Annotated in this window: 104 protein-coding genes, 1 tRNA gene and 5 pseudogenes (2 of these 110 only partly in view); 48 read left to right on the top strand and 62 right to left on the bottom strand. The window is 60.8% G+C overall.

Translation table 11 applies throughout. The annotated features are described in order from the left end of the window. A protein-coding gene (locus K5K89_RS11385; RefSeq protein WP_222541419.1) for an MFS transporter crosses the window boundary here: on the top strand, positions 1–960 show its 3' portion. Its footprint begins 255 nt before the window's first position; only the last 960 of its 1,215 coding nucleotides appear in the window; its start codon lies beyond the left edge, outside the window; it ends in the stop codon at positions 958–960. Positions 961–1,147: 187 nt separating this feature from the next. On the opposite strand, the gene K5K89_RS11380 is transcribed toward K5K89_RS11385, so the two are convergent. The 5 genes from K5K89_RS11380 to K5K89_RS11360 form a co-directional block, all read right to left on the bottom strand. Further along, a tRNA-Gly gene (locus K5K89_RS11380) sits at positions 1,148–1,223 on the bottom strand. A 63-nt stretch (positions 1,224–1,286) separates the two neighbouring features. Next, on the bottom strand, positions 1,287–1,847 hold the full coding sequence (gene pgsA / locus K5K89_RS11375) for a CDP-diacylglycerol--glycerol-3-phosphate 3-phosphatidyltransferase (protein ID WP_003232771.1): 561 nt from the start codon (positions 1,845–1,847) through the stop codon (positions 1,287–1,289). A gap of 32 nt (positions 1,848–1,879) precedes the next feature. Further along, positions 1,880–3,703, bottom strand: coding sequence for an excinuclease ABC subunit UvrC (gene uvrC, locus K5K89_RS11370; protein ID WP_222541418.1), 1,824 nt, complete (start codon positions 3,701–3,703; stop codon positions 1,880–1,882). A gap of 1 nt (position 3,704) precedes the next feature. Beyond that, positions 3,705–4,346, bottom strand: coding sequence for a UvrY/SirA/GacA family response regulator transcription factor (gene uvrY / locus K5K89_RS11365; RefSeq protein WP_003190387.1), 642 nt, complete (start codon positions 4,344–4,346; stop codon positions 3,705–3,707). Positions 4,347–4,497: 151 nt separating this feature from the next. Beyond that, positions 4,498–4,863, bottom strand: a complete 366-nt coding sequence (locus K5K89_RS11360) for a helix-turn-helix domain-containing protein (RefSeq protein ID WP_071489634.1) — start codon at positions 4,861–4,863, stop codon at positions 4,498–4,500. Between the two features lie 82 nt (positions 4,864–4,945). Between K5K89_RS11360 and K5K89_RS11355 the strand changes: the two genes are divergently transcribed. Then, a complete protein-coding gene (locus tag K5K89_RS11355; RefSeq protein WP_071489635.1) occupies positions 4,946–5,185 on the top strand; it encodes a DNA-binding protein in 240 nt (79 codons plus the stop codon). Positions 5,186–5,220: 35 nt separating this feature from the next. Here the strand turns inward: K5K89_RS11355 and K5K89_RS11350 are convergent, their stop codons facing one another. Both K5K89_RS11350 and K5K89_RS11345 read right to left on the bottom strand, forming a co-directional pair. Next, positions 5,221–5,652 carry a GNAT family N-acetyltransferase gene (locus tag K5K89_RS11350; RefSeq protein WP_092249782.1) on the bottom strand — a complete coding sequence of 144 codons (432 nt, stop codon included), beginning with the start codon at positions 5,650–5,652 and terminating at the stop codon, positions 5,221–5,223. After that, positions 5,653–6,402 carry a carbon-nitrogen hydrolase family protein gene (locus tag K5K89_RS11345; protein ID WP_222541417.1) on the bottom strand — a complete coding sequence of 250 codons (750 nt, stop codon included), beginning with the start codon at positions 6,400–6,402 and terminating at the stop codon, positions 5,653–5,655. A gap of 609 nt (positions 6,403–7,011) precedes the next feature. Here K5K89_RS11345 and K5K89_RS11340 point away from each other — a divergent pair. Beyond that, positions 7,012–8,082 (top strand): 3-deoxy-7-phosphoheptulonate synthase, encoded by a 1,071-nt coding sequence (locus K5K89_RS11340; protein WP_222541416.1) that lies wholly within the window; start codon positions 7,012–7,014, stop codon positions 8,080–8,082. Between the two features lie 137 nt (positions 8,083–8,219). Here the strand turns inward: K5K89_RS11340 and K5K89_RS28945 are convergent. Next, a pseudogene (locus tag K5K89_RS28945) lies at positions 8,220–8,509 on the bottom strand (hypothetical protein); the annotation flags it as partial. A 196-nt stretch (positions 8,510–8,705) separates the two neighbouring features. Between K5K89_RS28945 and dkgB the strand changes: the two are divergent. Further along, on the top strand, positions 8,706–9,521 hold the full coding sequence (dkgB, locus tag K5K89_RS11330) for a 2,5-didehydrogluconate reductase DkgB (protein WP_071489639.1): 816 nt from the start codon (positions 8,706–8,708) through the stop codon (positions 9,519–9,521). On the opposite strand, the gene K5K89_RS11325 is transcribed toward dkgB, so the two are convergent. The 8 genes and pseudogenes from K5K89_RS11325 to K5K89_RS11290 all read right to left on the bottom strand — a co-directional run. After that, positions 9,518–9,940, bottom strand: a complete 423-nt coding sequence (locus K5K89_RS11325) for a chemotaxis protein CheY (protein ID WP_071489640.1) — start codon at positions 9,938–9,940, stop codon at positions 9,518–9,520. The two genes, dkgB and K5K89_RS11325, sit on opposite strands and share 4 nt — an antisense overlap. A 134-nt stretch (positions 9,941–10,074) precedes the next feature. Next, a complete protein-coding gene (locus K5K89_RS11320) occupies positions 10,075–13,683 on the bottom strand; it encodes a transporter substrate-binding domain-containing protein (RefSeq protein ID WP_222541415.1) in 3,609 nt (1,202 codons plus the stop codon). Between the two features lies 1 nt (position 13,684). Beyond that, complete coding sequence (locus K5K89_RS11315; protein ID WP_071489642.1) at positions 13,685–14,311, bottom strand: response regulator transcription factor; 627 nt, start codon at positions 14,309–14,311, stop codon at positions 13,685–13,687. A gap of 301 nt (positions 14,312–14,612) precedes the next feature. After that, a complete protein-coding gene (locus tag K5K89_RS11310; RefSeq protein ID WP_033902087.1) occupies positions 14,613–15,329 on the bottom strand; it encodes an MgtC/SapB family protein in 717 nt (238 codons plus the stop codon). Positions 15,330–15,345: 16 nt separating this feature from the next. Further along, the gene (mgtA, locus tag K5K89_RS11305; protein WP_092249740.1) at positions 15,346–18,051 is read right to left on the bottom strand and encodes a magnesium-translocating P-type ATPase; all 2,706 of its coding nucleotides are present in this window, start codon (positions 18,049–18,051) and stop codon (positions 15,346–15,348) included. A gap of 446 nt (positions 18,052–18,497) precedes the next feature. Continuing rightward, complete coding sequence (locus tag K5K89_RS11300) at positions 18,498–18,842, bottom strand: FKBP-type peptidyl-prolyl cis-trans isomerase (RefSeq protein WP_071489645.1); 345 nt, start codon at positions 18,840–18,842, stop codon at positions 18,498–18,500. Positions 18,843–18,881: 39 nt separating this feature from the next. After that, positions 18,882–19,016 (bottom strand): annotated as a pseudogene (locus K5K89_RS11295) (type II toxin-antitoxin system HicB family antitoxin); the annotation flags it as partial. 11 nt (positions 19,017–19,027) lie between these two features. Beyond that, positions 19,028–19,156 (bottom strand): annotated as a pseudogene (locus K5K89_RS11290) (type II toxin-antitoxin system HicA family toxin); the annotation flags it as partial. A gap of 524 nt (positions 19,157–19,680) precedes the next feature. Here K5K89_RS11290 and K5K89_RS11285 point away from each other — a divergent pair. The 3 genes from K5K89_RS11285 to K5K89_RS11275 all read left to right on the top strand — a co-directional run bounded on the left by K5K89_RS11285 (position 19,681) and on the right by K5K89_RS11275 (position 23,817). After that, positions 19,681–21,630, top strand: coding sequence for a flavin monoamine oxidase family protein (locus tag K5K89_RS11285; RefSeq protein WP_222541414.1), 1,950 nt, complete (start codon positions 19,681–19,683; stop codon positions 21,628–21,630). A 112-nt stretch (positions 21,631–21,742) separates the two neighbouring features. Beyond that, entirely contained in the window at positions 21,743–22,630 is an 888-nt protein-coding gene (locus K5K89_RS11280) for a nitrilase family protein (protein ID WP_222541413.1), read from the top strand. Between the two features lie 14 nt (positions 22,631–22,644). Next, a complete protein-coding gene (locus K5K89_RS11275) occupies positions 22,645–23,817 on the top strand; it encodes a hypothetical protein (RefSeq protein ID WP_165447924.1) in 1,173 nt (390 codons plus the stop codon). A 235-nt stretch (positions 23,818–24,052) separates the two neighbouring features. Here the strand turns inward: K5K89_RS11275 and K5K89_RS11270 are convergent, their stop codons facing one another. Then, positions 24,053–24,673 (bottom strand): hypothetical protein, encoded by a 621-nt coding sequence (locus tag K5K89_RS11270; protein ID WP_093127246.1) that lies wholly within the window; start codon positions 24,671–24,673, stop codon positions 24,053–24,055. Between the two features lie 119 nt (positions 24,674–24,792). On the opposite strand from K5K89_RS11270, the gene K5K89_RS11265 reads away from it, so the two are divergent. Both K5K89_RS11265 and K5K89_RS11260 read left to right on the top strand, forming a co-directional pair. Continuing rightward, positions 24,793–26,289 carry a PAS domain S-box protein gene (locus K5K89_RS11265; RefSeq protein ID WP_222541412.1) on the top strand — a complete coding sequence of 499 codons (1,497 nt, stop codon included), beginning with the start codon at positions 24,793–24,795 and terminating at the stop codon, positions 26,287–26,289. 102 nt (positions 26,290–26,391) lie between these two features. Continuing rightward, entirely contained in the window at positions 26,392–26,664 is a 273-nt protein-coding gene (locus K5K89_RS11260) for a DUF1652 domain-containing protein (RefSeq protein WP_071489650.1), read from the top strand. Here K5K89_RS11260 and K5K89_RS11255 read toward each other — a convergent pair. Together K5K89_RS11255 and K5K89_RS11250 are read right to left on the bottom strand one after the other, a co-directional pair. Next, a complete protein-coding gene (locus K5K89_RS11255) occupies positions 26,627–27,820 on the bottom strand; it encodes an MFS transporter (protein WP_222541411.1) in 1,194 nt (397 codons plus the stop codon). The genes K5K89_RS11260 and K5K89_RS11255 overlap by 38 nt on opposite strands. Positions 27,821–27,897: 77 nt before the next feature. Beyond that, positions 27,898–28,206, bottom strand: coding sequence for an RcnB family protein (locus K5K89_RS11250; protein ID WP_071489652.1), 309 nt, complete (start codon positions 28,204–28,206; stop codon positions 27,898–27,900). Positions 28,207–28,397: 191 nt separating this feature from the next. Here K5K89_RS11250 and K5K89_RS11245 point away from each other — a divergent pair, with 191 nt between their 5' ends. The 4 genes from K5K89_RS11245 (at position 28,398) to K5K89_RS11230 (ending at position 33,441) form a co-directional block, all read left to right on the top strand. Then, entirely contained in the window at positions 28,398–28,955 is a 558-nt protein-coding gene (locus K5K89_RS11245) for a helix-turn-helix domain-containing protein (protein WP_071489653.1), read from the top strand. Positions 28,956–28,966: 11 nt separating this feature from the next. Next, positions 28,967–30,313, top strand: a complete 1,347-nt coding sequence (locus tag K5K89_RS11240) for a glutamine synthetase family protein (RefSeq protein ID WP_222541410.1) — start codon at positions 28,967–28,969, stop codon at positions 30,311–30,313. Between the two features lie 20 nt (positions 30,314–30,333). Continuing rightward, entirely contained in the window at positions 30,334–31,434 is a 1,101-nt protein-coding gene (locus K5K89_RS11235; RefSeq protein WP_071489655.1) for a DNA alkylation repair protein, read from the top strand. A gap of 147 nt (positions 31,435–31,581) precedes the next feature. Further along, positions 31,582–33,441, top strand: coding sequence for a DUF3857 domain-containing transglutaminase family protein (locus K5K89_RS11230; RefSeq protein WP_071489656.1), 1,860 nt, complete (start codon positions 31,582–31,584; stop codon positions 33,439–33,441). Between the two features lie 23 nt (positions 33,442–33,464). Here the strand turns inward: K5K89_RS11230 and K5K89_RS11225 are convergent, their stop codons facing one another. Further along, entirely contained in the window at positions 33,465–34,355 is an 891-nt protein-coding gene (locus tag K5K89_RS11225; RefSeq protein WP_222541409.1) for a LysR family transcriptional regulator, read from the bottom strand. Positions 34,356–34,485: 130 nt separating this feature from the next. Between K5K89_RS11225 and K5K89_RS11220 the strand changes: the two genes are divergently transcribed. The 6 genes from K5K89_RS11220 to K5K89_RS11195 all read left to right on the top strand — a co-directional run bounded on the left by K5K89_RS11220 (position 34,486) and on the right by K5K89_RS11195 (position 42,325). Continuing rightward, entirely contained in the window at positions 34,486–36,132 is a 1,647-nt protein-coding gene (locus K5K89_RS11220) for a GMC family oxidoreductase (protein ID WP_222541408.1), read from the top strand. Positions 36,133–36,197: 65 nt separating this feature from the next. After that, on the top strand, positions 36,198–37,820 hold the full coding sequence (locus K5K89_RS11215) for an MFS transporter (protein ID WP_071489659.1): 1,623 nt from the start codon (positions 36,198–36,200) through the stop codon (positions 37,818–37,820). Positions 37,821–37,985: 165 nt separating this feature from the next. After that, on the top strand, positions 37,986–39,935 hold the full coding sequence (locus K5K89_RS11210; protein WP_222541699.1) for a DNA topoisomerase III: 1,950 nt from the start codon (positions 37,986–37,988) through the stop codon (positions 39,933–39,935). 131 nt (positions 39,936–40,066) lie between these two features. Then, positions 40,067–40,507 carry a CBS domain-containing protein gene (locus K5K89_RS11205; RefSeq protein WP_071489660.1) on the top strand — a complete coding sequence of 147 codons (441 nt, stop codon included), beginning with the start codon at positions 40,067–40,069 and terminating at the stop codon, positions 40,505–40,507. Positions 40,508–40,515: 8 nt separating this feature from the next. Further along, complete coding sequence (locus tag K5K89_RS11200; protein WP_071489661.1) at positions 40,516–41,361, top strand: NAD-dependent protein deacetylase; 846 nt, start codon at positions 40,516–40,518, stop codon at positions 41,359–41,361. A 634-nt stretch (positions 41,362–41,995) separates the two neighbouring features. After that, entirely contained in the window at positions 41,996–42,325 is a 330-nt protein-coding gene (locus tag K5K89_RS11195; protein WP_025854475.1) for a hypothetical protein, read from the top strand. Positions 42,326–42,386: 61 nt separating this feature from the next. Here the strand turns inward: K5K89_RS11195 and K5K89_RS11190 are convergent, their stop codons facing one another. Further along, positions 42,387–43,292 (bottom strand): LysR family transcriptional regulator, encoded by a 906-nt coding sequence (locus K5K89_RS11190; protein ID WP_071489662.1) that lies wholly within the window; start codon positions 43,290–43,292, stop codon positions 42,387–42,389. Positions 43,293–43,425: 133 nt separating this feature from the next. Here K5K89_RS11190 and K5K89_RS11185 point away from each other — a divergent pair, with 133 nt between their 5' ends. From K5K89_RS11185 to K5K89_RS28635, 4 genes are all read left to right on the top strand, one after another. Beyond that, on the top strand, positions 43,426–44,124 hold the full coding sequence (locus K5K89_RS11185; RefSeq protein WP_058425579.1) for a CoA transferase subunit A: 699 nt from the start codon (positions 43,426–43,428) through the stop codon (positions 44,122–44,124). A 34-nt stretch (positions 44,125–44,158) separates the two neighbouring features. Further along, on the top strand, positions 44,159–44,818 hold the full coding sequence (locus K5K89_RS11180) for a CoA transferase subunit B (RefSeq protein ID WP_071489663.1): 660 nt from the start codon (positions 44,159–44,161) through the stop codon (positions 44,816–44,818). 11 nt (positions 44,819–44,829) lie between these two features. Further along, on the top strand, positions 44,830–46,011 hold the full coding sequence (locus K5K89_RS11175) for an acetyl-CoA C-acetyltransferase (RefSeq protein ID WP_222541407.1): 1,182 nt from the start codon (positions 44,830–44,832) through the stop codon (positions 46,009–46,011). Between the two features lie 126 nt (positions 46,012–46,137). Then, complete coding sequence (locus K5K89_RS28635; RefSeq protein ID WP_256575431.1) at positions 46,138–46,269, top strand: hypothetical protein; 132 nt, start codon at positions 46,138–46,140, stop codon at positions 46,267–46,269. Between the two features lie 76 nt (positions 46,270–46,345). Here K5K89_RS28635 and K5K89_RS11170 read toward each other — a convergent pair whose 3' ends face one another. The 4 genes from K5K89_RS11170 to K5K89_RS11155 form a co-directional block, all read right to left on the bottom strand. Then, positions 46,346–47,431, bottom strand: coding sequence for a DUF1615 domain-containing protein (locus K5K89_RS11170; protein ID WP_222541406.1), 1,086 nt, complete (start codon positions 47,429–47,431; stop codon positions 46,346–46,348). A gap of 82 nt (positions 47,432–47,513) precedes the next feature. Further along, positions 47,514–48,488 (bottom strand): porphobilinogen synthase, encoded by a 975-nt coding sequence (gene hemB, locus K5K89_RS11165; protein WP_222541405.1) that lies wholly within the window; start codon positions 48,486–48,488, stop codon positions 47,514–47,516. Between the two features lie 117 nt (positions 48,489–48,605). After that, positions 48,606–49,448, bottom strand: a complete 843-nt coding sequence (locus K5K89_RS11160; RefSeq protein WP_222541404.1) for a PhzF family phenazine biosynthesis protein — start codon at positions 49,446–49,448, stop codon at positions 48,606–48,608. Between the two features lie 3 nt (positions 49,449–49,451). Further along, a complete protein-coding gene (locus tag K5K89_RS11155) occupies positions 49,452–50,150 on the bottom strand; it encodes a glutathione S-transferase N-terminal domain-containing protein (RefSeq protein ID WP_071489748.1) in 699 nt (232 codons plus the stop codon). Between the two features lie 260 nt (positions 50,151–50,410). Here K5K89_RS11155 and K5K89_RS11150 point away from each other — a divergent pair, with 260 nt between their 5' ends. Both K5K89_RS11150 and K5K89_RS11145 read left to right on the top strand, forming a co-directional pair. After that, positions 50,411–51,112, top strand: a complete 702-nt coding sequence (locus K5K89_RS11150; RefSeq protein ID WP_071489668.1) for a histidine phosphatase family protein — start codon at positions 50,411–50,413, stop codon at positions 51,110–51,112. 44 nt (positions 51,113–51,156) lie between these two features. Further along, positions 51,157–52,212 (top strand): permease, encoded by a 1,056-nt coding sequence (locus tag K5K89_RS11145; RefSeq protein ID WP_222541403.1) that lies wholly within the window; start codon positions 51,157–51,159, stop codon positions 52,210–52,212. On the opposite strand, the gene mnmH is transcribed toward K5K89_RS11145, so the two are convergent. The 4 genes from mnmH to K5K89_RS11125 all read right to left on the bottom strand — a co-directional run bounded on the left by mnmH (position 52,202) and on the right by K5K89_RS11125 (position 55,465). After that, positions 52,202–53,305, bottom strand: a complete 1,104-nt coding sequence (gene mnmH / locus K5K89_RS11140; protein WP_071489669.1) for a tRNA 2-selenouridine(34) synthase MnmH — start codon at positions 53,303–53,305, stop codon at positions 52,202–52,204. The two genes, K5K89_RS11145 and mnmH, sit on opposite strands and share 11 nt — an antisense overlap. Continuing rightward, complete coding sequence (gene selD / locus K5K89_RS11135) at positions 53,305–54,339, bottom strand: selenide, water dikinase SelD (protein WP_071489670.1); 1,035 nt, start codon at positions 54,337–54,339, stop codon at positions 53,305–53,307. Before selD ends, mnmH begins: the two co-directional genes overlap by 1 nt. A gap of 95 nt (positions 54,340–54,434) precedes the next feature. Then, positions 54,435–55,187 carry a TerC family protein gene (locus K5K89_RS11130; RefSeq protein ID WP_058425591.1) on the bottom strand — a complete coding sequence of 251 codons (753 nt, stop codon included), beginning with the start codon at positions 55,185–55,187 and terminating at the stop codon, positions 54,435–54,437. 26 nt (positions 55,188–55,213) lie between these two features. Then, on the bottom strand, positions 55,214–55,465 hold the full coding sequence (locus K5K89_RS11125) for a hypothetical protein (RefSeq protein WP_071489671.1): 252 nt from the start codon (positions 55,463–55,465) through the stop codon (positions 55,214–55,216). A gap of 134 nt (positions 55,466–55,599) precedes the next feature. On the opposite strand from K5K89_RS11125, the gene nhaR reads away from it, so the two are divergent. Further along, a complete protein-coding gene (nhaR, locus tag K5K89_RS11120) occupies positions 55,600–56,502 on the top strand; it encodes a transcriptional activator NhaR (RefSeq protein ID WP_071489672.1) in 903 nt (300 codons plus the stop codon). 4 nt (positions 56,503–56,506) lie between these two features. Here nhaR and K5K89_RS11115 read toward each other — a convergent pair whose 3' ends face one another. Next, positions 56,507–57,664 carry an MFS transporter gene (locus K5K89_RS11115; RefSeq protein ID WP_071489673.1) on the bottom strand — a complete coding sequence of 386 codons (1,158 nt, stop codon included), beginning with the start codon at positions 57,662–57,664 and terminating at the stop codon, positions 56,507–56,509. 240 nt (positions 57,665–57,904) lie between these two features. Between K5K89_RS11115 and sstT the strand changes: the two genes are divergently transcribed. Beyond that, positions 57,905–59,125 carry a serine/threonine transporter SstT gene (gene sstT / locus K5K89_RS11110; protein WP_092249665.1) on the top strand — a complete coding sequence of 407 codons (1,221 nt, stop codon included), beginning with the start codon at positions 57,905–57,907 and terminating at the stop codon, positions 59,123–59,125. A gap of 63 nt (positions 59,126–59,188) precedes the next feature. On the opposite strand, the gene K5K89_RS11105 is transcribed toward sstT, so the two are convergent. Further along, complete coding sequence (locus K5K89_RS11105) at positions 59,189–59,698, bottom strand: DUF1993 family protein (RefSeq protein ID WP_058425596.1); 510 nt, start codon at positions 59,696–59,698, stop codon at positions 59,189–59,191. Positions 59,699–59,814: 116 nt separating this feature from the next. On the opposite strand from K5K89_RS11105, the gene K5K89_RS11100 reads away from it, so the two are divergent. Next, on the top strand, positions 59,815–60,468 hold the full coding sequence (locus tag K5K89_RS11100; RefSeq protein WP_222541402.1) for a YceH family protein: 654 nt from the start codon (positions 59,815–59,817) through the stop codon (positions 60,466–60,468). A gap of 118 nt (positions 60,469–60,586) precedes the next feature. Here the strand turns inward: K5K89_RS11100 and K5K89_RS11095 are convergent, their stop codons facing one another. Continuing rightward, positions 60,587–61,405, bottom strand: coding sequence for a shikimate 5-dehydrogenase (locus tag K5K89_RS11095; RefSeq protein ID WP_222541401.1), 819 nt, complete (start codon positions 61,403–61,405; stop codon positions 60,587–60,589). Positions 61,406–61,561: 156 nt separating this feature from the next. Here K5K89_RS11095 and K5K89_RS11090 point away from each other — a divergent pair, with 156 nt between their 5' ends. From K5K89_RS11090 to K5K89_RS11080, 3 genes are all read left to right on the top strand, one after another. After that, entirely contained in the window at positions 61,562–61,936 is a 375-nt protein-coding gene (locus K5K89_RS11090) for a hypothetical protein (protein WP_016980060.1), read from the top strand. A 225-nt stretch (positions 61,937–62,161) separates the two neighbouring features. Further along, on the top strand, positions 62,162–62,356 hold the full coding sequence (locus K5K89_RS11085; protein ID WP_071489678.1) for a hypothetical protein: 195 nt from the start codon (positions 62,162–62,164) through the stop codon (positions 62,354–62,356). Between the two features lie 91 nt (positions 62,357–62,447). Further along, the gene (locus tag K5K89_RS11080) at positions 62,448–62,630 is read left to right on the top strand and encodes a hypothetical protein (protein WP_071489679.1); all 183 of its coding nucleotides are present in this window, start codon (positions 62,448–62,450) and stop codon (positions 62,628–62,630) included. A gap of 2 nt (positions 62,631–62,632) precedes the next feature. Here the strand turns inward: K5K89_RS11080 and K5K89_RS11075 are convergent, their stop codons facing one another. Together K5K89_RS11075 and K5K89_RS11070 are read right to left on the bottom strand one after the other, a co-directional pair. Next, complete coding sequence (locus K5K89_RS11075; RefSeq protein WP_071489680.1) at positions 62,633–63,700, bottom strand: AI-2E family transporter; 1,068 nt, start codon at positions 63,698–63,700, stop codon at positions 62,633–62,635. A gap of 103 nt (positions 63,701–63,803) precedes the next feature. Next, positions 63,804–65,009, bottom strand: a complete 1,206-nt coding sequence (locus K5K89_RS11070) for a cytochrome c biogenesis protein DipZ (RefSeq protein ID WP_222541400.1) — start codon at positions 65,007–65,009, stop codon at positions 63,804–63,806. Positions 65,010–65,210: 201 nt separating this feature from the next. On the opposite strand from K5K89_RS11070, the gene yegQ reads away from it, so the two are divergent. Continuing rightward, the gene (yegQ, locus tag K5K89_RS11065; RefSeq protein ID WP_222541399.1) at positions 65,211–66,524 is read left to right on the top strand and encodes a tRNA 5-hydroxyuridine modification protein YegQ; all 1,314 of its coding nucleotides are present in this window, start codon (positions 65,211–65,213) and stop codon (positions 66,522–66,524) included. A 25-nt stretch (positions 66,525–66,549) separates the two neighbouring features. Here yegQ and K5K89_RS28940 read toward each other — a convergent pair whose 3' ends face one another. The 3 genes and pseudogenes from K5K89_RS28940 to K5K89_RS11055 all read right to left on the bottom strand — a co-directional run bounded on the left by K5K89_RS28940 (position 66,550) and on the right by K5K89_RS11055 (position 69,625). After that, positions 66,550–67,305 carry a methyl-accepting chemotaxis protein gene (locus K5K89_RS28940; RefSeq protein WP_371322051.1) on the bottom strand — a complete coding sequence of 252 codons (756 nt, stop codon included), beginning with the start codon at positions 67,303–67,305 and terminating at the stop codon, positions 66,550–66,552. Between the two features lie 102 nt (positions 67,306–67,407). Beyond that, positions 67,408–68,229, bottom strand: a pseudogene (locus K5K89_RS28935) (cache domain-containing protein); the annotation flags it as partial. A 76-nt stretch (positions 68,230–68,305) separates the two neighbouring features. Continuing rightward, on the bottom strand, positions 68,306–69,625 hold the full coding sequence (locus K5K89_RS11055; protein WP_222541698.1) for a Na+/H+ antiporter family protein: 1,320 nt from the start codon (positions 69,623–69,625) through the stop codon (positions 68,306–68,308). Positions 69,626–69,864: 239 nt separating this feature from the next. Between K5K89_RS11055 and K5K89_RS28930 the strand changes: the two are divergent. Further along, positions 69,865–71,154: pseudogene (locus K5K89_RS28930) on the top strand (HAMP domain-containing protein); the annotation flags it as partial. A 102-nt stretch (positions 71,155–71,256) separates the two neighbouring features. Next, positions 71,257–72,012, top strand: coding sequence for a methyl-accepting chemotaxis protein (locus tag K5K89_RS28925; RefSeq protein ID WP_371914392.1), 756 nt, complete (start codon positions 71,257–71,259; stop codon positions 72,010–72,012). Positions 72,013–72,063: 51 nt separating this feature from the next. Here the strand turns inward: K5K89_RS28925 and K5K89_RS11045 are convergent, their stop codons facing one another. Genes K5K89_RS11045 through K5K89_RS11030 form a run of 4 tightly spaced genes read right to left on the bottom strand, consistent with a single transcriptional unit; the run spans position 72,064 to position 74,703 of the window. Further along, complete coding sequence (locus K5K89_RS11045) at positions 72,064–73,425, bottom strand: sensor histidine kinase (RefSeq protein ID WP_222541396.1); 1,362 nt, start codon at positions 73,423–73,425, stop codon at positions 72,064–72,066. After that, entirely contained in the window at positions 73,422–74,090 is a 669-nt protein-coding gene (locus K5K89_RS11040) for a response regulator transcription factor (RefSeq protein ID WP_071489687.1), read from the bottom strand. The genes K5K89_RS11045 and K5K89_RS11040 overlap by 4 nt, the downstream gene beginning before the upstream one ends. Next, a complete protein-coding gene (locus K5K89_RS11035) occupies positions 74,090–74,401 on the bottom strand; it encodes a PepSY domain-containing protein (protein WP_071489688.1) in 312 nt (103 codons plus the stop codon). The genes K5K89_RS11040 and K5K89_RS11035 overlap by 1 nt, the downstream gene beginning before the upstream one ends. Further along, complete coding sequence (locus K5K89_RS11030; RefSeq protein WP_058425612.1) at positions 74,401–74,703, bottom strand: PepSY domain-containing protein; 303 nt, start codon at positions 74,701–74,703, stop codon at positions 74,401–74,403. The genes K5K89_RS11035 and K5K89_RS11030 overlap by 1 nt, the downstream gene beginning before the upstream one ends. Before the next feature lie 158 nt (positions 74,704–74,861). Here K5K89_RS11030 and K5K89_RS11025 point away from each other — a divergent pair, with 158 nt between their 5' ends. The 6 genes from K5K89_RS11025 (at position 74,862) to codA (ending at position 81,252) form a co-directional block, all read left to right on the top strand. Next, positions 74,862–75,941 carry a hypothetical protein gene (locus K5K89_RS11025; protein WP_071489689.1) on the top strand — a complete coding sequence of 360 codons (1,080 nt, stop codon included), beginning with the start codon at positions 74,862–74,864 and terminating at the stop codon, positions 75,939–75,941. Positions 75,942–76,250: 309 nt separating this feature from the next. Then, on the top strand, positions 76,251–76,607 hold the full coding sequence (queD, locus tag K5K89_RS11020) for a 6-carboxytetrahydropterin synthase QueD (protein ID WP_003190259.1): 357 nt from the start codon (positions 76,251–76,253) through the stop codon (positions 76,605–76,607). A gap of 96 nt (positions 76,608–76,703) precedes the next feature. Further along, the gene (locus K5K89_RS11015; protein ID WP_071489690.1) at positions 76,704–77,327 is read left to right on the top strand and encodes an NUDIX hydrolase; all 624 of its coding nucleotides are present in this window, start codon (positions 76,704–76,706) and stop codon (positions 77,325–77,327) included. Between the two features lie 191 nt (positions 77,328–77,518). Further along, complete coding sequence (codB, locus tag K5K89_RS11010) at positions 77,519–78,787, top strand: cytosine permease (RefSeq protein WP_071489691.1); 1,269 nt, start codon at positions 77,519–77,521, stop codon at positions 78,785–78,787. Continuing rightward, positions 78,784–79,989, top strand: a complete 1,206-nt coding sequence (locus K5K89_RS11005; protein ID WP_093127145.1) for a PucR family transcriptional regulator — start codon at positions 78,784–78,786, stop codon at positions 79,987–79,989. The genes codB and K5K89_RS11005 overlap by 4 nt, the downstream gene beginning before the upstream one ends. 27 nt (positions 79,990–80,016) lie before the next feature. Further along, positions 80,017–81,252, top strand: coding sequence for a cytosine deaminase (gene codA / locus K5K89_RS11000; protein WP_071489693.1), 1,236 nt, complete (start codon positions 80,017–80,019; stop codon positions 81,250–81,252). Positions 81,253–81,261: 9 nt separating this feature from the next. On the opposite strand, the gene K5K89_RS10995 is transcribed toward codA, so the two are convergent. The 5 genes from K5K89_RS10995 to K5K89_RS10980 all read right to left on the bottom strand — a co-directional run bounded on the left by K5K89_RS10995 (position 81,262) and on the right by K5K89_RS10980 (position 88,343). Beyond that, positions 81,262–83,412 carry a lipase family protein gene (locus K5K89_RS10995; RefSeq protein ID WP_222541395.1) on the bottom strand — a complete coding sequence of 717 codons (2,151 nt, stop codon included), beginning with the start codon at positions 83,410–83,412 and terminating at the stop codon, positions 81,262–81,264. A gap of 14 nt (positions 83,413–83,426) precedes the next feature. Next, positions 83,427–84,206 carry a hypothetical protein gene (locus K5K89_RS28630; protein WP_083351563.1) on the bottom strand — a complete coding sequence of 260 codons (780 nt, stop codon included), beginning with the start codon at positions 84,204–84,206 and terminating at the stop codon, positions 83,427–83,429. Continuing rightward, positions 84,199–85,035 (bottom strand): DUF4123 domain-containing protein, encoded by an 837-nt coding sequence (locus tag K5K89_RS10990; protein ID WP_222541394.1) that lies wholly within the window; start codon positions 85,033–85,035, stop codon positions 84,199–84,201. Before K5K89_RS10990 ends, K5K89_RS28630 begins: the two co-directional genes overlap by 8 nt. Further along, the gene (tssI, locus tag K5K89_RS10985; protein WP_222541393.1) at positions 85,035–87,050 is read right to left on the bottom strand and encodes a type VI secretion system tip protein TssI/VgrG; all 2,016 of its coding nucleotides are present in this window, start codon (positions 87,048–87,050) and stop codon (positions 85,035–85,037) included. Before tssI ends, K5K89_RS10990 begins: the two co-directional genes overlap by 1 nt. A 306-nt stretch (positions 87,051–87,356) precedes the next feature. Then, on the bottom strand, positions 87,357–88,343 hold the full coding sequence (locus K5K89_RS10980; protein ID WP_222541392.1) for a diaminopimelate epimerase: 987 nt from the start codon (positions 88,341–88,343) through the stop codon (positions 87,357–87,359). A gap of 354 nt (positions 88,344–88,697) precedes the next feature. Between K5K89_RS10980 and K5K89_RS10975 the strand changes: the two genes are divergently transcribed. Next, positions 88,698–89,849: an MFS transporter gene (locus tag K5K89_RS10975; protein ID WP_071489699.1), complete on the top strand. Its 1,152-nt coding sequence runs from the start codon at positions 88,698–88,700 to the stop codon at positions 89,847–89,849. Positions 89,850–89,907: 58 nt separating this feature from the next. Here the strand turns inward: K5K89_RS10975 and K5K89_RS10970 are convergent, their stop codons facing one another. The 14 genes from K5K89_RS10970 to K5K89_RS10905 form a co-directional block, all read right to left on the bottom strand. Then, positions 89,908–90,837 carry a hypothetical protein gene (locus K5K89_RS10970; RefSeq protein ID WP_261401098.1) on the bottom strand — a complete coding sequence of 310 codons (930 nt, stop codon included), beginning with the start codon at positions 90,835–90,837 and terminating at the stop codon, positions 89,908–89,910. Between the two features lie 649 nt (positions 90,838–91,486). Continuing rightward, a complete protein-coding gene (locus K5K89_RS28625) occupies positions 91,487–92,302 on the bottom strand; it encodes a hypothetical protein (RefSeq protein WP_261401097.1) in 816 nt (271 codons plus the stop codon). 250 nt (positions 92,303–92,552) lie between these two features. Further along, the gene (locus tag K5K89_RS10960; RefSeq protein WP_222541391.1) at positions 92,553–94,958 is read right to left on the bottom strand and encodes a TonB-dependent siderophore receptor; all 2,406 of its coding nucleotides are present in this window, start codon (positions 94,956–94,958) and stop codon (positions 92,553–92,555) included. A gap of 97 nt (positions 94,959–95,055) precedes the next feature. Further along, positions 95,056–96,009, bottom strand: coding sequence for a FecR family protein (locus K5K89_RS10955; RefSeq protein ID WP_071489703.1), 954 nt, complete (start codon positions 96,007–96,009; stop codon positions 95,056–95,058). Between the two features lie 26 nt (positions 96,010–96,035). Further along, positions 96,036–96,536: a sigma-70 family RNA polymerase sigma factor gene (locus tag K5K89_RS10950; protein ID WP_102592964.1), complete on the bottom strand. Its 501-nt coding sequence runs from the start codon at positions 96,534–96,536 to the stop codon at positions 96,036–96,038. Positions 96,537–96,614: 78 nt separating this feature from the next. Beyond that, positions 96,615–97,265 carry a CGNR zinc finger domain-containing protein gene (locus K5K89_RS10945; RefSeq protein ID WP_093127110.1) on the bottom strand — a complete coding sequence of 217 codons (651 nt, stop codon included), beginning with the start codon at positions 97,263–97,265 and terminating at the stop codon, positions 96,615–96,617. Between the two features lie 107 nt (positions 97,266–97,372). After that, positions 97,373–97,978, bottom strand: coding sequence for an adenylyl-sulfate kinase (cysC, locus tag K5K89_RS10940; protein WP_222541390.1), 606 nt, complete (start codon positions 97,976–97,978; stop codon positions 97,373–97,375). Beyond that, positions 97,975–99,204 carry an MFS transporter gene (locus K5K89_RS10935; RefSeq protein ID WP_071489707.1) on the bottom strand — a complete coding sequence of 410 codons (1,230 nt, stop codon included), beginning with the start codon at positions 99,202–99,204 and terminating at the stop codon, positions 97,975–97,977. Before K5K89_RS10935 ends, cysC begins: the two co-directional genes overlap by 4 nt. 9 nt (positions 99,205–99,213) lie before the next feature. Then, complete coding sequence (locus tag K5K89_RS10930; RefSeq protein ID WP_071489708.1) at positions 99,214–99,984, bottom strand: class I SAM-dependent methyltransferase; 771 nt, start codon at positions 99,982–99,984, stop codon at positions 99,214–99,216. 7 nt (positions 99,985–99,991) lie between these two features. Next, entirely contained in the window at positions 99,992–101,128 is a 1,137-nt protein-coding gene (locus tag K5K89_RS10925) for a hypothetical protein (protein WP_071489709.1), read from the bottom strand. Further along, a complete protein-coding gene (locus K5K89_RS10920; protein WP_222541389.1) occupies positions 101,125–101,850 on the bottom strand; it encodes an SDR family NAD(P)-dependent oxidoreductase in 726 nt (241 codons plus the stop codon). The genes K5K89_RS10925 and K5K89_RS10920 overlap by 4 nt, the downstream gene beginning before the upstream one ends. 10 nt (positions 101,851–101,860) lie before the next feature. After that, the gene (locus K5K89_RS10915) at positions 101,861–102,589 is read right to left on the bottom strand and encodes a sulfotransferase family protein (protein WP_222541388.1); all 729 of its coding nucleotides are present in this window, start codon (positions 102,587–102,589) and stop codon (positions 101,861–101,863) included. Continuing rightward, positions 102,586–103,809, bottom strand: coding sequence for a transaldolase family protein (locus tag K5K89_RS10910; protein ID WP_222541387.1), 1,224 nt, complete (start codon positions 103,807–103,809; stop codon positions 102,586–102,588). The genes K5K89_RS10915 and K5K89_RS10910 overlap by 4 nt, the downstream gene beginning before the upstream one ends. A 25-nt stretch (positions 103,810–103,834) precedes the next feature. Beyond that, positions 103,835–104,539 (bottom strand): HAD family hydrolase, encoded by a 705-nt coding sequence (locus K5K89_RS10905; RefSeq protein ID WP_222541386.1) that lies wholly within the window; start codon positions 104,537–104,539, stop codon positions 103,835–103,837. Between the two features lie 253 nt (positions 104,540–104,792). Between K5K89_RS10905 and K5K89_RS10900 the strand changes: the two genes are divergently transcribed. Genes K5K89_RS10900 through K5K89_RS10890 form a run of 3 tightly spaced genes read left to right on the top strand, consistent with a single transcriptional unit; the run spans position 104,793 to position 108,376 of the window. Then, positions 104,793–105,593 carry a glucose 1-dehydrogenase gene (locus tag K5K89_RS10900; RefSeq protein ID WP_071489714.1) on the top strand — a complete coding sequence of 267 codons (801 nt, stop codon included), beginning with the start codon at positions 104,793–104,795 and terminating at the stop codon, positions 105,591–105,593. Next, positions 105,586–107,412, top strand: a complete 1,827-nt coding sequence (locus K5K89_RS10895; protein ID WP_071489715.1) for a glycoside hydrolase family 15 protein — start codon at positions 105,586–105,588, stop codon at positions 107,410–107,412. Before K5K89_RS10900 ends, K5K89_RS10895 begins: the two co-directional genes overlap by 8 nt. A 49-nt stretch (positions 107,413–107,461) precedes the next feature. Next, complete coding sequence (locus K5K89_RS10890; protein WP_222541385.1) at positions 107,462–108,376, top strand: alpha/beta fold hydrolase; 915 nt, start codon at positions 107,462–107,464, stop codon at positions 108,374–108,376. Here K5K89_RS10890 and K5K89_RS10885 read toward each other — a convergent pair. Further along, positions 108,310–109,314: a GlxA family transcriptional regulator gene (locus K5K89_RS10885; RefSeq protein WP_071489717.1), complete on the bottom strand. Its 1,005-nt coding sequence runs from the start codon at positions 109,312–109,314 to the stop codon at positions 108,310–108,312. The genes K5K89_RS10890 and K5K89_RS10885 overlap by 67 nt on opposite strands. Before the next feature lie 90 nt (positions 109,315–109,404). On the opposite strand from K5K89_RS10885, the gene inhA reads away from it, so the two are divergent. Continuing rightward, positions 109,405–110,085: an isonitrile hydratase gene (gene inhA / locus K5K89_RS10880; RefSeq protein WP_222541384.1), complete on the top strand. Its 681-nt coding sequence runs from the start codon at positions 109,405–109,407 to the stop codon at positions 110,083–110,085. Positions 110,086–110,141: 56 nt separating this feature from the next. Here the strand turns inward: inhA and K5K89_RS10875 are convergent, their stop codons facing one another. After that, entirely contained in the window at positions 110,142–110,771 is a 630-nt protein-coding gene (locus K5K89_RS10875) for a LysE family translocator (protein WP_222541383.1), read from the bottom strand. 160 nt (positions 110,772–110,931) lie between these two features. Between K5K89_RS10875 and K5K89_RS10870 the strand changes: the two genes are divergently transcribed. The 3 genes from K5K89_RS10870 to K5K89_RS10860 all read left to right on the top strand — a co-directional run. Then, the gene (locus K5K89_RS10870) at positions 110,932–111,447 is read left to right on the top strand and encodes a sigma-70 family RNA polymerase sigma factor (protein WP_071489720.1); all 516 of its coding nucleotides are present in this window, start codon (positions 110,932–110,934) and stop codon (positions 111,445–111,447) included. Beyond that, entirely contained in the window at positions 111,434–112,384 is a 951-nt protein-coding gene (locus K5K89_RS10865; protein WP_222541382.1) for a FecR domain-containing protein, read from the top strand. The genes K5K89_RS10870 and K5K89_RS10865 overlap by 14 nt, the downstream gene beginning before the upstream one ends. A 105-nt stretch (positions 112,385–112,489) precedes the next feature. Further along, positions 112,490–114,812, top strand: the 5' portion of a protein-coding gene (locus tag K5K89_RS10860) for a TonB-dependent siderophore receptor (RefSeq protein ID WP_222541381.1). It continues 161 nt past the right edge of the window; 2,323 of the gene's 2,484 nt are visible here — the first part of the coding sequence; its start codon is at positions 112,490–112,492; its stop codon lies off the right edge, out of view.

Here is a 114,812-nt window from a genome sequence, read left to right as displayed (position 1 = left end):
CTCGCGTTGCAGGGTTGGCGTCGGCGCGGGGTGCTGTTACTGGCGGTCGGGGTGTTTTGCGCCTGCAATGCGGTGACCGCCCTGTCGCCCTGGTTTGCATTGACGCTGGCGGCTCGCTTCATGGTGGGTATTGCAACCGGTCTGGCCTGGAGCCTGCTGGCCGGCTACGCCAGACGGTTGGTCACCCCACCACTGCAAGGTCGCGCTATGGCGCTGGCCATGCTCGGTATCCCTCTGGCACTTGCCCTGGGCGTACCGCTGGGTGCCTGGCTCGGCAAACTGCTGGGATGGCGATGCGTGTTCGGGACGCTCTCAGGACTCAGCCTTTTGCTGATGGCCTGGATCTATCTGAAAGTGCCTGATTACCCCGGACAACGCGCCGATCGACGCCTGCCGCTGCGCAGGGTCTTGCAAACCCCGGGGGTGCGGCCGGTACTGGCGGTGGTCATGGTCTGGATCCTGGCCCATTACACCTTCTATACCTATATTGCTGCGTTCCTGGCTTCTGTTGGCTTGGCCGATCAGGTTGATCAGGGCCTCCTTGCATTCGGTATTGCGGCCTTGTTCGGTCTATGGATGATCGGCACGCTGATTCATGGCAGGCTTCGTAGCCTGGTACTGCTCAGCCTGACAGCATTCACCCTGGTGTCGTTTGCCCTTGGGCTGGGTGACCTGCCCGCCAGTGCGATCTACATCAGCATGGTCTTGTGGGGGATGAGCTTCGGTGGCGCGCCAACTTTACTGCAAACCGCCTTGGCTGAAGTTGCCGGAGACGGCGCTGACATTGCGCAATCGATGCTGGTCACCGTCTTTAACCTGGCGTTTGCAGGCAGCGGTGTGATCGGTGGCGTTCTCTTGGAAACCTGGGGGGCAAGCGCTATTCCCTGGGTAGCGCTGGCGTTGTTGCTGCCGGCGCTGATGATGGTCTCGGTGGCCAAGAGGCATGCTTTCAGGCGTTGACCGTTGAGCTGTGCTAACAATCGGCAATCGAGACTGGCCGAATGGCGGACACGACTCTGCACCAAATGAGTCCATTTGCCCGTGCACGTCGATAAAAATCAAAGTCACGAAAAAAGAGGACGAAGCGCCCACCCAGTAAATTGCAGGCAAAAAAAAGCCACTCGTTAGAGTGGCTTTTTTTTGTGTTTGGAGCGGGAAACGAGACTCGAACTCGCGACCCCGACCTTGGCAAGGTCGTGCTCTACCAACTGAGCTATTCCCGCGTCTTGGTGATGCGCATTCTATAGAATTATCAGAACCGGTCAACCCCTTGATTCGAAAATGTTTTATTTCTTTTCAACGGTGGTGCGCAGATGCGGCCAGGCAGCGCGCAGGTACTGGAGCATGGACCACAAGGTCAGGCCGGCGGCGATGAGCAGCAGGGCGTAGCCGGTCAACACCCAGAAGGAGAAGTCCGACGGGTTGGCCAGCAGGATCACCAGCGCGAGCATCTGCGCGGCGGTTTTCCATTTGCCCATGTTGGAGACAGCGACGTGGGCGCGGGCACCGATTTCGGCCATCCATTCGCGCAGTGCGGACACCACGATTTCGCGGCCGATGATCACGGCGGCCGGCAGGGTCAGCCACAGGTTGCCGTGTTCCTGCACCAGCAGGACCAGGGCGACGGCCACCATGAGTTTGTCCGCTACCGGGTCGAGGAACGCGCCGAACGGCGTGCTCTGTTCCAGGCGACGGGCCAGGTAGCCGTCGAGCCAGTCGGTGGCAGCCGCGAAGGCAAAGACGGAGCTGGAGGCCGCATAGCTCCATTCGTACGGCAAATAAAACAACAGGATGAAAATAGGAATAAGCAGGACGCGTAGAACGGTGATCAGATTAGGGATATTCATCGGCACAACTGGCTACGAGGTGGAAAGGCATTCTATTCGCTGTGCAGATTCGCATAAATCAACTCAGCGAGCTTTTTACTGATACCGGGAGCTTTGGCTATTTCGTCAATGCTGGCACGGGATAGCTCCTGCAAGCCACCAAAATGTTTAAGCAAGTCGCGTCGCCGTGTCGGCCCGACGCCCGCCACCCCTTCCAGGGTTGAGGTTCGCCGGGTTTTGCCGCGTCGGGCGCGGTGACCGGTAATGGCGAAACGGTGCGCCTCATCGCGGATCTGCTGGATCAGGTGCAACGCCGGTGAGTCGCCCTTCAAGGTGAACTCATGGGCGGCATCATTCAAGTACAACGTCTCAAAACCGGCCTTGCGCGTAGCGCCCTTGGCCACGCCGAGCAGGATCAGGTCGGGCACCGCCAGTTCGTTGAGTACGTCGCGGGCCATGGACAGCTGGCCCTTGCCACCGTCCACCAGGAGGATATCCGGCAGTTTGCCCTCGCCGTCCTTCAACTTGCTGAAACGCCGGGTCAGGGCCTGGTGCATGGCTGCGTAGTCATCGCCGGCGGTGACGCCTTCGATGTTGTAGCGACGGTAATCGGCTTTGATCGGCCCTTCCGGCCCGAACACCACGCAGGACGCCACCGTGGCTTCGCCACTGGAGTGGCTGATGTCGTAACACTCCAGGCGCTGCGGCGGCTCGTCCAGGTTGAGGACTTCGGCCAGGGCGTCGAAGCGTGCGGCGACGTGCTGTCGATTGGCCAGGCGTGCGCCCAGGGCCTGCTCGGCATTGGTCACGGCCAGTTGCTGCCAACGGGCTCGCGTGCCGCGTACGCGATGGCTGATGTCCAGCTCGCGGCCGCGCAATTCGTGGATCGCCTCGATCAGCGTGGGGAAGTCTTCGTGCACCACGTTGACGATCAGCTCCGACGGCAAATCGCGCTCCGGGCTGCTCACGTAGTACTGGCCCAGGAAGGCCGCCATGACCTCAGCCACATCTTCGTCGATACCGGTCTGCGGGAAGAAGTTCTTGCTGCCCAACACCCGCCCGCCCCGCACGCTGATAAGGTGCACGCAGGCACCGCCCGGGTTGACGAAGGCGGCGATCACATCGACGTCACCGGTACCGCCTTCCATGCTCTGCTGGTCCTGCACGCGGCGCAGCAGGGAGATCTGGTCGCGCAGTTCGGCGGCCTTTTCGAAATCCAGGGTGCTGGCCGCCTGCTCCATGGCGCCGGAGAGTTCGTCGGTGAGGGCATTGCTGCGCCCTTCGAGAAACATCACCGAGTGACGCACATCCTCGGCGTACTCGGCCGGCTCCACCAGGCCCACACAGGGTGCCTTGCAGCGCTTGATCTGGTATTGCAGGCACGGCCGGGTGCGGTTCTTGTAGAAGCTGTCTTCGCACTGGCGCACAAAAAAGGTCTTTTGCAGCAGGCTCAGGCTTTCGCGGATCGCGCCGGCGCTGGGATAGGGCCCGAAATACTTGCCCTTCTGCTTCCTCGCGCCTCGGTGGATGCTCAGGCGTGGGAAGTTGCCGTCGGATAAAAACACGTAGGGGTAGGACTTATCATCGCGCAGCAGAATATTGTAAGGCGGCCGCCACTCCTTGATCAGCGTCTGCTCAAGCAGCAGTGCTTCGGTTTCATTGGCGGTGATGGTGGTTTCGACCTGGGCGATGCGCGCCACCAGCGCGGCGGTTTTCGGCGCGAGGCCGCTCTTGCGAAAGTAGCTCGCCAGGCGGTTCTTCAGGTTCTTGGCTTTGCCGACATACAGCAGGCGCGCCTCGCTGTCGAACATGCGGTACACGCCGGGGCGGCCACTGCAGGTCGAGAGGAAGGCACTGGGATCAAACGGTGTGGTCATGTCAGGCGCTGGCGTCCACCATGCCGTGGCGCACCGCGAGCAGGGTCAATTCAACATCACTGCTGATGGCGAGCTTCTCGAAAATGCGATAACGGTAGGTGTTGACGGTCTTGGGCGACAGGCACAACTTGTCGGAGATCGTCTGCACCTTCTGGCAGCCGACGATCATCAGGGCAATCTGGATTTCCCGCTCCGACAGCGCATCGAACGGCGAGTCGCTGGTGGGCTGGAAAGATTTGATGGCCAGTTGCTGAGCGATCTGCGGGCTGATGTAACGCTGCCCGGCAAACACCAGGCGAATGGCTTGCACCATCTCGGCCAGGCCGGCGCCCTTGGTCAGGTAACCGGCCGCGCCGGCCTGCAACAGGCGCGTCGGGAACGGGTCTTCTTCACACACGGTCACCACCACGACCTTGATGTCCGGGTGGCTGCGCAACAATTTGGTCGTGGCGCCAAGACCACCGATACCGGGCATCTTGACGTCCATCAGTACCACATCGGGTTTCAACTCCCGGGCCTTGATCAGGGACTCTTCCCCGGACTCGGCCTGACCGACTACTTGCAGGCCATCGATGTCAGCCAGCATTCGTGTAATGCCTGTACGAACGAGATCATGGTCATCGACTACTAGCACCCTAATCAAGCAGACACCTCGCGATATGGTCTTATAGGTTGCTGAACACCTTAGCAAAAAACCAAGGCGCAGACCTAGCTGCAAGCGTCATATATATAGAGTTTGAATACACAGCAGCCGTCCACCCTGCGGTGGACGGCTCTATTTGTTGGGCAGCAGGTCAGGAATCCTGGGGCTGCGGTCTGCTTTTTCCATTCAGTGACACGGAGTGCTCGGCCAGGCTTGACGTCAAGCGACGGATTGCAGCCTGGTCTTCCTTGAACATCGCACGGTAGTCACCCAATACTTTTTCTTCAACCTGGCTCAGGTTGTCCAGTTGAATCGGGGTAGGCGTACCGGTCAACACGTACAGCACATCCACACCTTTCTCGGCGACACGCGACAGGTAGTCCGCTTTAGGCGCCCGTCCTCCACTTTCGTATTTACCTTGTGCGTTGGCTTCAACGCCGCCTATTTCACCAAAAACTTTTTGCGACAAGCCAAGTCGCTCCCTTTCTTGCCTCAAACGCGAACCGATTCCACTCATTTGGATGTATGATCCTGGTTGGGACACCCCAAGAGGTGACACACTCATCTTTTTGCTAAACAAACTTGAACGGTTTTGAACTATGCCCGGAATCCGTACTGCCGCACAAGCCAAGGCCTGGCTGGAACATCAAGGAAAGTCAGTTCAAGCGTTCGCGCGTGAACATGGCGTTGATCCGGCAACCACCTATCAAGTGCTCGCTGGGCGCAAAAAGGGACGACGTGGAGAGGCCCATAAGGTAGCGGTCCTCTTGGGCATGAAAGAAGGGATCATCCATTCTGAGGCTGATGCTCAAAAAAACGATCAGGAGGTCATTTCCTGAAGCCAGTATGCGCTTATTAGAATTGGGTGCGTGGTTTAGCTTGATGGACAGAGACGTTCCATGCGCCAGAAGCAGTTTTCTTCACCGACGATACTCAGCCCCATGCGCTGATAGAGCCTTCGGGCCGGATTGGTCTTGAACACGGTCAGACGCAGCAACCCCAGGGCCTGAGCCTTGAGCGCCATCTGCTCCAAGACCCAACTGCCCGCGCCCTGCCCACGACATGCCGCAAGCATATGCAGCTCACGGATATAGAGTGCGCGGCTGTCGCGGCTCAAACTGATAAAGCCCAACACGGTCTCGTCGTTGCAGATCAGCCAGTTTTCGCGGCCCGCCCAAGCCACATCGAAGCCGTCGTTGGACCACACCAGATCGTATTGCAGGTAATAGCGACTCATGGCCTCAAAGGTCAGGGTTCGGGCGAACGGCAAGTCCTGGTCCGTCGCAGCGCGCAGGTGAAACGCCATTTACAGCGCTACCACTTGGCCAGCCCACACGGCGCCATCACGACGGGCGATTACCAGCGCATCACCCAGGCCCGACGCAGCAGCCAGTAAACGGCCATCTGCGGCCCAAATGGCGCTGCGACCGGCACACACATAGCCACCCGATGGCCCGCCATGGTTGGCTACCAGCACCACCAGGCCATGCTCGGCCGCATACCCCTGGAGCAACGCGCTGTCCGCTGCGTAGCCGCCTTCGCTGATCAACACACCGGCGGCATAGACAGTGGCGCCCATCTGGGCCGCCTGGCGCGGGTGACTGGCGCGGGAGAAATCCGCGCACACCGCCAGCGCAATCCGCTCATCGCCGATGTCAAGCGCCGCTCCCCCCTGCCCTGGGGCAAACACCGCTTCTTCGCCTGGATGCAGATGCTGCTTGGTGTACACCGCAAGAGAACCGTCTGCCCCCAACACCAGCGCGCCGATCAGCACACCTGCCCCAGGTGCCAGGCGAATCGGCATGCCGACCACCGCCGTCAAGCCCAATTCCCGTGCCATTTCGCGCAGCGGTGCCAGCAGCGCGTCTTCGGGAGCAATCGCTAATTCGGCCGCGAGTGATGGTTCATAGCCGGTCAAAGACAGTTCCGGAAATACCAGCACGTGCACGCCATGTTCGGCCGCCGCGTGCATGAGGGCCAAGTGCCGTTCGATATTGGCCGGCACGTCGCCCGCGATGGAAACAGATTGAGCAGCAGCAAGGGTCAGGGCAGTCATGGTCGCGTCCAGGCAATCATCCAAGGTGTTGCAAGCATATCGCGGTCGATAGCGGTCAGTACCCCCGCGCAATAGAAATTACTGATTGAATCCACCTGCGTGCCTCTAGTAAGCTCCCCCCATCATTTGGAGACACACCATGTTGCAACTCACCCCCACTCAGGTTTGCCCTGTTGCCAGCGCCCCGCGCTCGGTATCGGCTACCCGTGTGAACGGTTCGAGCGCACTGGTCAGCTTTTATTTTGGGTATTGGTTTAGCCACTGGCGCGCCTGATACCTGAAATCGGCGCCCACTACTCAAGGGGTCGCCTACCAGAGAAATCCAAACCCCCCGGTCGGCTCCCCGACCGGGGGTTTTGTTTTTTCAGGCCCCAATATTTTTTGACGAACACTTAAAGGACACACGACATGAACTACGCCACCTATTACCGCTACGACACTTTCACTGCATGGCGATTTAGCCAGCTCCGCTCGGGACAGCCTGCCGCCTCCGATCGGTCACCTATGGGTGGCAAGCCAACACACACAGCCAATACGGCCCACTGTCGAACACCCCAGTAGGGCCAGGCGCGCGGGAACAGCCCGCCGCTTGCCCAGGAAGCCTTGAATATGAACTCTGCCACCGCCGCTCTGCCCGTTTCTGCCCTGACCAGCGCCAATGAAGCCCTGACCCAGCGCTTGCCCAGCGCGCTTGATTTAAAGCTCAAGCTGCCGCTCAGCCCGTTCCTCAATGAACAAGTCCACGCCCATCGCCACGCCGTGCGCGCCATCCTCAATGGCCAGGATTCACGTTTGCTGGTGATCGTCGGCCCGTGCTCGATCCACGACCCGGAGTCGGCCATGGAATACGCACGCAACCTGAGGAAACTCGCACTCGAAGTGAGCGACCAGATGCTGCTGGTGATCCGCGCCTACGTCGAGAAACCGCGCACCACCATCGGCTGGAAAGGCCTGGCCTACGACCCGCACCTGGACGGCAGCGACGACATGGCCGCGGGTCTCAGCCTGTCCCGCGAACTGATGCGCGAAATGCTGCGCCTGGGCCTGCCGGTCGCCACTGAGCTGCTGCAACCGATGGCCGCCGGCTACTTCGATGACCTGCTCAGTTGGGTCGCGATTGGCGCACGCACCACCGAATCGCAGATCCACCGCGAAATGGCCAGCGGCCTGGGCATGCCCGTGGGCTTCAAGAACGGCACCGACGGCGGCGTGGCGATTGCCTGCGACGCGATGCGCTCGGCGTCCCACCCGCACCGTCACTTCGGCGTCGACAGCCAGGGGCACCCGGCGATCATCCAGACCCCGGGCAACCCCGACACCCACCTGGTGCTGCGCGGCGGCCACCGTGGGCCGAACTACGATGCGCAAAGCGTGGCGCAGGTGAAACACGACCTGGCCAAGTCCAAGGTGGCGGCGCGGATCATGGTCGATTGCAGCCATGCCAACAGCGGCAAAGACCCGCTGCGTCAACCGGCGGTGTTCAACGACGTGCTGGAGCAGCGCTTGCAGGGCGACACGTCGCTGATCGGCATGATGCTCGAAAGCCACCTGTTCGAAGGCTGCCAGCCGTTGAGCGCATCGATGAAGTACGGCGTGTCGGTGACCGATGGCTGCCTGGGCTGGGATGCCACCGAGCAGTTGTTGCGTAGCGCTGCCGAGCGTCTTCGCGCACAAGGCTGAACGACCAAGGCGCTGCCACATCGTGCACGGCGCCTCATCAAATTGCTCGAGTTTCGCAAACACCAGGCGTCAGTGCCGCTGTGAACGACTGCGGCTCGGGATGGGCGTGAACAATCAAAAACCTTCACGTGAGTTCCTCAAACAGCGCAGGCATGTTTCATGCTCTATCAGGGTCACGCCATTGCCTTGGAAACACGTTGCGCAGGTCCGTCTGCAATTAATCCAGGTTGCGGAGCTGGTTCACGGTGCAGCCGAACGCCCGGGCGAACAGCGCAAAGTCCGGGTTACATGGCAGCACCACCAGCGGGCAGTCCAACTCCTCCGTCAACTCGGCCGGGTAGTCCAGCACTAACAGGGCGGCATCGGCTTCGGTGCGCAGGGCGGCGTCGAGCATGGCATCGAGGGCCTCACGGTTGCCCCAGATGGCCTTGGGTCATGCGGAGGTTTCCTTGGATTGAGTCGCCAGCATGACTCTACATCGTCGCGAAAGCCCGGCGACACCCATCCAGCCCCCCGTAAATTCGTGATCTGCGGTAAAGAGTCCTTTTCGGGTTCGACGGTTTTTCCGAAGGAGCAACAGGCGGATACTCGACTCCATTGTTCCCCCCCTTCAGGAGTTACTGATGTCCACCACGCAAAACGTTCCGGCCTTTGGCCTAGGCACCTTCCGTCTGCAAGGTCAGGTGGTGATCGATTCCGTCAGCACCGGCCTCGAGCTGGGCTACCGCGTCATCGATACGGCGCAAATCTACGAGAACGAAACCGACGTCGGCCAGGCCATTGCCGACAGCGGCATCCCGCGCGATGAGCTGTTCATCACCAGCAAGATCTGGATCGCCAACTTCGCCGACGGCCAGTTGATTCCAAGCCTGAAAGAAAGCCTGCGCAAACTGAAAACCGACTTCCTGGACCTTACCCTGATCCACTGGCCCTCGCCGGAAGACCAGGTGCCTGTCGCCGAGTTCATGGGCCAGTTGCTGGAAGCCAAGCGCCTGGGCCTGACCCGACAGATCGGCATCTCCAACTTCACCATCGACCTGATGAAGCAAGCGATTGCGGCGGTGGGTGCGCAGAATATCGCCACCAACCAGATCGAGCTGCACCCCTACCTGCAAAACCGCAAGGTCGTGGACTTCGCCACCGCCAACGGTATCCAGATCACGTCCTACATGACCCTGGCCTACGGCGAAGTGCTCAAGGACCCGGTGATCCGGCAAATCGCCGAACGCCATCAGGCGACCCCGGCGCAAGTGACGCTGGCCTGGGCCATGCAACTGGGTTACGCCGTCATCCCGTCGTCGACCAAACGCGTCAACCTGGAAAGCAACCTCAAGGCCCTGCAACTGACCTTGAGCCCTGCCGACATGGTACAGATTGCCGAGCTGGAACGCGGTCATCGCCTGACCAGCCCCAAGGGTATCGCCCCGCAGTGGGACTAAACTCCGGCCACAGGCGTGCGGGATAATTCCCGCAGCCATGGCAGCACGCGCAGGCCTGTGGCGGCCACGGGCGGGTCGATGATGTCCATGAAGTGTTCGAGGTTGACGTTGTCCGGCACGCCGGGCAGGCGTACCAGCACCGCCGGCGTTGCGTCGGCAGACAGGCCCAGATCCAGGTGATCATAGACCAGCACATGATGCACCTGGGGTTGAGGACCGCAGGTGTGGATCGCCAGCCCCGCGTTGATGATCAGGACATCGAACGGCTGCGCCGGGATGGCGGTGAGCAGTTGGACCTCTTCGAAGGTCTGCACCGGAACGATCCGGTGATAACCCAACTGGTTGAGCATTTTTTCGATATACAGGCGTTGCAGGTGTTGCTCATCGGCAATCAGGATGGTCAGTGCTTTGTTTGGCATGGCGAACCCCTGGGCAGGCAGTGCTCGTCAGTGAGCGAGGCCCATTTTCCAGACATATGCCGACGACAAAATCAGGCTTGTTCCCGTTCCATGTAGGAGTTCTCCCAAACCTGCCGAGCGGCTGTCCGCTTCGGTCAAGCCTGCTTGCAGTACTGACTCAGGCCATGATGCAAACCGTCGATAGCCACGCTCAATGCCGCCACCGCCACCGCATCGCCGTCGCGCCTTTCGCACGCGTCCTCCAAAGCCTCGCAACAGGCGATCAGCGCCTGGGCCTTGACCATGCGCGCACCGCCTTTGACACGATGAGCCAGGTCATACAACTTGGCGAAATCGGCCCGGTCCTGCAGGGTCGACAGCATTCGGAGGTCCTCTGCAAGGCTAGTGAGCAAGGGTGCCAGCAAGTCGTTGAGCACAGCCGTGTCGCCACCTGTCAGCATCGCCAGCGAGCCCAAATCAAATTGCGCTTGGGCTTCATCCGTTGCAGCGCTGGCCGTGCGCGATGCCAAGGCCGCACGTAGATCGTCAAGCCCCGTCGGCTTGAACAGGCAACCGTCCATGCCGGCCTGTCGGCAGCGCTCGACTTCCTCAGGCTGGGCGTTGGCGGTAAATCCCAGTACCAGGCAAGGTACCAGGCCACGTTGCCGTTCCTGGGCACGAATATTACGCGCCAACGTGTAGCCGTCCATGACGGGCATATTGCTGTCAGTGATCACCCCGTCAAAATGCCCGCCTTGCCAAAGTGCAAAGCCTTCGGCGCCATCCTCGGCCGTAACGATGTGATGCCCCAGGAAGGTCAACTGTCGAGCCAGCAGCAAGCGGTTGGCCGGATAGTCATCGACCACCAGAAGTTTCAATGCCTGCGTGGCAGGAGCACAGGGGACAGATGAGCAAACCGGTGCTGCCGTGGTCAACACCAGTGCCAGTGTCACATCCACCCGCGTCCCCTTTCCCAGCACGCTGCTCAGGTGCAGCTGGCCGCCCATCATCTCGCACAGGTTACGGCTGATCACCAACCCCAGGCCCGAACCGCTACGTGCCGATTGCTCGTTATTGCTGCCCTGGATGAAGGGGTTGAACAAACGCAGCTGATCTTCGGCACTGATGCCGATCCCCGTATCTTCCACGCAAAGCCGCAGATTCAAATGCTCCCCGGCCAACACCGATGCGGCTTGGGCACCCAAGCGTATGTGACCGGAAGAGGTGAATTTGATGGCATTGCCTAACAGGTTCGACACCACTTGCTTGAAACGCAACGGATCGACCAGTACCGGCCGGTCGATCATCGGGTCCAGCTCGACATGCAACAACAGGCCCTTGTCCCGCGCCAGCCCTTCGAACACCCGCGCCACAGAGGCCAACAGCTCGTGCAGGTTGGCCGGCTCCAGGGTCAGGGACAGGTGGCCGGTTTCTATTCGCGCAATGTCCAGGATATCGCCGATCAGCTCCAGCAAGCTGTGCGAAGCCACCGACGCCACTTCCAGCGCATCTCGGTCCACATACCCCTGCTCAGCGTTTTGCTGGGCGAGTTCAATCATGCCGATCACCGCGTTCATCGGCGTTCGGATCTCATGACTCATCGTCGCCAGGAACGTGGTCTTGGCACGGTTGGCGGCGTCCGCGTCTTCCTTGGCTTCCCGAAGTTCGCCCAACAGGCGTTGACGTTCGCTCACATCCACCCAACCGGCAATCATGCCCACCACGTTACCGTTGCTATCACGGTACGGCAGCATCCACTGGTAAATCGTCAGCACACCGCCACCGGGCACCTTCAGCACCCGGTCGTGAATCTGCGGCTCACCACGCGCCATCAAGTCCAGGTAGTCGGCATGGAACGACTGGGCCTGGGGCGGGTTGCCCGTATCGGTCTCCACAACGGTCTTGCCGATCACGTCCTCCAGCTTGAAGCCGAACACGTCAAGGTACGCGTTGTTGCACGCCATCAAGCGCCCCTGGCGGTCGCGCACGTAAATCGGGTGAGGCGTGCCGTCGATCAGCACGCTCATAAACCGCATCTGGTCGCTCAAGGCGCGTTCGGCCTGGGCACGCTTGCGAATCAGGTTACGCAGGTAGAACACCCAACCCAGGGTGATCAGCAACAACAATGCGGCCAGGCCAAACCCTTGGATGATTACATTGCGATGACTGACCCAGTAGCTGTCTTCAATGATGATTTCACTGCGCCAATGATTAGTCAGTCCGTCCATTTCTTCAGGCGAAATGCTCAACAGCGCTTTCTCGAGGATCGAATACAATTCCAACTGGCTGCGGTTGACGCCGAAGGCAATCCGCGCCGGTTCCGTACCGACCGTGCTGGTGATACGCAGACGATCGCGATAGCTGCGCGTGATCATGTAGCGTGCGCTGATCAACGAAATGACTGTCGCGTCGGCATTGCCCTTGGCCACCCATTCCATAGCCTGCTCAGGGTTTTCGACGTCGACAAACACGATCCCCGGATAGTCCTGCGCGATTTGCGCAGCGAGGCTGTTGCCACCGATGACCGCCAGGCGTTTCCCCGGCATGTCCTCCAGGGTCAGCAGACGTTGGTCGTCGGCGCGCGCCACAAGCACATAGGGATTGGACAGGTAAGGCCGGGTAAAGCGAACCTTTTCGGAACGCTCGATACTGGGCGTGATCACCGCCAGCATGTCCATTTGGCCGGCGCTGACCTCGTCGACTTGCCGAGGCAGCGAACTGCCCTGCACCACCTCGAACTTCAAGCCCGTGCGCAAGCTGATACGCGACAAGACCTCATCACTCAACCCCGCGAACTGCCCTTGCTCATTGAAAAATGACAGCGGCACGAACTTATCCAGTACTGCCACTCTCACCCGGGGATGCTTCTCCAGCCAACGCTGCTCGCTGTCACTCAAGCGCAATCGGTCAGCCTCCAGGAACCCACTGCCGCCGGCACTCCAGCGACGCAGGATTTCCATCTGCTGGCTGGCCGGGATAACTGCCAGCGCGGCATTGATGATCGTCAACAGACGCTGGTTGTCGGCAGTAAACGCGAACCCGAACGGGTTGACCTCCAGCGCGGAGAAGTCTGCCATGCGCACGTTATTAAGGTGGTTCTTGTTGATCAGATAGCGGGCGCTGATGGCATCGCCCAGGTAGACATCCGCCTGCCCGAAAGCCACGGCACCGATGGCCTGATGAGTCGAACCGTACAACAACAGTTGCGCCTGGGGGTAAAAGGCCTGGACAGCTTCGGGTTGCATATAGTGGTAGAGCATCGCCACGCGCTTGCCGGCCAGGTCGGCGCTCAAGGAATGGCTTTCACCCGTGCGGGTCACCAGCACCGGTTGATCATTGGCGTAGGAACGCGACAGTACCAACGCCTTGTCGGCCGCCTCATAACCATTGGCCGACCCCACCAGATCCACCTCGCCCAGCTTGAGCGCCTCGATCACTTCATCACGGGTGTCGTAGCGCCGAACCTCGATAGGTACATTCAAGATCAGGCTGATCAGCCACGTGTAGTCAGCCGTGATGCCTTCAAAATCGTTGTCGTTGCTCAGGTCGAACGGTGCGTAGTCGGGTGCCGACACGCCCATCACCAACGTGCGGCGCTCGCGCAACCACTGCCAGTCGCTGTCATCCAGCGCTACTGTTGGGTGCTCCAGGGTGGAATGGCCGAGCAGTCGAAGGGCATGCGGTTCGTCCAGGGCCATCGCTGCACAGGGCAACAGCCCCATCAGCAGGATGGCCGTGAATGTCACCAGCCGGGAGATGGTCATTTCAGATCAGATGATTGCGCTGGGCAAACTTGGACAGGTGCACCACCGAGGACATGCGCAGCTTCTCTTTGAGGCGAGTCTTGTAGGTGCTGATGGTCTTGTGGCTCAACAGCATATCCTCGGCGATTGACTTGTTGTCCAGGCCCAGCGCCAGTTTTTGCAGTACCGTCAATTCGCGGTCGGACAGCGCCTCCACCAACTCCTGTTCGGTGGTCTGCAAATCGTCGCGGCGCACGGAACTGGTGGCCGTGCTCGGGAAGCAACTGTAACCGGCCCTGATGGCCCTGATCGCCTTTTGCAACTCGTCCAGTTCACCGGTCTTGGCAACAAAGCCCATGGCCCCGGCGCGCATGCAGCGAGTTGAGAAAAATACCGCCAGGTAGGACGTGAGCACCAGGATCTTGCAGGGCAGTCCCAGCGCCTTTATCCGGCTGATCACCTCCAGCCCGCCAAGCTTTGGCATTGCCAGATCGAGGATAACCAGATCCGGGCGCTCCTCCCGAGCAATCTGCATGGCGTCGGCGCCGTTGCCCGCTTCAAAGATGGTATCGAAGCCCTCCTGCTTCAACAGGTACTTCACGGTGGCGCGGATAAAAGGGTGATCGTCCACAATTAAAGCTTTGCTCATAAGACTCCCCGAGGGATCAGTACGCTTACATATCACACGGGACCTATCTACCTGTGAAAAGTAACAGTTCCGACAAACGGTACTGATTACTCTGCATGACACTTCAGGCAGTACAGACCCCTCCTTTTGATAGAACACGCTAAATACGTAGAGCTGCGCCCTGCCTCCTGGGAAGACGCAAGCGCGCAACCTTAACAACGGCGTGTCCGCTCAAATGAAGGGATAGTCTCCAATACTTGTAGGACTTTTCCTTGTCATAGCATAGCCAGCTTTGCGCGGGGCAAGGCCCGACAGGCGGGGACTACTCGGTGGTACTGGGGCTCCAGAACGCTTGCACCACCAGGGTCGACATCGAAATTCGCGCCACCAGGGCGTCCAGCTCATCACCGTCTACCGAGGTCACGGCCAGGGTGGCTTCGATTTCCACTTCTTCCGTGCCAAAAGGCCGCACGTCCACATCGCTGGCTGGGTAGTTACAGCGCGCCAGCTCGGCCTCCAGCAAAGCCAGAACGGCCTTTTGCTGGGTACGCCGGGCAATCACGTACAAGATGTTGGTGACTTCCGCCGACACCACGTCCAGTGGCTGACGGTTGATGTTATTGACGATGGGACGCAGCAAGGTGTTGGCCGCCAGCACAAACAGCGTGCCCAGCAGCGCTTCGAGGACCAGGTCGGCGCCCGCGCAAGCGCCCACCGCCGCCGACGCCCAGAGGGTGGCCGCCGTGTTGAGCCCGCGCACATTGCCTTCTTCGCGCATGATCACGCCGGCACCTAGAAAGCCGATACCCGACACCACATAGGCCACCACCCGCACCGCGCCTTCCGCGCCGCCGAGCCGGCTGGCCATGTCGACAAAAATCGCCGCGCCCACCGCCACCAGCACGTTGGTGCGCAGGCCCGCCGTGCGCTGGCGGTACTGACGCTCAAAACCGATCAGGCCACCCAGGATGAAGGCTGCGGTGAGGCTGACCAGGGTGTCGACCAGGGATTCGAGGTTGATGTTGTTGATTGCTTGCATAGGAAATCTTCCCTGTTCATTGCCAGCCAAACTTACGGATGTAGTACCCCTTCACCGCCTGGGTCAGGGCCATGTATGCCAGCAGGATCACCGGCAGGAACACGAAGTACAGCGACGGCAGCGCCTGCAATTTGAAGTAGTGCGCCAGTGGCCCCATCGGCAGGAAAATCCCCACCGCCATGATCACGCCAGTCATCGCCATCAACGGCATCGCCGCACGGCTTTGCAGGAACGGAATCTTCGGGGTGCGAATCATGTGCACGATCAGCGTCTGGGTCAGCAACCCCACCACGAACCAGCCGGACTGGAACAGGGTCTGGTGGTCGGGGGTATTGGCGTCAAAGACGTACCACATGAGTGCGAACGTGGTGATGTCAAAAATTGAACTGATCGGCCCGAAAAACAGCATGAAACGGCCGACATCTCCTGGCTGCCAGCGCTGGGGTTTACTCAGCATCTCGTCGTCGACGTTATCGAACGGGATCGCAATCTGCGAAATGTCATACAGCAGGTTTTGCACCAGCAGATGCATTGGCAGCATCGGCAGGAACGGAATGAACGCACTGGCCACCAGCACCGAAAACACATTGCCGAAGTTGGAGCTGGCGGTCATCTTGATGTACTTGAGCATGTTGGCGAAGGTGCGCCGGCCTTCCAGCACGCCCTCCTCCAGGATCATCAGGCTCTTTTCCAACAGGATGATGTCGGCCGCTTCCTTGGCGATGTCCACCGCACTGTCCACCGAAATACCGATGTCGGCAGTACGCAGCGCCGGCGCATCATTGATGCCATCCCCCATGAAGCCCACCACATGCCCATTGGCCTTGAGCAGGCGCACGATGCGCTCCTTATGGGAGGGCGTCAGCTTGGCGAACACGTTGGTGGTTTCCACGGCCTTGGCCAATTCGGCGTCGGTCATGTCCTCGATGTCGTTGCCCATCAGCAGGCCCTGTTGCTCCAGGCCCACTTCGCGGCAGATCTTGGCGGTGACCAGTTCGTTGTCACCGGTCAGCACTTTCACGGCGACGCCGTGGGCTTTCAGCGCCTTGAGCGCGGGCGCGGTGCTTTCCTTCGGTGGGTCGAGGAAGGCAACGTAGCCGATCAGCGTGAGGTTTTTCTCATCCGCCAGGCTGTAGGTATCACGTCCCGGTGCCATCGGCTGTGCGGCCACGGCGACCACGCGCAGGCCTTCTTCGTTGAACGCTGCCGTCACCTGACGAATGCGCGCCAGCAACTCTTCAGTCAGCGCCTCATTGGTCTCACCATGGCGCACGTTGTTGCACACCGAGAGGATTTCCTCCACGGCGCCCTTGCAGATCAGCAGGTGCGGTTGACCCTGTTCGGCGACCACCACCGACATGCGGCGGCGGTTGAAGTCGAACGGGATCTCATCAATTTTCTGGAACGCGGTGCCGACCTTCAACTCGCGATGCACCTCCACGTGCTCCAGCACCGCTACATCCAACAGGTTTTTCAGGCCGGTCTGGTAGTAGCTGTTGAGGTAGGCCATTTCCAGCACGTCATCGGACTCTTCGCCCCACACGTCCACATGGCGCGCCAGGAAGATCTTGTCCTGGGTCAGGGTGCCGGTCTTGTCGGTGCACAGCACGTCCATGGCGCCGAAGTTCTGGATCGCGTCCAGGCGCTTGACGATGACTTTCTTGCGCGACAGGAACACCGCGCCTTTGGCCAGGGTGGAGGTCACGATCATCGGCAGCATTTCCGGGGTCAGGCCCACGGCAATCGACAGCGCAAACAACAGCGCTTCGGTCCAGTCACCCTTGGTGAAGCCGTTGATGAACAGCACCAGCGGCGCCATCACGAACATGAAGCGGATCAGCAACCAGCTGACCTTGTTGACGCCGTGCTGGAACGAGGTGGTTGCACGGTCGGTGGCGGTTACACGTTGGGCCAGCGCCCCGAAATAGGTGCTGTTGCCGGTGGTCAGGATCACTGCCGTCGCCGCGCCGGACACCACGTTGGTGCCCATGAACAGGATGTTCTCCAGGTCCAGCGGGTTGCGGGTCTTGGCGTCCTGCTGCTGGGCGAACTTTTCCACCGGCATCGATTCGCCGGTCATCGCCGCCTGGCTGACGAACAGGTCCTTGGCACTGAGCACGCGGCAATCGGCAGGGATCATGTCACCGGCGGAGAGCACGATCAGGTCGCCCGGCACCAATTGCTTGATCGGCAGTTCGATGCGCTTGGCTTCATCGCGGCGCAGCACGGTGGCGGTGTTGCTCACCATCGCCTTGAGGGCATCGGCAGCCTTGTTGGACTTGGCCTCCTGCCAGAAACGCAGCAGCGTCGACAGCACCACCATGGAGAAAATCACCGTGGCGGCCTTCATGTCTTCGGTCAGCCACGAGATCACCGCCAGCAACGTCAGCAGCAGGTTGAACGGGTTCTTGTAGCAGTGCCACAGGTGCACCCACCAAGGCAGCGGCTGCTCATGCTCGACTTCGTTGAGGCCGTATTGCACGCGCAGGGCGTCGGCTTCCTGGGTATTCAACCCCTCGGCGTGACTGCCCAGGGTACCGAGCAATTGCACGGCACTGCTGTTGGCCGAGACCACCAGGGTTTGCGCCAGGGTCGGCGGCACTTCGCGGCTGACGCTGGCGTCGGTCACGGTTTCGAGCATCGCCAGGCGGCGGAAATGCCGGGCGATGTGCCGGGTCCGCAGGAAGCCGGCAAAGAACTCTTTGAGCAGAGTGAGGTTCATGGTGTTACTCCTGCGCGAGGAAAAAACCGTCGTGCAGGTACTGCCTTGTGCGCCGCGCCCTGTTTACAGGCACAGCCACTTTGGCCCGCCTGCCGCAAAGGACAGGCGCGTCCGTAGCATCCCGAGGTGAACCGGGTGCTGGTCAGCGTCGATGAGAGGGATTCGGGCAGGTGCCAGGACTGGCCGCTGCCGGGATGCCGCTTCTCGCTTTTAGTGGCGAGACAACGGCATCGGAAAAATGCGCGTTACCTTGCCAAGCCTGTGCCGGTTACTGAAACCGGCCGACTACTGTCACTCGAACAAGTACCCACTGAGGGTCTCCGCTATTGATGAAAACGCGCGAAGCTTACGCCCCGATGATGGGAGAGTAAACCGTAGGAAAGTTTCCGTATGGTGAATAAGAAGATTCTTCAGGGAGGGTTCAGGAAGTGTTTATCCAGGAGGTCTCAATCATCCCGCGTCAGTACTTCCAGCAACTCAATCTCAAAACGCAGGTTGCTGTTGGGCTTGATATGCTTGCCCATCGATCGCTCGCCATAGGCCAGATGCGCCGGAACGAACAAGGTCCGTACACCGCCGACCTGCATGCCCATCAAGCCCTGGTCCCAGCCCTTGATCACACGCCCGGTGCCGATCACACACTGGAACGGCTTGCCGCGTTCCCAGGACGAATCGAACACCGTGCCATCTTCCAGGGTGCCGGTGTATTGGGTGGTGATCAGCGCGCCCTTGACCACGGCTTTGCCGGTGCCGGGTCGCAGGTCGGTGATTTGGAGTTCTTCGGGGCTCATGGGGAATCCGTTGGATAGATAGTGTTTGCTTGAGTTGGTTTACGCTGAAAGCTCGCGCAATGCGGCAGTCGCCAAGAACCCTGACCGCGATGCATAGCGATGGTGCTTCTGCACACGCTCATCAATGCGTTGCAACAGGTGTTCCGGCAAAGAGGCATTAAACCGCACTGACTTGAAAATACTGCAATCTCCGACTTGGGATGAGGGACGGTTACTCTCCCCCGCTTCATAGGGTGTTTGAACTGGTGATGACTCCCCTTCACCGCCACCCAACCATCTGCAACCAACAGGTCAATCACCTCTCGACTTCTCATTGCCCACCTTTAGGTGTGCATATTACACACCGCTAAATGGCAATGCGTTTTTTGTACACACATGACACACCAATGAAAAAAGCCCGCTACCCCTCAAGCAAGCTTGCGTGCCGTGATGATGACGATGTGCGAAACCTTTGCGCCAGAGAACTAATGTCAGTTTTTGTGCCTTGATCTTATGGCGCCATACGGAATATTGGAGAGATGACACACCTCAAGTCAGTGACATTTCCCTTTATCTCGCAGAACGTTTCCGAAAGAATCCCAACCGCGTGCGCCGCTCAAATCACGTGGCTAGTCTTCGTCGGTCACTGCCCATTCTCGTTCACTGGAGTGCATGCAGCCTCGCTCGTAATACACTGTCGTTAAGGGTGAAGCATGCTCTCCCACTCTAAATCTTTTGCACCGCCCCTACAAAAAAATACGAACTTCCCTCATCAAAACCCAACTGCAGCCTATTTCTGGCCAGCAGCGCTCACATCCATCCTTTCAGAGTCCGTTAACTCTGAACAGGAAATATCAGAATGACCATCGGTTCCACCTTTAATTACCCCGCAGATACAGCCCAACACGCTCATCGAAAAAAGCGCTCCAGCAAGAGCAAATGGGCGGCCAGCTTTCCAAACCCACCAGACTTATGTTTTGACTACCGCACCTTGGTGGAACAATTCAATGGCATTGCCCAAGCCACTGAGCCACATCATAAAATTTGCATCATTGGCGCTGGCATTACTGGACTGACAACTGCACGTGAACTTTACCGATGTGGCTTCACAAACATAACGTTAATTGAAAAGTCACAACGTATAGGCGGCAGGCACCTTACGGCCCTTGGAAATAACAATACCGATACCGTTGGAAGACCACCTTTCGAAATGGGCGCAATGAGAATGCCGTTCTTCAATAAATCAAACGAACTGCCTAAAGATGGGCGTTCACTCATGGCCTATTACGCCAACGAGTTCGAATTGCGCCATACAGACTTTCCCAACCCAGGCAGCCCTGCAGTCCGGTCCACGGGTATATTTCTACGTGAAGGGAGCATAGATGACAGCACCGAACCCACAATGCTTATCTGGAAAAACACTGATGGCAAAACACCGCCTCCCGGTCAAACACTGGGTAGTGTTTTCGCAAAATGGAAAACCTTCGCCGAGCGAATGACGCTGATTGTCTCCGAGCATTACGGTTGTGAAGGCTGGGAGCACATGTGGAATTCAATCGTCAAAAAATATGAAAGTGTTTCCTTCCGCGAATTGGTAAAAATGCCAAGCCTTGATGGCTGGCACCACAGCGACCCTGGAAACTTTGGTGGCTTGGGTATGACCGCACAGGAATCCGCTGTTTTCTACGCCATCGGCATTGGTGACGGCAGTTGGGGGGCATTCTATGACGTATGCTCGCTTTACCCACTTCGCACGGCGATATTTGGATTCAGCAGTCATCTGCAATTAATTCACGGGCGCGTAAACGTGGACGGTAAACCGATAGCATCGCCTTACTTGAATCATCCAGAGACCTTGGATTCAAGAGGCCTTGCATTCAACAAACCCACCTACATCGGCCTTGGTTCACTGGCCGAATCACTCCTTTTCATCAAATCCCAAGAAACACATGAGTCTCTATACGAGCACCTCATAAAAAGTCATTCAGGTTTCATGACCAGCAGTGCAGTGACAAAGCTCAAGAAACTAAATAACGGAAAAATACGGGTCTATTTCGACTGGAACATCACACAAAAAGAACAGGCAAAGAAAGAGTTCATCGATTACGACTCTGTGGTAATGACACTGCCTTCGTGGCTGATCGAAACACACATATCAATTGAAAACTTCAGCCAGGAAATGCTTCCATTTGAAGTCATAGAAGCCTATAAGTCAGCCCACTGGGAAACCAGCTGCAAGGTGTACGCACCTCTCAAAAAGTCGTTTCTCTCTCAAAATAAAAAAATCCCTCAAGCCATCGTCACAGATAGCTTGATTCATGACGTATACACTTACCGCTACAACGCTACCAATACCTACGATTGCATCCTTCTCAGCTACACATGGGAAGACGACGCTACCAAGCTATCGATATTTACTGACAAAGAACTGGTTGACCGGTGCATCGAAGACCTCGACAGAATTCTTTTGAAATCTGCCAATATAAAGGAAAAAATATCACCGTATATCGGACGCGATAACGCGGTGGTTCAACGGTGGATGAATGATAAAAACTCCCTTGGCTGTGCAAAACTTTATCGTGCAGGTACTTATTACGACGCCATGAAGCTACTGAAATACAATCGAGATTTTTCTCACACCTCAGGTTTGTATCTCTGCGGTGAATCTTTCTCCGTAGATGCGGGCTGGACGGAACCTTGCTTCAGGGGAGCAATTGATACCGTGATAAACATTTGCAGTAAAACCCAAGCCGATTTCAATGGTGACTTTACGATGCATGACTACCCACTCTACAAAGCTGAACCGTAAAAGAAAGAGACTACAACGCAACGGGAATCACCTGACTTTTAATTAAACATTTGTTCGCCTCTTATAAACGCCCAACCGACTCCCGGTTGCATAACAATAAGAGGTCACCGCCATGAGCGAACCAGCAAGCCCCGCCCGCGTAGCCGTCATCCAACTGGACCCTCAGGTTGGCATGAACAACCGAACCAACAACCTGCGTCAAAGTCTTGCACTGGCGACCGAGGCGGCAAACGGTGGAGCGAATCTGATCGTACTGCCCGAACTTACCAATTGCGGGTATTTCTTCAGCAGCCGCCAGGACGCCTTTGATCATGCAGAGCTGATACCAGGCGGCGAAAGTGTGCGGGCGTGGGCAGATTTTGCCTGCAAGCACCAGGTGTACCTGGTGGCGGGCCTGTGCGAAATAGACGGTATGCAGTTATTCAATACGGCTGTGCTGCTGGGTCCCGATGGGTTCATCGGCAAATACCGCAAGGCACATCTATGGAACCTGGAAAAGCTCTGGTTCACGCCTGGTGATAGCGGATTTCCAGTATTTGAAACGCCGATAGGCCGCATTGGCTTGCTGATTTGCTGGGATATCTGGTTCCCGGAGGTGCCACGTATTCTCAGCCAGCAGGGCGCCGATATCATTTGCAGCCTGAACAACTGGGTGTGGACGCCTCCGCCCCTGTTCGATGAGGCAGGCAAATGCATGGCGTCGTACCTGACGATGACCGCCGCCCACGTCAATAACGTGTTTATCGCTGCCGCCAGCCGCATTGGCGAAGAGCGGGAAGCGCGCTACCTCGGATGCTCGTTGATTGCCGGAACCAACGGCTGGCCTATAGGCCCGGTAGCTTCAGCCAATCGCCAGGAAATCCTGTTCGCCGACATTGATATCACCAGCGCCCGCAGTGCTCCGATCTGGAACAGCCTTAATGACCTGCAGCGTGATCGACGCAATGATCTCTACGATCAAATGCTTGGCTACTCCCGCCACTCTGCCCTTCCACGCTGATCGGAGGGCTCTGTATGAAAACACTCAGTACAGAAACGAGGCCCCGCCGGTCCATGGCCGATATAACCGTCCTGATGTTGGGATTAGCCAGCGTGCTATTGATGCTGTGGGTTGCACTTAGCAACCAGTGGTCCTGGCCGGGCTATACCGAGATGATCACAAGCCTGCCCCATCCCGTTGCCTGGCTGCGGTGGATAGTCGGGGATATCAGTGAAGTAGCCTTCTACAAGCACGAACTGGCATCGCTCGGTTTGTTGGGCGGCGCCTACCTTGCATGGTGGGCGAGCAAGCACGGTAAAGCCTGGCAAGGGTTTTCTATTTCCTACGGAACAGGGCTATGGCCTTGGTTGGTGACAAGTTCACTGCTGGGGCTGATGTTGAGCAATCTTCTGTGGGGTTGGAGCGTCACCGCACAAACGTGGCAACCCACGTTTGCGGCATTCGTCTCGTTACCGGCAGCCATGGTGCTGATGTTCGGCGGCGGCTGGAAAGTTGCCGTAAACGGTGCGGTATTGGGCGCATTGCTGGTGACCCCCCTTTGTCTGCTGATCGTGAACTTCGTATGCGTTCCACTGGGTCTTCCAGTGGTGATCGGCAACGTGGTGGGCATGGCACTCGGCAGCGTCATTGCGTTTGTACTTTGTCGCCGAGTGCCGTCGTTGGTGAGTTCTGATTACATAGCCCTCGCCAAACCGGCCCCCGCCCCGCCCCCCACTTATGGTATTGCCTGGAGTCTGCGTCGGGTGCTCGCAGATTTTTCCGAAGCGCCTTTTTTCGGGAACGAACTTGCCAGTCTCGGGTTGCTGGCAGGTGTACTGGTAGCCTATGCGCTGAACCCGATCAGCCCGGCGTATGGATCAGGCCTGGTGTTGCCCCTGATAGCGGCCCAGGCGCTGACATCGGCACTGGGTGTCGCGATCTGGCGAAAACAGTGGAAGAAACGCGGATGGTATCCGACCTACGTTCCACTGGTCTCAGTGGTCCCGGCGGCTGTATTGACCCACGGTGGCAGTTGGACCGTCATCGGTTCAAGTGCACTGCTCGGGGCTTTGATCGCGCCGCCACTGGCCTGTGCAATTGCAGGTCGCTTGCCCACACACTTTCACCCGTACATTGGCAATGTCACCTCAATGGCGTTGAGTACGCTGATGATAGTGCCTTTGGTGGGTTGGTTGATTCAGATGTAGCCCATCCCCACGCTGTGCTCTTCACAATACCCTCCCAATAGGGCGGTCACTGCAACTGTGGCGAGCGGTCTTGCCCCGCGTTGGGCTGCGAAGCGGCCCCAAAACCAGCGGCCGAGGAGTGCCTGATTCACCGCATTCCTTCCTCCAGGGTCGCTTCGCGACCCAACGCGGGGCAAGCCCGCTCGCCACAGGGTACTTACCGCCTGTGACCTTAAGACCTTGAAAGGGCTGCCCCTTAAAACCAATGCCAGAACCGACTCCAGAACCCCCGCCCCAAGTCATCCTTGCACCGCGCATATTGCGCCGCATACATCTGCGACCGCGCCTGTACCTTGCTGGCTACCGTTGGCAGCCAGGCCTTGGCGGCGTAGGTGCGCTGGCGATAGCCGCCCCAGCCTTCGTGGTAGTTCAGGTACTGGCCGTAGGCGTCGTATTTGTAGACGCCGTTGATGGTGTAGGTCTTGTCCATGTACCAGCCGACGAAGTCGATGGCGTCGTCGAAGTCCTGGCGGCTGGCGCCGCTGCGGCCGGTGCTCTTGCGGTAATCGTTCCACACCTCGTCCTTGGCCTGGGCGTAGCCGGCGGCGGTGGAGACGCGGCCCCAGGGAATGATCCACAGCAGGTATTTACGCGGGGCCAAGGCGTCCTGATGGAAGCCGGACTCCTGATACATGATCGCGAACGGCACCTGGATCGGTACGCCCCAGCGTTTTTGCGTGACTTTGGCAGCGTCGTACCAGTCGTCTTTTTCGCGGAAGATGCCGCACAGATCATTTGGCGTACGTGGCGGCGAGGTGCCGCACGCCGTCAGCAGTGAGGTGAGTAACAACAGTCCGACGGCTTTGCCTGCGCTCAAAATGCACCTGTGCCTGATACGTATGAAACGGGCATTTTACGCAGGTCTGCGCCTGGTGCATCTGCACTATCCTGAGGCCCAGGTGTCGTAATTCCATGCGCCCACTCTCAGGAAGACCTATGACCCAGGATGTGCTTGCCAAGGAAACCAACCGCCGCCAGTTGCAGCAGATCATCTCCGGCCTGTCCGACGGGGTGATTCTGGCCGAGGTCGACCAGACCATCCTGTGGGCCAACGAGGCCGCGCTGACCATGCATGGCGTGGGTGACGTGATGGGGCTGGGCGCCAACGGGCAGCAATACGCCGAGCGCTTTGCGCTGCGCTACCGCAACAACCACCCGGTGCAGGCAGACAACTACCCGCTGGCCCGGGCCGCGGCGGGCGATGAGTTCAGCGACGTGGTGGTGGAAGTCACGCCCACCGCCGACGAAGAAAAAACCTGGGTGCACCGCCTGCGCAGCCTGGTGATCACCGACTCCCACGGTGAACCGGAACTGCTGGTGCTGATCCTCAGCGACGCCACCGAGTGGGCCAGCGCCGAGCAGCGCTTCGAAAAAACCTTCAATGCCAACCCGGCGCCGGCGGTGATCTGTCGCCTCAGCGACCTGCGCTATATCAAGGTCAACCAGGGCTTCCTGGAGATGACCGGCTACAACCGCGACCAGGTCATCGGCAAATCGGTGTATGAACTGGATGTACTGGAACAGGCCGAACGCAAGGACCTGGCCATCCAGCGCCTGGGCGAAGGCGCGACCATCCCGCAGATGCAGGCGGAGCTACGGCTGCCCGGAGGCGGCAGCAAGCTGGTAATCGTTGCTGGCCAGCCATTGGACATGAACGAAGAGGACTGCATGCTGTTTTCCTTCATGGACCTGGAGCCACGGCGCAAAGCGGAAATTGCCCTGCGTCAGAGTGAGGAGCGCTTCGCCAAATCCTTCCGCCTGACCCCGGTGCCGACCCTGGTGTGCAGCGCCGGTAACCGCCAGGTGGTGGATATCAACGAAGCTTTCATGAGCATCACCGGCTACATCAGTGAAGAGCTGATCGGCAAATCGATCGAGGACATCGACTTTATCGACAGCCCCCAGGCTGCCGCACAGTTGTTCGCCAGCCTGGAAAAAGCCGGCAACCTCGACGGCCAGGACCTCAAGGTGCGCAAGAAAGGCAACGAGGTGATCGACTGCGTGGTCTCCGCCGACACCGTGATCATCCAGGACGCGCCCTGCTACCTGATGGTGATGATGAACATCACCGAACGCAAACGCTCGGAGCTGGAGCTGGTAGCGGCCATCGAGGAAGTGATGCAGGATGCCTCGTGGTTCAGCCAGACGCTGATCGAAAAACTGGCCAACGCCAAGAGCGTCAACAGCGCCAGCCAAACGAACGTGGCCTTTACCGACCTTACCGCCCGCGAGCGCGATGTACTGGGCCTGATCTGTGAGGGGCTGGCCGACAAGGAGATCGCCTCGCGCCTGAAACTGGCGCCCAACACCGTGCGTAATCATGTGGCCACGGTGTACTCCAAACTGGGGGTGCACAGCCGCAGCGCTGCCATCGTCTGGGCCCGTGAACGCGGGCTGTTCGCCGGGGAATTGCGGGTCAAAAACAAGCCGTGACAGTGCAAATGCACTAGTGCACCTAGTGCGAATTCGCCTTATTGCGGCGACGGCTAGTCAATAACCTTCAAGGTATCAAACTGAATGCCTGAAGGAACCCGCATGTTTACCCTCTCTCAACTGCGAAACTGCATCGAAGAAGGCCTGTCGCCGCTGACGTGCGAGTTCACCCTGTGCCGGGATGCGTCCCTGACCCTCAAGGTCTATGACGCCGAAACCGGCCGGGTCGACCTGGTCGTCACCGGGATCAGCACCAACCGCCTGCAGACCCCGCAAGAAGTGGAAAAGATGGTGGAAGAGCTGCGTTACGAACTGCAGAGCAACACCATGGGCAAGCTCACGCTGGATGACTTGCCTTCAACGACGCCCCAATAAAGTAGAACACCCCGCCCCCGACGATAAACGCTCCCAGCATCCAGAACATGTAATGGGCCGGCAGGCTGGCCAGCACCAGCCCGCACAACACCGGCCCCAGCGCGGCGCCCAGGTTGGACAGGTTCTGTGCCCCGTAGTACATGCCGCGCAAGTGGTGCGGGGCTATCCGGTCGATGAACATGTATTCGGCCGGGAACACAATGATCTCCCCCACGGTGAACACCGCCATCGCCAGCACCCACCACAGTACGCTGGTGGACAGCGCAAACCCGACGATCCCCAGCATGAACATGCCCAGGCCCGCGACCAGCCACTGGCCGAGGTAACGGTGCGATATCCGCCGCCCAATCAGGTATTGCAGGGCAATCACCAACACCGCGTTGGTGGTCAGCACGGCGCTGACCACGGTGTAGGTGTATTCGGCCGTGGTGGTGGTCACCAGGTATTGCGACAGCCACGCGGTGAACTGGCCGAACACCACGGCACTGAGTACACCGCCGAGGGTGAAGCACACGAGACGATGATCCCTTAAAAGTACTCGCCCGACGGCAAGGAATGGCACCGGTTTTTGCGTGGCATCAACGGTGGCCAGGGTACGGTCGCCCCAGCGCCAATACAGAAGGAAAAACCCTACCCCCAACAACGCCGAAAGGATAAACGGCACGCTGATATCCAGCTTGGCCAGCACCGCCCCGAAAGCGGGCCCAACCGCATAACCGATGTTGGTCAGGGTGTACTTGATGGAAAACACTTCGCTGCGGGCGTCTTCGGGCAACAGGCTGGCAAAACCGGCCTTGACCGCAATATCGATCACCGCATAAGCCAGGTTGATCAGGATCAGGCAGCTGTAGAACGCCCAGATGTTCTGGGCCAGAACAGTACCGACAAAGCCCAGCACAAACAGCACGCTGAAGGTCAGCAGCAACCGATAACTGTTGATACGGTCGACCAGGAAACCGCCATACACACTGAGCAGCGAGCCGACGATCAGCGAACTGCCGATCACCAGGCCAACCTGGGTGATGTCGAGGGAAAAATGGTGGGTGAGGTAGATCACCAGGTAGGGAAAAGTGATTGCCTTGGCCAGCGTGAGCAGCAATGTGGCGGACAGCAACAGGTTAACAGTGCGAGGGTAGTTTCTTATTGTCGCAAGCATCCTGCTCTCTTTCCTTGAAGGTAACACGGCCGTTTCCGCCGGTTACCTTAACTCAGGAACAGGGCACAAATGCAAGGTCATTTCTTGACAGGGGTGATCTCGAGAATGGTGCCGTTGGTGGTTTTGAGCAGCACGAACTTATCGCCTACCCGCGCCCACTGGCTGTCCTCTTCAGGCTGTTTGAGACCGCGCTTTTTCCAGTCGCTGACGGCCGACTCCTTGCGCATCAGGATATCCGGGGCACGGTCACCTTCTTTCAAGTCACGGGTATTGATACTCGAAGGTTGTACGGTTTCCTGCGGGGTATCACCGGCCTGCACGATAAAGCTGGCGGTGGACAGGCTGGTGGCGACCAGCAGGCAGGCAGCGAGGGATCTGGATTTCATGGGAGTTCCTTCAATGAAAAGGTGTGTACCGAAGTTCGGACCGCTGCCACGCGCGATCATTCAATTGTGCCAACCTTCGCGCGTCGCTGCAGCAGCCGTTCCAGCCCGAACGGGTGCGCGCAAAAGCCCATGCCATTGCCCTTATGAAATAAATCCTGTAATTTTTCATGAAATTTATCGAAATAAATTTCATGAACAAACAAGAAGAACTTGCCACCCTCGCGGCACTGATCCACGACCTGCGCAAGCACAAGAAGCTTACCCTCGCCCAGCTCGCACAGAAAATCGAGCGTTCGGTGGGCTTCCTGTCCCAGGTCGAGCGTGGCCTGTCGCGCCCGACCGTGGCGGACTTGACCGCCATCAGCCATGCCCTCGGCGTACCTACTACTTACTTCTACAGCCAGCCCAAACCCAAGGCCGTGGACTGGATCACCCGCCCCAACGAGCGGCGCACGGTGTATTACGCCAACGGCATCACCGACATCCTCGTCTCGCCGAGCATGAACGGCGCCTTCTCGATGCTCGACAGCCTGCTGGCCCCCGGTGCCAACAGCGGTGAACAGACCATGAGCGACCGCGCCGAACAGGCCGGGTTTGTGCTGGAGGGCGAGTTGACGTTGTGGGTGGACGGTGAAGCTGGCTCAGTCACCCTCGGCCCCGGCGACAGCTTCCACCTGGCCAGTTTTGCCCATTGCCGCTACGCCAACCTGACCGACCTGCCCGCCCGCGTGTTGTGGGTTTACAACTAGGAGCAACACCCGTGAAAAGCCATGCCTCCACGTTACTGGCCGAAGTACGGACCTTTCGCCAGAACCATCCGGACGTGCGTTATGTCGACCTGATCGCCCTGGACATTCCCGGGCACTTCTACGGCAAGCGTTACCCCATCGAGATGCTGGAAAAAGTCGCCGCCGGCAGCCCGTTGAAGCTGCCACAGAACGCCGTGTTGCTGGGGGTTCAGGGCGGGTTGTTCAAGATTGGCGACTACTGCTTCAACGACGGCGACCCGGATGCCAACCGTCGCCTGGTGCCGGGCACCCTCAAGCCGGTGAGTTGGGAATCGCAGCCGCTGGGACAGATGCTGATCACCTCGGACGGCACCGAGGCGCCCATCGAGTTCGAACCCCGCGAAGTGCTGGCCAAGGTGCTGGAACGCCTGCAACACAAGGGCATTCACCCGGTGGTGGCGTTCGAACTGGAGTTCTACCTGTTCGACAAAAAACTCGACAATGGCCTGCCGCAATTTGCCCGCGACCCGTTGAGCGATGACGCCGACGACCAGCCCAACCTGCACATCGAACGGCTGTCGCGCTTCAGCGAAGTACTGGATGGCATGGCGCAAACCGCCAAGGACCAGGGCATCGATATCACCGTGATCACCGCCGAGATCGGCCCCGGCCAGTTCGAAATCAACTTCGGCCACCTCGACGATGGGATGCGCGCTGCCGACTGGGCCGCCCTGTTCTGCCGCAGTACCCGTGGTGTGGCATTGAAACACGGCTACCGCGCCAGCTTCATGGCCAAGCCCTACCTGCAATATCCCGGCAGCGGCATGCATGTGCATGTGAGCCTGTATGACGGTGCGGGTAACAATTTGCTGGCGGCTCACCAGCAGCAACCCTTGCGCCATGCCGTCGCCGGATGCCTGGAGTTGCTGCCGCACTGCATGCCGATCTTCTCGCCCAACCACAATGCCTTCCGCCGCCTGGGCGGTACGGTCAACGCCGCCACCCGCGCCAGCTGGGGCTTTGAAGACCGCGACGCGTGCGTGCGCATCCCCGAGTCCGACCCGCGCAACCTGCGTATCGAACATCGACTGGCCAGTGCCGATGCCAACCCATACCTGGTGCTGGCGGCGATCCTGGTTGGCCTGGAACACGGTCTTGAGGCCAGGCGCGAACCCATCGCCCCGCTGAATGAAGACCGCAGCAGCGGCAGCGACTTCCCCCTGGAAATGCTCGACGCCGTGCGTGCCATGCAGCATCACGCGGTATTGCGCGATAAGCTGGGCGCCGAATTTGTCGAGGTGTACTGCGAAAACAAGCGTCAGGACCACTTGGCCTTCCAGCAAGAGATCCATGCGCGGGAATATCGCTGGTTTCTCTAATAGCACTCACGGAATCATCGATGACCGACCAAAGCGCCCCGGCCCTCAAGGAAATCTTCAACGTCGAACGCCTGCAACACATCGCCACCGAGATGACGGCGGTGTACCCGGCGTTCGACGCCAAGGGGTTCCTCAAGCACGCCAAGGCCGGGCTGGCCGAATTGTCGGTGATGCAGCGCATGGCGCGGGTCAGCGAGAGCCTGCATGCGGTGATCCCGCTGGATTACCCGCAAACGCTGAAGCGGCTCTACGCCCTGGCCCCGCGCCTGAACAGTTCGTTTGTCAGCCTGTTCCTGCCGCACTTCGTGGCGAGCTACGGGCGGGATGATTTCAAACGTTCAATGGCCGCGCTCAAGTACTTCACGACGTTTGGCTCCGCCGAATTCGCGATCCGCCATTTTCTACTGCACGACTTCCCGCGCACGTTGGCGGTGATGCACGAATGGTCGCTGGATACCAACGAACACGTGCGCCGCCTGGCCAGCGAAGGTTCGCGGCCGCGCTTGCCCTGGTCGTTCCGCCTGGCCGAAATACAGGCCAACCCCGAACTGTGTGCGTCGATCCTCGACAACCTCAAGGCAGATACCAGCCTGTACGTGCGCAAGTCGGTGGCCAACCACCTCAACGACATCACCAAGGACCACCCGGAATGGGTGCTCAGCCTGATCGAAGGTTGGAATCTGGATAACCCTCACACCGCCTGGATCGCCCGCCACGCGCTGCGCAGCCTGATCAAGCAAGGTAACACGCGTGCGCTGACGATCATGGGGGCCGGGGCCAGGGCCGACGTGAAGATCCACCATCTGCAAGTGACGCCAGCGGTGATCAACCTGGGAGAGCGGATCAACCTGTCCTTCACCCTGGAATCCACCGCCGCAGCCCCACAGAAGCTGGTGGTGGACTACGCCATCGACTATGTGAAAAGTGCCGGCCACAGTACGGCGAAGGTGTTCAAGCTCAAGGCGTTTACCCTCGGCGCTGGCGAGCTTCACAGCATCCGCCGTGAGCAACATATCCGCGAGTTGACCACGCGCAAGCATTACCCCGGCAAGCATGTCGTCCATGTGCTGATCAACGGCGAGAAGCTTGCCAGCGCCGACTTCGAACTGAGAAACGACTGACACAAATCAAAGAAAAGGCTCTAGCACGGGCCTTTCAGCCACATAAATTGTCGAACAATCCTGGCTTTCTTAGTTGCGAGCAATTATCATCCAGCGCCTTCTCGCTACCCACCGGGTAGCTGTTTCAATGTGTCACCCGAGGCGCCCATGTACCGTTTTTCGTTTCACCGCCCCCTGATTGCCATCAGCCTGGGGCTTGTTGCTCCTGGCGTATTTGCCGCGCTGCAGCCCCTGGCCGAAGCACCACTGGCCAGCGACACCGAGCTGCACTGCCACTTCAGCCGCGACGCCAGTACCGACTGCACCACCACCTACCGCTATACGATCCTCAAGCCGAGCGGCCGCGAAATGCTCTCACGCATCGACTTCGATTATTCCGAAGGCGACATCTTTGAAGTGATCAGCGCGCAGTCCACTCAGCCCGGCGCCAAACCAGTGGCGCTGGATGCGACGCAGATCGACACCCGCATCGCGCCCAATCCGGACCAGGGCTTCAGCCGCGACAAACAGACCTCTCTAGCCTTCCCCAACCTGCGCGTCGGCACGCAGATTCGCTACACCGTACGCGAGCACCACGCCGCCAAGCCCTTGATGACCCAGTTTCACTACGTGCTCAAATTCGGCGCCAGCCCGGCGCGGCGCGACCGGTTCAAGGCGCGTTTTACTGCGGAGCGCCCCATCCAGTGGCGCAGCGAACTGTTCGAGGGTTTCAGCGTAACGCCGTCGCAGAATGGCAAGACCCTGGACGTGGTGCAAAAGGCCCCGACCTACCTCAACTACATCAACGAAGCCTCCAACGCCGCGTTGCTGCGCATCCCGCGTATCGAGATAGGCAGTGCTCTGGAGCCCCAGGCGTACTTCGGGGCGTTCGCGCAGCGCTACAACCAGATCCTCGGTGCCAACCTGCCACCACAAGGTGCTGCTGCCGTGGTTGCCGTACGCGGTTTGGCACCGGCCGAACAGGTTGCGGCATTGATGCAGCACATCAACGATCACTATCGCTACCTGGGTGACTGGCGTGCGACAGAGCGCGGCTACGTGCCCTTCAACCTCGCTGAAATCGAACAACACGGTTATGGCGACTGTAAGGACCTGGCAATCCTGCTGACCGCCTTGCTCAAGGCCAGTGGCATCAAGGCCGAGACCGCCTGGGTCAGCCGGGGCGATGTGGTCGAGTCGCTACTGATCCCCGGCCCCCAGGCGCCGAACCACGCCATCGTCCGCGCCGAAGTGGATGGCCAGGTGTGGTGGCTCGACCCGACCAACCCGGTGTTCGCCCCCGGTCAGGTCATGCCCGATATCCAGGACCGCTGGGTGCTGGTCAACGACGCCCAGGGTCAGGTGCGCGAGGAACATATCCCGCTGGAACGCCCCGAAACCACCCTGCGCCTGGACAAACAGGTGCACTACGACAAACAAGGCTACGGCACGACCCAGGCCACGATCACCTTCAGTCGCCTGCCGCTGATGCAACTGAGCGTCGCCGACCGCCAGCAAGGCAGCACCGCCACCGACCAGGACATCTGCGCCAACTTCGGCAACGAGATCAGCGACTGCCAGATCACCCGCCCGGCCACCGGCTTTGTGGTACATGACGGCTATACCGTCACGGCCAAAATGAATGATCAGCGTGCGCTGGAAAAGCTGGCGAATGACTACGTATATAGCGATGAATCGCTCAAGGGTCGTTGGGATGGTTTTATCAACTACCGCCGCCAAGGGCAGCAGGCCGAGCTTGATCTGGGCAACCCGCAAACCCATGACTACAGCATCACCCTGAGCGGCGGGCGGATGGAAAAAGCCATCCCGGGTTGCCAGGTGCGTTCGCCGTGGTATGACTTGGATCTGCAGGGTTCGCAGGCGAATGGCGGGCTGCGTTATCACTATCGCCTGAGCCAGAAGGTGCGTTGGTTGAGCCGTGATGAGATTGTCAGCAAGGCGTTCGGGAAAATGATCGAGGATGCACGGGCTTGCGCGGAGCAGGTGCATCAGGTGGTGAAACTCTAACCCTCTGTTGGGCAGGCCTGGCATCAGGCCTCGCCCAACAACAACCCCTGCTCCCGCGCGCACAACTCCACCACGTAATCCCACAACACCCGCAGCCGCACTGACTTGTGCAATTCCCGGCGCGAGCTGATCCAGTAGCTGCGCTGGATCCCCTCCCCCGGCAGCAACGGCACCAGGTCCGGGTCGCCGGCGGCCATGAAGCACGGTAATACCGCAATCCCCAAACCGGAGCGCGCCGCCTGATGCTGGGCGATCACGCTGGTGCTGTGGAACACCACCTTGGGGTTGCGGCAGAAGCTGCTGAGGAATTTGAGTTCCTGGCTGAACAGCAGGTCGTCGACGTAATCGATCCAGGCGTGTGCCGCAAGGTCTTCGCGCTTTTCAATCGGCGGGTTGCGCGCCAGGTAGCCGCGGCTGGCATAGAGGGCCAGGCGGTAGTCGGTAAGTTTGCGCGTGACCAGTTGATCGACGCTCGGCCGCTCGAGGTGGATGCTGATTTCCGCTTCGCGGTTGAGGATGCTGACAAAGCGCGGCACCGCCACCAGCTCCACTTCCAACCCGGGGTAGCGCTCGAACAGCCCGCCCATGCGGCTGGCCAGGAACATCACGCCCAGGCCTTCGGCCACACCCAGGCGGATCTTGCCCAGGGGCGCGGCAGCATGAGTCAGCTCGTCTTCGGCCAGCAGTGCGACGTTTTCCATGGCCTCGGCATGTTTTAGCAGGGCCTCGCCGGCGGGGGTCAGTTCGTAGCCCTGGGCATGCTGCACGAATAGCGCGGTGCCGAGACTTTTCTCGATCGCCTCGATATGCCGGGCCACAGTGGCGTGGGTGGTTTTCAGGCGTTGCGCGGCGGTGAGCAAGCGACCGCTGCGCTGCAGCTCGAGAAAGTACCGCAGGTCATTCCAGTCGAACATGACGCCTCCATTGCCTATCCCTGGGCTACGCTGTTTAAAAACGCACAGCAGCTGGGTAAAAACTAACATTTTTAAGACGAAAACTAACAACTAGGATGGGGCCAATAAGAAAAACAAGCGAGACCTTCAGATGCCCATTGCAACTGCTGAATACGATTACATCGTCGTAGGCGCCGGCCCAGCGGGCTGCCTGCTGGCCAATCGACTGTCCGCCAACCCCGCCCACCGCGTGCTGCTGCTCGAAGCCGGTGGCCGCGACAATTACCCCTGGATCCATATCCCCGTCGGCTACCTGTTCTGCATCGGCAACCCACGCACCGACTGGTGCTTCAAGACCGAAGCCCAGGAAGGCCTGCAAGGCCGTGCGCTGAGTTATCCACGGGGCAAGGTGCTGGGCGGCTGCTCCTCCATCAACGGCATGATCTACATGCGTGGCCAGGCCCAGGACTACGACGGCTGGGCGGCCGCAGGTAATGAAGGTTGGGCGTGGAAGGACGTGCTGCCGCTGTTCAAGCAGAGCGAAAACCACTTTGCCGGCGGCTCGGAATTTCACAGCGACGGCGGTGAATGGCGAGTCGAGCAACAGCGTCTGCACTGGCCGATCCTCGATGCGTTCCGCGATGCGGCGGCGCAGAGCGGCATCGCCAACATCAGCGATTTCAACCAGGGCGATAACGAAGGCTGCGGCTACTTCCAGGTCAACCAGAAGGCCGGGGTACGCTGGAACGCGGCCAAGGCGTTTCTCAAGCCGGTGCGCCAGCGCCCCAACCTCACCGTGCTGACCGAAGTGGAAGTGGACCGCGTGCTCCTGGAAAACGGCCGTGCCTGCCAAGTGGTCGGGCGTCAACACGGCCAGCAAGTGAGCTGGAAAGCGCGCAAGGAGATTGTGCTGTGCGCCGGTGCAGTGGGTTCGCCGGGCATCCTGCAACGGTCAGGGATCGGTCCCGCCAACGTGCTGGAGCCACTGGGCATCGAAGTGCTGCATGAACTGCCCGGCGTCGGCGGCAACCTCCAGGACCACCTGCAACTGCGGCTGATCTACAAACTGGAAAACGCCCGCACCCTCAACCAGATCGCCGGCACCCTGTGGGGCAAGATGGGCATGGGCCTGCGCTACCTCTACGACCGCAGCGGCCCGCTGTCGATGGCGCCCAGTCAACTGGGTGCGTTTGCGCGCTCGGGTCCGGAACAGACATCGGCCAACCTGGAATACCACGTACAGCCACTGTCCCTGGAGCGTTTCGGCGAACCGTTGCACGGGTTCCCGGCGTTTACCGCGTCGGTCTGCGACTTGCGTCCGCAGAGCCGGGGCCGTATCGACATCCGCTCGGCCAACCCGGCGGACGCACCGCTGATCCGCCCCAACTACCTCAGCCATCCGGAAGACCTGCGCGTGGCCGCCGATGCGATCCGCCTGACGCGCCGCATCGTCGCCGCACCGGCCCTGAGCCAGTTCAAGCCGGTGGAGTATCTGCCGGGCGATTCGCTGCAGACCGAAGCGCAATTGCACGAAGCCGCCGCACGCATCGGAACGACGATCTTCCACCCGGTCGGCACCTGCCGCATGGGCAACGATAAAGACGCAGTGGTCGACGCCCAACTGCGGGTGCACGGCGTGCCCGGCTTGCGCATCGCCGACGCTTCGATCATGCCGCGCATCACCTCTGGCAATACCTGTTCACCCACGCTGATGATCGCGGAGAAGGCCGCGCAGCTGATCCTTTCGCCGAATACAAGGAGTCTCGCCCCGGAGAAAGAACTGGTTCATGCAATCTGAATAGCGGCGCCGAACCTGGCGCCGACAGTGGAACAACAATAAATAATCACTGTGAGGGCTACCCGATGTCAGAACATGCTCAAACCCTGGGCTCGCCGGTCGACGCGAGCACCAGCAACGACTCAAAGAAAGTCATCTTCGCCTCGTCCCTGGGGACGGTGTTCGAGTGGTATGACTTTTTCCTCTACGGCGCCCTGGCGGCGGTGATCAGCAAGCAGTTCTTCGCCGGGGTCAACGACACCACGGCATTCATCTTTGCCCTGATGGCCTTTGCGGCCGGCTTTGTAGTGCGGCCCTTCGGTGCGCTGGTGTTTGGTCGGTTGGGCGACATGATCGGGCGCAAGTACACCTTTTTGGTCACCATCATTCTGATGGGCGTGGCGACCTTCTGTGTCGGGTTGCTGCCAACCTACGCCAGCATCGGCATCGCAGCGCCGATCATCCTGATCGTGCTGCGCATGCTGCAGGGCCTGGCGCTGGGCGGCGAATACGGCGGCGCCGCAACCTACGTGGCCGAGCACGCACCGGCCGGCAAGCGCGGCTTCCACACCAGCTGGATTCAATCCACGGCGACCATCGGCCTGCTGCTGTCGCTGCTGGTGGTGCTGGCCTGCCGTTACTTCACCGGTGACCAGTTCGAAGTCTGGGGCTGGCGCATTCCGTTCCTGTTCTCCATCGTGCTGCTGGGCATTTCCACCTGGATCCGCATGAGCCTGCACGAATCGCCCGCGTTCCTGAAAATGAAAGAGGAAGGCAAGGCCAGCAAGGCGCCGATCCGTGAGTCCTTCGGCAAATGGGAAAACCTCAAGGTGGTGCTGATCGCGCTGTTCAGCATCAACGGCGGGCAAGCGGTAACCTTCTACGCGGCGCAGTTCTACGTGCTGTTCTTCCTCACGCAGTTCCTGAAGATGGACCCGGCCCTGGCCAACATGCTGTTGATCATCAGCGTGGTGATCGGTGCACCGTTCTTTATCTTCTTCGGCTGGCTGTCGGACAAGATCGGGCGCAAGCCGGTGCTGATGCTCGGCCTGCTGCTGGCCACCGTGCTGTATTTCCCGATCTTCAAGAGCCTGGCGCACTACACCAACCCGGCGATGGACCAGGCCAGCACCCAGGCGCCGATCACCGTGATGGCCGACCCGGCCACCTGCACCTTCCAGTTCGACCCGGTGGGCAAGGCGAAATTTGACAGCCCGTGCGACAAGGTCAAGACCTTCCTGGTCAAGCAAGGCCTGCCCTACAGCAGCGTCGCCGCCCCCGCCGGCAGCCCCGTGCAAGTGAGCGTGGGCGACGTGCGTATCGATGGTTTTGACGAAAAAGCCCTGCGTGGCGCGGTGACCCTGGCCGGCTATCCGTCTTCGGCGGACGTGGCCCAGGTCAACAAGACCATGGTGGTGGTGCTGATCGTGGCGCTGATCCTGATTGCCGCGATGTGCTACGGCCCGCTGGCAGCGCTGATGGTGGAGCTATTCCCGACGCGTATCCGCTACACCTCGATGTCCCTGCCCTACCACATCGGTAACGGCTGGTTTGGCGGGTTCCTGCCGACCGTATCGTTTGCCCTGGTGGTCTACACCGGCGATATCTTCTACGGCCTGTGGTACCCGGTGGTGGTGACCGGGGTGAGTTTGATCGTGGGGATGGTCTGCCTTAAAGAGACCCGTCACGTGGATATCGATAACAACTAACCCGATCTCCTGAGCACAGAAGATCCGCTGTGGGAGGGGGCAAGCCCCTCCCACATTTGCCTTCAGGCGCCTACATAAATTGCTGTACATCCATACAGATAATGGTTGATCAATGCGCGCCGACTGAGCATCCTGCACAGCATCAACCCGATCTGTGTGACGACCATGCGCCTGTACCTCTGTGAAAAACCCTCCCAGGCCAAGGACATTGCGGCCGTGCTCGGCGCCAGCCGCCGTGGCGAGGGGTGCTGGCTGGGCAATGGGGTCACGGTCACCTGGTGCATCGGCCACCTGCTGGAAACCGCCCCGCCGGATGCCTACGACGAAAAGTACAAGCGCTGGGTACTGGCCGACCTGCCCATCGTCCCGGAAAAATGGAAGATGCGCGTCAAGCCCAAGACCGCCAGCCAGTTCAAGGCGGTCAAGCGCCTGCTGGGGGAAGCCCAGGAGCTGGTGATCGCCACCGACGCCGACCGTGAAGGCGAGATGATCGCACGCGAGCTGGTGGAGCATTGCCGTTATCGCGGGCCGATCCAGCGGCTGTGGCTATCCGCGCTGGATGATGCCTCGATCCGCAAGGCCCTGGCGGCGCTCAAGCCGGGCGCCGAGACGTTCAGCCTGTATCACTCGGCCCTGGGCCGCTCCCGCGCCGACTGGCTGATTGGCATGAACATGAGCCGCCTGTTCACCTTGCTCGGGCGCCAATCCGGTTACCAGGGCGTGTTGCCCGTAGGTCGGGTGCAAACGCCAACCCTGCGCCTGGTGGTGGACCGCGATCGCAGCATCGCCGATTTTGTGCCGGTGGCTTACTGGGCCATCGATGTCGACCTGCGCCACGGGGGCATGACCTTCACCGCCCAATGGCGCGCGCCCGAGGACGCCTGTGACGACCAGGGCCGCTGCCTCAACCCGCAGTTGGCGCGGGACGCGGCCGACGCCATGACCAACGCCGCCACCGCCCGGCTGGTGAAACTGCGCACCGAGCGCATGCGTGAAGTGGCGCCCCTGCCCTTCGACCTGGGCACCCTGCAGGAAATCTGCTCCAGGAAGCTCGGCCTTGGCGCCCAGGAAACCCTGGATATCGCCCAGTCGTTGTATGAAACCCATAAAGTCATCACCTACCCGCGCAGTGATTGCGGCTATCTACCGATGAGCCAGCACCCCGACGCGCCGAAGATCCTGGCTGCGTTGGCACGTGCGGATACCGCAGTGAACGAGCTGATGCCGCATATCGATGCCCAGCGACGCTCGCGGGCGTGGAACGATGCCAAGGTCAGCGCTCACCACGGCATCATCCCTACCGGCGCCGGCAAGGATGTGGGACAACTCACCGGCAAGCATCGTGCGGTGTATACCCTGATCCGCGCACGCTACCTGGCGCAGTTCCTGCCCAACCATGAGTACGATCGCACCCAGGCGGATTTCGACTGTGCGAATCAGGCGTTGCGTGCAGTGGGCAAAGTAGTGATCGAACCGGGCTGGAAACGCGCCCTGCCCGAAGCCCTGGCGCCAGCCAAGGGACGTGAAGCGCCGGCTCCGCAAGCCCTGCCGCCATTGGTACAGGGCCAGGATTATGGGGTGGCCAGGGTCAACCTCAAGGACCTGTGGACCCAACCGCCCAAACCCTTTACCGAAGGTGACCTGATCAAGGCGATGAAAAACGTCGCCAAGTTGGTGGAAGACCCGCTGCTCAAGCAAAAGCTCAAGGACACCACCGGCATCGGCACCGAGGCCACCCGCGCCGGCATCATCCAGGGGCTGTTGGACCGTGGTTACCTGGTGAAGAACGGCAAGGCGCTATCAGCTACACCGGCGGCATTCAGCCTGATCGACGCCGTGCCCCGGGCCATCGCCGACCCAGGCACCACCGCCATCTGGGAGCAGGCCCTGGACATGGTGCAAAGCGGCGAAATGAGCCTGGAAGACTTCGTCGCCAAGCAGGCGGCCTGGATGAGCAAGCAGGTCGCCCGTTGCAATGGCATGCGCATGACCATCACCGGTCCCGCCAGCCCGGCAGGCCGAGGTGCCACGCCATGGAAAAAGAAACGCAAGAGCACGCCACGCAAGACGACGGCCAGTCCCAAGCGGGCCAAAAAACCGACAAATGCCGGCTAAACACCCAAAAAAACCGGCGAATGACGTTTTTCGACGGGTTTAGCGCCGCTTTGGACCTTGCAGCGCGGTGGCCGGTCTAGGATTCTGTAGTGGGACCCTGACTAACCAACAACAACACCGGAGTGGCCGCCATGAAGACCGTTGCAGAAGTGCTCAAAGCCAAGGACCAGAAAAACCAGGAAGTGCATGTCATCAAACACGACCACACCGTGTTTGAAGCCTTGGTGCGGATGTCGGAGAAAAACGTCGGGGCCTTGCCGGTGGTCCAGGATGACGTGGTGGTCGGGATCATCAGCGAGCGTGATTACGCCCGCAAAATCATGCTCAAGGGGCTGTCGTCGGTCACCACCAAGGTCCATGAGGTGATGAGCTCTCCGGTGATCACCGTCGACACCCATAAAAAGGTCGATGAGTGTATGAACATCATGACCGACAGTCACCTGCGCCACCTGCCCGTGGTCGAAGACGGCAAGCTGTTGGGGCTGCTGTCCATCGGCGACCTGGTCAAGGAAGCCATTGCCGACCAGGCTGACCTGATCAAACAGCTGGAGCAGTACATCCGCGGCGAATAGGGGAGCCCATGCTCGACACGCTGAAACACCAAGAGAACCAACTCGATACCTTGCATCGGGCCATGGCCGAACGGCACTTTCTGGTGTTGACCGGTGCGGGGATCAGCACGTCGTCGGGCATTCCCGACTACCGCGACAGTGACGGCGTGCGCCGGGGCAAGGCGCCGATGATGTACCAGGAGTTCCTCGCCACCGCGCAGGCACGCCGCCGTTATTGGGCGCGGGCGATGCTCGGGTGGCCGAGGGTCCGCATTGCGCAGCCGAACAAGGCGCACCTGGCATTGGCGACATTGCAGCAACGCGGGCGTATCAGCGGGCTGATCACGCAAAACGTCGACACCCTGCATGATCAGGCCGGCACCCATGATGTAATCGAACTGCACGGCAGCCTGCACCGGGTGCTGTGCCTGGATTGCCAGTTGCGCAGTGCACGCGATGCAATTCAGCGGCAGATGGAAATCGACAACCCCTACCTGGCGCAGGTCCATGCGGTGCAGGCACCCGATGGAGACACCTTGCTCGACCCTGCTTTTGAAGAACACTTTCAGGTCCCCCACTGCCCCCATTGCAATGGCGAGCGCCTGAAGCCGGATGTGGTGTTTTTCGGTGAGAACGTAGCACCCGCGACAGCAGCCAGGGCAATGGCCGCCGTCGGCCATGCCGAGGGCTTGCTGGTAGTCGGTTCGTCGCTGATGGCCTATTCGGCATTCCGCCTGTGCAAAGCCATGGTCGAACAGGGCAAACCCGTCATCGCCATCAACCTGGGCAAGACCCGCGCAGATGAGCTGTTGCAGGTGAAGATCGAAGCCGAGTGCGAGCGACTTTTGCCGCGTTTGGTCGAACGGTTACGGTAACTCAATCAAGCGCAGATCCTTTGTGGCGAGCGGGCTTGTCCCGCGTTGGGCTGCAGAGCAGCCCCAATCCAGGCGCTGAAAAGTTCCTGATGCTGCGCAGTGTTCTTATTGGGGCCGCTTCGCAGCCCAACGCGGGACAAGCCCGCTCGCCACAACAGGCGTTATACAGCCTGACCTGCACTTCCAGAAAATGACGCCCAAGTCACGTTTTCCCGCATTCTCCCGTCCCCACGGCAATTTATGTAGTGAGCAAAAATAATCACTACATAAGCGTTGACGTAACCATTTTGTCCTTGCATTATCGAGACGTCTCCCGGATCGGGAGCGTTGGCAACAAGCGTTTTGAACAAGCTCGTCTGACCGCCGAGCTGTTTTTTCCGGATGTGCACTGCCCACAAGGCAGATTGATGAAGCTGACCGGCCCTAAGGGCTCGGTACAAGGCGCTCAAATGCGGCTTGTCTTCGTTATGAATGCATTGCGTAGCAGTTCATCAGCAAGACTACATGCATCAGGTTCAAGACCCTGCCCGTATTCGGCAGACCGTCGCTGACGCCCGGTTTTCGCAACCGGAGACAACTTACGAAGTATTAACGAACCAACTGATAGATCGCCAACTGGTCAAGGGGCTTACACATGAATCTGAACAACCAACCAACTATCGATGAATTGGCTGAGATGTTCGCAGCGCAGAAAGACACACTCGACGACCATATCCTGTGGATTGGCAAATCGGGCGAAGTGCAAATTGACTGCCTGGCGCCCCACACCGAAGAAGCCGAGTTCGACCGCAATAACCGTGAACTGGCGGCGCGCCTGAAGATGTACCGCCGTGGCCAGGGTTATGTCGGCAAGAAAGCAGCCGCCGATCGCAACTTTATCGAGCAGGTCTTCCACACACTTAATACCGAATGGCAGAATCTCAAGGGCCAATCGCAAGTTAAAGTGATTGATAGATACTGCTGATAACACCGCATTAAACATTTAAGCCCGCTTGTTGATTCGAGCGGGCTTTTTAATTGCGGCTCTACAACACTGCGGGAAATCGTCCCTTCTTCGCTTCGTCGCAAAAGATATCAAACAACACCTGCGCTGCCGCCGAGAGTTCATGGCCGGGTTTGGTCAGCACCCCAATCGGTCGTTCAATGACCGGATCGGTCAAGGTGATGCAATGAGCCCCCGCCTCCTCCATCTGCCGCGCACACAATGCGGGGACGGCGCTGACACCCAACCCCGTCGCTACCATCTTGCCTACAGTCGCCAGTTGATGGCTTTCCAGCGCCACCGGCAACTTCATCTGCCGCGCCCCCAGATGCTCCTCCAGCATCACCCGCACCGTCGAAGGTCGCTGCAACGTGATGAACGGCTGCTCCAGCAAGGTTTTCCAGTCGATTTCATCAAGCTCGACCAACGGCGAATCCCCCGGCACCACGGCAATGAATCGATCCAGGTACAACGGCGTGAACGCCAGCGACGAACCGTCTGAAGGCTCGAACGCCACGCCCAGCTCCACCTGGCGGTCGCGCACCATTTCCAGCACCTGCTCGTTGATCAAGTCGTGCACGGTGACATTCACCTGCGGGTAACGCGCGCGGAATATCTTCAGGATCGGCGGTAGCAAGTTGCCCGCGAACGATGGCATCGCCGCCACCGTGACCCGCCCGCGTTGCAGGGTAAAGCGCTGGCGCAGTTCGTCCTCGGTGTTGTCCCAGTCGGCAATCAAGCGGCGCGCCAAAGGCAGCAGGGATTCCCCCTCGGGTGTCAACGCGACGTTGCGCGTATTACGGCTGAACAGGCGCCCGCCCAGGCCTTCTTCCAGACCCTTGATGGTCAAGCTCAGTGCCGACTGGGAAAGGTGCAGGCGTTCGCAGGCGGCGGCGAAACTCAGGCTCTGGGCCACGGCGAGAAACGCGCGCATCTGTTTAACTGTCATGACGCTACTCCAAATGGCCAGGCGACTATCCTGTTTTTTAAATCAATCAACCTTAAAAAACAACTTAACAAATCAATCCGTCGGAGCAACACTCGGTTCATTGGCTGGCCCACAAACAATAAAAGAGGTGCATATGGCAGGTTTCGATAAACGCGTGGCGTCCTACGAGGAAGCACTGGCGGGCCTGGAAGACGGCATGACCGTACTCTCCGGCGGTTTTGGCCTGTGCGGCATTCCGGAAAACCTCATTGCCGAGATCAAGCGCAAAGGCACCCGCGACCTCACCGTGGTATCCAACAACTGCGGCGTCGACGGCTTCGGCCTGGGCGTACTGCTGGAGCAGAAGCAGATCAGCAAGGTGATCGCCTCCTACGTGGGTGAAAACGCCCTGTTCGAGAAGCAGTTGCTCAGCGGCGAAATCGAAGTGGTGCTGACCCCCCAGGGCACCCTGGCCGAAAAAATGCGCGCGGGCGGCGCCGGCATCCCGGCCTTCTTCACCGCCACCGGTGTTGGCACTCCGGTCGCCGAAGGCAAGGAAACCCGTGAATTCAATGGTCGTCCGTACCTGATGGAAGAGTCCATCACCGGCGACTTCGCCATCGTCAAAGGCTGGAAAGCCGACCACTTCGGCAACGTCATCTACCGCCACACCGCCCAGAATTTCAACCCGCTGGCTGCCACCGCCGGCAAGATCACCGTGGTCGAAGTCGAAGAAATCGTCGAGCCGGGCGAGCTGGACCCGGCGCAGATCCACACCCCTGGCATCTACGTCGACCGGATCATCTGCGGCACGTTCGAGAAGCGCATCGAACAGCGCACCGTACGCAAATAATCCGCCCCCAGCCCGAACAATAAGGACACATAAAATGGCTCTTACCCGCGAACAAATGGCTCAACGCGTCGCCCGCGAAATGCAGGACGGTTTCTACGTCAACCTGGGCATCGGCATTCCGACCCTGGTGGCCAACTACATTCCGGAAGGCATGGAAGTGATGCTGCAATCGGAAAACGGCCTGCTCGGCATGGGCCCGTTTCCGACCGAAGACACCATCGACGCCGACATGATCAACGCCGGCAAGCAGACCGTGACCGCGCGTATCGGCGCGTCGATCTTCTCGTCCGCCGAGTCCTTCGCGATGATCCGCGGCGGCCACGTCGACCTCACTGTACTCGGCGCGTTTGAAGTCGACGTACAAGGCAATATCGCCTCGTGGATGATCCCCGGCAAGCTGGTCAAGGGCATGGGCGGCGCCATGGACCTGGTGGCCGGTGCAGAAAACATCATCGTGATCATGACCCATGCCTCCAAGGACGGTGAGTCCAAGTTGCTCAGCCAATGCAGCCTGCCGCTGACCGGCGCCCACTGCATCAAGCGTGTACTGACGGACCTGGCGTACCTGGAAATCGAAAATGGCGCTTTTGTCCTCAAGGAACGCGCACCTGGCGTCAGCGTTGAAGAGATTGTGCGCAAGACCGCCGGTAAACTGATCGTCCCGGACCACGTTCCAGAAATGCACTTCCAGTGAGGACAGATTCCATGCAAGACGTCGTGATTGTTGCTGCCACCCGCACCGCCGTGGGCAGCTTCCAGGGTTCGCTGGCGAACATTCCGGCACCGGAACTGGGCGCCGCCGTGATCCGTCGCCTGCTGGAGCAGACCGGCCTGGACCCGGCCGAAGTGGATGAAGTGATCCTCGGCCAGGTCCTCACCGCAGGCTCAGGCCAGAACCCGGCGCGCCAGGCGTCGATCCTGGCCGGCCTGCCCCACGCGGTGCCCAGCCTGACCTTGAACAAGGTTTGCGGCTCGGGCCTCAAGGCCCTGCACCTGGGCGCCCAGGCCATCCGTTGCGGTGACGCCGACGTGATCATCGCCGGCGGCATGGAGAACATGAGCCTGGCTCCGTACGTACTGCCCGCCGCGCGCACCGGTTTGCGCATGGGCCATGCCAAAATGATCGACAGCATGATCACCGACGGCCTGTGGGACGCGTTCAACGACTACCACATGGGCATCACCGCCGAGAACCTGGTGGACAAGTACGGCATCAGCCGTGAAGCCCAGGATGCGTTCGCCGCCGCCTCCCAGCAAAAAGCCGTCGCTGCTATTGAAGCGGGCCGCTTTGTCGATGAGATCACACCGATCCTGATCCCCCAGCGCAAAGGCGACCCGGTGGCCTTCACCGTGGATGAGCAACCCCGCGCCGGCACCACCGCCGAATCTCTGGGCAAGCTGAAACCGGCGTTCAAGAAAGACGGCAGCGTCACCGCGGGCAACGCCTCCAGCCTCAACGACGGTGCCGCCGCGGTGCTGCTGATGAGCGCCGACAAGGCCAAGGCCCTCGGCCTGCCGATACTGGGGCGCATTGCCAGCTACGCCAACGCCGGCGTCGACCCGGCGATCATGGGCATCGGCCCGGTGTCGGCCACCCGCCGTTGCCTGGACAAAGCCGGTTGGAGCCTGGGCGACCTGGACCTGATCGAAGCCAACGAAGCCTTCGCCGCGCAATCCCTGGCGGTGGGCAAAGAGCTGGAATGGGACGCCGACAAGGTCAACGTCAACGGCGGCGCCATCGCCATCGGCCACCCGATCGGCGCCTCGGGCTGCCGCGTGCTGGTGACGCTGCTGCATGAAATGATCAAGCGTGATGCCAAGAAAGGCCTGGCGACGCTGTGCATCGGTGGCGGCCAGGGGGTAGCCCTGGCGCTCGAACGCATCTGATTCAAAGAGCAACATGGAAAGGGCCTGGTTCCACGAAAACCAGGCCTTTTCTTTACCCTTCAACCTCGCGTCTGCGGCACCGCTTTAATCCCCGTCAAATTCCCCCATACCTCCCAAGGAACCGCAATGCGCCATCTGGACGGCAAGCCAAAATCCTATCTCCTGTTCCTGCTGGCAGCCCTGGCCGTGGCAGGCTGTTCACCCAAGGATCAGTCCCGCGCACGGGCGATCAACGGCGAACAAAGCTCGTTCCTCTGATGGTGCGAACCTGTGGCGAGCGGGCTTGCCACAGCAAGCCCGGTCACCGCAGCAAGCCTGCTCACCTCAACGCTGATCAGCGCTTCAGGCAGCGCTGATAACGCTCGTCGACCCGCTGGGCAAACCACGCCGTGGTCAGGTTACGGGTGATCTTGGGACTCTTGAGCACGATGCCCGGCAGGATGGCCCGTGGCATCGGCTTGCCGGCGGCCTTGTCGGCCAGGGCAAATACGCGCTTGTAGAGGGTGGTGTCCTCGAAATCCAATTGCTCGCCCTGCTCCAGCTGACTGCGGATGCTGGGGTTGCGCATGTCCAGCCTGGCCCCCAATGAACGCACCGCCAACTCGGTGGTGCCGGGCAGCAGCGAGCCGTAGCGAATCAGATCTCCGTCCAAGGCCAACTCGGTGCCCGAAGCACGGCTGACGGCAGCCTGGAACGCGGCATTACGGCTGGCGTACCACCCGGCATTGAAATCGGCAAAGCGATACAGCGGCCGGTCGTAGCTCACCGGGTAACCCAGCAAGTGCGCGATGCCGAAGTACATGCCGCCACGACGGGTGAAGACTTCGCGACGAATTGTGCCATCCACCGTGTAGGGATAACCCCGCGCCTGTTTCTGCGCAAAGTCGATACTTACCTGCATCGGGCCTGCGGTATGCACCGGGTTGAAACCACCAAACAACGTGTTGCCCAGGGGCACCATGCTGATGAAGTCATCGAAGATGCCACTCAGGTCCTTCTCCGTGCGCGCAGCATTGAGGCGGTCGGCGTAGGTCTTGCCGCTGGGCGAGCGCAGTTGCAGGGCGCTGCGCACGACAAACGCCGGCATATGGACTTTGCCGGCACGCCGCAGGATTTCATCCTGGGCGATCTTGCCAATGTCTGGCACCGGTGGGTCGACCTGATAGGTCGACTCCTGCTCGGTCACCGCCAGCACGGCGCAGATGTTTTCCGTGCTGGGGTAGATGTTCTGGGTGTCAAAGGCCGTGTAGATGTCCTGGGCCCAGCCCTCGCGGTCAGCCACCTTGGTCGGCAGCAGGCGCACGATCTGCGCTTTCACCTCGGCCTCGCTGCGCTGCGGCTGTTGCGGGTTGCGCGTGGTGGAGCAACCGGCCAGTACCAGCAAAGTGGCAAGGCACAGGATCAGGCGGCTTGAATACATGGGGCTTCCTTGGCGACGATGGGCCGGGCATTGTTGATGTGGGAGGGGGCAAGCTCCCTCCCACATTTTACCTGTTGTGGTTCTAGATCCCCGCCAACGCCACGTCCATCGCGAAGTAGGTGAAGATCAAGTCCGCACCCGCGCGCTTGATCGAGCCCAAGGTTTCACGCACCACACGGTCCTCATCAATCGCCCCGGCCTGGACACCGAACTTGATCATCGCGTACTCGCCGCTCACCTGGTACGCCGCCACCGGCAGGCGCGAGGCTTCGCGGATGTCGCGGATGATGTCGAGGTAGGCACCGGCCGGCTTGACCATCAGCGCATCCGCGCCTTCCTGTTCATCCAGCAGCGATTCGCGTATGGCTTCGCGGCGGTTCATCGGGTTCATCTGGTAGCTCTTGCGGTCGCCCTTGAGCGCACTGCCGCCGGCTTCGCGGAACGGTCCGTAGAGGGCCGAGGCGAATTTGGTCGAGTAAGCCATGATCGGGATATGGGTGAAGCCCGCATCATCCAGGGCGCGGCGGATCGCCTGGACCTGGCCGTCCATCGCCGCCGAAGGGGCAATGACATCGGCACCGGCACGCGCGGCGGCCACGGCCTGCTTGCCGAGGTTGACCAGCGTCGCGTCGTTGTCGACATGGGCGCCGTGCATCACACCGCAGTGGCCATGGTCGGTGTATTCGCAGAAGCAGGTGTCGGACATCACGATCATTTCCGGCACAGCGTCCTTGATGATCGACGACATGCGCGAGACCAGGCCGCGCTCTTTCCAGGTGTCGCTGCCGCTGGCGTCCAGGTGGTGGGACACGCCGAAGGTCATCACCGACTTGATGCCGGCACGGGCATAGCGCTCGATCTCGCCGGCCAGTTTCTTCTCAGGGATGCGCTGCACGCCCGGCATGCTGGTGATTGGCACGAAGTCGTCGATTTCTTCTTCGACGAAGATCGGCAGCACCAGGTCGTTGAGGGTGAATTCGGTTTCCTGGAACAGGCCACGCAGCTCCGGGGAGCGGCGCAGGCGGCGTGGGCGGGCTTGGGGGAACTGGCTGGTCATGGTGGTCCTATCGCAAGGCAGAAAATCTTTGGGGCGAAAGCTTATGCCCCCAGGCCCCGGCAGCACAAACGCCGAGGGGCCAATAGTGTATTGCGGGGGCGGTAATAATTTATTGATCTAGAGCTGTACACGCCCGTCGATGCACACCGACACGGCGCCACCCATCCATATTTCAGTGCCCTGGCGCTCAACGCGGATCCGCCCTGCCCGGCCAATTGCCGTGCCCTGGCTGACCACATAGCGCTCGGGGGCCAGGCCCTCGCCGAGCAACCATTGCGCAAGCCCCGCATTCAAGCTGCCGGTGGCCGGGTCTTCCTGCGCGCCATCGCCTGCGATAAAGGCACGCACCTCAAATTGCGCATCCACATCGTCGCGCCCGCCGTCACAGGGGGCGATCACGCCCACGGCCAGCCCCAGCAGTTGCGAATAGTCCGGCTGCAACGCCAGGACCTGGTCACGGTCTGCCAGCATTACCGCGAGCCAGCCAGCGCCATTGTCCACCCACTGGCTGCGCACGATGGCCCCGGGCTCCAGGCCCAAGCCCAGGCGCACGCGCTCCAGCAACGGCGCGTCCACAGTACCGGCGCGCAATAACGGCGGCGCGATAAATGCCAGTTCATCGCCTTGGCGACGGATACGCACCAGGCCGATTTCGCACTCCTGGATTATCTCCTCGCCCTTGGGAATACCACCTGCCTGCAGCCAGGCATAACAACTGCCCAGCGTCGGGTGTCCGGCAAAAGGCAGCTCCGTCAAGGTGGTGAAAATTCGCACCCGGTAGTCAGCCCGAGGATCACGCGGCGTCAGTAAAAACGTGGTTTCACTGAGGTTGGTCCAATTGGCGAAGTCCGCCATCTGTTGGTCGCTCAGGCTGTCGGCGCCAAACACCACCGCCAGCGGGTTGCCTTTGAGCGCCACGCGGCTGAACACGTCCAGCTGTTTGAAATCGAAAGTCGGCATGCTTCAACTCGGAATATTAAGGCCACGGATCACCGCCGGCCGTGCGACGAAACCGTCCAGAGCGCGCAGTACATTGGGAAAGTCGGCAATGCCTACAAGGTCACCGGATTCGTAGAAGCCGATCAGGTTGCGGACCCACGGAAAGGTGGCGATGTCAGCGATGCTGTACTCGTCGCCCATGATCCAGGTACGGCCCAGCAGGCGTTTTTCCAGCACGCCCAGCAGGCGCCGGGATTCGGCGGCGTAACGGTCGCGCGGGCGTTTGTCTTCGTAGGCCTTGCCGGCAAATTTGTTGAAGAAGCCCAACTGGCCGAACATCGGGCCGATACCGCCCATCTGGAACATCAGCCACTGAATAGTTTCATAACGTGTCGCCGGATCCTCGGAGAGCAACTGGCTGGATTTTTCCGCCAGGTAGATCAGGATCGCGCCAGACTCAAACAACGCCAACGGCTGGCCGCTGGGGCCATTGGGGTCGATGATCGCGGGGATCTTGTTGTTGGGGTTCAGCGACAGGAACTCGGGAGAGAGTTGGTCCTGGGTCTCGAAGCTGACCTTGTGCGCTTCATAGGGCAGGCCGAGCTCTTCGAGCATGATCGACACTTTTACCCCGTTGGGGGTCGGCAGCGAGTACAGTTGCAGGCGCTCCGGATGCTGGGCAGGCCATTTGCTGTTGATCGGGAAAGCAGCGAGTGGGTTCATCGGGAAGCCCTGTGTGTGTGTGTGCTGAAAGCCCCCATGATAGTCATCCGGCGAGCGTCCTGCATGGGTCATCAATACGCAACAACCGCCAGCTATCATGTCGTGAGGGCGAACCAATACGCCCTCGTGCACTCTTAACTGAGCTCAAGCGGTGAATGGAGGCACCTCGCTATCTCGACAGGGAACACCGCAGGCGCCCCAGGCGTCATAGTGGCCAGGCGTGTCTGCCTTAACGTGACGCATGAAGACTCGAACTTACAATGACGATCAAGCCTCTGCGCCTTGTGCAACGACTGAAACGCTATTCATACATCCTGTTGCCGCTCTTGTTGGTTGGCGGCGCTATCGATCTGAGCCTGGAGTCACGGATCAGCAACGCCGACCAGGTTGACGGCGTGCAAACCCTGGTCTTCCTGCGCCACGGTGAAAAACCCGCCGGTGGCCTGGGCCAGCTCAATTGCCAGGGCCTCAACCGGGCGATGAACCTGGCCACGGTTTTGCCAGAGAAGTTCGGCAAGGCCAATTTCGTGTTCGCCGCCAACCCGACACGCAATGTGGAGGAAGGCGAACTGGACAATTCCTACAGCTATATTCGCCCGCTGATGACCATCAGCCCCAGCGCGATCAAGCTCGGCCTGCCGGTGAACATCAAGTTTTCCGCGAATGACACCAGTGCCCTCGCCGACGAGCTGGTGGAAGACAAGTACCACAACTCCATCATCTACACCGCCTGGTCCCACGGCTATCTGCCGGAGCTGATCAACAAGGTGGCGAGCGAAGCGTCCGGCGAAAAACACACCATCACCGACGACTGGTCCGGCAGCGACTACGACACGCTGTATGTGCTGACGCTGACCTGGCACAACGGCAAAGCCTCGTTGCTGAGCCGCAACTATAAACAGGGCCTGAACAACGGCGAAGAAACCTGCCCTGAACCTACCCAGGTGAGCGCCGAGAGCTGAGGGCGTATGATGCGCCGCTATTGACTCACCTGCGGATCATCACCATGCCCAACCTCGCCTCCACCCAGCCCAACCGGGGCTGGTCGTTCTGGTGGAAACCAGCGCTGTTCCTGCTGGTCGCCTGCGTCGGCCTCTACTACGTGAAGTGGTCGCCTTACTACCTCAAGGCCTTCGCCGCCGCCGATAACCACAGCATTGGCGCCTCGATTCTCAACGATCAGCAAAGCTCGCCCCTGGCGGCCGCGCTGGCGTACGCCCAGGTGTACTTCCTGGCGATCTGGAAAGCCGCTGTGCTGGCGGTGATCCTGGGCTCCCTCCTGCAAGTGCTGATCCCCCGCGACTGGCTGCTGCGCCTGTTCGGCCGCGCCGGGGTGGGGTCGACCCTGCGGGGCGGGCTGTTCGCCCTGCCGGGGATGATGTGCAGTTGCTGCGCGGCACCGGTCGCGGCCGGCATGCGTCGGCAGCAGGTCTCGGTGGGCGCGGCACTCGCGTTCTGGATCGCCAACCCCGTGCTGAACCCGGCGACGCTGGTGTTCATGGGCTTCGTGCTGGGGTGGGGCTTCACCGCATTGCGGCTGGTGGCGGGCATTGTACTGGTGGTGGGCGTGTCCCTGATCGCGCAACGTATCGCCCGCCCGGACCAGGTGCCGGAAGCGGCTCTGGGCGCGGTGGCCGAGGTCAGTGTGGTTGAGTCCCAGCCGTTCCTGGGCCGTTGGCTGCGGACCCTGTGGCAGTTGTTCTGGAGCACGATCCCGGTGTACATCCTGGCCGTGCTGATCCTGGGTGCCGCGCGCGTCTGGCTGTTCCCCCATGTCGACGGCGCCATGACCAACAGCCTGGTTTGGCTGGTGCCGCTGGCGATTGTCGGCACGTTGTTCGTGATTCCCACCGCCGCCGAGATCCCCATCGTACAAACCATGATGACCCTGGGCATGGGCACCGGCCCGGCCGTGGCCTTGCTGATGACCCTGCCGAGTGTGAGCCTGCCGTCGCTGCTGATGCTGCGCAAGGACTTCGATGCGCGGGTGCTGGTGACGGTGGCGGGGTTGACGATGCTGGTTGGGGTGGTGTGTGGGTTGATCGGCGCGGCTATCCTCTGATCGGCGCGCGTGCGCGCAAATATTCCACCACGGCGCCCTGCTCCCCTGCGAACTCGATCCGTGCGCCTTTGTTTTCGCGCTGGAAGGCGTACATCGGGTCGTAATACTCGCGCAGAAGCCCTTCGATCCAGGCGCGATGCAGGTCCACATCACCGCTGCGCGCCTGCTCCGCCAGGGCCGCCTGCAAGATCGCCTGCAACCGCTGGAAGCGTTCGCCGCCCAGGCGTTTATGGATATTGCCCAGGCTCTGGGTCAGGCGCTCGGCAAACAGCGCCTGGCCGGTGTCGCCAAACACCGCGATAAATTCGGCGCACAGGTCCACCACATAGTCGCGCAGGATGCGCTCGACCCGCCCTTCTACGCTGTCCTGCAGCCACACCATCGGGAACGTCTGCATGCCCTTGTGCAACGCCAGCGGCAGCGCGCAACTGCCGATCATGCGGCTCTCATCCTCGACCACGAACTGCTCGATACCCGCAGCACGCTTTTTCAGCAGGTCCACGGCCAGGCGGTTTTCGAAGTCGATGTTGGACGGCTGCGCCGTGGCGCGTTTGCCGAAGCTGGAGCCGCGATGGTTGGCATGACCTTCCAGGTCCAGGGCATTGCGCAACTGGCCGAGCACCTCGGTCTTGCCGGTGCCAGTCATACCGCCCAGCAGCACGAAGTCACACTGCGTGGCGGCGTGCTCGACGGTCTCCAGCAAAAAGGTGCGCATGGCCTTGTAGCCGCCACCGACACGGGGATACTCGATGCCGGCTTCGGTCTTGAGCCATTGCTGCACGATCTGTGAACGCAGCCCGCCACGGAAACAGTAGAGGTAACCCTCGGGGTTGGCCTGGGCGAACCGCGCCCACTGCTCGATACGCTCGGCCTTGATAGCGCCGGACACCAGCTCATGCCCGAGCACGATGGCGGCCTGCTGGCCCTGCTGCTTGTAGCAGGTGCCGACGCGCTGGCGTTCGTCGTCGGTCATCAGCGGCAGGTTGATCACCCCCGGGAACGCGCCCTTGGTGAACTCGATCGGCGCGCGGGTATCCATCATTGGCCGATCATTGAGGAAAATGTCGCGGTAGTCGGTGATATCGGTTGCCATCAAATCACCTCAACCGCGTGGGTCTGTCGCTCGAGCAGCTCGCCGATAGGTTCCAGGACCAGGCCCAGTTCAGCCGCCATGCGGTGGAATTCGGCGTCGCCCTCGGGCGTGACGGCGATCAACAGGCCGCCGCTGGTCTGCGGGTCGCACAGTACGCGCTTGTGCAGCTCCTGCAGGCGTCCGAGCTTGCTCGAATAGCTGTCGAAGTTGCGCAAGGTGCCGCCGGGCATGCACCCCTGGTCCAGGTAGTCCTCGATCCCAGCCAGGCGTGGGACCTTGTTGTACTCGATGCGCGCCGTCAGGCCGCTGCCGTCAGCCATTTCCACCAGGTGGCCCAACAAGCCGAAACCGGTGACATCGGTCATTGCGGTCACCCCCGCCAACTTGCCGAAACGGCTGCCGGGCTTGTTCAGGGTGCACATCCAGTCCCGGGCCAGGCCGATATCCGCCTCGCGCAATTTGCCCTTCTTCTCGGCGGTGGTGAGGATGCCGATGCCGATGGGCTTGGTGAGATACAACCGGCAACCGGCGGTGGCTGTGTCGTTGCGCTTCATATGGCGCTTTTGCACGATGCCGGTCACGGCCAGGCCGAAGATCGGCTCCGGGGCGTCGATGGAATGCCCGCCCGCCAGAGGAATCCCGGCTGCGTCGCACACCGAGCGGCCGCCGCGGATCACTTCGCGGGCAATCTCCGGCGCCAGTACGTTCACCGGCCAGCCCAGAATGGCGATGGCCATCAGCGGATCGCCACCCATGGCGTAGATATCACTGATGGCATTGGTGGCAGCAATCCGGCCGAAATCGAAGGGATCATCGACAATCGGCATGAAAAAGTCGGTGGTGGAGACCACGCCGCGCTCGTCGTCGATGGCGTACACCGCCGCATCGTCACGCGAAGCGTTGCCCACCCACAGCTTGGGGTCGAGGTTCTGTGCGCCGCTGCCGGCAAGGATCACTTCCAGCACCTGGGGCGATATCTTGCAGCCACACCCCGCGCCGTGGCTGTACTGGGTAAGACGAATCGGCTCGTTCATGTAGGACCTCACGCTATCAAGTGCGCGAATTCTAACAGACAGCAAAAAGCCGGCTGGGCTCATCTTGAGCGCAGCCGGCCGTTTGGTTTCAGCGGTTACTGCCGGGCAGCGAGCAAACGCTGGTGGCGGTTACGCCGGGCAATGTTCAAGCATTCGATAGCCGCCGAGAACGCCATGGCCGCATACACGTAGCCTTTCGGTACATGGGCGCCGAAGCCCTCGGCGATCAGGGTCATGCCGATCATGATCAGGAAGCCCAGGGCCAGCATCACCACGGTCGGGTTGTCGTTGATGAACTTGGCCAGCGGTTCGGCCGCCACCAGCATCACGATCACCGAGGTCACCACGGCAATGATCATGATCGGCAAGTGCTCGGTCATGCCCACGGCGGTGATGATGCTGTCGATGGAGAACACCAGGTCGAGCAACAGGATCTGCCCGATGGCCGCGGCAAAACCGATGGCCACCACGTTGCCAGCATTGGTTTCCTTCTCTTCGGGTTCCGGGTCCATGCTGTGATGGATTTCGGTGGTGGCCTTCCACACCAGGAACAGGCCACCGGCGATCAGGATCATGTCCTTCCACGAAAAGGCCTGGCCGAACACTTCGAACACCGGCGCCGTCAGCTGCACGATGAACGCGATGGTGCTGAGCAGGCCCAACCGCAACACCAACGCCATGCTGATACCGATGCGTCGCGCCTTGGCCCGATGCTTCTCCGGCAACTTGTTGGTGAGGATCGAGATGAAGATCAGGTTATCGATGCCCAGCACGATCTCCATCACGATCAGGGTTGCCAGGGCAATCCAGGCGGTGGGGCTGGCGGCCAGTTGTAAAAGGTAATCCATAGGTCAGTCCTGACGTTGAGCGGAAATTAGGCTTCTTTACTGTTCGATTCGGTTTCGTTCTCTTCCTGATCATCCTTTTTCTGCGGGTTGATCAGGCCGTTGGTCGCTTCACTCAATGCCTGTTCGGCAGCCTTGTGGGTGTCATCGATGGCTTGCTTGGCCGATTCGGTGGCCTTGCCCAGTACCTGCTGCGCGCTTTTCTCGACCTGATCGCAACCGCTGATCACTACCAATGAAAGCGCAAGCAAGGATGCCGCGCCCAGGGAATTGAGTTTCATGATGTCTTCCTCGTTAGAACCCTTGGGTCCAAATAGTGGCCCCGCGATAGCGACGCATTCTATGCAGGCAAACAGTTCAGGAAAATTCGTATTTTTCTCGCGTATACTTCGTTTTTTACGAAGTGAAGGCTGCCATGCTCAATTACCGACAACTGCACTACTTCTGGGTGGTGGCCAAGACCGGCAGCATCGTGCGTGCGTGCGAGCAGTTGAACCTCACGCCCCAGACCATCAGCGGGCAGATCAGCCTGCTCGAGCAAACCTTCGGTATCGCGCTGTTTCAGCGCGTCGGCCGCCAACTGGAACTGACCGAAGCCGGGCGCCAGGCCCTGCCCTATGCCGAGCAGATGTTCCAGACCGGTAATGAACTGGAGGCCATGCTGCGCGCGCAGCCCGACGAACAGCAGATCCTGTTCCGCGTCGGCGTGGCGGACGTGGTGCCCAAGTCTATCGTCTACCGGCTGATCGCACCGACCATGGAGTTGAGCGAGCCGATCCGCATCACCTGCCGTGAGGACAAACTCGAACGCCTGCTCGCCGACCTGGCGATCCAGCGCCTTGACCTGGTGATTTCCGACAGCCCCATGCCTACTCACCTGGACATCAAAGGCTACAGCCAGAAGTTGGGCGAATGCGGCATCAGTTTTTTCGCCACCCAGGTGTTGGCTGACGAACACCGAGGGGATTTCCCACAGTGCCTGCACGGCGCGCCGCTGTTGATTCCGGGCGCGGAAACCGTGGTACGCAGCCGTTTGCAGCGCTGGTTTGCCGAACAACAGATTCAACCGAAGATCATCGGCGAGTTCGACGACAGCGCCTTGATGCAGGCATTCGGCCAATCCGGCAGCGGGATCTTTATCGCCCCCAGCGTGATTGCCGACGAGGTGGTGCGCCAGTACGGCGTGGCGCTGATTGGCCAGACCGTGGCCGTGACCGAATCGTTCTACGCGATCTCGGTGGAGCGCAAGGTCAAGCACCCCGGCATCGTGGCGATTACCGAAGGCGCCCGGCGCGAGCTGTTCACCACCCTGCCCTGACGGCTCAGGCGCCGGAGGCGAGCGGTTGCCTGGCGGTCATCAGCCACAACGCCAGCAGGATCGACACCAGGATAAACCCGGACGCCGCAAAGCCCAGGCTGCCCAGGCCGAGGGTGTCGATCACGTGCCCGCCCACCATGGCGCCCAGGCCGATGCCCAGGTTGGCCCCGGCGATGTTCAGCGACGCGGCAAACGCCGGCGCATGGGGTGCAGCCTTCATCAGGCGCACATGGCTGACCAGGAACATCGCCGCCTGGGTCACGCCCCACACGGCCATCGCCGCCGCCAGGCCGATGGTCGAATGAATCGCCGGGACCAGCGCCACCATGCCTGCGATCATGAAGCCGCAGAACACCATGGAGGCGATCAACGGGTGACGATCCACCGCACGCCCGCCCAGCGAATTGCCAATCAGACCGACCGCACCGAAGCCCATCAGGCACCAGCCCACCAGCGTACCGTCGAACCCGGCCAGGCGCTCGAGGATGTCCGCCAGGTAGGTGTAGGCGGTGAACATGCCGCTGAACACCAGGATCGACAGCAGGATATGCCCCTGCATCAGCGGGTTGCGCAGGATCTTGAACTGCGAGCGCAACGTCACTTCATCGTTCTTCGGTTGGGTCACCGGCAGGTAGATAAACAGCAGCAAAGCCTTGGCCAGCGCGATCACCGCGAGGATGGCAAACGCGCTGCGCCAGCCGAACATATCCGAAATCAGCGTGCCCACCGGAATGCCGAACACCGTGGCACAGACAATACCGAAGCCGATTTTTTCAATCGCTCGGCCAGCGAACTCAGGGCCGACGATGTCCACGGCGGTTTCACTGGCCAGGGCCCAGAACACTGGCAAACCCAGGGCCGGGATCAACCGTGCCAGCGCCATCACCCAGATATTCGGTGCCAGGGCCGCCACGGTATTGGCCACACCGAACAGGATCAGGATGCTGATAAACAGGCGCTTGCGTGGGAAACGTGCGCAGTACGCCGTCAGAAACGGACCAAACGCCGCCACGGTAAATGCGAACAAGGTCACCAGCAGCCCGGCTTGGGACACAGTGACGTTCAAGTCGCGGGCGATGGACGGCAACAGGCCGACGATCACGAATTCTGTGGTCAGCACGGTAAAGCCGGCGGCCGACAGCAGGAGGATGGGAAACAACATGAAAACTCCAGAAACGACGACATCAACGACAGCCCGAAGGGCCCGCTGACAGAGAGGAAAGATGAGAGGACAGAATCTTAACAGAGTATGTCCGGATTTGGCCAAGGCCTGGGCAAGCGGGTGACGCAATGCCGCACCGCCAGGGACTTTTCCCACAGCATGCTAGACTTCGCGATCCGCGTCCTACAGCCCTTTCCGAGTCAGTAGCTGCGCCCTAAAAAAAACCAGAGACAAGTGTTTATGACTGCTGCCCCCTCTCTCCTGCAACGACTGGCCCGCGTCAGCCTGGTCACGCAAATCGTCATCGGCCTGATCGCCGGCATCCTGTTGGCCTTGCTGTTGCCCGAGGCGGCCAAGGCTACCGGGTTCATCGGCAAGGTATTCGTCGCGGCACTCAAGGCCGTCGCACCGATCCTGGTGTTTGTGCTGGTGATGGCATCCATCGCCAACCATAAACATGGCCAGGAAACCCATATCAAGCCGATTCTGTTCCTGTACCTGCTGGGCACCTTTGCCGCCGCGGTGGTGGCGGTAGTTGCGAGCATGTGGTTCCCCTCTTCGCTGGTGCTGGCGACCCATGACGCAGCGGTGACCGCGCCCGGCGGTATCGGCGAAGTGTTGCAGAGCCTGTTGCTGAGCGTGGTGGACAACCCGATCAGCGCGCTGATGAATGCCAACTTCATCGGCATCCTGGCGTGGGCCATCGGCATGGGCATTGCCATTCGCCACGCGGCGCCGACCACGCGGGCGGTGCTGGAAGACCTGTCCAACGGCGTGACCCTGATCGTGCGTGTGGTGATCCGCTTTGCACCGCTGGGCATTTTCGGCCTGGTTGCCTCGACCCTGGCCACTTCCGGCTTCGGCGCCCTGCTCGGCTACGCCCACCTGCTGGTGGTGCTGATCGGCTGCATGCTGTTCGTGGCGCTGGTGATCAACCCGGCCATCGTGTTCTGGAAACTGCGCCGCAACCCCTACCCGCTGGTGCTGATGTGCCTGCGCGAAAGCGGCATCACCGCATTCTTCACCCGCAGTTCGGCAGCGAATATCCCGGTGAACCTCGCATTGAGCAAACGCCTGGGCCTGCATGAAGACACCTACTCGGTGTCGATCCCGCTCGGTGCCACCATCAACATGGCCGGCGCGGCGATCACCATCACCGTGCTGACCCTGGCCGCCGTGCATACCCTGGGCATTGCCGTCGACCTGCCCACTGCCGTGCTGCTCAGCGTGGTCGCGGCCATCTGTGCGTGCGGTGCTTCCGGCGTGGCCGGCGGTTCGTTGTTGCTGATTCCGCTGGCGTGCAGCCTGTTCGGCATTCCCAGTGAGATTGCGATGCAGGTGGTGGCAGTCGGTTTCATCATCGGTGTGTTGCAGGATTCGGCGGAAACCGCGCTCAATTCGTCCACCGATGTGCTGTTCACCGCCGCCGCTTGCCTGGGCAAGGAAGAACAGCCGGCTTAACAGTCGCGCACAAAAAAACCGGGACGGTTCCTTTAGGAATCGTCCCGGTTTTTTTATGCGTGCTTAGAAAGCGCCCATGTAATCGCGCTTGCCCACTTCCACGCCGTTATGGCGCAGCAGCGCGTAAGCGGTGGTGACGTGGAAGAAGAACTGCGGCAGGCCGTAGGTCAGCAGGTAGGACTGGCCGCTGAAGCGCTTCTCTTTCGGCGTGCCAGGGCGAGTGACGATCTCGATGCCTTCCTTGCCGTCGATCTGCTCCGGGGTGATGGTGTCGACAAAGGCCAAAACCTTGGCGATCAGCGCTTGCAGGTCGGCGAAGGTCACTTCGCTGTCTTCGTACTTAGGCACTTCGATCTCGGCCAGGCGCGCGGAAACCCCCTTGGCGAAGTCGACGGCGATCTGCACCTGGCGCACCAGTTGGAACATGTCCGGAAACAGGCGCGCTTGCAGCAAGGCGTTCGGTTCGATGTTCTTGGCGCTGGCGTGGGCTTCGGCCTTGGTCAACACACCGCTCAGGGCGGTGAGCATTTGCTTGAAGACCGGGATGGAGGCGGCGTACAGGGAAATAGTCATGGCAGTCTCATGGTTATGGCACGGTTTGAACCAGCGGCGATTATAGACATGCCGGGCGCTTGTCTTTTAATTTTTCAGGATTACGCTAAGGACCTCCACTGCATAGGGAACGCGCGATGACCGCCGAGCACGACACCGACACCCCTGAGCCGCGCCTGAACAGCACGGAAATCCGCATCCTGGGCTGCCTCATCGAAAAACAGGCGACCAACCCGGAAACCTACCCCTTGACCCTCAACGCCCTGGTGCTGGCCTGCAACCAGAAGACCAGCCGCGAGCCGGTCATGAACCTGAGCCCGGGCCAGGTCGGCCAGAGCCTGCGCGCACTCGAAGGCCAGGGTTTCACCCGCCTGGTGATGGGCAGCCGCGCCGACCGCTGGGAACACCGCGTGGACAAGGCGCTGGAACTGGTGCCGGCCCAGGTGATCCTGACCGGGCTGCTGTTTCTACGCGGGCCGCAGACTGTCAATGAGTTGCTGACCCGCAGCGGGCGCATGCACGATTTCGAAGATGCCGAGCAGGTCGTGCACCAACTGGAACGCCTGATTGCGCGGGGGCTGGCGTTGCTGGTGCCGCGCCAGGCCGGCCAGCGCGAAGATCGTTATACCCATGCATTGGGCGATCCGCAGGATATCGAGGCGATTATCGCGGCGCGAGGCAATCCGATGGAGCGCGGGGGTGTCAGTGGCGTGTCTGTCGAACGCATCGAAGAACTCGAAGCGCGCATTGCACTGCTGGAAGAACGGCTGGCCAAATTGGAACCGCTGTAACGCGGAAAAAATGTGGGAGGGGGCTTGCCCCCGATGACGGTGTGCCAGTCAGTAATTTCATTGTTGAGCTACCGCTATCGGGGGCAAGCCCCCTCCCACATATGATATTCAGGGTTCTTCAGGTTCGGGCGAACGCCACGGCTTTGGCGAACTGCTCCGGCGTCGGTCGCACCCCGGTATAGAGCACAAACTGCTCAAGCGCCTGGATCGCAATCACTTCGAGCCCGGTAATCACGCGTTTACCCTTGGCACGTCCACGCACGATCAACGGCGTTTCAGCGGGGATCGCCACCACATCGAAGATCGTCTCGGCAACATCCACCGCTTCGGCATCGAATGCCAACGCATCTGCCTCAGGCCCTCCCGCCATGCCGATGGGCGTCACGTTGATCAGCATCTGCGGGCGCAGTTCTCCCAACTCGGCCTGCCATTCGTACCCCAGGTTCTGCGCCAGCGCCCGGCCCGCTGGCTCGTTGCGCGCCACGATCACGCCCTTGGCGTAGCCGCCATCGCGCAAGGCACTGGCCACAGCCTTGGCCATGCCGCCGCTGCCACGCAGGGCAAAGGTCGATTCCTTTGGCACCGCGTGCTTCTTGAGTAACTGCTCGATTGCGATGTAGTCGGTGTTGTAGGCCTTGAGGTGCCCATCGGTGTTGACGATGGTGTTCAGGGAGTCGATGGCTTGAACCGAATCGTCGAGCTCGTCCACCAAGGCAATGGCGGCTTCCTTGAACGGCATGGAAACCCCGCAACCGCGTACCCCCAGCGCCCGGATACCACCGATCGCGCCGGGCAAATCCCGGCTGCTGAAGGCTTTATAGTAGAAGTTCAGGCCCAGCTGTTCGTACAGATGGTTATGAAAACGCAGGCCGAAATTCCCGGGGCGCGCCGACAGCGACATGCACAGTTGGGTGTCCTTGTTGGGGTGCATCTGCATGGGTAACTCCTTTGAGTAAGCAAATCGGTACAGACCTTACACAACCTTTACCTAGCGGCTGTGCTGTTTTTCAGAAATACGTTGTCTTAAAAGTATCCCCGCGACATTACTTGAGTCTATTGATTGCAGACCACAAGCGCTGGGGCTAACCGAGGAATGACCATGATTCGTACAATCCCCAAGATCGCCTTGCTGGTTGGCGCACTCGCGATGGCAGGCCAAGCCTCCGCCCACGGTGGTGGTTGGGGTGGCCCGGCTGTATTGGGTGCTTTAGTCGGCGCTGCAGTCGTGGGCTCCGTGGTTGCCAGCCAGCCGCGTGAGGTCTATGTGCAGCAGCCGGTGTATGTGCAACCGCAGCCGGTATATGCCGCTCCGCCGCCGGTTTATTACGCACCGCCACCGCCGGTGTATGTGCAGCAACAGGTTTACTACCGCCCGGCGCCGGTCTATTACGGCCCACCGCGTGGCTATTACGGGCCACCCCGCGGCTACTACGGCCCTCCCCACGGTTACTACGGTCGCGGCTGGTAACCGCATCGTCTGAAACAGGCCTCGCGTGATCGCGGGGCCTTTTTTTGCCTGGAAAGTCCGGATTCAAGGCGTCAAGGTCGCTCTGAGGACAATGCCCGACGCGCAATCGCACATCATCAACACCAATGTCTACTTGCCCGAACAGGCCTTGCGCTGTCATGTTTGTGTCACGAAACACTTCCACCATCGAGACTGTCCACCCAATAACAACAAGGACGACTGACCATGCCCACGCAAAACCCACACCGCGCCGCCGGCCTCTGTACATCCAGCAAGGTCTACAGCGCCCTCACGGAACTCAAGCACCTGGAAGGCCACCGCAGCGCCAAGTTCCTCGCGTTGCTCGCGGAAAACCTGGTGCGCAAGGGGCTGCTCAGTGAGCAGGAAGTGGTGAACATGCTCGATCAGGTCGTGGACTGACGCCTCGCGTCGATGTCGACTATCGAGACGGGTGATTTTTCCTGCGCCAGCCCGCCCCGTAAAGTGACCCCCATAGCGATTGGAGGTCTTTATGCCCACTGTACAAATCATGTCCGTCATCGGCAGCGCCGTCCCCGCCCCGCTTCGCAAGTCGGGTCTTCTCGCCTGCTGGTACCTGGTACGCGATGGTGAAGCCATCAGCGGCCCACTGACATCCCTGTCGGATGCCGAAAAACAACTGCAACACGTATCGAACTTCAGGCTCCACGCCTGAGGTCAGGGCAATGGCAGTTTGACTCGCGGCTTGCTCTCCACAAACAATGCCCAGCTGGACATGAACAGCGCCGCCACCAGCGGCCCGATCACAAAACCATTGAGGCCAAACACCGACAGACCGCCCAGGGTCGAGATCAGGATCAGGTAGTCCGGCATCTTGGTGTCCTTGCCCACCAGGATCGGGCGCAGCACATTGTCCACCAGGCCAATCACAAATACGCCAAACAGCCCCAGCACCACGCCCTGCCAGATCGCACCGCTCAGCAGGAAGTACACGGCCACCGGGCCCCACACAATCCCGGCGCCCACGGCCGGCAGCAACGACAGAAACGCCATCAGCACCGCCCAGAGCAACGCACTGGGAATGTCCAGGAACCAGAAGATCAGCCCGCCCAGCGCACCCTGGGTTACCGCCACCAGCACATTGCCCTTGACCGTGGCGCGCACCACCCGGTTGAACTTGAGCTGCAACCGCCGCTTCTGCGGCTCGGCCAGCGGCACCGCCGTACGCACCTTGCGCACCAGCTCCGGGCCGTCGCGCAGCAGGAAGAACAGCAAGTACAGCATGATGAAAAAGCTCACCAGGAAATCAAACGTGCCCTGGCCGAAGCTGAACGCCTGGGTCGCAAAGAACTGGCTGCCCTGCATCGCGCTCTTGACGATCTTCTCGCGCAAACCCTCCAGGTTGCCCATGCCGAAACGGTCCAACAGGTGCTGGAAATACGGCGGCAGCACGTTCTTGAATTGCTCGATGTACCCCGCCACATCCAGCTTGCCGCTCTCGACATTCTTGTAGAGCGTCGCGCCCTCTTGCACCAGCAAGGCACTGGTGATGATCACCGGCAGGATCGCGATGACCAGGCAGGCGCTCAAGGTCGCCAGGGAAGTGAAATTGCGGTTCCAGCCAAAGCGCTGCTGCAGGCGGCGCTGCATCGGGGCAAAAATGATGCCGAGGATCACCGCCCAGAACACGGCGCCGTAGAACGGCAGCAATATCCAGATAAACGCGACGGTCACCAGGCCCAGCAACAACAGCAGGGTCTTGAATTGCAGGTTGGTTTGATTCATGTCCGGTCCATGTCAGAAAAGCACAGGGCCGGTATAGGCCCTGTTGCTTAGTCCGCAGCGATTCCTGGGAGTGCCGTTGGTTATCGAACAAGCGTAGACCCTATCACTGCGTGGCCTTGGCCTCATTCAACAACGTCTGGATCATCTGCTCCTGGGCCTCGTACCGGCCTTCACCAAAATGCGTGTCGCGCACCTGCCCGTTGGCATCGATCAGGTAATGGGCGGGCCAGTACTGGTTATCGAAGCGGCGCCAGATCGCGTAGTTGTTGTCGATCGCCACCGGGTACGTAATACCCAACTTGCGCACCTGCTCCTTGACGTTGCCGATGATGCGCTCGTAGCCGTATTCCGGAGTGTGCACGCCGATCACCACCAGGCCGTCCTGCGCGTACTTTTTCGCCCAGGCCTTCACGTACGGCAGGGTGTGCTGGCAGTTGATGCAGTCGTAGGTCCAGAAATCCACCAGCACCACCTTGCCTTTCAAGGATTCGCGGGTCAGTTCAGGTGAATTGAGCCACTCGACCGCGCCGCCCAGCGACGGCATGGCACCCCGTGCATTGTCCTGCGGGTCGGCCTTGACCTTGCTCACCACGTAATCCACCACCTTGGGCACGTTTTCCAGCAGCCCTTTTTCCAGGCTGCTGACGCCTTCGGACGAAGTGCCGGCGAGCAGGGTCTTGTCAGCACCGGTAGAAATCACCACGGCCGCGGCCAGTACCGCCACCCCTGCCCCACGGCGCAGCCAACCGGTCAGCGGAATGGAGGCCTTGAGTCGATTGACGAGGCCGCGCCCGGCAACGATCAGGGTGCCCAGGGACAGCGCACTACCCAGCCCGTAGGCCAGCAGCAACAGACTGGTCTGCGCATTGGCGCCTTGCAGCATCGCACCGGTCAGGATCACACCCAGGATCGGCCCGGCGCACGGTGCCCACAGCAGGCCTGTGGCGAAACCGATCATGAGCGACTTGAGCGGACCGGACAGCGCACGGCTGTCAGGATCGATACGGTTGCCCAACAACACGAACGGCCGCGCCAGCCAGCCACCGACCCGCGCCGAGATCAGCGACAGCGCAAACAGCCCCATCACGATCAGCGCCACATGGCGGCCGGTGTTATTGGCCTGTATCACCCACTCCGAGCTGACCACCGCCAGGCTGGAAACCAGCGCGAAGGTCAGCACCATGCCGCCGAGGGTCAACAGGATCGAACGACGACTGCGGTCGACACCGGCGAACAGAAACGGCACCACCGGCAGGATGCAAGGGCTGAGGACGGTCAGGATGCCGCCCAGGAATGCGACGAAGAGCATGGTGATCACCTTATGGATACGGGAAGCCCATTAAGACCGGATGAGGTATCGCGCCTGTGTCGGAAAACCGTGCGGATAAATCGATACGTATCCACAGCCCCCGTCGATACACAGCGATACAAAAATGCGCAAAGCACGATCTGGATCAATGAACCGCCCTCGCCGCTCGGCTACCTTCGCGACCTTTTGCGACCCGTGCCCATGCCTCCCATCCTCCCCCCCGAACTGCTCGCCCCTGCCGGCACCCTGAAAAACATGCGCTACGCCTTCGCCTATGGCGCCGATGCGGTGTATGCCGGCCAACCGCGCTACAGCCTGCGGGTACGCAACAACGAGTTCGACCACGCCAACCTGGCCCTCGGCATCCAGGAAGCCCATGCCCTGGGCAAGCGTTTCTACGTGGTGGTGAACATTGCGCCGCACAACGCCAAGTTGAAGACCTTCCTCAAGGACCTCGCCCCGGTGATCGCCATGGGTCCGGATGCGCTGATCATGTCTGATCCCGGGCTGATCATGCTGGTGCGCCGGCACTTCCCGCAGATGCCCATCCACCTGTCGGTGCAGGCCAATACGGTGAACTGGGCCAGCGTCGAGTTCTGGCAGCAGCAAGGGATCTGCCGGGTGATCCTGTCGCGGGAGTTGTCCCTGGAAGAAATCGATGAAATCCGCCAACAGGTGCCGGCCATGGAGCTGGAAGTGTTTGTGCACGGCGCCCTGTGCATGGCCTATTCCGGGCGCTGCCTGCTCTCGGGCTACATGAACAAGCGTGATGCCAACCAGGGCACCTGCACCAATGCGTGTCGCTGGAAATACCAGGCGACCCCGGCGGTGGAAAACGCCACCGGCGATATCGTCCAGCACTGCGAGCCGACCCTGGGCATTGGCGCACCGACCGACCAGGTGTTTCTGTTGCAGGAAGCCAACCGCCCCGATGAACAGATGCCGGCCTTCGAAGACGAACACGGCACCTACATCATGAACGCCAAGGACCTGCGCGCGGTGCAGCACGTGGAACGCCTGACCCACATGGGCGTGCACTCGCTGAAGATCGAGGGCCGCACCAAGTCGCACTTCTATTGCGCGCGCACCACCCAGGTGTATCGCCAGGCCATCGACGATGCGGTGGCCGGTCGTGTCTTCGACCGCAGCCTGATGATCAACCTCGAATCCCTGGCCCAGCGCGGCTACACCGAAGGGTTCCTGCGCCGGCATGTGCACGATGAGTACCAGAACTACCAGAACGGCAGCTCGGTGTCGGAGCGCCAGCAGTTCGTCGGCGAACTGACCGGCGAGCGCCGGGGCGAACTGGCCGAGATCAAGGTGAAGAACCGCTTCGCCGTGGGCAATCACCTGGAATTGATGACCCCCGCCGGCAACTTCCACTTCGACCTGGCCACCCTGCACAACGCCAAGGGCGACGCCATCGAGGTCGCGCCGGGAGATGGGCACACGGTGTATCTGCCACTCCCGGCGGCGATGGACCTGCGCTTCGGCTTGCTGATGCGCGACCTCTAGCGCATCGCCGCCCAGCCCCTCAGCGCTAGATCCTGAACTGGCCGACCAGCTGCCCCAGGCGCTGGCCCAGGTCCGCGAGGCTGCGGGAGGTCTGGGCGCCCAGCTGGGTCTCGTCGGCCACGCTGTCCACCGCCACGGCAATCTGATGCACGCTGCGGTTGATCTCTTCGGCGACGGCAGTCTGCTCTTCGGCGGCGCTGGCGATCTGGGCGTTCATCGAATTGATGGTGCCGATCAACTGCGCCATGGTGTCCAGGGACGCGCCGGCTTGGTTGGCCTGGGCCGAGGTGCCGTCGCCAGCGTCGCTGGAGCGGCGCATGGCGTCCACCGCGGCTTCGGTGCCTTTTTGCAGGCGGTCGATCATGCCCTGGATTTCCTGGGTGCTGGTCTGGGTACGGCTGGCCAGGGCGCGCACTTCGTCGGCGACCACCGCAAACCCACGGCCGGCCTCCCCGGCCCGTGCGGCTTCAATTGCGGCGTTGAGCGCGAGCAGGTTGGTCTGTTCGGCGATGGAGCGGATCACGCTGAGCACACTGACGATGGAGGCCACGTCCTGCTGCAGGCTGTCGAGGGACACGCCGCTGCTGCGGATGTCGTTCACCAGCGCATGGATCTGCGCGATGCTGCCGTCCACCACGCGCTTGGCGGCCTGGCCTTCGGCGTCGGTCTGCTGGGCCGCGACCGACGCGCCCTGGGCACTGCGCGCCACTTCCTGGGCGGCCGAGGACATCTGGTTGATCGCCGTGGCAACCTGGTCGGTCTCATGGCGCTGGCGCTCCATGGCCTGTTCGGAGCGCTGGGCCTGCTCGGACACCTGGCTGACCAGGCCGGTGAGTTGGCCTGTCATCTCGGTGATCTGGCGCACCAGGCCGTGGATCTTGTCGACAAACCGGTTGAACGCGCCCGCAAGATCGCCCAGCTCGTCCTGGCTGGTGATGGCCAGGCGGCGGGTCAGGTCGCCTTCACCGGCCGCGATATCGTCGAGGTTGGCTTTCATCAGGTGCAGCGGACGCAGGATGGTATTGGCCAGCAGCATGCCCACGGCGGCGATCACCAGCAGCACCACCACGGCCACGCCGAGGATGCTCAGCAGCACGCCTTCCATGCGTTTCTCGACCTTGGCCTCGACCACCGCCACCCGGGCTTCGATGCCGTCCAGGTTCACCGAGGTACCGATGACCATGTCCCACTTGGGCAGGTATTCGGTGTAACCCATCTTGGGCACCAGTTCGGTCTGGCCCGGTTGGGTCGAGCTGTATTGCAGGTAATGGGTGCCGTCCTTGCCGACCTTGACCAGGTCGCGGTTGACGTACACCCCGTTGGGGTCGCGGTTGTCCTTGAAGCTCTTGCCCACGCCGTCGGGGCTGTTGCCCTTGAACAGGCGAATGGTCTCGGAGTCATAGCCGAAGAAGTAGCCGTCCTTGCCGTAACTGGTGTTGGACAGCAGCTTGACCACCTCGGCGCGCGCCGCGTTATCACCGGGGGCTGCCGCGTCGTAGAGCGGCTTGATGGTGGTCATGGCCACTTCGACATAACTTTGCAGGGTGGCCTTGGCATCGTTGAGCAGGCGCTGGCGGGTTTCTTCCACCTCATTGCGCGCCTGGCCCTGCAGGATCCACACGGTGGTCAGGCTGATGACCACGGCAAACAGCAGCACCGGCACTACGGCGAGGGACAGGACTTTGGCCTTGAGGCTCAGACGCATGGGTTTTCTCTCTTATTAGTGGCGACTTGAGAGGTTAACGGCCGCGTAGGATGTTTCTGTAGTAAGCCCGCTGCGGTCAGAGGGTCATGGCAGCCAGCCAGCCGAATGCCAGCAACGGGAGGTTGTAGTGCAGAAAGGTCGGCACCACGGTGTCCCAGATGTGGTGATGCTGGCCGTCGATGTTCAGGCCGGAGGTGGGCCCCAGGGTCGAGTCCGAGGCCGGCGATCCGGCATCACCCAAGGCGCCGGCCGTGCCGACGATGCACACGATGGCCATGGGGCTGAAGCCCAGTTGCACGCACAGCGGCACAAAGATCGCCGCAAGGATCGGCACGGTGGAAAACGACGAGCCGATGCCCATCGTCACCAACAGCCCCACCAGCAGCATCAACAACGCCCCTACCCCACGGCTATGGCCGATGAAGGCTGCCGAGGTTTCCACCAGCGAACGCACATCGCCGGTGGCCTTGAGCACTTCGGCAAAGCCCGAGGCGGCGATCATGATGAAGCCGATCATCGCCATCATCTTCATGCCTTCGGTGAACAGGTCGTCGGTGTCGCGCCAGCGCACGATGCCCGACACCGAGAAGATCAGGAACCCGGCCAGGGCGCCGATGATCATCGAGTCCAGCCACAGCTGAATGATGAACGCCGAGGCAATCGCCAGCCCGGCTACCAGCAGGGTCAGTGGGTTGTACTGCACCGCCACCTGCTCGACCCGCTCGATCTTCTCCAGGTCGTACACGCGTTTCTTGCGGTAGCTGATGAACACCGCCACCAGCAGGCCGACGACCATGCCCAGCGCTGGCAGGCTCATGGCGTGAGTGACGTTGACCTGGCTGATGTCCACGCCGCTCTTGGCCACGTTGGCCAGCAGGATCTGGTTGAGGAAGATATTGCCGAAGCCTACCGGCAGGAACATGTACGGCGTGATCAGGCCGAAGGTCATCACGCAGGCGATGAGGCGGCGGTCCAGTTGCAGCTTGGTCAGCACGTACAGCAGCGGCGGCACCAGCAATGGAATGAACGCGATGTGGATCGGCAGGATGTTCTGCGAGGCAATCGCCACCCCCCAGAGCAGGCCGATCAGCAGCCATTTGACGTGGCTGCCACCGCTGGCTTCCTGGCGGTCCACCAGCAGCAGGGCCTTGTCGGCCAGCGCGTGAGCCAGGCCGGACTTGGCAATCGCCACGGCGAAAGCGCCGAGCAAGGCGTAGGACAACGCCACCGTCGCCCCTCCACCCAAGCCGCCATTGAAGGCCTTGAGCGTGGCCTCGATCCCCAGGCCACCGGTCAGGCCGCCCACCAGGGCGCCGAGGATGATGGCGATGACCACATGCACGCGGGACAGGCTGAGCACCAGCATGGTACCGACCGCGGCAATGACTGCGTTAATCATGGTTACCTCAAGCAAAAAACATAAAAAACAGGCATGCCCGCGCCCGGGCGGCCATTGGGTGGCAACCGGCGTGCAGGCTTGAAGGAGGTCTTATTAGAGGGCGCGCACTTTGCAGCAGGCGGGCGCGCATGTCAAAAAACGGCGCCGCTTTCAGGTTTAAATCGATCGTTTGAATAAAGAAAAACCTGAAACCGCCGATACAGGGGCTCTCTGTGTTTTCAGGTAAGGATGTACCGATGTCGCTCAGGCAGCTCTCCATTCAATGGAAAATCACCCTGCTCGCTGGCTTGTGCCTGCTGGGAATCGTGACCCTGCTGGTGGGTCTGTCGCTGTATCGCATGGCGCAGAGCTCGCAGCAGGTCAAGGCCTCGAGCATGCAGATGCTGGATGAAGCCGCCCAGGCGCGCATCGAAGCCCAGGGTGAGGTGCAGGCGCTGGGCATCCGTCGCCAGTTCATGGACGCCTATCAGTACGGCCATGGTTTTTCCCGCCAGGTACTGTTCCTGCGCGAGCAGGCCGAGAAGCGCTTTCTCGACGCCTTCGACACCCGTGAAGACCTGACCCGCCAGGTCAAGGCCGCGTTGCAGGCCAACCCGGATCTGCTCGGTCTGTCCCTGGTGTTCGAAGCCAATGCGCTGGACGGCAAGGATGAGCTGTTCGCCGGCCAGGCAGAGTTGGGCAGTAACGACAAGGGGCGCTTCGCCCTGTACTGGTCGCAGCCGACACCCGGCAAGCTGGAGTCAATGGCACTGCCGGAAAGCGACATTTCCGACACCCGCGTCGGCCCCAGCGGCGAAAAGGCCAATGCCTGGTTCACCTGCCCGCGCACCACGCTCAAGCCATGTGTGATCGAACCGTACTTCTACACGATCAACGGGCAAAACGTGCTGATGACCAGCATTGTCTTCCCGTTGATGGCCAACGGCAAAGTCATCGCCTCGCTGTCGGTGGACATCAACCTCAACAGCCTGCAGGCCGTGAGCCAGCAGGCCAGCCACAAGCTGTATGACGGCCAGACCCAGGTCAGCATCCTCAGCCCGACCGGTTTGCTCGCCGGCTACAGCCCCGACGCCAGCAAACTCAGCCAGCGCCTGGACCAGGTCGACACTGCCAACGGCGCACAGTTGATCAGCGCCCTGGCCGGCAGCTCGCAGATCCGCAGCCTGCACACCGATCACCAGCTCAAGGTGCTCGCGCCGTTCGCACCGATCCCGGACGGCAAGCCGTGGGGCGTGCTGCTGGATGTGCCGGAGAAGGTCCTGGTGGCCCCCGCCGAAGCGCTGAAAAACCGACTGGATGCCGACAATGCCAAGGGCACCCTGCTGGAGCTGAGCCTGGGCCTGCTGGCCGCCGTGGTCGGCTTGATCCTGGTGTGGTTGATGGCACGTAGCGTGACCCGGCCGATCCTCGGCGTGGCGCACATGCTCGAAGACATCGCCAGCGGCGAAGGCGACCTGACCCGGCGCCTGGCCTACGACAAACAGGACGAGCTGGGCCAATTGGCTGGCTGGTTCAATCGTTTCCTCGACAAGCTGCAACCGATCATCGCCGAGGTCAAACGCTCGGTGCAGGACGCCCGTGGCACCGCCGACCAGTCCGCCGCGATTGCCACTGAAACCAGCGCCGGCATGGAGCAGCAGTACCGCCAGGTCGACCAGGTGGCCACCGCCTCCCACGAAATGAGCGCCACTGCCCAGGACGTGGCCCGCAGTGCGGCGCAAGCAGCCCAGGCCGCACGCGATGCCGACCAGGCCACCCGCGACGGCCTCACCGTGATCGATCAAACCACCCGCAATATCGGGGAGTTGGCGGCGGACATGAGCACGGCCATGTCCCAGGTCGAAGGTTTGGCGGCCAACAGTGAAAAAATCGGCTCGGTGCTGGAAGTGATCCGCGGCATCGCCGAGCAGACCAACCTGTTGGCGCTCAACGCCGCCATCGAAGCAGCCCGCGCCGGTGAAGCCGGGCGTGGCTTTGCGGTAGTGGCCGATGAAGTGCGCAACCTGGCGCGACGGACCCAGGAATCGGTGGAAGAAACCCGCCTGGTCATCGAGCACCTGCAAAGCGGCACCACCGACGTGGTCGGCGCCATGGGCAACAGCTACCGCCAGGCCCAGGGCAGCGTCGAACAGGTCGGACAGGCGGTGACCGCCCTGCGCCAGATCGGCGATGCGGTAACGGTGATCAGCGACATGAACCTGCAGATCGCCAGCGCCGCCGAAGAGCAAAGCGCGGTGGCCGAGGAGATCAACAGCAACGTGGCGACCATTCGCGACGTGACCGAGTCACTGTCCGAGCAGGCCAACGAATCGGCGCGGGTGAGCCAGGCGTTGAACAGCCTGGCGAATCAGCAGCAGGGGTTGATGGATCAGTTCCGCGTCTGAAAATGCAAGGCTATCCAATGTGGGAGGGGGCTTGCCCCCGATTGCGGTGTATCAGCCAATCTGTTTTTTGACTGGAATACCGCCATCGGCGGCAAGCCCCCTCCCACAGGGCAGTTCGATCAACACTTTCAGGCCGCCCAGTTCAGACGCCTGCAACTGCAACACCCCACCCCACACCTCGACAATATCCCGCACGATCCCCAGCCCCAGGCCATGGCCATCGATCTGTTCGTCCAGGCGTGCGCCACGGCTGAACACCTGGTCTCGCTGGCTTTCAGGAATGCCGGGGCCGTCATCTTCCACCGCCAGCAGGTAATGGTGCTCAGTCTCGGTGACGCTCAGGCGCACGTCGGCATCCGCCCATTTGCAGGCGTTATCCAACAGGTTGCCGAGCAGCTCCAATAGATCTTCGCGGTCCCAGGGCAGTTGCAGGCCGGGCGCGGCGCGGTAGCTCAGGTCCAGGTGTTCGCCGTGGATCATGGTCAGGGTGGCAAGCAGGCCGGGCAGTTCTTTATCACAATCGAACAACGCGCCGGGCAAGGTTTCCCCGGCCAGGCGGGCGCGATTGAGTTCGCGGTTGAGGCGTTGCTGTACCTGCTCCAACTGATCACGCAGCAGTTTGCTCAGCTCAGGATGTTGCTTGAGCGTCTCGCTCGATGCCGCGCTCAACAGCACCGCCAAGGGCGTCTTGAGGGCGTGGCCGAGGTTGCCCAGGGCATTGCGCGAACGCTTGAGGCTGTCTTCGGTGTGCGCCAGCAGGTGGTTGATCTGCGCCACCAGCGGCTCCAGTTCCAGGGGCACCTGGGTATCGAGTTGCGAGCGTTGCCCCTGTTGCAGTTGGGCAATCTGGTTGCGCGCGGTTTCCAGCGGGCGCAAGGCGCGGCGCACGGTCAACCGTTGCAGGATCAACACCAGCAGCAACGCCGCCAGCCCCAATACCAGGCCGATCTGGCGCATCAGCCGGAAGCTTTCGCGCACCGGGGTGTAGTCCTGGGCCACGCTGATGGAAATCGATTGGCCAAACCGCTTGTAGTCCGCACGCAGCACCAGCAGTTGCTGGCCTTCCGGGCCGAGTTGCAGGTTGCCCTTCAGCCCCGCCTCGGGCAGGCGCGGCAGTTCCTGGTCCCACAATGAGCGGGAGCGCCAGTGGACGTCGGCGAAATCAATGCGGAAGTAATGCCCGGAAAAAGGCCGTTGATAGGCTGGCGACAGGCGTTGCTCATCCAGCTGCACGCCGTTAGGCCCACGCACCAGCGCCACCAGCAGGTTCTCGGCGTCGTTGCGCAAACCGGCTTCCAGGTAGCGCTGCAAGCCGGCCTCGAACAACCACAGACTGGTCTGGGCCAGCACCACGCCGACGATCACCATCACGCTGATCAGCCCCAGGCTCAGGCGCCGCTGGATCGACCTCATGCAGGGCTGGCGCCAAACCGGTAACCCTGGCCGCGCCGGGTCTCGATCACGCTGCGGCCCAATTTGCGACGCAGATGGTTGACGTGCACTTCCAGCACATTGGAGTCGCGTTCGGTCTCGCCGTCGTACAGGTGCTCGGCCAGGTGGCTTTTCGACAGGATCTGTTCGGGGTGCAGCATGAAATAGCGCAACAGGCGAAATTCGGCGGCGGTCAGCTGGATCTCATCGCCATCACGCAGCACGCATTGGCGACCTTCGTCCAGATGCAGGCCGGCCGCCTGCAACGTCGGTTGGTTCGCCTGGCCGTGGGAACGGCGCAACAGCGCCTGGATGCGCAGGTGCAGCTCTTCGGGGTGAAAGGGTTTGGCCAGGTAATCGTCGGCGCCGGCCTTGAGCCCTTCGATGCGCTCGGCCCAGGAGTCGCGGGCGGTGAGAATCAGTACCGGAACGGCCAACGCGGCGGCTCGCCATTGGGCCAGCACCTCAAGCCCAGGCAGGCCCGGCAGGCCGAGGTCGAGGATGATCAGGTCGTAGGGCTCGCTGCGGCCCTGATACACGGCATCGCGCCCATCGGCCAGCCAATCGACCGCATAGCCCTGGCGCTGCAGGCCAGCCATCAGTTCATCGGCCAAGGGTACGTTGTCTTCCACCAGCAGCAGGCGCATCAGTCTTCCTCGTCTTTGATCAGCACACCGGTGCGTGCGTCCAGCTTGATTTCGCGCACCACCCCTTCGGTGGTCACCAGTTCCACTTCATAGGCATATTGGCCGTGTTTCTTCTCCAGCTCGGCCTCCAGCAGGCGCGAGCCGGGGTAACGCGCCATGGCCTGCTGCAACAATTGCTCAAGTGGCAGGATCACCCCCTGCTGGCGCAGCGCCAAGGCTTCATCCTGGTTGAGGTCGCGGGCCGCCAGGCTGGAGCAGAATGCCAAGAGCACCAGCGCCACTCGACTGCCGACGCGTAAATTTACCTTCATTACGTATCCTGATGATTCTTGAGGACCTGCCCGGTGAGCGCGTCCAATTCAACGTCCCATTCGATGCCGTGGGCATCCTCCAACTCGACCTCATACACGTACTTGCCGTAGGCCTCGTCCAGGTCGGTGTCCAGCAATGTCGAACCGGGGTGCAGGGCCAGGGCCGTGGCTTCCAGTTGATCGAAAGCGACAATAGTAACAGTGGCCGGCACTTTCAGTGGTTTGTCGGGGTCCACGGCTCGGGCCTGGGTCGCCGTGAGGGCGATGATACCGGCGGCGGCCAGCGCGGTAAGGCGCTTCATGATAAGTCTCCGTTACAGGATGTTTTCCTACGCCGGCCACCGTACGCCCTGCAACTTAACTGAAACTGAATTGCCACCATGGCAATTCTCACCCAGGCCTTTGCCCCACATTCCACGAGATTTTCTATAATGCCCCGCTCGCTCGGACAGAGACCGGTATGACAGCCATCCATATCAAGTTTCCCGCCTTGACCCTCAAGGCCGGCAAACGCGCCTTTGCGCGCATTCGTGAACAAGGCCTCACGCCTGCCGAGGTGGGCATCCTGCCCGGCGCGGCCGGCGGCCCGAAGGCACTCGGCATCCAGGGCCTGGACCTGGCGCTGTTCGGCGACTGGCTGCCCCGCGCACCACGGGAACGTGCGCTGATCGGGGCCTCGATTGGCTCCTGGCGGTTTGCCAGCGCCTGCCTGCCCGACCCGGTGCAAGGCTTGCTGGACCTGGGCCGCCTGTATAACGAACAGCGTTTTGCCAAAGGCGTGACCATGGCCGAAGTCACCCAGAGCTGCCAGCGCATGCTCGACGACTTGCTCGTCGGCCGCGATGCACGGGTACTGGACAACCCGGATTACCGCCTGAACATCATGGTGGTCAAGAGCCACGGCCTGCTGGCCGACGACCATCGCGGGCGGCTCGGGCTGGGGCTGTCATCGGTGATTGCCGATAACCTGCGCGGCCGCGCACGGCTGTCGCGGCACTTCGAACGGCTGATCATCCACGACCCGCGCCAGGCGCCACCGGTGCATCCGCTGAAGGACTTCCCCTCGCGCTTCCTGCCCCTGGAACTGGGCAACCTGCGCCAGGCACTGCTGGCATCGGGGTCGATCCCCATGGTGATGCAAGGCGTGCGCGACCTGCCGGGTGCAGGCGCCGGCACCTACCGCGACGGCGGCCTGCTGGACTACCACCTCGACCTGCCCTACCACGGCGATGACATCGTGCTGTACCCGCACTTCACCGACCGGGTCATCCCCGGCTGGTTCGACAAGGGCCTGCCGTGGCGACGCAGTAACCCGCAAGGCTTGCAGGACGTGTTGCTGCTGGCTCCCTCCAGGGACTACCTGGCCCGCCTGCCCCACGGCAAATTGCCGGACCGCAGCGACTTCAAGCGCTTCATGGGCGACGACGCGAGCCGCAACCAGTACTGGCAGACCGCGATGAGTGAAAGCCGAAGGCTGGGCGATGAGTTTCTGGAGCTGGCGGATAACGGCGGATTGGGCGAGCGACTGCAGGTCCTGTAGACGCGGGCCGGAATCCGGCAGGGGTTTCGGGGGGGACCACCCGATTAGTGTGAACACTGCGACTGTGCCGAGCGGACTTGTCCCGCGTTGGGTTGCGAAGCGACCCTGGAAGGAGGAATGCGGTGAGTCGGGCACTCTTCGGCTGCTGGTCTTGGGGCTGCTTCGCGGCCCAACGCGGGGCAAGCCCGCTCGCCACAGGCAATCTTTATTCGCCGGCAAGCCGGCGTGTACAGAGGGACGGTATGCGCGGCGAGGGATCAAGCTGTTAAACTCGCCGGCTGCCAGATACCTGACCGAGCTGAAAATACCGTGGAAATCTTCAAAGAGTTTACTTTCGAATCCGCCCACCGCCTGCCCCACGTACCGGAAGGCCACAAATGCGGGCGCCTGCATGGGCATTCGTTCAAGGTGGCGATCCACCTGAGCGGCGACCTGGATCCCCATACCGGCTGGATTCGCGACTTCTCGGAGATCAAGGCGATTTTCAAGCCGCTCTACGAACGCCTCGACCACAACTACCTCAATGACATCCCCGGCCTGGAAAATCCCACCAGCGAAGTGCTGGCCAAGTGGATCTGGAATGAGTTGAAACCCCTGCTGCCTGAGCTCAGTGCGATTCGTATCCACGAGACCTGCACCAGCGGTTGCATCTATCGCGGCGAATAAGCCTCCGGTAGGAAAAAGCCACCCTCGCGGTGGTTTTTTTGTGCCTGGTATTGCACCCTTCGATCTGCCCGCCTTTCGCACACCGATGAGGAATGTATGGAAAACACCTGGCTGGCCCAGGCCAAACGCTTGCAGGCATTGGCCTCCACGGGCCTGCACTTCTGCACCGATGATTTCGAGCGTGAACGCCTGGAGGAAATTGCCGAGATTGCCCACAGCATGCTTGCGCAACTGGGCAATGTGCCCCTGGAGCGTATCACCGGCTTGGTCAGCGACTTCGCCCAGCGTTACTCGACGCCGATGATCGACGTGCGCGGCGCGGTGATTGAGGGTGACCGGATTCTGCTGGTGCGCGAATTGACCGATGGCTGTTGGGCGTTACCAGGCGGTTACGCCGATATCGGCTTGTCGGCGGCGGAAAACATCGTCAAGGAAATTCGCGAGGAAGCCGGGCTGACGGTGACGGCCCGGGCGTTGTACAGCGTCACGCACAAGGCCAAGGGCTTGTATCGGCCGGACGTACGGGATTTCTACAAGCTGTATTTCCTGTGCGAACCCGTGGATCAGTCGGCACCGATGGCAGGCTTCGAGACCACCGAGGTGGGTTTTTTCCGCCTGGACGAGCTGCCGCCGCTGTCCCGCGGGCGCACCATCGAAAGTGATCTGGAGGCAGCGTTCGCCTTCCATCGTGGCGAGACCACCCACACGCTGTTCGACTGATCCAATTTGTATCACTGCTGCACCGCTTTCGTGCCCGATTGGGCACTGCGACCGTTTCTCGAGGCATTTGCCCCCTGTTTGGCTATAAATACTGTGCACGGTGCACAGCGCCCATCGTGCGCTCGCCACTGCTGCCGCCTTGGCACGCACGGTGCAATAGGCCTGCGTCACTCATTCAGGGAGCAAGGCACATGACGCAGCAAGAACCGGGCAACGATTACCCCCTTAGCGAAGTCCCGATGCATGCGCGCAAAGGCCTGGCGTCGACCGCCATGGTGCTGTTGGGCTTTACGTTTTTTACCGCGACCATGTTTGCCGGCGGCAAGCTAGGAGTGGCGTTCAGTTTCACCGACATGCTCGGCGTCGTGGCCCTGGGTAACCTGCTGTTGGGCATCTACGCCGCAGGCCTGGGTTACATCGCGTTCAAGAGCGGGCTGAACTCGGTGTTGATGGGGCGTTTCTGCTTTGGCGAAGTGGGCAGCAAGCTCAGCGATTTGATCCTCGGCTTCACCCAGATCGGCTGGTACGCCTGGGGCACGGCCACCGCCGCAGTGGTGCTGGGCAAGTATTTCGAACTCAGCCAGGGCAGCGTGCTGGCGTTGATGGTGGTATTTGGCCTGGTGTTCTGTGCCACGGCCTACATTGGTTATCGCGGGCTGGAGATTCTGTCCTACATCGCGGTGCCGGCCATGGGCATCCTGCTGTTTCTGTCGATGTGGGTAGCCACGGTAAAGGTTGGCGGGCTGGATGGGCTGCTCGCGGTGGTGCCTACCGGTGAGTTGGACTTGTCCACGGCAATCACCCTGGTGTTCGGCACCTTTGTCAGCGGTGCGACCCAGGCCACCAACTGGACACGCTTTTCGCGCTCGGCCAAGGTGGCGGTGCTGGCCAGCCTGATCGGTTTTTTTATCGGCAACGGCTTGATGGTGCTGATCGGTGCCTACGGCGCCATCGTCTATCAGCAACCGGACGTGGTCGAAGTGTTGCTGCTGCAAGGCTTTGCCATGGCGGCAATGGCCATGTTGCTGCTCAATATCTGGAGCACCCAGGACAACACCATCTACAACTTCGCCGTGGCCGGCTGCAATCTGCTGCGCACCAAACGCCGCAAGACCGTAACCCTGGCCGGTGCGGTGATCGGCACCCTGCTGGCGTTGCTGGGCATGTACGACATGCTGGTGCCGTACCTGATTCTGCTGGGCACGGTAATCCCACCGATTGGCGGGGTGATCATGGCGGACTTCTTCTACCGCTATCGCGGCCACTATCCACGCCTGGCCGACGCACGCCTGCCAGCGTTCAACTGGCCAGGGCTGGTGGCCTACGCGGTGGGCACGGTGCTGGCGTTCAACTCGCCCTGGGTCGCGCCGTTGGTGGGTATCGTGGCCGCGTCGCTGACCTACATCGCGCTCACCGCCGTGCTGCGCGTGCGGGCACCCTTGGTTGACGCCCAGGCATGAGCCTGACCATCGCCGATGTGCTGGCCCTGCCGGGCCTGGAATCCATGCGCCTGCGCGCCGGCACGGCCGGCCTGGAGAACGGCGTGCGCTGGCCCTACGTGGCGGAAAACAGCGGGATTGCCGAGTGGGTATTGGGCGGCGAGCTGGTATTCGTCACCGGGATCAACCACCCGCGCGACGAAGGCAACTTGATGCAACTGCTGGAGGAAGCCTGCGAGCGTCAGGTGGCCGGGTTGGTGATCCTCACGGGGCCGGCGTACATCCAGGCGATCCCCCAGCGTTTGCTGGAGGCTGCCGAAGCCGCCGGCATGCCGCTGATCGAACAGCCCTACTCGCTGAAAATGGTGCTGGTGACCCAGGCCATTGGTTCGGCGCTGATCCAGTCCGAGCAGTTGGGTCGCTCGCGGCACGATGTGCTGGAGCGTTTGCTGACGGGCGATTATCAGTCCCTGGATTTGCTGCTGCACCGTGGCGGACAGTTGGGTCTGTCGTTGGCCGGGCATTGGCAGGTGGTGCAACTGCAGTTGGAAGGCAGTGAGTTGCTGTTTGCCCAAGGCGACGCGGCGGCGGTCGAGGTACAACTGGCGCGGCAACATGACGCCATCAACCGGCGCTTGCGCCAGGTGTCGGCGGGTTTGCCGGTACTTGGGCGGGCCGGCCAATGGACGCTGCTGCTGCCGGCCTCGGACGCCGTCGCCGCCTTGGTCAACCGCCAGCACCTGGCCAGCTGGCTCAACCCGCTGAATCTGCGACTGGCGCCGCTCAAATTGTTTATCGGCCTCAGCGCCGCCGCGCATCCACCGGCACGCCTGGCCCAGGCGCAGGATGAAGCACGCCAGGCACTGGCGGCTGCGCGGCGTTTCAGCGAGCGCGCCGGTCTGTGCGTGTACGACGAATTGGGCGTACTCAAGTTACTCAGTGGCGTGCGTGATCGCGCCCTGCTCGATCAATTCCTCCATGAACGCCTCGGCCCCTTGCTGCGCCACGACGCGCAGCATGGCCCCAACCTGATGCCGACCCTGGAAGCCTGGTTTCACGAGAATGGTAACCTGGTGGCCGCCGCCCAGCGGCTCGCCGTGCACCGCAACACCCTGACACACCGTGTCCAGCGCATCGAAGCCTTGTGCGGGCTGACGCTGGATAATTCATATGATCGCCTGGACATCGGCATTGCGCTGATGATCTGGCGACTGTCTGCCTGATTGTTTTTAGCCAAGAGGAACTTGCCCATGCACATCATCAACGCCCGCCTGCGCAACCGTGAAGGCCTGCATGATCTGCACCTGGAACATGGCCGGATCGCCAGTATCACCGCGCAATCGACAGTACCGCACCTGGGCGCGGGGGACCTGGACGCCGCCGGCAACCTGGTGATCCCGCCCTTTGTCGAACCGCATATCCACCTTGACGCCACGCTGACCGCCGGCGAACCACGCTGGAACATGAGCGGCACCCTGTTCGAAGGCATCGAGTGCTGGGGCGAACGCAAGGCCACCATCACCCAGGAAGACACCAAGACCCGCGCCAAAAAGACTATCCAGGCCCTGGCTGCCCACGGTATCCAGCATGTACGCACCCACGTCGACGTCACTGACCCGGACCTCACCGCGCTCAAGGCCATGCTGGAAGTACGCGAGGAAAGCACACACCTGATAGACCTGCAGATCGTCGCGTTCCCCCAGGAAGGCATCGAGTCGTACCGCAATGGCCGCGAACTGATGGAAGAGGCCATCCGCCTGGGCGCCGATGTGATCGGCGGCATCCCGCACTTTGAATACACCCGCGACCAGGGCGTGAGCTCGGTGAAGTTCCTGATGGACCTGGCCGAACGCACCGGCTGCCTGGTGGATGTGCACTGCGACGAAACCGACGACCCACATTCGCGCTTTCTCGAAGTACTGGCCGAAGAGGCCCGCAGCCGCGACATGGGCGCCCGCGTCACTGCCAGCCACACCACCGCCATGGGCTCCTACGACAACGCCTACTGCGCCAAGCTCTTTCGCCTGCTGGGACATTCCGGTATCAGCTTCGTTTCCTGCCCCACCGAGAGCATTCACCTGCAAGGTCGCTTCGACAGCTTCCCAAAACGCCGTGGCGTCACCCGGGTCAACGAACTGCTCGAGGCCGGCATGAATGTGTGCTTCGGCCAGGACTCCATCGTCGATCCCTGGTACCCACTGGGCAACGGCAACATCCTGCGGGTACTCGAAGCCGGTTTGCACATCTGCCACATGCTCGGCTATCGCAACCTGCAAAGCGCCCTCGACCTGGTCACCGACAACAGCGCCAAAGCCATGGCCCTGGGTGACCGCTACGGTCTGGAGCAGGGACGCCCCGCCAACCTGTTGATCCTCTCGGCGGACAGCGACTACGAGGTGATCCGCAGCCAGGGCCTGCCGCTGTACTCGATCCGCAACGGCAAGGTGTTGATGACACGCCGGCCAGCCCAGGTAGAGTTTGCGTAAACACCTCGGTCAGACAATCAAGTCGATATCCAGCGTATGTGCCCTCCCCCTGTCGTTATCCAGAGCGGGAGGGATACGGGCGACCTGCGACAGCTCGCGATTTTCACGGTGGCTGAACCAGCGCTTGAGGCTCGTTGCCAAGTGGGCACCATGGGCATGACTACCATAGACATCACGGGCTTCCAGACGGCGCCAACGCAGAGTCGCAAGGCGCTCGCGACTGCTGTGCAAACGGTCGATTTCGGCGTTCAAGGCTTCGTTATGCTCATAGCCCCGGTCGTTGGCCGCCTTTAGACGGGTCAATTCCCTACGCTTGTTGCGCAATTGCTCGCGCATGGTCTCGAGTGCACGGTCGAGCAATTCGAATTCCCTCGGCGTTACCAAGGGCCCATTGCTTTCCTGGGTTTGCTGCCAGCGCCGGAGTGTTGCCCAGGCGGCCGGAATGTAGCTGGCGGTCATGAAGTGCTGGCTGGCCTGGAACAGCTGCTTGAGCAGGTTGTCACGTTCAGGCATGTCACCGCTGAGTTGCAGCGCCCGGTTGCAGCCGGCCTCCTGGATGGACTCACAACCGGGTTGCCACAACACCGAAGAATGCGTGCCGTCCGCGAGCGTGATTGGCATGAAATGGTATTGTTCGCCATGGTGCTCGTAGGGGTTGCCACCGAAACGTACCAGGCCGGCGGCGAACAGCAACCCACTCGGCGCGGGGGCGCTGAACAGCGTGACGGCACCTGGGACCCAGAGCTTGGCGGTGGTGTTCATCCATGGGGCCGGGACGCTGGGGACGGGGTCGTTGTGGTTGACGATGCGGTGGTGGACCAGGGTTGAGGCACCTGCGGTGAATTCGGAATCGGCGGCGCGGGGGGCGCCGTAGGTGTAGAGGAGGATGTTGTAGTTTTGATCAGGAATACGACGTAGCCCTTCTGCCAATAACAACGCAATCGCGCCGCCCAGGCTGTGTCCGCAGATGACGATTCGTTGCCCTATATGAAACTGAGTGAGGTAGTGCAGCACGAAATCACGCATCGCCCGGTAAGCCTGATAGAAGCCCTCGTGTGCCTTGCCGACACCCTCGGCAAAAGCCACCTGATGGGCGTTTGCATCCCGTAGCCCATCGGCGGCGCTGGCGGTACCTCGCACAGCAATCAGGATCACCTCATCGTGATGACTGATAAATGCCTGCGTATCAGTACCAAACGCTTCATCATCAAAAAAATGCAAACTCGCTGGGTGCTCCTGCTTATCACCCAAGTCCGGTCGATTTTTTGGATACAACACAGAATCGAAAGGCAAAATCTCGAAGCGTCGGGAATACGGGACCTCTTCGTAGATCGGATAGAAACGTTGCTGTTCTTCCGAATCGACTCGCCAGGCCTCGTGATAACCCGAAAGTTTCTCAGCAAAAAAATGACCGACGCTGGGGTCGAGTGGAAAATGAACCTCCTCTTGAGGCTGTTGAGGTGGCTCCTGGCCGAAATTGCAGTAACTCAAGGTGGCCATCAACGCTAGCTGATACAGGTTCAAGGCACAGAAGCTGTCTTCGGTTGAAAGCATCGGGCGCAAAGCCCGCAGCGGTCTAACCTCAAGAGCAGTATGGCTGTTGGGGAATAGCACGATCCCTGCCAAGGTTGTTTCGGGTGGCCCAAATCCAAGGTCGGCCAACATTTTTAACGCATGCCGTCGAGGTTGATAAGCTCTCTGTTCAATCGGGGGTAAATGGGCGGCGTGGCGGACTAAATCGCGAACCTCAACTTGATAAAAATGGCTGGCTTTTTGTTGAGCAGGATTACCTTCGGTACGGCGACCATCATAGGCCGCAAATCTAGTCTGTTCAGCCCGTCGTTGAAGCTCGGTAATAGGAAGTTTGTAAGCGCTGCGCCCCCTTAGATACTTATACGGTTGCTCAACTCCCGAGTAAGGCTCGTCAAAAACAAGGACCACAGGTCCGCAGTAAATATTGGATAGCTTGGCAAAGCCCTCACCGTTCAGCCTGCCCTTGTACTCTTGCCCTGCGCTATCGTGGATTGTGTAAGGCAATCCACCGTACGCCCCACCAACACCGAGCTCATCGACCAGACAAAAGCTTACCCAATGCCCGCGCAATGCACAGGCCGGCTTGATATCACTGAAAAAAGCTTGCTTCCTTGCATCCATCTTCATGAACTTGCTCCCTGCTACTTGCACGATGGGTAGACATCACAGATGCGGCCATCCGGCATTTTTATAGGTTTAAAGTCGCTAGTATTGCCGTTGCAAAACGCATACAGGTCCTCATGGTTTTTACCTTTGCAACGCCGCCATCCACCGGGAACGACCACCCAGCTATCGTCAAAATAGGGTTCCTCATCATCAGTCAATGTCAGAACCAGCCTGAGAGTCTTCCCAGGTAACTGATCCCTTTGCACAACTACGCCTGCTCGTTGTTCTTTCGGCTGACTCGCCCCCCCAAAAGCGCTGCATGTAAGGACCTTAATGATTGCGTGCTGTGGGCCCGCAGTCCGAAACATCCACTGACATTGTCGGTGTAGTTCCTGAACTCCCGTCTCTGGCATCCCCGGTACATCAGGATCCGAATAATCTCGCACTGAAAAGCTTGAATTATCTCCTCCAACGTCTGAATCTCGAGGCCCCCACTTTGCATAAGTTCTGAAATCCACACTCCGCAAAACCGTAGGGCACCCTTCAATGACTTCAGTCAGCGGCAGTTCAAAACTCACGCGTTCAGCCACCGGTTTGTAATGCGCAATAAAGATCTTTCTCTCGGGCCTCTTGCCTCGACGCCTGGGCAACGTGCAGGTTTCCCCCGTCGCTGGACCGTAATTGGCGCCACCGATGAAGCGGAATTGCGCCGGCAAATCCACCTCCAACGTAAATCGATCCACAGGCTTGCCCCCACACCCCGTCAGCCCGAGTACCCCCAGCACCATCACCCCCGCCCACCTTCGCCTACTCATGCTTTCCCCCCATCAATCGCCACTGTTCCACTACTCGCTCAAAGTGCTCCCCAGGCGCTTCACCGACCCTGGGCTGCCACTGCAAAACACTGCTCCGAGTCGCCTCTTCCAGTCTTCGCACCACCAGAAACTCCAGCTGCTCCGGCCCCTGCCACTGCCAGGCACGCGCCTGCTCCAGTACCTGTGCCAGCCAGATTCGCGGGTCCTGGAATTCCACCAATGTCGCCAGGTCCTCACTGTGTTCGGTCAACAGGTAACGCAGGATATTGGCGTGCAGGATGGCCGCTGCGTTTGGGTTGGGCGCATCCAGCCAGGGCGCGGGATCCGGCACCGGATACTCGCCGGGGGCCTGGTTGTCAGCCGTGTGCCAGCGGTTTTCGTGCCAATAGCACACGCTGATCAATGGCCCGAGAAATACCGGCCAGCGGTCCTGGCCCATATGGGCCAGGGCACGCGCCAGGGTACGGTTGTCGTGGAAGCGGTATAGCGATTGCGCGCCTTCAGGGCCCACCAGCAGCCTGTCACGCCAGTGTCGAGTCACTGCCGTCAGGTCTTCGCCGGGTAAACTGCCCAGCCAGCCCCAGTTCGTCTCGGGTTGCTGCAATAGGCCAAGCAAAGCGTGCTCGTTCAGCGGGCCCAGCAGCACAATCAATGGGCCTTCTGCCGCCAACTCCGCTACGGCAGTCTCGGCGTAAACACTGCGGTACGCCGGCAAGTCGCGTACCTCCAGCAGCGGTGCGCGCGCGTCGCTCTGCCCTTCAAGGATCAAGCACAGTCGCCGTCCCCGCTGTTGCTGTTGGTCCATCCACTGGCCTGGCATGCTTGGCATCAAGCGGCCCTCCCTGGCAGTTCACACCGTCCTTCACGGCAGCGCTCGCACACCGGGCAGTAATCGGCCCCCAATTGCTTGGCCAGGTTCATGAGGCTGCCTTGCACCAGGGAGATGCTGGGTGTGTCGATCGCCGCCGAGGCATTCGCCGCCAGGGTGACGGACGGCGCTCCACCCAGGGTAACGGGGCGACTGCTGAAGATGCCGCCGGCCTGGATGACTAGATGCTCGCCCCCCGCCTTGAGGCTCAGTTGCGCCCCGGCGTCGATCACCAGGCTGGCACCGGACTTGAGATGAAACTGCTGCCCGGCCTCCAGGATCAGGGTCTGCCCCACATGGGTCCGGCTGTCACCTTGTACATTGAGGTAGTCGCTCGCCTTGAGCACGATCCTGCGATCGCCGGTGATGTGACGATGCTCCTCGCTGGCCAGGTGAGCCGTACTCAATCCATGAATGACTTCCCGTCGCTCCCCCGCCACTTCCAACCGACTGTCATGGCCGACCTGCTGCTCCAGGTCCCGCTGTGCACGAAGGTAAATGAGCTCCTCGCCACGACGATCCTCCAGGTACAACTCGTTGGCGCCCTCGCCCCCCTGCGTACTGCAGGTGCGCAAGACGCTGCGGGTCTTGTGCTGCGGCAAGGGGTAGGCCGGCCGGTGCGACGCGTTGGGCAGGCAACCGTTGATCAACGGCTGGTCCGGGTCCCCTTCAAGGAAGGTCACCAGCACTTCCATGCCCACACGCGGGATCATCGTTGTACCGAACCCGTCACCGGCCCATCCGGATGCAACCCGAACCCAGCAACTGCTTTTATCATCCGCCTTGTCCAGGCGGTCCCAGTGGAAGCGCACCTTTACCCGGCCATAGACGTCACAATGCACGTCTTCCCCCGGCGGCCCGGTCACCGTTGCGGTCTGGCTGCCATGGATGGTCGGCTTGGAATGTTTGAGGGGCGGTCGATGCACCGCTTGCCAAGGCGTCGCGGTGAAGCGATTGCGATACCCCTGGAAGCCATCAGTCGTGGGCGTCGCCTCCTCCAGCACCTGCGGCTGATGACCTTCGTGACGCACCGAGGTGATCAGCCACAAGTCATTGCAGGACGGATCGGGGTGATCGCGCAAGTCAAGGAAATGCCCGCTGCGCAGCGCCGGTTGATCACTGCGGCCCAATGCGCGAAGACGGTCGCGCTGGTGACGCTCCAAGCCCCGCCGCGCCAAGCGCTTGCCCCGGGCATGACCCGTGAATCCCGCTGGGTAACGATAGTCCTCGAGAGGTTGCGCCGGAGCCGAGCCGGCGCAGTCCTGCAGCAGCAATGAAGGTTGTTCGAAGTCATGATCGCGACGCACCGTCTTCTGGGTGCGCGTGGCCAGGCGCACATCAAAACGCTGGACGACCTGCGTAGCGGCTTGCGGCCCGCCAGCAGGGCAATAGCGTTGCTGGGGCAAACGGCGAAACACCGTCTGGTCATCACCGAACACCAGCAGATGGGCATCCGCGCTGTGACGGAAATGGTAATGAATGCCCTCCTCTTCACACAGCCGCTGGATGAAGTGCAGGTCGCTCTCCGCATACTGCACACAGAACGTGCGTGGCGGATACACCACGGGACCAAGCTCGAATGCATAGGCGTCCGCCAGGATGCCATGCCGCTCAAGCACCGCCGCGATAATCTGCGGCACGCTGCGTTGCTGGAAGATCCGCTGGTCGCGCCGGTGTGCAAGGTAGGCCAGGCGAGGTGCCAGGGTCAGGTGGTAGAGCGTGATGCGCCGGCCAGGGTCGTCCCGGCCGATTGCGTAAACCTGACCATGCAGCCCTTCGCCCATTCCGAAATCCAGGTAGGCGGGTTGATGGAGCAACCTCTCGAGGTCAAGGGAAGGATTTTCACTCACCACCTGCACCTGGATGAAAAAAGGCTGGTCAAGGCGCTCGCGGCCGTTGAATGCCAGCACCTGAAAGTCCGTTTCCATGCAGGGAAGAATCAGTTTGAAACGTGACGAAACAAACGCGTTAACCATCCGTTGTTACCCGCCATAAATGAATGAGCACGCAGGAATGCTTTGCCTCGTTAAGTGTGCGAATAAACTGCCGAGAAAAAGCCCCTGAACGCCTCAAAGCTTAGCGATTACGGGCGAAAATCGGCTGTTTTAAAATAAAAAAGAAGATTCGTACAAAGAAGTTGGAAGTGTCTTTTACAAAATAATAAAACGAGTCAATGCGCCACTTCTTAACAATAAGAAATGCCCTACATCAACCTTCTTAATAACAACTAACTGACAAAGAAACAGCCGACACTGAATCACAGCGTCGGCCGTTAAAAAACCTCAGGCCTGCAGCCGTGCGGTCCCGAACAGACTGACGCCGAGCAGCGTCTCGCCCTGGGTGTGCAAGCGTACCGGCGCAACGCCACCCGGCATCACCACCGCGACATCACCGCTCTCGACCCAGCCCGCACGCCATGCCGCGCAGGCGACGGCGCTGGCACTGGTGCCGGAAGACGCGGTCGGCCCCTCACCGCGCTCGAACACCCGCGCTATGACCCGGTTGCCAGGCTGGCGCGCCGCCCATTGCAAGTTGACCCCCGCCTCACAAGGCAGGCCACCGCCCGCAGGGGGCGCGAAGGCGATGGCCTTCAAGGGCTGGAACAGGTTTGGCAGCAGCATCTGTGCGTTGTCCGGCAACGTCGAGAGCTGCTGGACCAGCGTCACACAATGGGGGTTGCCCACCCGCACGAATTGACTGGCAGCCCACTGTGGACTGATCGCCGCCAGCTCGGTGACATGGCTCAGTTCAGTGCCCTCCTGAAACACCTGGCCAACCCCCTGCGCGCCCACCGCCGCAGGTCCGAAGGCAGGTACTCCCAGCTCCACCCAGAACCCTGCAATATCGTCACGAACGGCAGGTTCCACCCGAGTGGCGACCGGTGATTGCGCATCCGATTTGTCATGATGGACCCGCATCTCACAAGCCTCGGTCATCAGGCCCTGGTCGGTGAGGGCCTGGGCGAAAATCGTCAAGCCATTACCGCTGCGCTCGGCCAAAGAACCGTCGGTGTTTACGATCAGCAGATCGAACGGCGGCGTGTCCTGGAACGGCCCCACCAGCAGGCCATCACAACGGTGGGCCTTGCCACCAGCCGGGCGCGGCACCGAGCCCCAGCTGCATTCCGAGGCGATAGCCGACGCTGCCCAGGCGGTACGCACAACCGCGGCACGCTCAGCGCTCTCGGGTACATTAATGCCCTTGCTGCTCAATGAAGCCGGGCTGACCACACCATAGATATTGCCGCGAGCGTCGTAGAACAGAGTCATGAGGTCATCCACCGAGGTATGCGCTGATCGCAAAAAAGGAGTTGCTCGATTGTGTGGGATCCCGCCGTTGCACACCACCCGCCTGACGCAGTTTCAGAAGCGGCCTGGAAGGTGGTAATCCACCGCGAGAACCCTGGGGTTCAATCGTTCCCGCAGGGATTACACACCTTCCAGACCGCCTCCTACAAACTCGATACGACTTATGTGGCTGCAACCCGCCCTGGCGTTCCAGCTTGTAAAAATAAAATTCAAGGCAGCTCGAATCCCAACGGAACCCGGCTCGCACACCAAGGCCTGATGTGCAAGGATGTCGCGCCGGACATCGTTCGTTGAACGCAAAACCAAGGATTTTTCATGACTGCCATCCCCACCTCAGCGCCCGTGGTTCCCGGGCGGCTGGAGCAAATGTCGACCCGTATCGCCTTCTTCATTGCCGGCTTCGGCATCGCGGCCTGGGCGCCGCTGGTACCGTATGCCAAGGCTCGCGCCGGTCTGAGCGAGGGCACGCTGGGGCTGTTGCTGCTGTGCCTGGGGGTCGGTTCGATCATCGCCATGCCCGCCGCGGGTGCATTGGCCTCACGTTTCGGCTGCCGACGCGTACTGAGCGCCGGGACGATCATGATCTGCCTGGCATTGCCGCTGCTGGCGACGGTCAGTTCGATTCCGCTGCTGATGGCTGGGTTGTTCCTGTTCGGTGCCGGCCTGGGCACGGTGGATTCCACGGTCAACTTGCAGGCGGTGATCGTTGAACGCGCCAGCGGCAAAACCATGATGTCGGGCTTTCATGGGCTGTTCAGCCTGGGAGGGATCGTCGGTGCAGCGGGTGTCTCGGGTCTGCTCGGGCTGGGCCTGTCGCCGTTGCAGGCGACCCTGGTGGTGATTGTCATCACATTGGCAGCACTGCTCAAGGCCGCGCCGCATCTGCTGCCTTACGGCAGTGAGAGTTCGGGCCCGGCGTTTGCCGTACCTCACGGTGTGGTGCTGTTCATCGGTTGCCTGTGCTTTATCGTGTTCCTGGCAGAAGGTGCGGTACTTGACTGGAGCGCGGTGTTTCTCAGTGCCGAGCGCGGCCTCGATGAAGCCTATGCAGGTCTGGGTTACGCAGCCTTTGCCCTGACCATGACGGTCGGACGATTGACCGGAGATTCCATCGTGCGCCGGCTGGGTGCTACCCGGGTGATTGTGGGCGGCGGTGCACTTGCGGCCGCCGGCACATTCCTGGCTACCCTGTCCCCCGCCTGGGAAATGGCCTTGCTGGGTTACACATTGATAGGCGCCGGTTGCTCCAATATTGTTCCGGTGCTGTACACAGCCGTCGGTAAACAGACTGTCATGCCAGAGCATATTGCCGTACCGGCCATCACTACCCTGGGCTATGCCGGGATATTGGCTGGGCCGGCCGTGATCGGCTTCATCGCCCACGGCAGCAGCCTGGCAACCGCCTTCCTGTTGGTCGGTATGTTGCTGGCGGTGGTGGCAATCAGCGGAAAAATACTGCGGGTATGAGAGCGAAGCGGCATGGGCCGTTTGAGTATTTCAAACCGCTCATGCTCGCCTGCAGGGCCTATCGCCCTTTTTCTTCCTTGTCGTTTTTCAGCCAGCGATCAAGGCTGTAGTTTTTTAACCATCCATCGTCGTTATGGCTGCCGAAAATGTTGTGACCATTGGCTTTGGAACTGTCTAGAGAGGCCATCAACCCTGGCCTCTCCATAAGATTCTTGGCAAGGTATACCTGTTGCTCGCTGTATTTCTTTAAAGGAAACCCAGTATGCGCATCTCGTAAAGGCTCACCGTTCTTATCGGTTTGGTCTGGGTCCTTGCTCATTTCGATGATCGTGTCTTTTTTCACGTAGCGATGTTTTTCGAAGAAGAACGTCCGGTCTTCCGACTTGTCGCGTAAATCGTCAAACATGCCCCTGAAAATCTGGACGACCTGCGCATCGGTCTTCGCATGGAACGGATCCGCGCTTTGGGTGTTGGGGTTGGTGTTGCCAACCTGCAAGTCGGCCGCTTTGCCGAGGCTGTCATGCGTGATCTTACCGCCCTTTTCCAAGATAGCTTCGTTCAGCCGAGGACGGTTGAGTATCTCTCGCGCCAACATGATGGTGCGCTCCGAGACCTTACTGCTGCTGGGTTCCTCTTTAGCTATCTCCAGCAAGGAAGCCTGGGTCAACTGACCATCTTTCTTGAACGCGTCCAGTAATGACAGGTTGTTCTTCAGGTCCGTCGCCAACAGGTGGTCGTCTGAACTGACAAAGGGGTTGCCGGCCTTCGTCATGCCGCCATACAAATTCTGACCGTCAAAGTGCCTTGAGGCGCCATTCAAAAAACTGGCGCCGAATGACGGCGCCGCCGGCAGCGGCTTGCCCAGCGCACGCGTATCGATTGCATCGCGAGCCTGACCGTTGCCCGTGCGCCGCCCCGCGCCTGCCGAAGAAGTATTCAGTGTACTTGACACTATCGACTGCAAATAGTTATTGACACTACCGACCATGATTAACCTCCACCCTATCTAGATTACGTAACCCATGCCTTGGTCGACTGATCCTCGAAAACACCTTGAAATCAACGTGGCACAAGCTCTGGTTGAGTGGCTCCGAGAAAACGATGGTTCCGAAGACCGCCGTCCAAAACGCCGCATATACCCGAATGAATCTTGAGCGTTTGTAACCAATTCACCTTGTCGAGCCTCCATGCCCTAAAAAATTGTGTCGATGTGAAACTGCAAGGCCTAGCGGCGGACCAACTTGTTCCAAAGACTGGAAAACATTGAAATAACCGAACCGGGGGTCGACTCTTCCATGAGGGCTCGAGAGCCTTTGTCAAAATCTTCCGCGGTGGGCGCCTTGAAGCTGAACCGGGGCGAGGATGTGAGATAGAGTCCCAGAGGTTCTCTCGGGTTTTCCGCCTCCTGCGCAGGTGCGGCCAACGTCGAGATTTTGTACTGAGCATGACGGGATTCAAAAGATGTCGAATTCATAGTCCAGATCCGGTCCGGTATGATGAAGGCTCCATCGGCAGGCAATGACCGATGGATATCTTCTTTGTGATACACACTCGCATACAGCTCTTGCATGACTGGGTTGTATGGGCTGCGCCGAGCGCTCACCAACCTCTGCTGCGCGGTGCAGCAGAGGGCAGCCTCAGGTGTAACGAAGCAATGCGTTCAGTTCCTGTCGAGAAATCTTGCCATCGCGCCGCCAGCTTTCAACGTTGTCCATAGTCGCCATCAGGTTCGAGCGCGCCATGACTTCCCGTGCCAGGAGGGTGAGATGGTCGTTGCGGGAGTTACCGGTCAATGGTTGCATCGCGCGGGCGTGGAGGTCCCTGAGCTTGATCGTGCTACTGAAATACCCTCCTTTCAACTCATTGAAATGGTTGAGCATTTCCTGGACGAGTTGCTTATCGTCCTTCGATTTCAATGGATTATCGGACTGAATGAAGCTCTTGATGTCGTCCTTGGACAAACGACCGTTCAGTTCACCGGTGCTGCCATTTCGATCGAGCGCTTGCAGCAGCCCAGGACGTCGCAGCAGTTCCTTCGCCAACCGAATATTCGCGTCTTTGGCAGGATCACCGGTCAACGGTTGATTGGCCATTTTCTGCACACTCTTTCGCGTGACAGAGCGCGAAGGCCAGCGGCCCCTGAACGCGTCATAGCTGTTCAAAAGCGCCTGGGCCAATTGCTCGTTGCTTTGCTTTGAAAGATAAGGGTCCGGCAACGCAGGGTTCGGACGTGGAGGTGGGCCTGGGTTCGGGCGCACATTCTCGGGGAGTGGGCGCGGCGGCGGGCCACCGAATACCGGGCCGCAATGACTGGACTGCGAGGCGAAATGGATCCCTGCCGAGACCAGGGCCCTTGATGTGATGGCAGACCGTTCCCTGCTGCGCGTTTCTTCCCCCGGAGAGGCATTATCAAGGTTAGGGGCGACGCTGTGATTGTATGGCGATACCGACATTCCTGTTCTCCAGTTCGGTCTATTCAGGCGCCTGACATCACTGCTCCAGCGTCCTTGGGCTCTATTAGTCGTCAAGGAAACCAGCGCACGCAGGCCTATCCTGTGTGGCAGAACTGTGGGAGCCGGTTCCTGAGAAGGCTGAAAGTTTCCAGAAACCTGGTAGGAGGAACATTTGAAGGCATGAAAAACAAACCCCTCTATCGGTAGGTTTTGCCGCTCAACCCGGGCAGGAAGAGCGGCAGTGTTTCGATCAGAACCCGACGCTGGCCTGTACAAAGAACGTTCGCGGCTCGCCAAGGTACAGTCCAGCATTGTTGTCACTGGAACGGGTGTAGTGCTGTTGGTCGAAGACGTTTTTCACACCAACGCCCAGTTTCAGGTTGGACAACTGCTCGCCAAAGTCATAGCCACTGCGCACGTTGACCGAGACGTAGCCCGGAATATCACCGTACTGGCCATCAGCCGTACCTTGGGTGATATAGGTGCTGGTTGTACCTGGCGCACGCTGGCCGGACTGGGCGTATACATCCAGGTTATGGGTCCAGCGGTTGACGTCGTAACGCAGGCCCAAGGTGGCCACCTCACGGGAATACAGCGGCAGGTCACGGCCCTTGAACGGCACGTCACCTTCGGACGTGGCCTTAGTGTAGGTGAAGCCGGCATTGGCGGTCAGGCCATCCAGGCGCGGGTCCAGGTTCGACAGGTCATAGTGCGCCGAGGCTTCGATACCGGTGTGCTTGGTGGCGCCGAGGTTTGTCCAGCCCACGTCGTTGCTGACGTATTGCAGCTCGTCCGAGAAGTCGATGTAGAAGAACGTCAGCTCACCGCCCCAGACATTGTCGTTGTAGCGCGTACCCACCTCGTAGGTCTTGGCTTTTTCCGGGTTCAGGCCGTTGGCGGTCTGGTCGCCGGTGCCGCCCTGGCCCAGTTGGAAGTACTGCAGGCTGCCAAACGAGGTCTCGTAGTTGGCGAACAGTTTCCAGGCGTCGGAGACGTGGTACATCACGCTCAATGCAGGCAGCGGTTCGTTATTGTGGACTTCGCGGCGTTTTTCCTGGGTGCGGGTGCCGTTCAACGCGATCACCGGACGGTCGTGCCATTCGGTGCGGATATCTTCGAAACGGATCCCCGGAGTCACCGTCCACTTGCCGATATCGATCTTGTTATCGATGTAGAACGCGTTGGCCTCGGTACCCCCGGTGCGATCCTGATAGACATGGCCGTCACTCTGTCCGCCCGGCGTCGGTACATTGTTGACCAGATTCAGGCTGGTCGCCTGCTCATGCATGCCTTCCTTGAGGTAGCGATAGCCCAGGCTGACTTCCTGGGTGCTCGGGCCTACATCGAATACACGGGAGACGCGTGGCTCGATGCCGAAGGTGTAGTAGGTGCGCGGGTAGGAACCGAGGGTCTTCAGGTCACGGTTGGCGATGTTGCTGCCGCGAAAGCTGTCGGAGTAATAGGTCAGCACCTCGGCCTGGGTACGGTCGTCGATCTGGCGGATGTACTTGAACGATACGTCCTTGCGGCGCCCGCTGAAGTTGTCCCAGTCGCGTACCGATTGGTACGGGTTGGCGTCGAACTGCTTCTGCGTCAGGCCGCCGGGCATGTCGGCGCTGGCGTCGTAGTAATGGAAGTTGAGCGAGAAGTCGTCCTGATCGGTCGGCGCCCAGTGGGTCTTGAAGATCACGTCGTCGATGTCGTTGGAATTGTTGCTGTTGCGGTAACCGTTGCCATTGACCCCGGAGTACAGCAAGGCGGCGCCGATGCCGTTGTCGGCGGTGCCGCCGATAAATGCATTGTCGATGTGCTTCCAGCCGCCATGGGCGGAGGTTTGCAGGGTGGTGCCGACTTCACCGGAGAATTTCTCGGGGATGGCGCGGGTCACGAAGTTGATTACGCCGCCGACGTTTTGGGGCCCGTAGCGTACGGAACCGGCACCGCGCACCACGTCGATACTGTCCAGGTTACCGGCGGATATCGGCGCCATCGACAATTGCGGTTGACCGTACGGCGCGAACGCTGCCGGTACACCGTCGATCAACACGGTGGAACGTGGCGACAGGCGCGACGTCAGGCCACGTACGCCAACGTTGAGGGAAATATCGCTGCCGCCGGTGCCGTTGGATTCCTGCACCTGCACACCCGGCACACGGCGCAGCACGTCGCCGACGTTCATCGCGCCCTGCTCCACCATGGCTTCGCGGCGGATCACCGTACGTGCGCCGGGGTGGTTCTGCACCACTTCGGCGTTGGCGTCGCCGAGCCAGTCGCCCACCACCTTGATATCGGTGGCGCCCAGTTCCAGCGGCGAGCCGGCTTCACCGGTGCCGCTGTTCAGCGGGCGCAGGGTCACGGAGCCGGCATCGATCTGGTAGTCCAGGCCGCTGCCTTGCAGCAACTGGCGCAGGGCTTGTTCGGGGGAAAGGTTGCCGTCGACCGCCGGCGCTTGCTTGCCCGCAACCAGTTCGGGGCTGAAGAACACTTGCAGGGACGTCTGCTGGCCCAACTGGCTCAGCGCTGTGCCCAGGGACTGGGCCTTGATGTGGATAGCCTCGGCGGCGTAGGCCACAGGCAGCACGGCACTGACCGCAAGCGACAGGGCCAGCGGCGCCCAGCGGGAGATTTTATTGTTGTTCACGGCGAGTTTTTTCACGTCGAACCTAGTCCTGTGATCGCAAGAGTGTGCGGCTGTTAATGCAAACCAGTTGCAGTAGCAGGAGAAGACGAAGAACTCGAAAAAAACCTGAATGTCAGCGTGAAATAATTTCCTGGCTGCCGTCCGGCAAGGTGCGCAAGGCTACCGGCAGGATGTGCGGTAACGCCTTGAGCAAGGCATCGGTGTCGTTGGACTTGAATACGCTGGTCAGGCGCAGGTTGCCCACGGCCGGCGTGCTGACCCGCAGCGGTTGCTCCCGATAACGCGAGACTTCCCGGGCCACTTCGCCCAGCGAAGCGTTGTTGAAGACCAGTTTGCCGGTACGCCAGGCGGTCAATTCTTCGGTGTTCACCGCGTAGGCCGCGGCTACCCGCCCCTGGTTGTCGACATGGCTGCCCAGGCCCGCTGTCAGCGTCACCATCTTGTCCGGCGCACGGCCTTGTACTTTCACGGTGCCGGCTTCGACCATGACGCGGGTCTGGTCGTCATCGCGGCGCACATCGAATCGCGTGCCGGTCACGGTCACCTGCCCTGCCCCGGCCGCCACGACAAAGGGCCTGCTGGTGTCATGTTCGACGCTGAACATCGCTTCGCCCTGCTTGATCTCGACGCCACGCCGACCTTTTTCGTAATGCACCGTGACGATGCTGCGGCTATTGAGGTCCATCACCGAACCGTCGGGCAAGGCCACCTGGCGATGTTCCCCCAGACGCGTACTGAACTCGGCGCTGTAGGGCTTGGGATGATCCAGCCCGCTGAACAGGCCCAGCCCCAGCGCGACTGCAACCACACTGGCGGCCACCGCATAACGCAGGATGGCTCGGCGCCTGGGACGTTCCGCGGGCGCTTCGCACAGCGCCTGCAGGCGGGCGTTGGGCAGCAAGTCAGCGGCGCTCCACACGCCCTGCAATACATCGAACTCATACTGGTGATCGGGATGCTCAGTGCGCCATGCGTCGAAACGCTGGCGTTCGGCAGCATTCAATTCGGCGTCTTGCAGGCGCACAAACCATTGCGCGGCTTCGTCTCGGGCACGGTTATCCATCATGGATGATCCTGTTTCAGAGCGGGCGATCATGGCGCCATCGCGTCCAGGCGGTCGCGCAGATGCCGCAGGGTGCGGATCATATACTTTTCCACCATGTTTTTAGACAGCCCCAGGCGGTCGGCGATTTCCTGCTGGGTCAGGCCCTCGATTTTCTGCCAGATGAAAATCCTGCGGCAATTGAGCGGCAGCTCGGCCAAGGCTCGCTCGATAGAGTCCGCCAACTGGATCGCGTGCATGAAATGTTCCGGGTCGCCGGTGTGCGGCGAACGCTGATCAAAGGCTTCCAGGGTCATGGCCTCGCGACGGTCTTCGCGTCGAAAGGCGTCTACGGCAATATTGCGCGCTGTTTGATGCAGATAGGCGCGAGGTTGCTCGACCTCGGAGGATTTTGCCTCCAGCACCCGCACGAAAGTGTCATGGGCCAGGTCTTCGGCCTGCTGGCGGTTTCTCAGGCGGCGCGTCCAGGTCCCGATCAACTCTTCGTAGTGTTCGAAAAAGCCTGGTCTGCGGGGCGGCTGAGGGATCATCGCGGGAGCACTGGGGAGGCGGGGCGTGAATAGTAATGCTTCCTATTAAGCAGGGCAATTGCTACTCGCCATAGGCCCTCAATGCGCCGTTTTGCCACCCACCTGTCTGAGCCGGCTGAGTTTCTCCCGGCTGCCGCACACGCTCATCTGGCACCACTTGCGCTGTTTGTTCTTGGAGATATCCAGGAACACCCAGTCGCAGTCGGTAGCGCTGCAACTGCGCAATGCGTGCAGATCACCGGATACCAGCAATTGCGTGGCCTCGATGGCCAGGCGGCCCAGCACCATGGCCGTGAGCTCCTGCGCCGTGGTGCAAGGCATCCACGCCCAGGCAGGCTTGCCGTCGACAGAACGCAGCACCCGCCGTGCTGCGCCTTGCTGGAAGGCCTCGTTGATCTGCTGCAAGGCGTGGTCGGGCGCGGCAGCTTGCAAGGACAACGGATAAAACACTGCGTACAGGCATTCCCTGAACGCAATGATCGCGTCGAGGTTCGGTTGGTAGGCCATCGATGACTCAAACACCATCGGCTTGTAGTCATCGAACTCCCGGGCCGAGATCAACGACGCATGCAGGGCCCATTCAAAGAAGAACTGAAAACTGGTGAGCCGTTCTTCCATGACCTTGAGCGAAGTGCCGGGGCGACGCCCATTGGTGGTATTGATGAAGTCCAGGACCCGGGCCCCGCCAATCAGGCGAATTGATTTTGCAGTGCCCGTAAAATGTGTCATGCCTGCTCCCGAAAAAACGCGTTCTCCCTGCGATGGCGCAGATTACCCTGTTTTTTCGAGTTACAGATATTGTCATCCCGGCGCAAAGCCGACGCAAAGACAGACGGCTAACCGCGACTGTCGTTGTGCCCCACCCAATCCAGAATCGCCTCGACCGACTGCTCCACCGAAAGCGCCTGGGTATTCAAATGCACTTCAGGAAACACCGGCACGTCGTACTGGGAGTCGATCCCGGTGAAGTGTTTGATCTGGCCCGCACGGGCTTTTTTATACAGGCCCTTCGGATCACGTTGTTCAGCAACTTCCAACGGTGCATCCACATGCACTTCGACAAAAAACTCATTGCCGATGATCGAACGTGCGTAATGCCGACTGGCCGACGAAGGTGAAATCAGCGCGACAATCACCATCAGCCCCGCCTCCATCATCAAGCGGGCCACTTCGGCGACCCGCCGGATATTCTCATCGCGGTCGCTGTCGGTAAAACCCAGGTCGCGGCACAACCCGCCACGCACCGAGTCGCCATCAATGATCGCGGTCATCCGCCCCTGTTTCTGCAAGGCGATGTCCAACGCATCAGCGATGGTCGATTTGCCGGACGCCGAGATACCCGTCAGCCAGATGACCGCAGGCTTGTGCCCGTGTCCGGCGCGCCGATGGCTGAACGCAAACGCGTGCAGGTTCTGGCTTGGACTGTCTGGAAAATAACTCATGGCCGCACGCCCTCCTTCGCCGCAGTCGGCGGTTTACCCAACATGAACACCATCACGCATTGCACGAACAGCAACAGCGCAACCACCCAGTAGACCGTCGAGAACGACCCGGTGAGGTCCTTGGAAAAGCCACCCAGGAAGTTGCCGCACATCCCGCCCAAGCCGATCAGCACATTGGCGATGCCAAAGGCCTGGGTCAGCCGGCTGACCGGCACGATCTGCCCGATGTAACTGGGGACCAGCCCGAAAATGGGATAGAACGCGAGCGCAAACAGGAACGCGGCCAGGTAGAACGGCGGGAGGCTGTTGAAACTGAACACCAGGGTGGCGGCCAGTCCTGCACTGAGGAAACACATCGCCAGCGACGCCCGCACACCGACCTTGTCGGCAATCCACCCCACCAGAAAGCCCGAGGCCATGCCCACCGCACCGATGGTGGTCCAGATAAACCCGGCGTCTTGAACCGATACGCCCAATTCATCGCGCAGGAAGGGCGCCAGGTACGTCTGGAACGGCAGCAATGCCATGCCATTGAGAAACGCGATGGCCCAGGTCAGGTACAGCGAGCGGCTGAGCCACGGCTGATGGCTGTCAAACGCTACGGCGCGCTCGCCGGCAAACCCGGTGTCCTGGCTCGCGGCCAGGTTGCGCAACAGAAACCAGGCCACCAGACACAGGGCCACCGAGATCAGGCCGGCAGTGAGCCAGATCGAGCGCCAGCCACCATTCAAGGTCAGGAACGACACCAGCAAGCCATTGATGAACACGCCATAGCTGGTGCCACTGGAGATCAGCCCCATGACCCGCGAGCGATTGCCCGGGCTGAAGCCCTTGGTGACGATTTCCGCCAGCGGGATGTACACCGAGGCGGAGCAACCACCGAGCAGGATCAACAAGGCCCCCGACAACCAGATGCTGTCGCTGACGCTCAGGCCCAGCAGCGCCAGGGAAGTCATCACGGTGGACACCAGGCTGATTTTCCAGCCGTCGAAGAAACGGCTGATGTAACTGGTCACCGACGAAAACAGCAGGAAGCCAATCTGCGCGCCGCCGGTGATCAGGCCCACCGTGGTGTAGTCGAATCCGATGTCGCGGCGCATGTCCACGACAAGGTTGGCGAACAGGTAAACCCCAAAGCCGTAGGTACTGGCCACGAACCCGGTGAGGACGATCGCCAGCACGACACTGTCCAATGGGCGGGCATTGCTCTGTACGAGTGTGCTCATCAAGCCTCCCTATTCGGCGCGCGCAGTGTGGATGACAAAATCACAATCCATCATGTCGTAGTCACGCTCGAAATCACCGTAGCTTTCATGGTCGGTAAATCCGGACTTGAGCACTTCCCCCTTCAATTCCCCCGGCAACAGGGGGTAAACCTGCAGCCTGTACTGCTGCGCATCATCGAAGGAATAGATGAACTCACACAGGCGTTCATCGACCTGGCCCAAGCTCACCGAAGCGTTCGTACCGCAGTAATAGTAATGACCGCTGGCTTTGAATTTACCGGCACGGATGGCGAAGAAATTGCGCTGGTCCACAATCAGCAACCCGCCCGGCTTGAGCAAGGCCCTGAATTTCGCCAGCACCCTCAATCGATCATGGGCTTCAAACACATGGCACAGCGAACTGCCCAGGCACACCACGGCGTCGAATTGCCCCAGTTCCTGTGGATCCAGTGAATGCCAGTCACGGTAATGGGACTGGATATCCAGGCCATGTTTGCGAAAGTTCGCCCGCGCCTTGGTCAACATGGTGCTGCTGCCATCGGTGGCGACCACGTCAAAGCCGGCCTGCTTGAGCTGGACGGCATGAAAACCACTGCCGGTCGAGACGTCGATCACCGACTGCACGCCGTGGCTTCGCAACAGGTTTTCAAAGAACCCGCCCTCCCCCGCCTTACGCTTCTCCCAATCGATCAACTCATCCCAACGTTCGACAAATTCCGTCGAGTACTGCGCGGAGTAACTGGCCACGTCGTTGTGCTTGTTTCTGGTCATCTGATTCATGACATAACTACCAGGTCGAATTCTTGAAGGACAGGTACTTGCTCGCCAACTCACGGGCAAACTCGGCGGACTGTTCGATGGACATGCTGTGCTTGGAGTAGCCCAGCATCGATTGCATGACGGCCATGCACTGCGGGTTGTACGTGACGGAACCATCGCAATGGATTTCGTCGATGCCGTCCTGGCTCTGGCAGATGCTGTTGATGCGCACCGCCTCATCCCGTGGACAGGCCTCGGAGAACTGCACCTCGATCCGCCCCTCATGCAGCCGCACCGGATAGCCACCCGGAAGCCCAAGTGGGCCAGGCGCATGCACCCACGCCGGCGTGGGTGAAAACAGCCCTTCGATAACCGTGACGGCGGAGCACGCGGTCAGGAACTGCCCATCCACCCCGCCCAGGCGACGGAACTCGGATTTCACCGTAGAAAAAATCGCCTCGGCCGGCAGGCGGGCCACCTGTGGGCGGTCGCGCACTTCATACAGCAGGCGGTAGCTGGCACGCGGAGGCAGGCCGCCGCGCGGCACGTAGTGGCTGAAGTAGTGCTGGGCATACAACTGCACCTGCACATCGGCGGGCGAACATTCGAGCAACCGCGCAATGGAAAGACGCACGGCGGGAATCAGGTTGGCCACATTCCCCACACCGATATCGGGTGCCAGGCCGACGCGAGCCAGGATCGGGTTGACCGCATCGGGGAACGCCGCGTTGACGGTTTTGGCCGAGATGCCGGAAGCCTTCACCGCCTGCATCAGGCAGTGCATCAACGTCAGGTGCATGGGCAGCCATGGCCCGAACTGGGCCTGATCGAGCTTTTCGAACGACAACTTGGGCAACCCGGTAATCACCCGCCACGACTGCAGCGACGCGCAGTTCACCAGGATATCCGGAGCTTCTTCACGCAGTAGCTGCGTCACCCGGCCGATGTCCGTGAGGTCAGCAATCACCGGCTTGATAGCAATGAATTGCCCCAGTTGCGCGCACGACAGCGCCACCAGGTTGCACAGCCGGATCGTCGCCTCTTCATTGCGCCCCAACACCACAAACTCGAACGCGTTTTTCGGCCCGAGAATCTTGAGGATCTGCAGGCACAGGTTGCCGGCGCCCACCAGCAGCAGTTTTTTCTTGCGCATCGAATGACTCACCGTGGGTAGGCTCCGTTGTCGACCGAAATCACCCTGCCGGTGCTGTGACGCAGGGCATCGCCGACCAGCAGCAAGATGACCTCGGCCACGCCGCCAGGCTGGATCGGGTCCTTGAGGACTTCCTGGCGTGCGTACTCGGCGCGGCGGTATTCGGGGATGGTGTCGTAGATGGCGGTGTCATGGATCAGCGCCGGGGATACCGCGTTTACCCGTACGAACGGCGCAAAGTTCCAGGCGTTGGCCTTGGTCAGGCCGATCACCGCCGCCTTGGTGGCACCGTAGAGGGCATCGCAGCTGCCCACTTCACCGGCCACCGAAGCAATGTTGACGATGCTGCGCGGGGCTTCGTGGGTCATTTCCCGTTCGGCGAAGTCCTTGGACAGATACAACAGTGCCTTGAGATTGACGGTGAGGATCTCGTCGATCTGCTCATCGGAATAGGCGTAGACACTTTTACCGTGGTAAAGCCCGGCGTTATTGACCAAGCCATAAATGGTTGCATGACGCTTATACAGTTCAGGAATAAAACCCTTGATAACCGCCATATCGGAAAAGTCGGCGATATGCGCTTCAAATACTTCAGCACCGTAAAGCCGCTGCAATACGTTGAGGCCTTCGGCATCCTTGTCGGCGCCGATAACGAAGTAACCCTGTTGAATCGCCTTTTCCACCGTGGCCCGACCAATGCCATTGGCCGCCCCGGTAACAATCAACTTCTTCATACAACCATCCTTATTGGCAAAATTCGTTCATGCGCGCGTAGAAAGTCCGATGGTATTCATACATCGCTTTTAACTTCGGGTATTGGTCGAAGGCTTTCATATCGATGTGGTGTTTATCCGGCGTCACAATGCGCTCACTGTTTTCCGCCGCCGCATGCCAACGACGCCAGGTTTTCCATTGTTGCGGACACTCTCGCTTCCACGTCATGGCATGCGGCAGAAACTCAATGCCCAAGTAATCACACAACTTACGAATCACCCGTTCTGGTTCAGCGGCCAGATCATCGGCGTTAATCACATAAGGCACTTTGCCCGTGAGTTTTGTGACCACGCAAAAGATCTCGTAGAGCGCTTTATGCCCAATGGCCTGCAATGGCATATCCGGGTGCACCCGATGATGGGAAATAATGCTGCTGGCCGGCTCGCGGATAAGAAAGATATTGTCCTGTTGCGCAAGAAACTCACTGTCAACTTTCAAATTATCCAAACAGTGGTAACACATGTCTTTATGAACTACGTGTGTGCGCTCACGGGCGGTCAACAGATGCTGTTTTATATCCTGGTACGTCGTGGGCAAACTGTGATCCCACTCATCCGACGGGATCGCCGAGTCCTCGGAAAACGCCATGTGCGCAAAGGGCTCATGGAAAACCTCAAAATCGCCCCTCTCGATAAACACACGTTCCAGCACGGTGGAGCGCGAACGTGGGTGGGCCCACAGCCCGATCATCCGGTTCATGCGACCACCCCGAATTCAGCGGCCAGCAGTGCGTTGAGCGCGCGCTTGAAAGGCTTGGTCACCGGGCAAAGCCGCACGCAGTAATCGGTCAGGCGCCGGTGCGCGCTGTTGGCTTCGTTGCAGGCGTTGATAAACGCCTCATGATTGCCAAAGTCATACGGCTCGATGCTGTCGACAAAGTAGGCCTCGTAGAAATACGGGATACGGATCAGCTTGGCGAAGGTCGACGCGGGCGGTTTCTGTGGTTTCAAGGCGGGCACCACCGGTTTGCCGTGGCTTTCGCGCTCAATGAGGAACTCCACCACATCCGGCGTCAGCGTGTAGCAGGTTGCCGCATGCCCGGTCTTTTCCAGGTGCCAGCAATGCTTGTTGCCTCGCTCGTCCACATCGACTTTGATGCTGGACAGCAAGGTTTTGACCGGCACGCTCGCGGCCGCCACCAACGCCTGGACCTGCTCGTAGATCATCAGCTCGGCCCAGCGCAGCTCCTCGGCGCTGAATGCCAGGCCACGCTCCGCGGCCTGCAGCGTGAGTTCGGGCTGACAGGCGAAACGCCCGATCATGAAGGTGATCACGTACTTGCAGTGGGCAGTGTCGATACCGTTGCTGCGCGCGGTCGCCATGCCCCGCTCGATGGCCTGGATGCCGGCCTGGAACTGCGCAACCGTGAAGCAGAAGGTGATATTGATCGACGCGCCCTGGGCGGCCAGTTGCTCGACGGTCAACAACCCCTCCAGGCTGCCCGGCACCTTGACCATCACATTCGGTGCGAGGCGATGCAGTTCCAGGCCCCTGACGGTCATGCGCTCGGTGCAGCGCACATCCACCGGGTCGACCTGGGCGGAAATCCAGCCTTCGACCTGTGCCGATTGAACCCACAACGGCTGGAGCGCGGACGCCCCCTCAACGATGACCTCGTTGTACAACTGCTTGTGCAATTCGCTGGGAGTCAGGCTCGCCAGGTTGAAGCGCGACGACCAGTACTCGCGTTTTTCAAGGATAACGGCGGTCACCAGCCGGGGATTGGTGGTCACACTGCACAAGCCCCGGGGCTGGGAGAAATCGTCTGGCATCAACGCATCTATATAAGCTGCGGCGGCCGGGTACTTATCCAGCAGATGCTGTTTGTAAGGCAGATAAACGGCAGGCGATGAATCCCACCATAGCTGTGAAGATTGATCGTTGCGTTTAAGTCTTTCCAGGTAACCCAGTGTGTTCACAACGCCTCCTCCCTGAGTAATAAGATCAATTAAAAATCGCCAGTACTTCACGCATGTCGGCGATCGGCAATGCGCCGGCAGCCGCCAACTGTGCACGTCGGTGCGGTGGACCAAAACCCAAAACCCTTATATTGGCAGCGACGGCCGCCTGAATACCCGTAACACTGTCTTCAATAACCAGCGCATCACTCACGGCAATATCGTAAGTGTCACAAGCCGTCAAAAACACCAACGGATCTGGCTTCCAGCGCCCCAGTTCATAACAACTGAATATTCGCCCTTCGAAATAAGAAAACAGACCGGCAATACGCAAGCAGTGTTCTATCTTGCTACGGGGTGCGCTGGAGGCAACGCAGTACGGGACCTGCAAACTGTCCAGCACTTCAACAATCCCATCCGTCGCTTTTAAATCAAGCGTCAAGGCATCCAGCGCGCGCTGACGAAAGTGTTGCTCAAACTCATTGTCCAAATGAATATCTAAAATACATTCAGCTTCCCGCAAACACTCCGCAATTCTGCGTCCGCGGAAGTGTTCGATAAAACGTGTCACATCAAGTGTCGCACTGCCAGGTGCACGTGCATTTAACATGGAGATCAACACAGACAGGGTGATCTCTTCACTTTGGACGAGTACACCGTCGCAATCGAAGATCACTAACTTCGGCGTGCCAACTAAGGCAGCGGTTTTTCCCTGAACTGGTAGTTCCCCTATATCGGCCGAAAGGCACATAGATACCTCTTGTAAGTGGCCCCGCGATGACTTCCGAACTACCAACGGAGCGGGTTGAGGTGTGCCTATAAGACACGGGCACAAAAAGCCTGTCAAACGCTTTTAAGCGGTTTTTTAGTATCTTATGGTTATTTTTTATAGTTCTGTTATTCCATTTTCCACCATGGTTGTAGTCGCTAAATTCACACGGCTGAACTTCCCTTGCGCACCGTCAGTCAGCTACTTGAACTCACGAAATAAAGGTCGGTGAGCAATGCGTATCTCGTTGGAGCAACAAGTGGCGCTGGTAACCGGCGCCAGTTCCGGAATCGGCGCCGGCGCGGCCAAGGCTCTGGCACAAGCCGGAGCGGCCGTGGTGCTGAATTACAACAGCCAGGCTGCCCCGGCCGAGGCATTGGCCAAGCAGATCAACGCCGAGGGTGGCCGGGCGATTGCCATCGGCGCCAACGTCTCTATAGAAGAAGAGGTAGAACAGTTGTTTGCCCAGGCCCTCGATGCCTTCGGCCACCTGGACATCCTGGTGGCCAACTCCGGCCTGCAGAAGGACGCCAACCTGGTGGACATGAGCCTGGACGACTGGAACACGGTGATTGGCGTCAACCTCACCGGCCAGTTCCTGTGTGCCCGGGCGGCCGTGCGCATTTTCAACCGCCAGGGCGTGCGCGAGGGTGTGTCGCGGGCAGCCGGCAAAATCATCCACATGAGCTCGGTGCACCAGCTGATCCCCTGGGCCGGGCATGTGAACTACGCAGCGTCCAAGGGCGGCGTGGACATGCTGATGCGCACCCTCGCCCAGGAAGTCAGCGAACAGCGCATCCGCATCAATGGCATTGCGCCGGGAGCGATCCGTACGGCGATCAATCGTGCGGCCACTGAAGGCGCCGCAGAGACGGAACTGCTGAAGCTGATTCCCTATGGACGGGTCGGCGATGTGGAAGACGTGGCCAACGCCGTGGTGTGGCTGGCCAGTGATGCGTCCGACTACGTCGTGGGCAGCACACTCTTTATTGATGGCGGCATGAGCCTGTATCCGGAGTTCCGTGGCAATGGTTGATTTGAAGAACGAGCAACAAAGCCCCATCGATGCCCACGGCATCATCGGCGACATGCGCAGCGCGGCACTGGTGAACGACAAAGGCAGCATCGACTTCTTCTGCTGGCCGGAATTCGACAGCCCGTCGATCTTCTGCTCGCTGCTGGACAGCCCCGATGCCGGCATCTTCCAGCTCACCCCGGACCTGCCCAACGCGCGCCGCGAGCAGATCTACCTGCCCGACACCAACGTGCTGCAAACCCGCTGGCTCAGCGACGACGCCGTGGTAGAGATCACCGACCTGCTGGCCATCAGCGAAGAAATCGACGACCTGCCACTGCTGATACGCCGGGTGCGGGTGGTCAGCGGCACGGCCGAGATTCATCTGCGCTGCGCCGTGCGGCATGACTATGCGCGCACGCCCACACACGCGACCGTCGACAACGGCACCGTGTGCTTCAGTGCCGACGGCCAGCCCGGCCTGCGCCTGTCCGGCAGCCATCCGCTGCAGATCCAGGACGGCGCTGCCATAGCCCGCTTCACCCTGGACCAGGACGAAGGTGCCGAGTTCGTCCTCGGCGGCCAGGACGACGAACGCGTAGACAGCGGTTGCACCGACCTGGCCCTGGCCCACACCTTGAAATTCTGGCGCGGCTGGATCGCGCAATCGAACTACCGTGGGCGCTGGCGCGAAATGGTCAACCGCTCGGCCCTGGCCCTCAAGCTGCTGACGTCGCGCAAACACGGCGCGATCATCGCCGCCGCCACCTTCGGCCTGCCGGAAAGCCCCGGCGGAGAGCGCAACTGGGACTATCGCTACACCTGGATCCGCGATGCGTCGTTCACCGTCTACGCCTTCATGCGCCTGGGTTTTGTCGACGAGGCCAACGCCTATATGCGCTGGCTCAAGGGCCGCGTCAGTGACTGCTGCGGCCAGCCGACCAAGATCAATATCCTGTACGGCATCGACGGTCGCCAGGAGCTGCCGGAAGCCGAGTTGGAGCACTTCAAAGGCCATGGCGGCGCGAAGCCGGTGCGCATCGGCAACGGCGCGTTCGACCAGATCCAGCTGGACATCTATGGCGAGCTGATGGACGCAGTGTACCTGGTCAACAAGTACGGCGAAGCCATCTCCCACGAGGGCTGGAAGCACACCGTGGAAGTCACTGACCAGGTCTGCGAAATCTGGAATACCGAGGATGTGGGTATCTGGGAAATGCGCGGCGAACAGCACCACTTCCTGCACTCGCGGCTGATGTGCTGGGTGGCGCTGGACCGTGCCATCCGCCTGGCATCCAAACGTTCGCTGCCGGCGCCGTTCGCGCGCTGGGACCAGACCCGCCAGGCAATCTACGCGGATATCTGGAGCAACTTCTGGAACGAGGAACGCGGGCATTTCGTGCAGCATATCGGCAGCACGGCGCTGGACGGTTCGATGCTGCTGATGCCGTTGGTGCGCTTTGTCGCGGCGACCGATCCGCGCTGGCTGTCGACCCTGGAAGCGATCCAGAAAAGCCTGGTGCGCGACGGCATGGTCTACCGCTACCGCAACGACGACAGCCAGATCGACGGCCTGCAAGGCACCGAAGGCGCGTTTGCGGCCTGCTCGTTCTGGTACGTCGAATGCCTGGCCCGCGCCGGCCAGGTGGAAAAGGCCCACCTGGAATTCGAACAACTGCTGCGCTATGCCAACCCCCTGGGTTTGTACGCCGAAGAGTTCGACAACCAGGCCCGGCACCTGGGCAATACGCCCCAGGCCCTGAGCCACCTGGCGTTGATCAGCGCGGCGACGTTCCTAGACCGCAAGCTCAGCGGGGAGAAAACCACCTGGCAACCCTGAAAAGCCCTGTGCACAATGAGCAACTCTCCCGGCCACGGACAGGAACATCATGACCATCCCGTTCCCGCTGCTGTACGCACGCACGCCCCTGCTTGACGTGGCCTATGAAGCCCATGGTCCCATCGACGGCAAACCGGTGATCCTGCTGCACGGTTTTCCGTACGACCCACGTGCCTATGACGCGATTGCCCCGGTACTGGCCGGGCATGGCTGCCGTGTGCTGGTGCCGTACCTGCGCGGTTACGGCCCGACACGGTTTATCAATGCGCAGGTAATGCGTTCAGGCCAGCAGGCGGCGCTGGCCAAGGACCTGCTGGACTTCATGGATGCATTGGCGATCCCGCAGGCCACGCTGGCCGGGTACGACTGGGGCGGGCGCGCCGCGTGTATCGTCGCGGCGCTGTGGCCCGAGCGCGTGCATGGGTTGGTGACCGGGGATGGCTACAACATCCAGGACATCGCCCAGTCGCTGAAGCCCAGGGCACCTGTGACGGAACATCGCTTGTGGTACCAGTACTACTTTCATACCCCGCGCGGTATGGACGGCTTGACCGCCAACCGGGGCGAACTGTGCAAGCTGTTGTGGTCGCTGTGGTCGCCGTCCTGGGCCGAGGGGCCGGGGCTGTATGCGCAGACGGCGGCTTCGTTTGATAACCCGGATTTTGTCGAGGTGGTGATTCACTCCTACCGCCACCGCTTCATGTACGCACCTGGCGACCCGGCGCTGGAAGCCATCGAGCAGGCACTGGCGTTGCAGCCGGCGATCTCGGTACCGAGCATTTCATTGTGCGGTGCCGATGATGGCGTGGGTCCGCCGCCTGAAGTGGATGACGACGTGGAGCATTTCAGCGGGTTTTACCAGCGCCGGGTGTTGCCAGGCGTGGGTCACAACATCCCTCAGGAAGCGCCGCAGGCCACACTGGACGCGGTGTTGGAATTGCTCGGCGAAAAACGTTCACGATAAGCCTGAGGCGTCACCGACAAGGCGCGCAGAAAGCTGCGACGCAGGGTTTCCTCGCAACCGAACCCACATTGCACCGCAATGCGTTTGACCGACGCCGTGCTATCGGCCAATTGCCGACGCGCGGTTTCGACGCGGATGAGCTCGACGGCACGTGCCGGGGTCTGGCCGGTTTCGGCGCGATAGTGGCGTACAAAGCTACGCTCGCTCATGCCGGCCTGGGCGGCCAGGGTCGAAATGTTCAAATCCAGGGTGAGGTTTTCGGCTATCCAGGCGTGCAGTTCGGCGAAGCGGCTGTCATCTTTTTGCAGGGACAGCGTCACGCTGAATTGCGACTGGCCACCGGGGCGCTTGAGAAACACCACCAGGTGCCGCGCCACTTCCAGGGCCACGGCGCGGCCCAGGTCCTCCTCCACCAGCGCCAGGCACAGATCGATACCGGCGGTGACACCGGCGGAGGTCCAGACGGCGCCCTGCTGGATGAAGATCGGGTTGGACTCCACCGTCAGCGCAGGGAACTTGCGCGCCAACTCTTCACAACGGGTCCAGTGGGTGGCGACGCGGCAGCCGTCGAGCAGACCGCTGGCGGCCAACAGGAAAGCGCCGGTGCACACCGAGGTCATGCGCCGGGTGTATCTGGCTTTCTCACGCACCCAGTCCACCAGCGCCGGGTCTTCGGCAGCGCCGTACACGCCCCAGCCGCCGGCAATCACCAGCGTATCGCACGGCGCATCGACAGCGGGCAGCGGCTCGGCGACCAGCGCCAGGCCGGCGGAGGTCAGCACCGGCTGCGATTGCGCGGCGATCACCGATACCGCGTAAGGCAAAGGTTCGCCGCGCTGGCGCGCCAGGTCATTGGTGGAGGCGAACACCTGCAGCGGCCCAGTGACGTCGAGCACCTGGGCGTTATCGAAAGCGAGTACATGGACGATTCGAGGCATGATTGGCGTGTTTCGTGGGCTTAATGGCGTATCCGCCAAAGCCTAGGCCTCTACAGTGAAGCCGTCCACCCCTTTATCGGAGCTTCATTCATGACCTTGCAGATCGGCTTTCTGTTGTTCCCCGGCATCCAGCAACTGGACCTTACCGGCCCCTACGACGTGCTCGGTTCCCTGCCGGACGTGAAGTTGCACCTGGTGTGGAAAGACCTGGCCCCCGTCACCTCCAGCACCAGCCTGGTGTTCACCCCGACCATGACCTATGCCGACTGCCCGCCCCTGGACGTGATCTGCGTGCCCGGCGGTTCCGGCGTCGGCGCGTTGATGGAAGACCCGCAGACCCTGGATTTCCTCAAGGCCCAGGCACAAACCGCACGCTACGTGACCTCGGTGTGTACCGGCTCGCTGGTGCTCGGCGCGGCGGGTTTACTGCGCGGGCGCAAGGCGACGACACACTGGGCCTACCACGACCTGCTCGCCCCGCTCGGCGCCATTCCTGTGCAAGAGCGCGTGGTACGCGATGGCAACCTGCTGACCGGTGGCGGCATCACTGCCGGGATCGACTTCGCCCTGACCCTCGCGGCAGAGTTGTACAGCGAAGCAGCGGCGCAGTTGGTGCAACTGCAGATTGAATACGCGCCGGCACCGCCGTTCGATGCCGGTCGCCCGGACACCGCCCCCAGGCATGTGCTGGACGAGGCCAACAAGCGCACCGCCGAATCACGCAGGGTACGCGGGGAGATCGTGGCACGGGCAGCTGCTCGGTTGGGTTGATACGCTTTCTGTGTGGCGAGCGGGCTTGCCGCAAAAAGCTGGCCCAACACGTTTAGTCAGGCCGGACGCGACATCACCGCCAGGCGCACCGCCAGCACTGTCAGCACCGTCGCCAGTCCCCATTTCTGCAACCAGGCGCCTTTCGAGCGCCTGGCGAAGAACCGGCTCAGCGCCCCGCCAAACATGCCCAGCAGCAGATGAAACACGCCCGCAATCAGGGTCAACACGCCCCCCAGCACCATCAACTGCACAGCGATGGACCCCGCCTCGGGCCTCACGAACTGTGGCAGGAACACCACAAAAAACAGCAGCGCCTTAGGGTTGAGCAAACTGTTGAGCATGGCTTGCAGGAACACCCGGCCCAGCGGTACCCGGCTGACGGGGCCAGCATCCAACCCAGGTTTTTTCTGCAAGGTCTTGAACACCAGCCACAGCAGGTAGATCACACCCGCATACCGGATCACGTCAAAGGATGGCGGCCAACTGGCAACCAGCGCCGTCACCCCGGTGGCGGTCAAGGCGGTCAGCAGCACGTCGGCCACGCCAATGCCCAGGGCAGACGCCATCCCGCCGCGCCAGCCGTGGGTCACGCCGTGGCTGATCACAAAGGCCATGTTCGGCCCCGGGGACAACAGCAACAGCAGCACAGCACCGGAAAAAACCGCCAGGGTCGCCAGGTCGATCATGCTCAAGCCTTCCACCGGGAAAAGCCTGCAGATTAGTCGGTGCACCGGCGGCAAACAAAAAATTGTGCTGGATACAGTGCGCGCCGGGAATTGCGAAGGGCCACGACCAACGTCTAGAATGCGAAACATTATCAATTAAGACAGCTGTGCCAGGATGCCCATGTCGAGCGATCACCCACTGGACCACGCCGCCATCGGCCAGCTTTACCACGCCCATCATTCCTGGCTGCGCGGCTGGTTGAGCCGGCGCACCGGGTGCCGTGAACACGCCGCCGACCTGGCCCAGGAAACCTTCGTGCGCCTGCTCAACGCGCGCAAACAGCAAACCTTGCAGCAGCCGCGCGCCTACCTGAGCAGCATCGCCCGCAGCCTGATGATCGACCAGTACCGCCGCCGCGAACTGGAGCGCGCCTACCTGGAAAGCCTCGCGCATTTTCCGCAACTCGAAGTGCCGTCGGAAGAAACCCGCCTGCTCATTCTCGATAGTCTGGAACGCATCGACCGCTTGCTCGACCAGCTCAAGCCGCGGGTGCGCGAAGCCTTCCTGCTGGCGCAACTGGACGGCCTGACCTGTGCGCAGATCGCCCTGCGCCTGGGTGTGTCCAAGGCCACGGTGGAGCGTGACCTGTCCAAAGCGCTGCATGCCTGTTACCGCTTGCGTTATGCCGAAGGCTGACCCGCGCCTGGTAGACCAGGCCATCCAGTGGATGATCACGCTGCGCTTCAACGTGGCCGACGACGCCAGCACCGCCGCGTTCGAACGCTGGCTGCACACCAGCGCCGAGCACCAGTTGGTGTGGCAGCGGGTGGCCGCAATGAATGACGATTTCAGCCAACTGCCGCCCCAGGTCGGCCGGTACGCCCTGCACGGCGCGCGCCGACACATCTCCCGTCGTGAAGGCTTGAAACTGCTAGGCCTGGTTGCAGGTGCGGCCGGTTTGACCTGGCTCGGCCGCGACTACACGCCACTGCCTGCACTGATGGCCGACTACCGCACGGCCACCGGCGAGCGGCGCTGGGTGGCGCTGGACGATGGCAGCCGGATCCAGTTGAACAGCGCCAGCGCCCTCGACACGGCCTTCGATAAAGAGCGTCGCCTGGTGCGTTTGCGCCAGGGTGAAATACTGGTCAAAACCGGCACCGATCACCGACCGTTCTGGGTACAGACCCGCGACGGCTACCTGCGCACCCTTGGCGCGCGTCTGCTGGTCCGCGAAGAAGCCCAAGGCACACAGCTGGCGGTGCAACAGGGCACGGTGGCGGTGTTTGCCGACAGCCATGCGGGCAATGCCCGCCAGGTACTCAAGCCTGGCGAGCAGGTGCTGTTCAATCGCAGCGGCATTCGTCCGGTTGTCGGCAACGGCCTTGACCCCTGGGCCTGGAGTGACGGCGTGATCAGCGCCCAGGCGATGCGGCTGGACGACTTCCTCGCCGAACTGGCGCGCTATCGCAACGGCCTGGTGCGCTGCAGCGAGGCGGTGGCTGGGCTGCGGGTGTCGGGGACTTATCAACTGGACGACACCGATCAAGTGCTAGGCCTGATCGCGCAATCACTCAAGCTCGATCTCACGTACCGCAGCCGCTATTGGGTGACGGTTTCCGCGCGCGCGTAACCTTCAAAAATAAATGAGGTGAATTCTCATTGCCGTTCGACCTGTAAGGAAAGGCCGATCAACAGGCCGGTTCTGTCCCACTTCCTTCAGGAGCACCCCGCGGTCATGCAAGCGTTCCCCTCCCAACGTTCACCCCTCAAGCGCGCCATGCAGGCCGCCTTGCTTGGCGTCTGCCTGAGCAGTGCCCTGCCCCTGGCCGTGATGGCCGATACACCGTCCAGCGACACCCAGGCCCGTGACTGGAACATCGCGGCCGGTGCCCTCGCCGCTGCATTGGATCAGTTCGCACGCCAGGCCGGTATCAGCCTGTCCTACGACGCCACCAGCGTCACCGGCAAGACAAGCCCGGGCTTGAGCGACCGCCTGGATCCTCAGCAAGCGCTTGAGCAATTGCTGCGCGGCCAGGGCCTTGAAGCCCAACGCCAGGGCAACAGCACCTGGATGCTATTGCCGCAAGTGGCCGACACCGGCGCGCTGAGCCTGGGCGCTACCCTTATCAACGGCGAACGCCTGGGTGTCACCACCGAGGGCACCGGGTCATACACCACCGGTGCAGTCACCATCGGCAAGGGCGAACACAGCCTGCGGGAAACCCCGCAATCGGTGAGCGTGATGACCCGCCAATTCATGGACGACCAGAACGTCACCACCATCGACGACGTAATGGAGCGCACGCCCGGCATCACTTCCTACGAGTCGCCCATGGGCGGCAAGTATTTCTACTCCCGTGGTTTCAAGATGCTCGGCCAGTACCAGTACGACGGCGTGCCCCTGGACATGGGCAAGGACTATGTCCAGGCCGACAGCTTCAGTGCGAACATGGCGATTTATGACCGCGTGGAAGTGCTCAAGGGCGCCGCCGGCATGCTCAAGGGGGCCGGCACCGCCAGCGGCGCGGTGAACTTTGTGCGCAAACGGCCACAGGCCAAGCCCACCACCAGCCTGTCGCTGTCGGCCGGCACCTGGGACAATTACCGCGCCGATCTCGACACCGGCGGCCCGCTGAATGACAGCGGCACGCTGCGTGGCCGCGCGGCGGTGAGCCAGCAGGATCGCGGGTCCTACATGGACATCGCCAAGCGCAAGGACCAGGCGTTCTACGGTGCGCTGGATTTTGACCTCACACCTGACACGACCCTGGGCGTCGGCGCCAGCTACGAGGATGTCGATGCCTCCCCGTGCTGGGGTGGCCTGCCGCGCTACGCCGACGGCAAAAGCGCCAACCTCAGCCGCTCGACCTGCCTTGGCCAATCCTGGAACGACTGGCAAAGCCGGCGTGCCACGTTCTTTGCCGACGTCACCCACCACTTCAACGATGACTGGAAACTCAAGGTCTCGGCAGTGCACAGCCGCAACCTGCAAGACACCAAATACGCCGCCAGCGAAGGCACCATCAACTACGGCGACCCGGCGCCGACGGCCAACTCCTATGCAGCGCTGATGGACTACGACCACAGGGACTACGGCCTCGATGCCTATATCGACGGCAAGTTCGAAGCCTTCGGCCTGGAACACGAAGTGATCCTCGGCGCCAACGGCAGCCGCGGAACCCAGGACGACGTCTATGCAATCCAGAACCTGCCCAGACGCCAGAGCATCTACCAGCCCGACCACCACTTCCCGGAACCGGCCAACAGCACCTTCTGGCCGAACATGTACCGTGGCGGCACGGTCAAGGAAACCGCCACCCAATACGGTACTTATGCCACCTTGCGCCTGCGCCTGGCCGAGCCGTTGATGTTCATCGTCGGCAGTCGCGTAAGCTGGTACGACAACCGTCGCGAGTCCTATAACCTGGGCTGGGGCGAGTGGTCCCTGCAAGATGCGCACACCAAGGAAACCGGCGAGGTCACACCGTTCGCCGCACTGATCTACGACCTCAATGAGCACCTCTCGGTGTACGCCAGCTACGCTGATATCTTCCAGCCGCAGAGTGCCTACGCTACGGCCGATGGCGCGCCGCTCAAGCCGAAAATCGGCGACAACTACGAGCTGGGTATCAAGGGCGAATGGTTCGATGGGCGCTTAAACAGCTCCCTGGCATTGTTCCGTGCCATCGAGAAAAACGGCGCCGAAACCGACTACAACAGCTTCTGCCCGACCTCGGCCGATGGCTATTGCTACACCGATAAAGGCAAGGTGCGCGCCCAAGGCGTGGAGGCCGAAATCAGCGGTGAAGTGCTCGAGCGCCTGCAACTGTTCGGCGGCTACACCTACACCCAGACCAAATCCCTGAACACCATTGACAGCACAAAAGAAGGCGGCGTCTCCAACACCTATGTGCCTCGGCACATGCTGCGCGTGTGGGGTGACTACCAGCTCGACGGCGCACTGTCGAAATGGAGCGTGGGCACCGGCGTCAACGCCCAGAGCAGCAACTACCGCGTGCAAACCATCAAATTGGAACAGGCCGGCTACGCCACCTGGA

The sequence above is a fragment of the Pseudomonas sp. DR208 genome (assembly GCF_019823005.1).
GTDB classification, from domain to species: Bacteria; Pseudomonadota; Gammaproteobacteria; order Pseudomonadales; family Pseudomonadaceae; genus Aquipseudomonas; species Aquipseudomonas extremorientalis.
The sequence above is the reverse complement of the archived record's forward strand: the minus strand, read 5'-3'. Positions and strand labels throughout refer to the sequence as shown.

Coding starts and splice junctions, on each gene's coding strand:
- pgsA (WP_003232771.1), bottom strand. CDS start 1,847: ATGAATATCCCTAATCTGATCACCGTTCTACGCGTCCTGCTTATTCCT.
- uvrC (WP_222541418.1), bottom strand. CDS start 3,703: ATGACCACACCGTTTGATCCCAGTGCCTTCCTCTCGACCTGCAGTGGC.
- K5K89_RS11360 (WP_071489634.1), bottom strand. CDS start 4,863: ATGAGTGGAATCGGTTCGCGTTTGAGGCAAGAAAGGGAGCGACTTGGC.
- K5K89_RS11355 (WP_071489635.1), top strand. CDS start 4,946: ATGCCCGGAATCCGTACTGCCGCACAAGCCAAGGCCTGGCTGGAACAT.
- K5K89_RS11350 (WP_092249782.1), bottom strand. CDS start 5,652: ATGGCGTTTCACCTGCGCGCTGCGACGGACCAGGACTTGCCGTTCGCC.
- K5K89_RS11345 (WP_222541417.1), bottom strand. CDS start 6,402: ATGACTGCCCTGACCCTTGCTGCTGCTCAATCTGTTTCCATCGCGGGC.
- K5K89_RS11340 (WP_222541416.1), top strand. CDS start 7,012: ATGAACTCTGCCACCGCCGCTCTGCCCGTTTCTGCCCTGACCAGCGCC.
- dkgB (WP_071489639.1), top strand. CDS start 8,706: ATGTCCACCACGCAAAACGTTCCGGCCTTTGGCCTAGGCACCTTCCGT.
- K5K89_RS11325 (WP_071489640.1), bottom strand. CDS start 9,940: ATGCCAAACAAAGCACTGACCATCCTGATTGCCGATGAGCAACACCTG.
- K5K89_RS11320 (WP_222541415.1), bottom strand. CDS start 13,683: ATGACCATCTCCCGGCTGGTGACATTCACGGCCATCCTGCTGATGGGG.
- K5K89_RS11315 (WP_071489642.1), bottom strand. CDS start 14,311: ATGAGCAAAGCTTTAATTGTGGACGATCACCCTTTTATCCGCGCCACC.
- K5K89_RS11310 (WP_033902087.1), bottom strand. CDS start 15,329: ATGCAAGCAATCAACAACATCAACCTCGAATCCCTGGTCGACACCCTG.
- mgtA (WP_092249740.1), bottom strand. CDS start 18,051: ATGAACCTCACTCTGCTCAAAGAGTTCTTTGCCGGCTTCCTGCGGACC.
- K5K89_RS11300 (WP_071489645.1), bottom strand. CDS start 18,842: ATGAGCCCCGAAGAACTCCAAATCACCGACCTGCGACCCGGCACCGGC.
- K5K89_RS11285 (WP_222541414.1), top strand. CDS start 19,681: ATGACCATCGGTTCCACCTTTAATTACCCCGCAGATACAGCCCAACAC.
- K5K89_RS11280 (WP_222541413.1), top strand. CDS start 21,743: ATGAGCGAACCAGCAAGCCCCGCCCGCGTAGCCGTCATCCAACTGGAC.
- K5K89_RS11275 (WP_165447924.1), top strand. CDS start 22,645: ATGAAAACACTCAGTACAGAAACGAGGCCCCGCCGGTCCATGGCCGAT.
- K5K89_RS11265 (WP_222541412.1), top strand. CDS start 24,793: ATGACCCAGGATGTGCTTGCCAAGGAAACCAACCGCCGCCAGTTGCAG.
- K5K89_RS11260 (WP_071489650.1), top strand. CDS start 26,392: ATGTTTACCCTCTCTCAACTGCGAAACTGCATCGAAGAAGGCCTGTCG.
- K5K89_RS11255 (WP_222541411.1), bottom strand. CDS start 27,820: ATGCTTGCGACAATAAGAAACTACCCTCGCACTGTTAACCTGTTGCTG.
- K5K89_RS11250 (WP_071489652.1), bottom strand. CDS start 28,206: ATGAAATCCAGATCCCTCGCTGCCTGCCTGCTGGTCGCCACCAGCCTG.
- K5K89_RS11245 (WP_071489653.1), top strand. CDS start 28,398: ATGAACAAACAAGAAGAACTTGCCACCCTCGCGGCACTGATCCACGAC.
- K5K89_RS11235 (WP_071489655.1), top strand. CDS start 30,334: ATGACCGACCAAAGCGCCCCGGCCCTCAAGGAAATCTTCAACGTCGAA.
- K5K89_RS11230 (WP_071489656.1), top strand. CDS start 31,582: ATGTACCGTTTTTCGTTTCACCGCCCCCTGATTGCCATCAGCCTGGGG.
- K5K89_RS11225 (WP_222541409.1), bottom strand. CDS start 34,355: ATGTTCGACTGGAATGACCTGCGGTACTTTCTCGAGCTGCAGCGCAGC.
- K5K89_RS11220 (WP_222541408.1), top strand. CDS start 34,486: ATGCCCATTGCAACTGCTGAATACGATTACATCGTCGTAGGCGCCGGC.
- K5K89_RS11215 (WP_071489659.1), top strand. CDS start 36,198: ATGTCAGAACATGCTCAAACCCTGGGCTCGCCGGTCGACGCGAGCACC.
- K5K89_RS11210 (WP_222541699.1), top strand. CDS start 37,986: ATGCGCCTGTACCTCTGTGAAAAACCCTCCCAGGCCAAGGACATTGCG.
- K5K89_RS11205 (WP_071489660.1), top strand. CDS start 40,067: ATGAAGACCGTTGCAGAAGTGCTCAAAGCCAAGGACCAGAAAAACCAG.
- K5K89_RS11200 (WP_071489661.1), top strand. CDS start 40,516: ATGCTCGACACGCTGAAACACCAAGAGAACCAACTCGATACCTTGCAT.
- K5K89_RS11195 (WP_025854475.1), top strand. CDS start 41,996: ATGAATCTGAACAACCAACCAACTATCGATGAATTGGCTGAGATGTTC.
- K5K89_RS11190 (WP_071489662.1), bottom strand. CDS start 43,292: ATGACAGTTAAACAGATGCGCGCGTTTCTCGCCGTGGCCCAGAGCCTG.
- K5K89_RS11185 (WP_058425579.1), top strand. CDS start 43,426: ATGGCAGGTTTCGATAAACGCGTGGCGTCCTACGAGGAAGCACTGGCG.
- K5K89_RS11180 (WP_071489663.1), top strand. CDS start 44,159: ATGGCTCTTACCCGCGAACAAATGGCTCAACGCGTCGCCCGCGAAATG.
- K5K89_RS11175 (WP_222541407.1), top strand. CDS start 44,830: ATGCAAGACGTCGTGATTGTTGCTGCCACCCGCACCGCCGTGGGCAGC.
- K5K89_RS28635 (WP_256575431.1), top strand. CDS start 46,138: ATGCGCCATCTGGACGGCAAGCCAAAATCCTATCTCCTGTTCCTGCTG.
- K5K89_RS11170 (WP_222541406.1), bottom strand. CDS start 47,431: ATGTATTCAAGCCGCCTGATCCTGTGCCTTGCCACTTTGCTGGTACTG.
- hemB (WP_222541405.1), bottom strand. CDS start 48,488: ATGACCAGCCAGTTCCCCCAAGCCCGCCCACGCCGCCTGCGCCGCTCC.
- K5K89_RS11160 (WP_222541404.1), bottom strand. CDS start 49,448: ATGCCGACTTTCGATTTCAAACAGCTGGACGTGTTCAGCCGCGTGGCG.
- K5K89_RS11155 (WP_071489748.1), bottom strand. CDS start 50,150: ATGAACCCACTCGCTGCTTTCCCGATCAACAGCAAATGGCCTGCCCAG.
- K5K89_RS11150 (WP_071489668.1), top strand. CDS start 50,411: ATGACGATCAAGCCTCTGCGCCTTGTGCAACGACTGAAACGCTATTCA.
- K5K89_RS11145 (WP_222541403.1), top strand. CDS start 51,157: ATGCCCAACCTCGCCTCCACCCAGCCCAACCGGGGCTGGTCGTTCTGG.
- mnmH (WP_071489669.1), bottom strand. CDS start 53,305: ATGGCAACCGATATCACCGACTACCGCGACATTTTCCTCAATGATCGG.
- selD (WP_071489670.1), bottom strand. CDS start 54,339: ATGAACGAGCCGATTCGTCTTACCCAGTACAGCCACGGCGCGGGGTGT.
- K5K89_RS11130 (WP_058425591.1), bottom strand. CDS start 55,187: ATGGATTACCTTTTACAACTGGCCGCCAGCCCCACCGCCTGGATTGCC.
- K5K89_RS11125 (WP_071489671.1), bottom strand. CDS start 55,465: ATGAAACTCAATTCCCTGGGCGCGGCATCCTTGCTTGCGCTTTCATTG.
- nhaR (WP_071489672.1), top strand. CDS start 55,600: ATGCTCAATTACCGACAACTGCACTACTTCTGGGTGGTGGCCAAGACC.
- K5K89_RS11115 (WP_071489673.1), bottom strand. CDS start 57,664: ATGTTGTTTCCCATCCTCCTGCTGTCGGCCGCCGGCTTTACCGTGCTG.
- sstT (WP_092249665.1), top strand. CDS start 57,905: ATGACTGCTGCCCCCTCTCTCCTGCAACGACTGGCCCGCGTCAGCCTG.
- K5K89_RS11105 (WP_058425596.1), bottom strand. CDS start 59,698: ATGACTATTTCCCTGTACGCCGCCTCCATCCCGGTCTTCAAGCAAATG.
- K5K89_RS11100 (WP_222541402.1), top strand. CDS start 59,815: ATGACCGCCGAGCACGACACCGACACCCCTGAGCCGCGCCTGAACAGC.
- K5K89_RS11095 (WP_222541401.1), bottom strand. CDS start 61,405: ATGCAGATGCACCCCAACAAGGACACCCAACTGTGCATGTCGCTGTCG.
- K5K89_RS11090 (WP_016980060.1), top strand. CDS start 61,562: ATGACCATGATTCGTACAATCCCCAAGATCGCCTTGCTGGTTGGCGCA.
- K5K89_RS11085 (WP_071489678.1), top strand. CDS start 62,162: ATGCCCACGCAAAACCCACACCGCGCCGCCGGCCTCTGTACATCCAGC.
- K5K89_RS11080 (WP_071489679.1), top strand. CDS start 62,448: ATGCCCACTGTACAAATCATGTCCGTCATCGGCAGCGCCGTCCCCGCC.
- K5K89_RS11075 (WP_071489680.1), bottom strand. CDS start 63,700: ATGAATCAAACCAACCTGCAATTCAAGACCCTGCTGTTGTTGCTGGGC.
- K5K89_RS11070 (WP_222541400.1), bottom strand. CDS start 65,009: ATGCTCTTCGTCGCATTCCTGGGCGGCATCCTGACCGTCCTCAGCCCT.
- yegQ (WP_222541399.1), top strand. CDS start 65,211: ATGCCTCCCATCCTCCCCCCCGAACTGCTCGCCCCTGCCGGCACCCTG.
- K5K89_RS28940 (WP_371322051.1), bottom strand. CDS start 67,305: ATGGAGCGCCAGCGCCATGAGACCGACCAGGTTGCCACGGCGATCAAC.
- K5K89_RS28925 (WP_371914392.1), top strand. CDS start 71,257: ATGGAGCAGCAGTACCGCCAGGTCGACCAGGTGGCCACCGCCTCCCAC.
- K5K89_RS11045 (WP_222541396.1), bottom strand. CDS start 73,425: ATGAGGTCGATCCAGCGGCGCCTGAGCCTGGGGCTGATCAGCGTGATG.
- K5K89_RS11040 (WP_071489687.1), bottom strand. CDS start 74,090: ATGCGCCTGCTGCTGGTGGAAGACAACGTACCCTTGGCCGATGAACTG.
- K5K89_RS11035 (WP_071489688.1), bottom strand. CDS start 74,401: ATGAAGGTAAATTTACGCGTCGGCAGTCGAGTGGCGCTGGTGCTCTTG.
- K5K89_RS11030 (WP_058425612.1), bottom strand. CDS start 74,703: ATGAAGCGCCTTACCGCGCTGGCCGCCGCCGGTATCATCGCCCTCACG.
- K5K89_RS11025 (WP_071489689.1), top strand. CDS start 74,862: ATGACAGCCATCCATATCAAGTTTCCCGCCTTGACCCTCAAGGCCGGC.
- K5K89_RS11015 (WP_071489690.1), top strand. CDS start 76,704: ATGGAAAACACCTGGCTGGCCCAGGCCAAACGCTTGCAGGCATTGGCC.
- codB (WP_071489691.1), top strand. CDS start 77,519: ATGACGCAGCAAGAACCGGGCAACGATTACCCCCTTAGCGAAGTCCCG.
- K5K89_RS11005 (WP_093127145.1), top strand. CDS start 78,784: ATGAGCCTGACCATCGCCGATGTGCTGGCCCTGCCGGGCCTGGAATCC.
- codA (WP_071489693.1), top strand. CDS start 80,017: ATGCACATCATCAACGCCCGCCTGCGCAACCGTGAAGGCCTGCATGAT.
- K5K89_RS10995 (WP_222541395.1), bottom strand. CDS start 83,412: ATGAAGATGGATGCAAGGAAGCAAGCTTTTTTCAGTGATATCAAGCCG.
- K5K89_RS28630 (WP_083351563.1), bottom strand. CDS start 84,206: ATGAGTAGGCGAAGGTGGGCGGGGGTGATGGTGCTGGGGGTACTCGGG.
- K5K89_RS10990 (WP_222541394.1), bottom strand. CDS start 85,035: ATGCCAAGCATGCCAGGCCAGTGGATGGACCAACAGCAACAGCGGGGA.
- tssI (WP_222541393.1), bottom strand. CDS start 87,050: ATGGTTAACGCGTTTGTTTCGTCACGTTTCAAACTGATTCTTCCCTGC.
- K5K89_RS10980 (WP_222541392.1), bottom strand. CDS start 88,343: ATGACTCTGTTCTACGACGCTCGCGGCAATATCTATGGTGTGGTCAGC.
- K5K89_RS10975 (WP_071489699.1), top strand. CDS start 88,698: ATGACTGCCATCCCCACCTCAGCGCCCGTGGTTCCCGGGCGGCTGGAG.
- K5K89_RS10970 (WP_261401098.1), bottom strand. CDS start 90,837: ATGGTCGGTAGTGTCAATAACTATTTGCAGTCGATAGTGTCAAGTACA.
- K5K89_RS28625 (WP_261401097.1), bottom strand. CDS start 92,302: ATGTCGGTATCGCCATACAATCACAGCGTCGCCCCTAACCTTGATAAT.
- K5K89_RS10955 (WP_071489703.1), bottom strand. CDS start 96,009: ATGATGGATAACCGTGCCCGAGACGAAGCCGCGCAATGGTTTGTGCGC.
- K5K89_RS10950 (WP_102592964.1), bottom strand. CDS start 96,536: ATGATCCCTCAGCCGCCCCGCAGACCAGGCTTTTTCGAACACTACGAA.
- K5K89_RS10945 (WP_093127110.1), bottom strand. CDS start 97,265: ATGACACATTTTACGGGCACTGCAAAATCAATTCGCCTGATTGGCGGG.
- cysC (WP_222541390.1), bottom strand. CDS start 97,978: ATGAGTTATTTTCCAGACAGTCCAAGCCAGAACCTGCACGCGTTTGCG.
- K5K89_RS10935 (WP_071489707.1), bottom strand. CDS start 99,204: ATGAGCACACTCGTACAGAGCAATGCCCGCCCATTGGACAGTGTCGTG.
- K5K89_RS10930 (WP_071489708.1), bottom strand. CDS start 99,984: ATGAATCAGATGACCAGAAACAAGCACAACGACGTGGCCAGTTACTCC.
- K5K89_RS10920 (WP_222541389.1), bottom strand. CDS start 101,850: ATGAAGAAGTTGATTGTTACCGGGGCGGCCAATGGCATTGGTCGGGCC.
- K5K89_RS10915 (WP_222541388.1), bottom strand. CDS start 102,589: ATGAACCGGATGATCGGGCTGTGGGCCCACCCACGTTCGCGCTCCACC.
- K5K89_RS10905 (WP_222541386.1), bottom strand. CDS start 104,539: ATGTGCCTTTCGGCCGATATAGGGGAACTACCAGTTCAGGGAAAAACC.
- K5K89_RS10900 (WP_071489714.1), top strand. CDS start 104,793: ATGCGTATCTCGTTGGAGCAACAAGTGGCGCTGGTAACCGGCGCCAGT.
- K5K89_RS10895 (WP_071489715.1), top strand. CDS start 105,586: ATGGTTGATTTGAAGAACGAGCAACAAAGCCCCATCGATGCCCACGGC.
- K5K89_RS10890 (WP_222541385.1), top strand. CDS start 107,462: ATGACCATCCCGTTCCCGCTGCTGTACGCACGCACGCCCCTGCTTGAC.
- K5K89_RS10885 (WP_071489717.1), bottom strand. CDS start 109,314: ATGCCTCGAATCGTCCATGTACTCGCTTTCGATAACGCCCAGGTGCTC.
- inhA (WP_222541384.1), top strand. CDS start 109,405: ATGACCTTGCAGATCGGCTTTCTGTTGTTCCCCGGCATCCAGCAACTG.
- K5K89_RS10875 (WP_222541383.1), bottom strand. CDS start 110,771: ATGATCGACCTGGCGACCCTGGCGGTTTTTTCCGGTGCTGTGCTGCTG.
- K5K89_RS10870 (WP_071489720.1), top strand. CDS start 110,932: ATGTCGAGCGATCACCCACTGGACCACGCCGCCATCGGCCAGCTTTAC.
- K5K89_RS10865 (WP_222541382.1), top strand. CDS start 111,434: ATGCCGAAGGCTGACCCGCGCCTGGTAGACCAGGCCATCCAGTGGATG.